This is a genomic window from Micropruina sp. (assembly GCF_047606665.1).
GTDB lineage: Bacteria > Actinomycetota > Actinomycetes > Propionibacteriales > Propionibacteriaceae > Micropruina.
Genome location: NZ_JASGEF010000071.1, coordinates 1 through 115,343, shown reverse-complemented (window position 1 = coordinate 115,343; position 115,343 = coordinate 1). Strand labels below are relative to the sequence as shown.

97 protein-coding genes, 4 tRNA genes and 1 pseudogene (1 of these 102 running past the window's edge) are annotated in these 115,343 nt (G+C 68.8%); 33 read left to right on the top strand and 69 right to left on the bottom strand.

The window, feature by feature from the left end:
* The 3 genes from QM619_RS17160 to QM619_RS17150 form a co-directional block, all read right to left on the bottom strand.
* Positions 1-451 carry the start of a histidinol-phosphate transaminase gene (locus QM619_RS17160; RefSeq protein WP_415111609.1) on the bottom strand. 644 nt of this gene lie to the left of the window's left edge, so the window shows 451 of its 1,095 coding nt (coding positions 1-451); it begins with the start codon at positions 449-451; its stop codon lies off the left edge, out of view.
* Between the two features lie 81 nt (positions 452-532).
* The gene (hisD, locus tag QM619_RS17155; RefSeq protein ID WP_415111607.1) at positions 533-1,834 is read right to left on the bottom strand and encodes a histidinol dehydrogenase; all 1,302 of its coding nucleotides are present in this window, start codon (positions 1,832-1,834) and stop codon (positions 533-535) included.
* On the bottom strand, positions 1,818-2,321 hold the full coding sequence (locus QM619_RS17150; protein WP_415111605.1) for an alpha/beta fold hydrolase: 504 nt from the start codon (positions 2,319-2,321) through the stop codon (positions 1,818-1,820). The genes hisD and QM619_RS17150 overlap by 17 nt, the downstream gene beginning before the upstream one ends.
* Positions 2,322-2,446: 125 nt before the next feature.
* Here QM619_RS17150 and QM619_RS17145 point away from each other — a divergent pair, with 125 nt between their 5' ends.
* The gene (locus tag QM619_RS17145; RefSeq protein WP_415111603.1) at positions 2,447-2,818 is read left to right on the top strand and encodes an FKBP-type peptidyl-prolyl cis-trans isomerase; all 372 of its coding nucleotides are present in this window, start codon (positions 2,447-2,449) and stop codon (positions 2,816-2,818) included.
* A 125-nt stretch (positions 2,819-2,943) separates the two neighbouring features.
* On the opposite strand, the gene QM619_RS17140 is transcribed toward QM619_RS17145, so the two are convergent.
* Positions 2,944-4,371, bottom strand: coding sequence for a pyridoxal-dependent decarboxylase (locus QM619_RS17140; protein WP_415111601.1), 1,428 nt, complete (start codon positions 4,369-4,371; stop codon positions 2,944-2,946).
* Between the two features lie 68 nt (positions 4,372-4,439).
* On the opposite strand from QM619_RS17140, the gene ybaK reads away from it, so the two are divergent.
* On the top strand, positions 4,440-4,934 hold the full coding sequence (gene ybaK, locus QM619_RS17135) for a Cys-tRNA(Pro) deacylase (RefSeq protein ID WP_415111600.1): 495 nt from the start codon (positions 4,440-4,442) through the stop codon (positions 4,932-4,934).
* 294 nt (positions 4,935-5,228) lie between these two features.
* Here ybaK and QM619_RS17130 read toward each other — a convergent pair whose 3' ends face one another.
* The 14 genes from QM619_RS17130 to thrS all read right to left on the bottom strand — a co-directional run bounded on the left by QM619_RS17130 (position 5,229) and on the right by thrS (position 19,096).
* Entirely contained in the window at positions 5,229-6,386 is a 1,158-nt protein-coding gene (locus QM619_RS17130) for a pyridoxal phosphate-dependent aminotransferase (protein WP_415111598.1), read from the bottom strand.
* Positions 6,383-7,462: a YhjD/YihY/BrkB family envelope integrity protein gene (locus tag QM619_RS17125; protein ID WP_415111596.1), complete on the bottom strand. Its 1,080-nt coding sequence runs from the start codon at positions 7,460-7,462 to the stop codon at positions 6,383-6,385. Before QM619_RS17125 ends, QM619_RS17130 begins: the two co-directional genes overlap by 4 nt.
* A gap of 205 nt (positions 7,463-7,667) precedes the next feature.
* Positions 7,668-10,520: an aminomethyl-transferring glycine dehydrogenase gene (gene gcvP / locus QM619_RS17120; protein ID WP_415111594.1), complete on the bottom strand. Its 2,853-nt coding sequence runs from the start codon at positions 10,518-10,520 to the stop codon at positions 7,668-7,670.
* A 176-nt stretch (positions 10,521-10,696) separates the two neighbouring features.
* A complete protein-coding gene (locus QM619_RS17115; RefSeq protein ID WP_415111592.1) occupies positions 10,697-11,284 on the bottom strand; it encodes a MerR family transcriptional regulator in 588 nt (195 codons plus the stop codon).
* 167 nt (positions 11,285-11,451) lie between these two features.
* Positions 11,452-11,925, bottom strand: a complete 474-nt coding sequence (locus tag QM619_RS17110) for a bifunctional nuclease family protein (RefSeq protein ID WP_415111590.1) — start codon at positions 11,923-11,925, stop codon at positions 11,452-11,454.
* 8 nt (positions 11,926-11,933) lie between these two features.
* Positions 11,934-12,629 carry a MerR family transcriptional regulator gene (locus QM619_RS17105; protein WP_415111588.1) on the bottom strand — a complete coding sequence of 232 codons (696 nt, stop codon included), beginning with the start codon at positions 12,627-12,629 and terminating at the stop codon, positions 11,934-11,936.
* Between the two features lie 5 nt (positions 12,630-12,634).
* Positions 12,635-13,135 (bottom strand): FHA domain-containing protein, encoded by a 501-nt coding sequence (locus QM619_RS17100; RefSeq protein ID WP_415111586.1) that lies wholly within the window; start codon positions 13,133-13,135, stop codon positions 12,635-12,637.
* A gap of 81 nt (positions 13,136-13,216) precedes the next feature.
* On the bottom strand, positions 13,217-13,597 hold the full coding sequence (gene gcvH / locus QM619_RS17095; RefSeq protein ID WP_415111584.1) for a glycine cleavage system protein GcvH: 381 nt from the start codon (positions 13,595-13,597) through the stop codon (positions 13,217-13,219).
* 119 nt (positions 13,598-13,716) lie between these two features.
* Positions 13,717-14,532, bottom strand: a complete 816-nt coding sequence (locus QM619_RS17090) for a DUF881 domain-containing protein (protein ID WP_415111582.1) — start codon at positions 14,530-14,532, stop codon at positions 13,717-13,719.
* The gene (locus QM619_RS17085) at positions 14,525-14,857 is read right to left on the bottom strand and encodes a small basic family protein (protein ID WP_415111580.1); all 333 of its coding nucleotides are present in this window, start codon (positions 14,855-14,857) and stop codon (positions 14,525-14,527) included. Before QM619_RS17085 ends, QM619_RS17090 begins: the two co-directional genes overlap by 8 nt.
* A 12-nt stretch (positions 14,858-14,869) precedes the next feature.
* Entirely contained in the window at positions 14,870-15,682 is an 813-nt protein-coding gene (locus QM619_RS17080; protein ID WP_415111578.1) for a DUF881 domain-containing protein, read from the bottom strand.
* Positions 15,679-16,317, bottom strand: a complete 639-nt coding sequence (locus tag QM619_RS17075; protein WP_415111576.1) for a CDP-alcohol phosphatidyltransferase family protein — start codon at positions 16,315-16,317, stop codon at positions 15,679-15,681. Before QM619_RS17075 ends, QM619_RS17080 begins: the two co-directional genes overlap by 4 nt.
* A gap of 182 nt (positions 16,318-16,499) precedes the next feature.
* Entirely contained in the window at positions 16,500-17,069 is a 570-nt protein-coding gene (locus QM619_RS17070; RefSeq protein WP_415111574.1) for an HIT family protein, read from the bottom strand.
* A 5-nt stretch (positions 17,070-17,074) separates the two neighbouring features.
* Positions 17,075-19,096: a threonine--tRNA ligase gene (gene thrS / locus QM619_RS17065; protein ID WP_415111572.1), complete on the bottom strand. Its 2,022-nt coding sequence runs from the start codon at positions 19,094-19,096 to the stop codon at positions 17,075-17,077.
* A gap of 499 nt (positions 19,097-19,595) precedes the next feature.
* Here thrS and QM619_RS17060 point away from each other — a divergent pair, with 499 nt between their 5' ends.
* The gene (locus tag QM619_RS17060) at positions 19,596-19,799 is read left to right on the top strand and encodes a hypothetical protein (protein WP_415111570.1); all 204 of its coding nucleotides are present in this window, start codon (positions 19,596-19,598) and stop codon (positions 19,797-19,799) included.
* A gap of 101 nt (positions 19,800-19,900) precedes the next feature.
* On the opposite strand, the gene QM619_RS17055 is transcribed toward QM619_RS17060, so the two are convergent.
* The 3 genes from QM619_RS17055 to QM619_RS17045 form a co-directional block, all read right to left on the bottom strand.
* Positions 19,901-19,976, bottom strand: a tRNA-Val gene (locus QM619_RS17055).
* Position 19,977: 1 nt separating this feature from the next.
* Positions 19,978-20,048: transfer RNA gene (locus QM619_RS17050), tRNA-Cys, on the bottom strand.
* 43 nt (positions 20,049-20,091) lie between these two features.
* Positions 20,092-20,164: transfer RNA gene (locus QM619_RS17045), tRNA-Gly, on the bottom strand.
* 143 nt (positions 20,165-20,307) lie between these two features.
* On the opposite strand from QM619_RS17045, the gene QM619_RS17040 reads away from it, so the two are divergent.
* A tRNA-Val gene (locus tag QM619_RS17040) sits at positions 20,308-20,379 on the top strand.
* A 419-nt stretch (positions 20,380-20,798) separates the two neighbouring features.
* On the opposite strand, the gene QM619_RS17035 is transcribed toward QM619_RS17040, so the two are convergent.
* The 5 genes from QM619_RS17035 to QM619_RS17015 all read right to left on the bottom strand — a co-directional run bounded on the left by QM619_RS17035 (position 20,799) and on the right by QM619_RS17015 (position 25,314).
* Positions 20,799-21,191: a Fur family transcriptional regulator gene (locus tag QM619_RS17035; protein WP_415111568.1), complete on the bottom strand. Its 393-nt coding sequence runs from the start codon at positions 21,189-21,191 to the stop codon at positions 20,799-20,801.
* Positions 21,192-21,213: 22 nt separating this feature from the next.
* Positions 21,214-22,107 (bottom strand): metal ABC transporter permease, encoded by an 894-nt coding sequence (locus QM619_RS17030; protein ID WP_415111566.1) that lies wholly within the window; start codon positions 22,105-22,107, stop codon positions 21,214-21,216.
* Positions 22,104-22,919: a metal ABC transporter ATP-binding protein gene (locus QM619_RS17025; protein ID WP_415111564.1), complete on the bottom strand. Its 816-nt coding sequence runs from the start codon at positions 22,917-22,919 to the stop codon at positions 22,104-22,106. Before QM619_RS17025 ends, QM619_RS17030 begins: the two co-directional genes overlap by 4 nt.
* Positions 22,920-22,972: 53 nt before the next feature.
* The gene (locus QM619_RS17020; protein ID WP_415111562.1) at positions 22,973-23,908 is read right to left on the bottom strand and encodes a metal ABC transporter solute-binding protein, Zn/Mn family; all 936 of its coding nucleotides are present in this window, start codon (positions 23,906-23,908) and stop codon (positions 22,973-22,975) included.
* A gap of 1,076 nt (positions 23,909-24,984) precedes the next feature.
* Positions 24,985-25,314: a histone-like nucleoid-structuring protein Lsr2 gene (locus QM619_RS17015; RefSeq protein WP_415111560.1), complete on the bottom strand. Its 330-nt coding sequence runs from the start codon at positions 25,312-25,314 to the stop codon at positions 24,985-24,987.
* Between the two features lie 457 nt (positions 25,315-25,771).
* On the opposite strand from QM619_RS17015, the gene QM619_RS17010 reads away from it, so the two are divergent.
* A complete protein-coding gene (locus QM619_RS17010; protein ID WP_415111558.1) occupies positions 25,772-26,566 on the top strand; it encodes a sirohydrochlorin chelatase in 795 nt (264 codons plus the stop codon).
* Positions 26,567-26,699: 133 nt separating this feature from the next.
* Here QM619_RS17010 and QM619_RS17005 read toward each other — a convergent pair whose 3' ends face one another.
* The 3 genes from QM619_RS17005 to QM619_RS16995 all read right to left on the bottom strand — a co-directional run bounded on the left by QM619_RS17005 (position 26,700) and on the right by QM619_RS16995 (position 29,868).
* The gene (locus tag QM619_RS17005) at positions 26,700-27,599 is read right to left on the bottom strand and encodes a polyphosphate kinase 2 family protein (RefSeq protein WP_415111556.1); all 900 of its coding nucleotides are present in this window, start codon (positions 27,597-27,599) and stop codon (positions 26,700-26,702) included.
* 90 nt (positions 27,600-27,689) lie between these two features.
* Positions 27,690-28,766 carry an ATP-dependent DNA ligase gene (locus tag QM619_RS17000; RefSeq protein ID WP_415111554.1) on the bottom strand — a complete coding sequence of 359 codons (1,077 nt, stop codon included), beginning with the start codon at positions 28,764-28,766 and terminating at the stop codon, positions 27,690-27,692.
* A gap of 19 nt (positions 28,767-28,785) precedes the next feature.
* Positions 28,786-29,868 (bottom strand): DNA polymerase domain-containing protein, encoded by a 1,083-nt coding sequence (locus QM619_RS16995; RefSeq protein WP_415111552.1) that lies wholly within the window; start codon positions 29,866-29,868, stop codon positions 28,786-28,788.
* A 180-nt stretch (positions 29,869-30,048) separates the two neighbouring features.
* On the opposite strand from QM619_RS16995, the gene msrB reads away from it, so the two are divergent.
* The 5 genes from msrB to QM619_RS16970 all read left to right on the top strand — a co-directional run bounded on the left by msrB (position 30,049) and on the right by QM619_RS16970 (position 35,980).
* Positions 30,049-30,462 (top strand): peptide-methionine (R)-S-oxide reductase MsrB, encoded by a 414-nt coding sequence (msrB, locus tag QM619_RS16990; protein WP_415111550.1) that lies wholly within the window; start codon positions 30,049-30,051, stop codon positions 30,460-30,462.
* 84 nt (positions 30,463-30,546) lie between these two features.
* Entirely contained in the window at positions 30,547-31,116 is a 570-nt protein-coding gene (locus tag QM619_RS16985) for a DUF3000 domain-containing protein (protein WP_415111548.1), read from the top strand.
* The gene (locus QM619_RS16980) at positions 31,113-32,375 is read left to right on the top strand and encodes an HRDC domain-containing protein (RefSeq protein ID WP_415111547.1); all 1,263 of its coding nucleotides are present in this window, start codon (positions 31,113-31,115) and stop codon (positions 32,373-32,375) included. Before QM619_RS16985 ends, QM619_RS16980 begins: the two co-directional genes overlap by 4 nt.
* Before the next feature lie 225 nt (positions 32,376-32,600).
* On the top strand, positions 32,601-34,283 hold the full coding sequence (locus QM619_RS16975) for a PQQ-binding-like beta-propeller repeat protein (RefSeq protein ID WP_415111545.1): 1,683 nt from the start codon (positions 32,601-32,603) through the stop codon (positions 34,281-34,283).
* Positions 34,280-35,980 carry a hypothetical protein gene (locus QM619_RS16970; protein WP_415111543.1) on the top strand — a complete coding sequence of 567 codons (1,701 nt, stop codon included), beginning with the start codon at positions 34,280-34,282 and terminating at the stop codon, positions 35,978-35,980. The genes QM619_RS16975 and QM619_RS16970 overlap by 4 nt, the downstream gene beginning before the upstream one ends.
* Positions 35,981-36,077: 97 nt before the next feature.
* Here QM619_RS16970 and dxs read toward each other — a convergent pair.
* The 8 genes and pseudogenes from dxs to QM619_RS16930 form a co-directional block, all read right to left on the bottom strand.
* Positions 36,078-38,017 (bottom strand): annotated as a pseudogene (gene dxs, locus QM619_RS16965) (1-deoxy-D-xylulose-5-phosphate synthase).
* 242 nt (positions 38,018-38,259) lie between these two features.
* On the bottom strand, positions 38,260-40,158 hold the full coding sequence (locus tag QM619_RS16960) for a PQQ-binding-like beta-propeller repeat protein (RefSeq protein WP_415111623.1): 1,899 nt from the start codon (positions 40,156-40,158) through the stop codon (positions 38,260-38,262).
* 476 nt (positions 40,159-40,634) lie between these two features.
* A complete protein-coding gene (locus QM619_RS16955) occupies positions 40,635-40,868 on the bottom strand; it encodes a ribbon-helix-helix domain-containing protein (protein WP_415111542.1) in 234 nt (77 codons plus the stop codon).
* Positions 40,869-41,540: 672 nt separating this feature from the next.
* A complete protein-coding gene (locus QM619_RS16950; RefSeq protein ID WP_415111540.1) occupies positions 41,541-42,872 on the bottom strand; it encodes an MATE family efflux transporter in 1,332 nt (443 codons plus the stop codon).
* Positions 42,873-43,220: 348 nt separating this feature from the next.
* Positions 43,221-43,592, bottom strand: coding sequence for a hypothetical protein (locus QM619_RS16945; protein WP_415111538.1), 372 nt, complete (start codon positions 43,590-43,592; stop codon positions 43,221-43,223).
* A 71-nt stretch (positions 43,593-43,663) separates the two neighbouring features.
* Entirely contained in the window at positions 43,664-43,978 is a 315-nt protein-coding gene (locus tag QM619_RS16940; RefSeq protein WP_415111536.1) for a hypothetical protein, read from the bottom strand.
* A gap of 223 nt (positions 43,979-44,201) precedes the next feature.
* Entirely contained in the window at positions 44,202-44,816 is a 615-nt protein-coding gene (locus QM619_RS16935) for a hypothetical protein (RefSeq protein WP_415111534.1), read from the bottom strand.
* A gap of 1 nt (position 44,817) precedes the next feature.
* The gene (locus tag QM619_RS16930) at positions 44,818-47,607 is read right to left on the bottom strand and encodes an aconitate hydratase (RefSeq protein WP_415111532.1); all 2,790 of its coding nucleotides are present in this window, start codon (positions 47,605-47,607) and stop codon (positions 44,818-44,820) included.
* A gap of 237 nt (positions 47,608-47,844) precedes the next feature.
* Between QM619_RS16930 and QM619_RS16925 the strand changes: the two genes are divergently transcribed.
* A complete protein-coding gene (locus QM619_RS16925) occupies positions 47,845-48,348 on the top strand; it encodes an Rv3235 family protein (protein ID WP_415111530.1) in 504 nt (167 codons plus the stop codon).
* 73 nt (positions 48,349-48,421) lie between these two features.
* Here QM619_RS16925 and QM619_RS16920 read toward each other — a convergent pair whose 3' ends face one another.
* The 3 genes from QM619_RS16920 to QM619_RS16910 form a co-directional block, all read right to left on the bottom strand.
* Entirely contained in the window at positions 48,422-50,941 is a 2,520-nt protein-coding gene (locus QM619_RS16920) for a hypothetical protein (RefSeq protein WP_415111527.1), read from the bottom strand.
* A gap of 122 nt (positions 50,942-51,063) precedes the next feature.
* Complete coding sequence (locus QM619_RS16915; RefSeq protein ID WP_415111524.1) at positions 51,064-52,248, bottom strand: class I SAM-dependent RNA methyltransferase; 1,185 nt, start codon at positions 52,246-52,248, stop codon at positions 51,064-51,066.
* 1 nt (position 52,249) lies between these two features.
* Positions 52,250-54,283, bottom strand: a complete 2,034-nt coding sequence (locus QM619_RS16910) for an APC family permease (RefSeq protein ID WP_415111521.1) — start codon at positions 54,281-54,283, stop codon at positions 52,250-52,252.
* A 127-nt stretch (positions 54,284-54,410) separates the two neighbouring features.
* Between QM619_RS16910 and QM619_RS16905 the strand changes: the two genes are divergently transcribed.
* Positions 54,411-55,058: a potassium channel family protein gene (locus QM619_RS16905; RefSeq protein ID WP_415111621.1), complete on the top strand. Its 648-nt coding sequence runs from the start codon at positions 54,411-54,413 to the stop codon at positions 55,056-55,058.
* Positions 55,059-55,083: 25 nt separating this feature from the next.
* On the top strand, positions 55,084-55,773 hold the full coding sequence (locus QM619_RS16900; protein WP_415111518.1) for a potassium channel family protein: 690 nt from the start codon (positions 55,084-55,086) through the stop codon (positions 55,771-55,773).
* A gap of 111 nt (positions 55,774-55,884) precedes the next feature.
* Here QM619_RS16900 and QM619_RS16895 read toward each other — a convergent pair whose 3' ends face one another.
* The 4 genes from QM619_RS16895 to QM619_RS16880 are packed head-to-tail and all read right to left on the bottom strand — an operon-like array spanning position 55,885 to position 58,029.
* The gene (locus QM619_RS16895; protein ID WP_415111515.1) at positions 55,885-56,244 is read right to left on the bottom strand and encodes an OB-fold nucleic acid binding domain-containing protein; all 360 of its coding nucleotides are present in this window, start codon (positions 56,242-56,244) and stop codon (positions 55,885-55,887) included.
* A gap of 2 nt (positions 56,245-56,246) precedes the next feature.
* Complete coding sequence (locus tag QM619_RS16890) at positions 56,247-57,035, bottom strand: DUF3710 domain-containing protein (protein ID WP_415111512.1); 789 nt, start codon at positions 57,033-57,035, stop codon at positions 56,247-56,249.
* Positions 57,035-57,529: a dUTP diphosphatase gene (gene dut, locus QM619_RS16885; protein ID WP_415111509.1), complete on the bottom strand. Its 495-nt coding sequence runs from the start codon at positions 57,527-57,529 to the stop codon at positions 57,035-57,037. The genes QM619_RS16890 and dut overlap by 1 nt, the downstream gene beginning before the upstream one ends.
* Positions 57,526-58,029: a DUF3093 domain-containing protein gene (locus QM619_RS16880; protein ID WP_415111506.1), complete on the bottom strand. Its 504-nt coding sequence runs from the start codon at positions 58,027-58,029 to the stop codon at positions 57,526-57,528. Before QM619_RS16880 ends, dut begins: the two co-directional genes overlap by 4 nt.
* A 111-nt stretch (positions 58,030-58,140) precedes the next feature.
* Here QM619_RS16880 and QM619_RS16875 point away from each other — a divergent pair, with 111 nt between their 5' ends.
* Positions 58,141-58,434, top strand: coding sequence for a DUF4235 domain-containing protein (locus QM619_RS16875; RefSeq protein WP_415111504.1), 294 nt, complete (start codon positions 58,141-58,143; stop codon positions 58,432-58,434).
* 103 nt (positions 58,435-58,537) lie between these two features.
* On the opposite strand, the gene QM619_RS16870 is transcribed toward QM619_RS16875, so the two are convergent.
* A complete protein-coding gene (locus tag QM619_RS16870) occupies positions 58,538-58,834 on the bottom strand; it encodes a DUF4193 domain-containing protein (RefSeq protein ID WP_105185533.1) in 297 nt (98 codons plus the stop codon).
* 222 nt (positions 58,835-59,056) lie between these two features.
* Between QM619_RS16870 and sepH the strand changes: the two genes are divergently transcribed.
* Complete coding sequence (sepH, locus tag QM619_RS16865; protein WP_415111501.1) at positions 59,057-60,556, top strand: septation protein SepH; 1,500 nt, start codon at positions 59,057-59,059, stop codon at positions 60,554-60,556.
* 62 nt (positions 60,557-60,618) lie between these two features.
* On the opposite strand, the gene QM619_RS16860 is transcribed toward sepH, so the two are convergent.
* The 4 genes from QM619_RS16860 to QM619_RS16845 all read right to left on the bottom strand — a co-directional run bounded on the left by QM619_RS16860 (position 60,619) and on the right by QM619_RS16845 (position 65,044).
* On the bottom strand, positions 60,619-62,517 hold the full coding sequence (locus QM619_RS16860; protein WP_415111498.1) for an ABC transporter ATP-binding protein: 1,899 nt from the start codon (positions 62,515-62,517) through the stop codon (positions 60,619-60,621).
* 185 nt (positions 62,518-62,702) lie between these two features.
* The gene (locus tag QM619_RS16855) at positions 62,703-63,347 is read right to left on the bottom strand and encodes a thymidine kinase (protein ID WP_415111495.1); all 645 of its coding nucleotides are present in this window, start codon (positions 63,345-63,347) and stop codon (positions 62,703-62,705) included.
* A 3-nt stretch (positions 63,348-63,350) separates the two neighbouring features.
* On the bottom strand, positions 63,351-64,469 hold the full coding sequence (locus QM619_RS16850) for an alkaline phosphatase family protein (protein WP_415111492.1): 1,119 nt from the start codon (positions 64,467-64,469) through the stop codon (positions 63,351-63,353).
* The gene (locus tag QM619_RS16845) at positions 64,466-65,044 is read right to left on the bottom strand and encodes a DUF5998 family protein (RefSeq protein WP_415111489.1); all 579 of its coding nucleotides are present in this window, start codon (positions 65,042-65,044) and stop codon (positions 64,466-64,468) included. The genes QM619_RS16850 and QM619_RS16845 overlap by 4 nt, the downstream gene beginning before the upstream one ends.
* A 131-nt stretch (positions 65,045-65,175) precedes the next feature.
* Here QM619_RS16845 and QM619_RS16840 point away from each other — a divergent pair, with 131 nt between their 5' ends.
* From QM619_RS16840 to QM619_RS16820, 5 genes are all read left to right on the top strand, one after another.
* Positions 65,176-66,219 (top strand): App1 family protein, encoded by a 1,044-nt coding sequence (locus tag QM619_RS16840; protein ID WP_415111486.1) that lies wholly within the window; start codon positions 65,176-65,178, stop codon positions 66,217-66,219.
* A gap of 92 nt (positions 66,220-66,311) precedes the next feature.
* Positions 66,312-68,756, top strand: a complete 2,445-nt coding sequence (locus QM619_RS16835; RefSeq protein WP_415111483.1) for a DNA gyrase/topoisomerase IV subunit A — start codon at positions 66,312-66,314, stop codon at positions 68,754-68,756.
* Between the two features lie 111 nt (positions 68,757-68,867).
* A complete protein-coding gene (locus QM619_RS16830) occupies positions 68,868-70,418 on the top strand; it encodes an LCP family protein (protein WP_415111480.1) in 1,551 nt (516 codons plus the stop codon).
* 54 nt (positions 70,419-70,472) lie between these two features.
* Complete coding sequence (locus tag QM619_RS16825) at positions 70,473-70,967, top strand: beta-class carbonic anhydrase (protein ID WP_415111477.1); 495 nt, start codon at positions 70,473-70,475, stop codon at positions 70,965-70,967.
* A 73-nt stretch (positions 70,968-71,040) separates the two neighbouring features.
* Positions 71,041-73,206: a RecQ family ATP-dependent DNA helicase gene (locus QM619_RS16820; RefSeq protein ID WP_415111473.1), complete on the top strand. Its 2,166-nt coding sequence runs from the start codon at positions 71,041-71,043 to the stop codon at positions 73,204-73,206.
* A gap of 30 nt (positions 73,207-73,236) precedes the next feature.
* Here the strand turns inward: QM619_RS16820 and QM619_RS16815 are convergent, their stop codons facing one another.
* Complete coding sequence (locus tag QM619_RS16815; RefSeq protein WP_415111470.1) at positions 73,237-74,292, bottom strand: hypothetical protein; 1,056 nt, start codon at positions 74,290-74,292, stop codon at positions 73,237-73,239.
* 193 nt (positions 74,293-74,485) lie between these two features.
* Here QM619_RS16815 and QM619_RS16810 point away from each other — a divergent pair, with 193 nt between their 5' ends.
* Entirely contained in the window at positions 74,486-76,003 is a 1,518-nt protein-coding gene (locus tag QM619_RS16810; RefSeq protein ID WP_415111467.1) for a xylulokinase, read from the top strand.
* Between the two features lie 51 nt (positions 76,004-76,054).
* Here the strand turns inward: QM619_RS16810 and QM619_RS16805 are convergent, their stop codons facing one another.
* Positions 76,055-78,142, bottom strand: coding sequence for a DNA gyrase/topoisomerase IV subunit B (locus QM619_RS16805; RefSeq protein ID WP_415111464.1), 2,088 nt, complete (start codon positions 78,140-78,142; stop codon positions 76,055-76,057).
* A gap of 209 nt (positions 78,143-78,351) precedes the next feature.
* Between QM619_RS16805 and QM619_RS16800 the strand changes: the two genes are divergently transcribed.
* Entirely contained in the window at positions 78,352-78,540 is a 189-nt protein-coding gene (locus tag QM619_RS16800) for a hypothetical protein (RefSeq protein ID WP_415111461.1), read from the top strand.
* Positions 78,541-78,617: 77 nt separating this feature from the next.
* Here QM619_RS16800 and QM619_RS16795 read toward each other — a convergent pair whose 3' ends face one another.
* Positions 78,618-79,349 (bottom strand): DUF6882 domain-containing protein, encoded by a 732-nt coding sequence (locus QM619_RS16795; protein WP_415111460.1) that lies wholly within the window; start codon positions 79,347-79,349, stop codon positions 78,618-78,620.
* 107 nt (positions 79,350-79,456) lie between these two features.
* On the opposite strand from QM619_RS16795, the gene QM619_RS16790 reads away from it, so the two are divergent.
* Entirely contained in the window at positions 79,457-79,981 is a 525-nt protein-coding gene (locus QM619_RS16790; protein WP_415111457.1) for an O-acetyl-ADP-ribose deacetylase, read from the top strand.
* A 12-nt stretch (positions 79,982-79,993) separates the two neighbouring features.
* Positions 79,994-80,617, top strand: coding sequence for a TetR/AcrR family transcriptional regulator (locus QM619_RS16785; RefSeq protein WP_415111619.1), 624 nt, complete (start codon positions 79,994-79,996; stop codon positions 80,615-80,617).
* A gap of 88 nt (positions 80,618-80,705) precedes the next feature.
* Here the strand turns inward: QM619_RS16785 and QM619_RS16780 are convergent, their stop codons facing one another.
* On the bottom strand, positions 80,706-82,034 hold the full coding sequence (locus tag QM619_RS16780; RefSeq protein ID WP_415111455.1) for an RNA polymerase sigma factor: 1,329 nt from the start codon (positions 82,032-82,034) through the stop codon (positions 80,706-80,708).
* Positions 82,035-82,173: 139 nt separating this feature from the next.
* Between QM619_RS16780 and QM619_RS16775 the strand changes: the two genes are divergently transcribed.
* Together QM619_RS16775 and QM619_RS16770 are read left to right on the top strand one after the other, a co-directional pair.
* On the top strand, positions 82,174-84,294 hold the full coding sequence (locus QM619_RS16775) for a S9 family peptidase (RefSeq protein WP_415111452.1): 2,121 nt from the start codon (positions 82,174-82,176) through the stop codon (positions 84,292-84,294).
* A gap of 171 nt (positions 84,295-84,465) precedes the next feature.
* Positions 84,466-85,413, top strand: coding sequence for an RNA polymerase sigma factor RpoD/SigA (locus QM619_RS16770; protein WP_415111449.1), 948 nt, complete (start codon positions 84,466-84,468; stop codon positions 85,411-85,413).
* Positions 85,414-85,710: 297 nt separating this feature from the next.
* Here QM619_RS16770 and QM619_RS16765 read toward each other — a convergent pair whose 3' ends face one another.
* The 7 genes from QM619_RS16765 to QM619_RS16735 form a co-directional block, all read right to left on the bottom strand.
* Entirely contained in the window at positions 85,711-86,565 is an 855-nt protein-coding gene (locus QM619_RS16765; RefSeq protein WP_415111446.1) for an acyl-CoA thioesterase, read from the bottom strand.
* A 2-nt stretch (positions 86,566-86,567) separates the two neighbouring features.
* Positions 86,568-87,467: a PAC2 family protein gene (locus tag QM619_RS16760; RefSeq protein WP_415111443.1), complete on the bottom strand. Its 900-nt coding sequence runs from the start codon at positions 87,465-87,467 to the stop codon at positions 86,568-86,570.
* Positions 87,468-87,613: 146 nt separating this feature from the next.
* A complete protein-coding gene (hrpA, locus tag QM619_RS16755) occupies positions 87,614-91,555 on the bottom strand; it encodes an ATP-dependent RNA helicase HrpA (RefSeq protein ID WP_415111440.1) in 3,942 nt (1,313 codons plus the stop codon).
* Positions 91,556-91,565: 10 nt separating this feature from the next.
* Positions 91,566-92,435 (bottom strand): universal stress protein, encoded by an 870-nt coding sequence (locus QM619_RS16750; protein ID WP_415111437.1) that lies wholly within the window; start codon positions 92,433-92,435, stop codon positions 91,566-91,568.
* A gap of 10 nt (positions 92,436-92,445) precedes the next feature.
* A complete protein-coding gene (locus tag QM619_RS16745) occupies positions 92,446-92,838 on the bottom strand; it encodes a pyridoxamine 5'-phosphate oxidase family protein (protein ID WP_415111434.1) in 393 nt (130 codons plus the stop codon).
* A gap of 879 nt (positions 92,839-93,717) precedes the next feature.
* Positions 93,718-94,656 (bottom strand): T3SS (YopN, CesT) and YbjN peptide-binding chaperone 1, encoded by a 939-nt coding sequence (locus QM619_RS16740; protein WP_415111431.1) that lies wholly within the window; start codon positions 94,654-94,656, stop codon positions 93,718-93,720.
* A 111-nt stretch (positions 94,657-94,767) separates the two neighbouring features.
* Positions 94,768-95,700 carry an AEC family transporter gene (locus tag QM619_RS16735; protein ID WP_415111429.1) on the bottom strand — a complete coding sequence of 311 codons (933 nt, stop codon included), beginning with the start codon at positions 95,698-95,700 and terminating at the stop codon, positions 94,768-94,770.
* 184 nt (positions 95,701-95,884) lie between these two features.
* Between QM619_RS16735 and QM619_RS16730 the strand changes: the two genes are divergently transcribed.
* The 5 genes from QM619_RS16730 (at position 95,885) to QM619_RS16710 (ending at position 102,180) form a co-directional block, all read left to right on the top strand.
* Positions 95,885-97,150: an acyltransferase family protein gene (locus QM619_RS16730; protein ID WP_415111426.1), complete on the top strand. Its 1,266-nt coding sequence runs from the start codon at positions 95,885-95,887 to the stop codon at positions 97,148-97,150.
* 149 nt (positions 97,151-97,299) lie between these two features.
* Positions 97,300-97,800, top strand: coding sequence for a DedA family protein (locus QM619_RS16725; RefSeq protein ID WP_415111423.1), 501 nt, complete (start codon positions 97,300-97,302; stop codon positions 97,798-97,800).
* A 161-nt stretch (positions 97,801-97,961) separates the two neighbouring features.
* Complete coding sequence (locus QM619_RS16720; protein ID WP_415111420.1) at positions 97,962-98,537, top strand: PadR family transcriptional regulator; 576 nt, start codon at positions 97,962-97,964, stop codon at positions 98,535-98,537.
* Complete coding sequence (locus QM619_RS16715) at positions 98,534-99,241, top strand: ABC transporter ATP-binding protein (protein WP_415111417.1); 708 nt, start codon at positions 98,534-98,536, stop codon at positions 99,239-99,241. Before QM619_RS16720 ends, QM619_RS16715 begins: the two co-directional genes overlap by 4 nt.
* Positions 99,238-102,180: an FtsX-like permease family protein gene (locus QM619_RS16710; protein ID WP_415111414.1), complete on the top strand. Its 2,943-nt coding sequence runs from the start codon at positions 99,238-99,240 to the stop codon at positions 102,178-102,180. The genes QM619_RS16715 and QM619_RS16710 overlap by 4 nt, the downstream gene beginning before the upstream one ends.
* Here QM619_RS16710 and QM619_RS16705 read toward each other — a convergent pair.
* The 8 genes from QM619_RS16705 to QM619_RS16670 all read right to left on the bottom strand — a co-directional run bounded on the left by QM619_RS16705 (position 102,113) and on the right by QM619_RS16670 (position 111,189).
* Positions 102,113-102,772, bottom strand: coding sequence for a hypothetical protein (locus QM619_RS16705; protein WP_415111411.1), 660 nt, complete (start codon positions 102,770-102,772; stop codon positions 102,113-102,115). The two genes, QM619_RS16710 and QM619_RS16705, sit on opposite strands and share 68 nt — an antisense overlap.
* Complete coding sequence (locus tag QM619_RS16700; protein WP_415111408.1) at positions 102,769-103,131, bottom strand: excisionase family DNA-binding protein; 363 nt, start codon at positions 103,129-103,131, stop codon at positions 102,769-102,771. Before QM619_RS16700 ends, QM619_RS16705 begins: the two co-directional genes overlap by 4 nt.
* Positions 103,132-103,297: 166 nt before the next feature.
* Positions 103,298-103,831, bottom strand: a complete 534-nt coding sequence (locus tag QM619_RS16695) for a cobaltochelatase subunit CobN (RefSeq protein ID WP_415111405.1) — start codon at positions 103,829-103,831, stop codon at positions 103,298-103,300.
* A gap of 448 nt (positions 103,832-104,279) precedes the next feature.
* Positions 104,280-105,626: a formimidoylglutamate deiminase gene (locus QM619_RS16690; RefSeq protein WP_415111402.1), complete on the bottom strand. Its 1,347-nt coding sequence runs from the start codon at positions 105,624-105,626 to the stop codon at positions 104,280-104,282.
* Positions 105,623-106,873, bottom strand: a complete 1,251-nt coding sequence (locus tag QM619_RS16685; protein ID WP_415111399.1) for an allantoate amidohydrolase — start codon at positions 106,871-106,873, stop codon at positions 105,623-105,625. The genes QM619_RS16690 and QM619_RS16685 overlap by 4 nt, the downstream gene beginning before the upstream one ends.
* A 323-nt stretch (positions 106,874-107,196) precedes the next feature.
* Positions 107,197-110,040, bottom strand: coding sequence for a vitamin B12-dependent ribonucleotide reductase (locus QM619_RS16680; RefSeq protein WP_415111396.1), 2,844 nt, complete (start codon positions 110,038-110,040; stop codon positions 107,197-107,199).
* A gap of 49 nt (positions 110,041-110,089) precedes the next feature.
* The gene (gene nrdR, locus QM619_RS16675) at positions 110,090-110,548 is read right to left on the bottom strand and encodes a transcriptional regulator NrdR (protein WP_415111393.1); all 459 of its coding nucleotides are present in this window, start codon (positions 110,546-110,548) and stop codon (positions 110,090-110,092) included.
* Between the two features lie 290 nt (positions 110,549-110,838).
* Positions 110,839-111,189: a hypothetical protein gene (locus QM619_RS16670; protein WP_415111390.1), complete on the bottom strand. Its 351-nt coding sequence runs from the start codon at positions 111,187-111,189 to the stop codon at positions 110,839-110,841.
* Positions 111,190-111,594: 405 nt separating this feature from the next.
* On the opposite strand from QM619_RS16670, the gene lexA reads away from it, so the two are divergent.
* Both lexA and map read left to right on the top strand, forming a co-directional pair.
* Complete coding sequence (gene lexA, locus QM619_RS16665) at positions 111,595-112,317, top strand: transcriptional repressor LexA (protein WP_415111617.1); 723 nt, start codon at positions 111,595-111,597, stop codon at positions 112,315-112,317.
* A gap of 90 nt (positions 112,318-112,407) precedes the next feature.
* Positions 112,408-113,190 carry a type I methionyl aminopeptidase gene (gene map / locus QM619_RS16660; RefSeq protein WP_415111387.1) on the top strand — a complete coding sequence of 261 codons (783 nt, stop codon included), beginning with the start codon at positions 112,408-112,410 and terminating at the stop codon, positions 113,188-113,190.
* Here map and QM619_RS16655 read toward each other — a convergent pair.
* A complete protein-coding gene (locus tag QM619_RS16655; protein WP_415111384.1) occupies positions 113,159-115,192 on the bottom strand; it encodes an ATP-dependent DNA helicase in 2,034 nt (677 codons plus the stop codon). The two genes, map and QM619_RS16655, sit on opposite strands and share 32 nt — an antisense overlap.
* Positions 115,193-115,343 lie beyond the last annotated feature (151 nt).

Sequence of the window (115,343 nt, the reverse complement as noted above, 5' to 3'; positions counted from 1 at the left end):
GCACCAGTTCGGCGTCCAGGGTGTAGTCCTCGTAGCGCGGCACCGTGACATAGCGGGTATGGGTGTTGCGGGCATACTCGGGGTACATCGAGTAGGTCGGCGTGAAGCTGAGCACCGTGCGTCCGGGACCGCCGAAGGCACCCAGCACGTGGGTCATCACCTCGTTGGAGCCGTTCGCGGCCCAGATGTTCTCGGTGGTCAGCCCGTGTCCCAGGTACGCCGCCAATGCGGTGCGCAACCCGGTGGCCTCACGGTCCGGGTAGCGGTTCATTCCGGTGGCTCCGGCGGTGATCGCGGCGGCCATGTCGGCGGCGATCTCGGCGCTGGGCGGGAACGGGTTCTCGTTGACGTTGAGGCACACCGGCACGTCCAACTGGGGCGCGCCGTAGGGCTCTTCGCCGACCAGTTCGGGACGCAGCGGCAGGTCGGCCAGCGTCGGATTGGGTTTCATCGATCCGCCTTCTCTGTGGTGAATCTGCTTGTCATCGGAATATTGAGGGTTGGAGCATGGTCTGTGTCCAGGTGGTCATCGTCACTGCGCCGGACGGCGAACGGTGACCGCGGCGCCGTGGGCCGGTAGGTTCTCGGCGGCGGCGAAGGTCTCCACCACGCTCGCCAACGCGAGCAGCGCTTCCCGCGAGTAGTCAATGACGTGCACGTGCTTGAGGAAGCTGTTCACGTTCAGACCGGACGAGTGGCAGGCGCAGCCGGCGGTAGGCAGCACATGGGTGCTGCCGGCGCTGTAGTCGCCGAGCGAGACCGGCGACCACGGCCCGACGAAGATCGCCCCGGCGTTGCGGACGCGTCCGGCGATCGTCCGGGCGTCCCGAGTATGGATCTCGAGGTGCTCTGCACCATAGGCGTTGACCACCTCCAGTCCCTGTTCGATGTCGTCGACCAACACGATCGCCGACTGTTGCCCGGCGAGCGCGGTGCGGATCCGATCGCTGTGCCGGGTCGCGGCAACCTGGGGCTCGAGTTCGGCGCGGACGGCGTCCGCCAGTCCGACGGAACCTGTGACCAGCACGGCTCCGGCCAGCGGGTCGTGCTCGGCCTGCGAGATCAGGTCGGCGGCCACGAACCGCGCGTCGGCGCTGTCGTCGGCCAGGATCGCGATCTCGGTCGGGCCGGCCTCGGAGTCGATGCCGACCTTGCCGCGCAGCAGCCGCTTGGCGGCCACCACGTAGATGTTGCCCGGACCGGTGACCAGCTGGACCGGTTCGCACAGCCCGGCGACCCCGTGGGCGAACATGGCGATCGCCTGCGCGCCGCCGACTGCGTACACCTCGTCCACGCCGAGCAGCGCGCATACCGCCAGGATCGTCGGGTGCGGCAGGCCGCCGAAGTCGGCCTGCGGCGGGGACGCCACCGCGATCGACAGCACCCCGGCCACCTGAGCGGGCACCACGTTCATCAGCACCGAAGACGCCAGCGGCGCCAGCCCGCCCGGCACATACAGACCGACCCGGTCGACCGGGACGGCACGGGACTCGACCACCGCACCCGGGGCCGGTTCGGCGCGCAAGGTGGCGGCGCGGGCTTCGACCTCGGCGACGGTGCGCCGGCGCCGGATCGACTCGGTCAGGGCTTTGCGCAGTTCGGGGGTCAGCCCGGCCTCGGCGTCCGCGATGGCCTTGGCAGGCACCCGCAGGTCGGCCGGCTCGCAGCCGTCGAAGCGAGTGGAGAACTCGCGTAGGGCGTCCGCTCCCCGTTGCGCCACCGCGTCGCAGATCGGCCGCACCACCTCGACCGCATGCTCGACGTCCATCGGAGCCCGAGGAACGACGGTGCGGTAGTCGACAGCCTGCCCACGCAGGTCAAGGGTGCGGATCACTCCACGATTCTAAGGCTGATGGCCCGGCTGCTCCCGCGGTGTGCGGCGTCCGGACGCCTCGTGAGATTACGTCCGATCTTGGGCACGGCCACGCGTAACGAGCCGGAACGCCCTTCAACTCGGACGTAATCTCACGAGCCACCACCGTTGGTCGAGCCGCCGATACCGTCAGGGCGTCCGCGGCGAACTCGCCGACGATCGCGCGAACTGTTGCGGATGGGTGACGTTCCAGGTGTGCCCGGCGTCCGGCACGATTCCGTAGCCGGGAGCCGCGGACGCCCTGCGCCAGCTGGCACGCGGCCGGCAGGTTCGCGCGGTCCCGCGACCCGCACAGCACCACGGTCGGGAGGGCGATCTCACCGAGCCGGCCGCGGACGTCGGTGCCCGCCGCGGCCGACAGCAGCCGCAGCAGGGTCGCCTTGTCGATGCCGTCACCAGCGACCAGACGCCCGTGCAGTGCTCTCGGCACGGCGCTCTGCACCGCCATCAGCACCGGGCTCGACGGACCTGTCCTGCCGAGACGATCAGCGAGCGGAGCCGTCCGGGGAAGTCGAGGGCGCATTGGACAGCAGCCGCCGCTGCCCGGCGAGTCAGCTGTGCGAGGGTGGTGGCATGACTTATGAGAAGCCCGAAGTCGACTTCCCCGGGGACGCCCCCGACGACCTGACCATCACCGACATCACCGTCGGCGACGGTCCCGAGGCCACCGCCGGCAACACCGTGGTGGTGCATTACGTCGGGGTCGCCCACTCCAGCGGCGAGGAGTTCGACGCGTCCTACAACCGCCGCGAGCCGCTCAGCTTCCGGCTCGGCGTCGGCCAGGTCATCGCAGGCTGGGACCGCGGCGTCCAGGGCATGAAGGTCGGCGGACGCCGTCAGCTGGTGATCCCGCCGCACCTCGGCTACGGGAGCCGTGGCGCCGCCGGCGTCATCGCCCCGGGCGAGACCCTGATCTTCGTGGTGGACCTGCTCGCCGTCCGCTGAACCAACGGGGACGGTTCTCGCTTCGAACCATCGGGGACGGTTCTCGCTGGTCGAGTTTCGCTCATCGGGGACGGTTCTCGGTGGTCGAAAATCAACCGACGAGAACCGTCCCCGACAATCGAATTTCAACCGTCGAGAACCGTCCCCGGTCGGTTGGCGAGCTCCTGGAGCAGCCGCCAGCCGGCCAGCACGTCGTCCCGGGTGGTGTTCCTGGAACCGATCGAGAACCGCAGTGCGACCCGGTCACCGAGCACGGTGCGGGTGAACATCGCGGTGCCGGAGGCATTGGCCCGCTCGATCAGGTCGGTGGTGGCCTGGTCACCGGCCCGCAGCGCCAGGCAGAGCAGGTTGAGCGGGTGCGGGGCGAGGATCACGAACCGGTCGTCGGCGGCCACCCGATCGGCCAGTTCGGACGTCCAGGCGAGCTGGTCGCGGATCATCTGTTGCACCGGGGCGACGCCCTCGAGGCGCAGCGTGAACCAGAGCTTGAGCGCCCGGAACCGGCGTCCCAGCGGCACCTGCCAGTCGCGGTAGTCGATCACCGCGCCGGTCTCGGCGGCCGCCGTCCGCAGATATTCCGGCAAGATGCTCAGCGCACCCAGCAGGCTGGCCCGGTCGGCGGTGTAGAAGAGATTGCAGTCGAAGGTGACGCCCATCCACTTATGCGGATTGGTGCCGTAACTGTCGGCCAATTCGAGCCCGTCGTTCAGCCATCGCAGCTCCGGGCAGAGGGTGGCGATACCGGCCATCGCGGCGTCCACGTGCAGCCACAATCCCCCGCGCCGGGCGATCTCGCCGACGGCACGCATCGGGTCGATCGCCAGCGAGTTCGTCGTGCCGATCGTGGCACAGACCCAGAACGGCACCAGCCCGGCGGCCCGGTCGGCGGTGATCGCCTCGGCCAGGGCGTCCGGACGCATCGCGAAGTTCTCGTCGTGCGCCACCACGCGCAGGTGGTCGGTGCCGATCCCGGCGATTCGCAGCCCCTTCTCGATCGACGAATGCGCTTGTGAGGTGGCATAGGCGACCAGCTTGGTGGTGTCGGAGTCGGTATTCACCGCGCCCTTGGTGGCCCGGTACCTAGCCGCCACGACCGAGGTCAGCGTGGCCTCGCTGGCCGAGCCCTGGATGACGCCGCCACCGTGGGCGCTGGTGCTGCGGAAGGCGTCCGGGAGCCCGAGCAGGTCGACCATCCAGTCCATCATCCGGGTCTCGACCTCGGTGACCGCCGGACTGCTGGCCCAACTCATCCCCTGCACCCCCAACCCCGCAGAGACCAGTTCGGCCAGGATCGCCGGGTAGCCGGTGTTGGCCGGGAACCAGGCGAAGAAACCGGGATGCTGCCAGTTGGTCAAACCCGGCACGACCACGCGATCGAGATCGGCGAGCAGGGCATCGAAACCGTCCGGGTCGCCGGGATGCTCGGGCAGTTTCGCCGCGACCTCGCCGGGGGCGACCTGCGCCTGAACCGGCAGCGTGCCGACGCTGGCGTGATAGTCGATGATCCAGTCGATCAAGCGGTGGCCGTGGGCCCGGAACTCCTCTGCATCCACGGCTCCAACCTATCGGCGCCCTACGGCACGACAAGGCGCAATGTCCGGATCAGCACTACGGTAGCCCCGTGGCCGGGAAGAACGTGGGCGGGACGCCCGCTACCGACGCGCTTTCCGCGGCGGGCATCGCCTTCACTCTGCATGCTTACACCCACCACGAGGACAGCCGGGATTTCGGCGCCGAGGCGGCACGCGAGCTGGGCGTCGACGAGTTGCGGATCTTCAAGACGCTGGTCGTCGACGTCGGCATCGGACGCCCGCCGCTGGCGGTCGGCATCGTCCCGGTCGCCGGGCAGCTCGACCTGAAAGCCTTCGCGGCGGCGGTCGGCGCCAAGAAGGCAACGATGGCGAAGCCGGCCGAGGCGTCCCGGAGCTCGGGATATGTGGTCGGCGGCATCTCGCCGATCGCTCAGAAGACCCCGCTGCCCACCGTCGTGGACGAGACCGCTCAGCTGTTCGACACCATCTTCCTGTCGGCCGGCAAGCGCGGCCTGCAGGTCGAGTTGGCACCTGAGGATCTGCTCGCCATCACCGGCGCCACCTGGGGCGACATCGCCCGCTGAGCGGCACCAACGGACGACTCGCCTCGTACGGCAGCATCGACATCGCGCCGGCACGGCCACCCATCATGCCGACGAACGTGCACTCGTCCTGGCGAACGCGCACGACCGTCCCCCGCTGACGTGCACGATCGTCCGCGAACATGCACGTCATCCCATGTGTACGTACGTCATCCCGGCGAACGCCGGGATCTCATCCAGAATCGAGCGTCATTCGCCGAGATCCGGAGCAAGTCCGGAATGACGGACACCCGGGATGACGAGGTCTCGGGCAGGCTCGACCCAGGAACGCCGCCGTCACCGCCGCAGGTAGCGGACCAGCCGGTCGATTCCTTCGGTGAGTTCCTCGGACATGCCGCAGAACGACAGCCGCATGAAGCGGTGTCCGTCGACCGGGTCGAAGTCGATGCCAGGCGCCAGCGCCACACCGGTGGCGGCCAGGACGTCCGCACACCAGGTCTGCGAATCGTCGGTGAGGTGCCCGATATCGCACCAGGCGTAGAAGGCGCCATCGGGCGGCGCGAAGGCGGTGATACCCAGCTCGGGCAGCCGCTCCAGCAGGATGTCCCGGTTGGCGGCATAGCGGCGGACGTGGGCGCCCAGTTCGGCGCGGGCGTCCGGACCGAACGCGGCGAGGCCGGCGGCCTGGGAGATGGCCGGGGCGCAGATGGCGAGGTTGCCCTGGAGCAATTCGACCGGACGCCGCAGCGCCTCGGGCAGCAACAGCCAGCCGATCCGCCAGCCCGTCATCGACTGGTACTTGCTCAGCGAGCCGACCACGACGGCGTCGCGGCTGTACTCCCAGGCCGAGTGCGTCGGGCGTCCGAAGCTGATCCCATGATAGATCTCGTCGCTGATCAGCAGGACGTCGTTGGCAGCGCACCACCGGCTGAGCGCCGCCAGTTCGTCCGCATCGATGATGGTGCCGGTGGGGTTGGCGGGGCTGGCCAGCACCAGGCCGACCGGCTTCTCCGGCAGCCCCGCCAGCAGCTCAGCAGTCGGCTGATAGCGGGTTTGGGGGCCGCAAGAAAGCTCCAGCAGCCGGCATCCGGCGGCCAGCACGTCATTGCGATACGCCGGATAGCCCGGACGGGTGACCGCCACCAGATCGCCCGGATCGAAAGCCGCGAGCAGGGTCAGCAGGAAGCCGGCGGACGACCCGGTGGTGACGACGACGGCGTCCAGATCGATGTCGGTGCCGTACTGCGCGCGGTAGTGGGCGGCGATTGCTCGCCGGAAGCCGAGGGTACCGACCGCCTCGGTGTAGCCCAGGGTGTCGGCCCGCAACGCTCGCTCGGCGGCCGCCAGCACCGGCGCGGGTGCCGAAGTCGCCGGCTGTCCGACGCACAGCAGCACCACATCGTCATGGCTCAGCCGCCTGGCCGCGACAGCCTTCAGCACCTCCATCACATGGAAGGGCTCGATCCCTCCCCGCACCGACGCCCGCGGACTCATGGCCGATGCAGAACGCGACGGAACCAGGCGATCGTGGCCGCGATGATCGCCCCCAGTCCGACTCCGGTGGCGGCGCCCATCACCCAGCCGGTGCCCATCCCGACCCGAATCGCCCGCTCGGCGACCGACCGCGGCACACTCGGCAGCGGATCCACCAGCTCGGCCGGCGGATCGGCCACATCGTGGGCCAGCGGAGAGCGGTAGACCGGCGACGGATCGTAGGAGGCCATCCACGCCGCGATCAGCAGAATCAGGGTGGCGAACAGGTTGAGGAACAGCATCGCGATGATGATCGGGCCGAAGACATTGGCGGCGGCATTGCCCGAGAACAGGCCAGAGACCGTGGTGGCGGTGACCTGCAGGACAGCCAGACCGAGCGACCCGATCAGGGCCCCGGTCAGCCAGATCTTTCGCGGGATCGGCTGCTGGTAGGACACCCAGTAGAGGAACGCGAAGAGCGCGGTGCCGACCGCGATGTTGACCAGGATCGGCACCAGGCGCAACAGCAGGGTGGTCACGATGCTGGCCGGCAGATGCAGCCATTCGATGATGCTGCCGGTGAGGACGGTGGCAACCGTGGACAGCGCGAACATGGCCAGGATCGTCACCAGCAACGTCAGCAGGATGGCGATGTTCTTCAGCGTCTCGACGACGATGTTCGCCTTCTGCTCGGCGACGTCCAGGGTCGGACGCAGCTGGGCCCGGATGGCGCTCTTCAGGTTCGCCACCCAGTTCGCCCCCGACCAGGCGAACACCGCGACGGCGACGATGGTCAGGGTCGCCCAGTTGCGCAGCGCGTTCTCCATGATGGAGATCACCTGCTCGCCCAGCGGAGCGTTCTTGAACTCCTGTTTGACCAGGTCGCGGACTGCATCCAGCAGGTCGGGACGCAGCACGGTCAGCACCATGCCGAGCACAGAGAATCCGAACATCAGCACCGGCACGATCGACAAGACGGAGAAGTAGGTGATCGCACCCGCGAACTGGTTCCCCAGCCGTGCGGTGAACCGTTCCTGCGTTCGCCACAGATGGGCGATCGCGGGCTTCTCCTTCAGCTTCTCGAGCCACTCCGGCATGGGCCGTCCTCTCGTCGAGCGGATGCGTTCAGCCTAGCCGCGGGCCAACCGGAGAGCCCACACCGTTATGGGCGGGTCCTCCCGCGAATCGAGCCACGTCATCCCGGCGAATTGGGCCCACGTCATCCCGGCGCACGCCGGGATGACGTGATCAAGTCCGGGACGACTGACCCGAGCGCCGACCTGTGCCGTGGTCGGGGCCCGGCTACTCGCCGTAGCTGCTGACCGGCGGGCAGGAGCAGACCAGGTTGCGGTCGCCGAAGACGCCGTCGATCCGGGCGCTGGCCGGCCAGTACTTGTCGGTCGCCCCCGTACCGATGCTGCCCAGCCGCAGCCCGCCCGGGTAGGCGGCCAGGGTGCGCGAGTACGGATGCGTCCACTCGTCGGCGATCACCCTTGCTTGGGTGTGCGGCGCGTTGTGCAGCGGGTTGTCGTCGGCTGGCCACTCCCCCGCCGCCACGGCGTCCGCCTCGGCCTGGATCGCGATCATCGCGTCACAGAACCGGTCCAGTTCGGCCTTCGACTCGGACTCGGTCGGTTCGATCATCAGCGTGCCGGCCACCGGGAAACTCATCGTCGGTGCGTGGAACCCGTAGTCGATCAGCCGCTTGGCGACGTCGTCCACGGTCACCCCGGTGGCCTTGGTGAGCGGACGCAGGTCGACGATGCACTCGTGCGCGACCAGGCCGTCCGTTCCGGTGTAGAGGATCGGGTAATGCCCGCCGATCCGCTTCGCGATGTAGTTGGCGGCCAGCACCGCCGACTGCCCCGACTCGCGCAGGCCGTCCGCGCCGAGCATCGCGATGAACGCGTAGCTGATCGGCAGGACGCCGGCCGAGCCGAACGGCGCCGCACTGACCGGGCCGTAGGACGTGGCCGGGCCGGCCTCCTCCAGCAGCGGATGGGACGGCAGATAGGGGGCCAGATGTGCCCGGACGGCGACCGGTCCGACGCCGGGACCACCGCCGCCGTGCGGGATGGCGAAGGTCTTGTGCAGGTTGAGGTGGCTGACGTCGGAGCCGAATTTCCCCGGCCGGGCCAGTCCGAGCAGAGCGTTCAGGTTGGCGCCGTCCACGTAGACCTGGCCGCCGGCGTCGTGCACCAGCGCGCACAGTTCGCCGATGGTGTCCTCGTAGACGCCGTGGGTGGAAGGGTAGGTGACCATGATCGCCGCCAGCGTGTCGGCGTTGGCCGCCACCTTGGCGCGCAGGTCGGCCAGGTCGACCGAGCCGTCGCCCGCGGTCTTCACCACCACCACCTTCATCCCCGCCATCACCGCGGACGCCGCATTGGTGCCGTGCGCGGACGCCGGAATCAGACACACGGTGCGCTGCTCGTCACCGTTGGCCAGATGGTAGGAGCGGATCGCCATCAGTCCGGCGAACTCGCCCTGACTACCGGCGTTGGGCTGCACCGAGACCCGGTCGTAGCCGGTGATCTCGGCCAGCGCATCGCACAGCGTGTCGATCATGGCCAGATAGCCCTGGGCATCGGACGCCGGCGCGAACGGGTGCAGGTTCGCGAACCCGGGCAGGCCGATCGCCTCCATCGACGTGGTCGGGTTCAGCTTCATGGTGCAGGAACCGAGCGGGATCATGCCCCGGTCGAGGGCGAAGTCGCGGTCGGCCAGGGTGCGCAGGTAGCGCAGCATCTCGGTCTCGCTGTGCCGGCTGTTGAACACCGGATGGCTCAGGTAGTCGACGGCGCGGTGATGGCCGGCCAGGTCGCCGAGCCGGCTCTCCCCTGGCCCGGCTGCACCGAATGCGTCGGCGACCGCGGCGAGATCGGACTCGGTGGCGTCCTCGCCGATGCTGATGCCCACCCGGTCGGCATCGACCAAGCGCAGGTGCACGCCGCCGTCCGCGGCTGCGGCGACGACCTGCTCGGCCCGGCCCGGCACCCGCACGGTGATCGTCTCGAAGAACGACGTGGCGCTCAGCTCGCCGACCTCCGACAGCGCGGCGGCCAGGCGTCGCGCCTTGTCATGGATGCCTTCGGCGATCGCCCGCAGGCCGTGCGGGCCGTGGTACACCGCGTACATGGACGCCGCGACGGCCAGCAGCACCTGCGCGGTGCAGATGTTGGACGTGGCTCGGTCGCGCCGAATGTGCTGCTCGCGGGTCTGCAGCGCGAGCCGCAACGCTGGGGTGCCGTCGGCATCCCTGGACAGGCCCACCAAGCGTCCGGGCAGTTGCCGCTCCAGGCCCTCCCGGACAGCCATGTAGGCCGCGTGCGGCCCGCCGTAGAACAACGGGACGCCGAACCGCTGGGTGCTGCCGACGGCGATGTCGGCACCCCATTCGGCGGGAGAGGTGACCAGGGTGAGCGCCAGCAGATCGGCAGCGGCGATCACCGAGGCGTTGTTGTCGTGCGCGGAGGCCGCGATCGCCCGCAGCTCGTCGGCGCTGCGCAGTCCGCCGTCCGCACCGGGCACCTGGACGACGATCGCGAACGCCTCGTGGGTCTGCAGCGCCTCGACCAGATCGCCGTCGACGACCACCACGTCGACGCCGGTGGCCAGGGCACGGGTCCGGACGACGGCGAGCGTCTGCGGCAGCACCTGGGCATCCACCAGGAACACCGAGCCCTTGCGGGTCACCCGCCGGGCCAGCGCCATCGCCTCGGCGAGGGCGGTGCCCTCGTCCAGCAGGCTGGCGCCGGCGGTGGGCAGCCCGGTCAGGTCGGTGATCATGGTCTGGAAGTTGAGCAGCGCCTCGAGGCGCCCCTGGCTGATCTCAGGCTGGTACGGCGTGTACGCGGTGTACCAGGCGGGGTTCTCGAGCACGTTGCGGCGGATCACCGGCGGCGTGATGGTGCCGTGGTAGCCGAGCCCGATCATCGCTCGGCGCGGACGGTTGGCGGCGGCGAACCCGGCCAGTTCGGTGGCCGCAGCCGCCTCGTCCAGGGCTGCCGGGAGGTTCAGCGGGCCGTGCAGCGCGATCCCAGACGGCACGGCCGCCGCGGTCAACTCGTCCAGCGACCGATAGCCGACGACCTCCAGCAGTTTCGCCCGATCCTCCCCGACAGCCCCGATGTGACGAGTGGTGAAGGCAACCATCCACGCTCTCCTGTTGTCCGCTCCGACGTCCGACGCCGCCAGGGATCCAAACTATCCCAAGCCGTCATCGCGCCGCCCACCGACATCCGCCCGTCCCCACTGTCATCAGGCGCGATCGCGAATCGTAACGAAGGGGGGCGGCGGAGGGGTCAGGGAGTGCGGAGGGTTGGGAAGGGTCAGCCGGCGACGCGGGCGCGGCGACGGCGGGACAGCTCATCGGTGGGAGCCGCAGCCGCCTCCTCGTCCTGGGCGCGTTCGCTGGGCAGCGTCGACAGACTGCCTTCGATGTCGCGCCAGACGCCTCCCAAAGCGATGCCGAACATGCCCTGGCCACCACGCAACAGGTCGATCACCTCGTCGTCGGAGGTGCATTCGTAAACCGAGACGCCGTCGCTCATCAGGGTCACCTCGGTGAGGTCCTGGACGCCGCGGGCGCGCAGATGGTCGATCGCGGTGCGGATCTGCTGTAGCGAGATGCCGGCATCGATCAGCCGCTTGATCACCTTGAGCAACAGGATGTCGCGGAAGCCGTACAGCCGCTGGGTGCCCGATCCGCTGGCGTCGCGGACCTGCGGCACCACCAGCCCGGTGCGGGCCCAGTAGTCGAGCTGGCGGTAGGTGATCTCAGCCGCCCGGCAGGCCACCGGCCCACGGAAGCCAACGTCCTCGGGAAGCGGCGCGAAGTCACCGTCGAAGAGCAGATCCTGCGCATCCACGGGATGCTCCGCCGCCTCGTCCAGACCGTTCACTTCATCCGCCTTCACTGCTTGTCGGTGCCCTCCCTGGTTCCCGGTCGGGCTGTCGTCCGCTACGACGCTAAATCCGCATCGGCTGGACGGTCAACGACACGCCGCCAATCACCGGTCCCTGCTGCCAACCCTCCACCTAAACCTCAGGGTTGTGAATGGCTCCCCCGCCTGCCGCCGGGCGCCTACTCGAAATCGTCGGGATTGACCGAGTCGAGGAACTGCCGAAACTGTTCCACCTGGTCTTCACTTGGGGGTTCGTCCTCGGTGGGCTCGGGGACGACGCCGACGGCGTCCAGCACCCCCTCGGCGATCTTGATCGGCACCCCGGCCCGCAACGCGACCGCGATCGCGTCGGAGGGCCGAGCATTGACCGGACGCCCGTCGACGATCAGCTCGGCATAGAACACGCCCTCCTGATGCCCGACGATGTGCGCCACCGACACCTCGCCGCCGAAGCTCTCGATCAGCGCCAGGATCAGTTCGTGGCTGGACGGATGATCGGGGTCGGGCTCCTGCAGCGCCCCCAGAATTCCGGACGCCGCGGCGGCCGTCATCCAGATCGCCACCTGTCGCTTCCCATCCACCTCTTTCAGGATCAGCATCGGCGACGCAGCCTCGGCGTCGAGCCGGACCTCCACGACACTCAATTCGCGCATCGCTTCACCTACTGGGGCATCGTCGATCGCATGATCGCCGCGTGGGCATGCATCACCAACTGCATGACCTCCTTGGACAACTGCTGAGAAGTCTGGCTACGGCGCAGATGCGGCGTGATGGCCTGTTCGATCAGGCCGACTTCGCGTTCGGCCGCCTGCTTGACCACCCGCAGGTGGCGGGCGTCCATTCCGTACGCAGCCAGTTTCCGCGCAGCCACGGCGATGGTCAGGGCGTCCCGGCCGTAGTAGACCGTGCCGCGCCGCGGGTTCACCAGCGCGTGCCGCTCCAACTCGGCCAGGTTCGCCTCGGACAATCCGCTCAGTTCGAGCAGTTCGCGCCGGGTGATCCGGATTGGACGCTTGGTGTTGCGCTGCTGCCCGTTGCCGGCCAGTTGCGCAGCCGGCACCGTGGCCGCGGCACCGCCGGTGAGCGGCTCGAGCCGAGGCGGATCTTCGCCTCGGTCGATCGCCTCCAGGTGCTCACGGATCACCTTCAGCGGCAGATAGTGCGACTTCTGCACGGTGAGGATGTACCGCAACCGGGCGATGTCGGATTCGGCGTAGCGCCGGTAGCCGGACGGAGCCCGTTCGGGTGCGATCAGGCCCTCGCTCTCCAGGAAACGGATCTTGGAGATGGAGATGTCCGGGAAGTCCTCTTTGAGTACCGCGAGAACCTGACCGATGCTGCGTAGTCCGTAAGCCATACGGGTCAGCCGGGGTGGGTGAAGAAGAGCATCCGGAATTTGCCGATCTGGACCTCGTCGCCGCGCCGCAGCGCCGTCGGCGCGTCGATCAACGCCTTGTTCACATAGGTGCCGTTGAGGCTGTTCTCGTCCTCGACCCAGACGTGGCCGTCGCGGCGGACCAGCCGGGCATGGTTGCGGGACACCGTGATGTCGTCGAGGAAGATGTCGCAGCGCGGATGGCGTCCGGCCGTCGTGACGTCGGAGTTGATAAGGAACCGGGCACCGGCGGCAGGACCTTGACGGACGATCAGCAGCGCCGAGTCGGCCGGCAGCATCGAGATCGCGCGGAGGTCGTCCGGGCTGAGGTCCTCGCCGATCGGTTCGTCGGGGACGGCGGCGTCGATCACCGGGCCGACCCGCGTGGTGTCACCGCTGCCGACGCCATGCGCCAGCGAGGCCCCGCAATTGGCGCAGAAATTGCTGGTGTCCGGGTTGTCGTGTCCACAAGCGGGGCACTTGATCATCGTCCAGACCTTTCTGCGCGAACGCGGGGTGGCTAGGTAAAAGGAGTGCAACCTCAGGCTAAACCAGAGGTTGACGGTTCGCTACTCTTCCGTCAAGTCGGCGTAGGCGTCCGAGTCGAGGGCGTCGTCCAACTCGGACGGGTCGCTCACCTCGATCTCGAACATCCAACCGTCGCCGTACGGGTCGGAGTTGATCACCTCTGGGGTGGTGTTCAGGAGTTCGTTGACCGAGGTGATGACACCCGAGGCCGGGGAGAACACGTCCGAGACGCTCTTGGTGGATTCCACCTCGACACAGGCGTCGTCCTTGGCGACCTCTTCGCCGACCTGCGGCAGAGACACGTACACCACGTCCCCCAGCGCGTCGGCGGCGAAGGAGGTGATGCCGACCCGAACGGTGGAGCCGTTGCCGGTCCGCACCCATTCGTGCTTATCGGTGTACTTCAGATCCTCGGGATACACAGCGGACTCCTTGGCCGGGGCGGACGGGGCGGATGCGAGGCATCCTGCGCACACACTACCCAGTTCCCGGCATCGTGTGCCGGGTGCCGACAGGAAGCGAACGCAGTCGGCGAACCTGCTCAGGCAGGCTTCGCGAACCGGTTGGCCGGCGGTGTCACCACGGCGGTGATGGTCAGCACATTCTCGGTGGAGATGTCGACCGTGCCGCCGATCCGGGAGCCCTCGACCTCGCTGACCACGCCGCCGCTGAACTGGGCGGCCTCGGTGAGCGCGTGCGGGTCGCCGATCACCTCCATGGTGATCGGCCGGGTGATCGGTTCGCCGTTCACCTGCAGCGAACCGTCGGCGCCGGACCCGAACCAGGTGGACGCCACCACCCGGATCGTGCCGTTGATCGCGATCACCTCGGCGCCGGCGTCCCGCATCTCTTCGACGGTGTTCAGCAGCAGTTCGGCGGTGACCTTCTGCTGCGGGTCGGCGATGGTGATCCGGACGCCGGGGCCCTCGGCGGGCGCGGTGCCGCCCAGAATGGCGAGGACGTCGAGCCTGCGCTGGGCCTCTTCGCGGGCGACCTGTTCGGAGTCGACGCCGCTCTGCAGCTGACGTTGGGTGGCCTCCAGGTTGGCGATCTCTGCCTCAAGACGCCGGCTCTGCGCGGTCAGGTCGTCCAGGAGTTGGACGAGGTCCGCCCGGCGCAGCGTCGAATAGTCGGTCTCCGAGTTCTGGCTGCGCACCTGCATGGCCACGGCCAGCCCGCAGATCAGCAGGATCGCGGCGAAGATCACCTGCGCCCGGCCCGGCTTGAGGAAATCCCCCAGCAGTTCACGCCAGCCGACCGGATCTTGCGCGACCCGGCGCGCGACTCCGGCCGCAGACCGGGCAGGCACAGGCCCGGCGGCCCGCAGCGCCGGCGAGTCGGCGTCCGGCTCAGGCATGGAACAGGGCCCTTCTGATCGCCGCGGCGTTGGTGAAGATGCGGATGCCGAGCACCACCACCACCGCGGTGGACAGCTGCGCACCCACGCCGATCTGGTCTCCCACCCAGACGATGAGCGCCGCGATCAGCACATTCGAGGTGAACGAGACGACGAACACCTTGTCGTCGAAGATGCGTTCCAGGTAGGCGCGGAACCCGCCGAACAGGGCGTCCAACGCGGCCACGATCGCGATCGGCAAATAGGGCTGCAGGCCGGCCGGCAGGGTCGGCTCCAAGAGGATGCCCAAGGCGATCCCGAGGATCAGGCCGACGATCGCGAACATGGCGTCACCCCCTCACGGCATCCGTTCGGCACTGCGGACTCCCAGACCGGGGTCGGCGTTGAGCCGCAGACTACCCGCCGAGATCAGGTCGTACCGAATGCCGAAGTTCTGTTTCAGGTAGGCCCACCAGGCGCCGCCCTGTGTGCTCGGGAAGGCACGCAGCAGGGCCCCCGGATCGCCGATCGCCTCGATGCGGTATGGCCTGGCGAGCGACCGGTAGTCGACGGTGATGGCGTCCCCGGCACCCCGGATGGCGGTCCGCGCCGACAGCCGGTGACCATTGACCGCGATCGCCTCGGCACCGGATCGCCACAGCCCGTTGACCGCCTGCCGAATGTCGACGTCCACCACTTTGCTGCCCCGGCTGCCCGAATCGTCAGCGTCGTCGGCAGTCAGCACGACCCCCGGTCCGGTCACCGCCTGCATGCCGGTGGTCGGCGCCAACAGATCGAGCTGCCGCTGCACCTCCGCCGCGGCCGGGTCTTTGGCCAGCGCATCCTTGGACAGCGCCTGATTCTGCCGCTGGAGCTCAGCGACCTTGGCGCGCTGGGCGTCGTTTGCCGCGGCGGCGTCCATCACCCGCTGCACCAGCTGGTCGCGTTCGGTCTGTTCGGCCGGTGCGGCACGCAGCCCGTCGGCGATCGACGTCCCGATCATCAGCCCGATCACGGCGGCCACCAGACCCATCAGCCACCAGCGCCGCCGACGGGGAGACGCGGCGCGGTAGCCAGGGTCCAGCGCATCGCGGTAGAGATCGGTGAGCAGGTCCATACTGGCGTCCACTCGCCGCGGACGCCGCACGCTGCCTTCGACGGGACGGTTCATCCTGCGCCGGTCACTGCGGCCGTCGTCGAGGGCCGGTCACCCTTGCCGACCGGCGGGAACCGGCGCAGCACATCCAGGGTCTGGCCCAGGTACATCAACCCGGCGCACCAGTAGAGCGCGGCGCCCCACAGGGCGAACGCCCACCCGATCACCCGGAACGCCATCGCCCACGGTTCGACGCCGGCACCCAGCAACACCATCGGGAAGGCGTACAGCAGCGAGAAGGTGGCCGTCTTGCCCAGGAAATGCACGGGCAGGCTGATGAAACCGCGGCGGCGCAGCAACGGCAACACCACGGCGGCCATCACCGCGTCACGGGCAAGCAGCACGGCGACCATCCACCACGGGATGATCTCGCGAATGGCCAGACCGATCAGCGTCGCCAGAATGTAGAGCCGGTCGGCCAGCGGATCGAGCACCTGGCCGAGCTTCGACCGCTGGTTCCACTTGCGGGCGATGTAGCCGTCGACCCAATCGGTGGCACCCAGGAAGGCCAGCGCGGCCACGGCCAGCAGATCGTATTCGCGCACCAGCAGCAGCCACAGGAAGAAGGGCACGCCGAGCAGCCGGACGAAGCTCAGCACGTTGGGCAGGGTGAGGATTCGTTCGGTGTCGTAGGGCTCGCCGGATGACACGTCCCCAGACTAGTGGGGTCGCCGACACTCCTTCGCGCCCATCGTCGGGACGGTTCTCTTGGTCACCGGGGACGGTTCCTTCGGTCAGCGGGGACGGTTCTTTCGTGCCACCGCTGGGGACGGTTCCTTTTCGGACCACCGCCGATTGAGCTTGTCGAGATCCGGTAGAGCGTTTTCGACGTTCAGCCGGCGGTGGTCGTCCAGGCGTCCGCCAACAGCGAGCGGGTATCCGCGAGCAACTGGGGGACTGCCTTGGTTTGCGCGACGATCGGCAGGAAGTTGGCGTCGCCGAGCCAGCGTGGCACGACGTGCTGATGCAGGTGGGCGGCGATGCCGGCACCGGCTACTTGGCCTTGGTTGATGCCGATGTTGAATCCGGCCGGACGGCTGACCTCGCGGATCACGGTCATCGCCCGCCGGGTCAGCGCGGCGATCTCGGCGACCTCCTCAGGGGTTGCGTCGGTGTAGTCGGAGACATGCCGGTAGGGGCAGATCAGCAGGTGGCCGGGCGAGTACGGGTACAGGTTCAGCACCACATAGGCGACGGCACCGCGGTGCACGATCAGGCCGTCGTCGTCACCGCGTCCGGGCGCCCGGCAGAACGGGCACTGCTTCTCGGTGCTGTCCGTCGGCTTGTTCTCGCCACCGATGTAGACCATCCGGTGCGGCGTCCAGAGCCGCTGGAAGGCGTCCGGCGCCCCAGGACGCTCATCGGGAGATTCCACGACGAGCTCCTCCGGGCCGGACGCCATGACGCTCAGCCTTCGGCGGTCGGGTCGGCGTTGGCGCGGCCGGCGACGTAGTCGACGACGGTCTGCACCGCCTCGTCGATCGGGACGCCGTTGCGCTGCGAGCCGTCCCGGAAGCGGAACGACACCGCACCGGCGTCGCGGTCGGCCTCACCGGCGATCAGCACGAACGGCGCCTTCGACTTGGACGCGTTGCGGATCTTCTTGCCGAACCGGTCGTCGGAGGCGTCCAGCTCGACCCTGATGCCACGGGCGGCCAGCTGGTCGAGGACGCCGGACAGATACCCGTTGAACTCCTCGGCGACCGGCAGGCCGATCACCTGGACGGGTGCCAGCCAGGCCGGGAACGCACCGGCGTAGTGCTCCAGCAGCACGCCGAAGAACCGCTCGATCGAGCCGAACAGAGCACGGTGGATCATCACCGGACGCTGCCGGCTGCCGTCGGAGGCGGTGTACTCCAACTCGAACAACTCGGGCTCGAAGAAGTCCAGCTGAATCGTGGACAGCTGCCAGGTCCGGCCGATGGCGTCCTTGGCCTGCACCGAGATCTTCGGGCCGTAGAACGCCGCGCCGCCCGGATCGGGCACCAGGTCCAGACCGGACGCCTCAGCCACCTCGGCCAGCACCCGTGTGGCGTCCTCCCAGGTCTGCTCGTCGCCGACCGACTTCTCCGGATTCCGCGTGGACAGCTCCAGGTAGAAGTCATCCAACCCGTAGTCACGCAGCAGGTCGAGGACGAAGGTCAGCAGCCGGGCCAGTTCGTCCTTCATCTGGTCGCGGGTGCAGTAGATGTGCGCGTCGTCCTGGGTGAAGCCGCGGGCCCTGGTCAGGCCGTGCACCACGCCGGACTTCTCGTAGCGGTACACGTGCCCGAACTCGAACAGCCGCAACGGCAGCTCCCGGTACGACCGGCCCCGGCTGGCGAAGACCAGGTTGTGCATCGGGCAGTTCATCGGCTTCAGGTAGTAGTCGGCGCCCTGCCGGGTGACGTGGCCGTGCTCGTCGCGCTCTTCGTCGACCCGCATCGGGGGGTACATGCCGTCGGCGTACCACTCCAGGTGCTTGGAGGTCTCGAACAGGTGCCCCTTGGTGATGTGCGGGGTGTTCACGAACGAGTAGCCGGCCTCGACGTGCCGGCGCCGGGAGTAGTCCTCCATCTCCATCCGGATCATCGCGCCCTTGGGGTGGAACACCGGCAGGCCCGAACCGATCTCGTCGGGGAAGCTGAACAGGTCGAGTTCGGCGCCCAGCTTGCGGTGGTCGCGCTTGGCCGCCTCCTCGAGCCGGAATTTGTACGCCTTCAGGTCGTCGCGGGTCGGCCACGAGGTGCCGTAGACCCGCTGCAGCTGGGCGTTGCGCTGATCGCCGCGCCAGTAGGCGGCGGACGTCCGCATCAGCGCGTAGGCGTTCAGGTAACCGGTGTGCGGGACGTGCGGACCACGGCAGAGGTCCTTCCAGGCCACCGATCCGTCGCGCCGGACGTTGTCGTAGATGGTCAGCTCGCCGCCGCCCACCTCGACCGAAGCGCCCTCGGTCTCGCTGGCGTTGCCCTTGATGCCGATCAGCTCCAGCTTGTACGGCTCGGACGCCAGTTCGGCGCGCGCCTCGTCCTCGCTGACCACGCGGCGGACGAACTTCTGCCGCTCACGGACGATCTGGCTCATCTGCTTCTCGATGGCAGCCACGTCCTCGGGCGTGAACGGACGCTCGGTGTCGAAGTCGTAGTAGTAGCCGTCAGCGATGAACGGCCCGATGCCCAGCTTGGTCGCCGGGTAGAGCGCCTGGACGGCCTGCGCGGTGACGTGACCGGTGGAGTGCCGCAGGATGTTGAGGCCGTCCGGGGAGTCGATGGCGACACCCTCGACCTCGTCGCCGTCGGCCAACCCACGAGCGAGGTCACGCAGTTCGCCGTTGACTCGCATGGCGACGATGGTTCGGTCGGTGCCGAACAGGTCCAGTCCGGTAGTCGTGGTCTCCACCGTCCGCACCTCGCGAGAGTCGTTGCGGATCACGGAAACGGAGGCAGACACGGTGGTTGGTCCTTTCGGGATGAGTGCCGCGGAGACGTCCGCAGCGCTGACCCATTCTGCCGTATTCCGGCCGCCGCCCCCGCCTGCGAACCCGGACATCGTCGTCCGCCCGGCTCAGAGCCGGTTCGCGGCGGAGGTCGGCGCCACGGCTGGCATCGCGCTCGCCCCCCATGGCAACGCGACACCTCGTACAAAGCGACACCTGTACAACTGGTGCCGGGTTCCGCTCCCCCGTCCGGAACCCGGCACCAGCCACAGTCAGGAAGGCGATGGCTCCGTGCGGAGCGCCCTTCTCCCGTCGCTGCACCACGTGCACCCGATCGCTGCCCCCCGACGCGTCAGGCTCCTGTGGTATCCCCCAAAGTTGACTCTAGGAATCCCACTGGTTGTCAGCCAGCCGAAAATGTCCCCCCTGCGGGTGACTTTGCGGCCGTCCAGCGCTGGTGCTGCCTCCCCGTGCCGTGAATCGCTACTGGCCCGTTCCCCCGTCCTGGAACTGGTGGACCTCGACGCGCTCGCTCGTGCGATCGGGGCTGCCTTCGTCGGCCTGGATCTGTATGGGGGCGTGGATCCGGCCGGCGCGGAGAAGGCGTTGGACAGCATGGCCGCACTCGGCGTCCTGATTGATGTGCTCGACGGTCTCAGCGCTGTCGAGCGGACGCTGCTGCGGAAGCGGATCAGGGGCCTGCAGGCCGGCGCCTGAGCTGCTCGGGCACGACCGTCGCGGCCCCACGCTTGGCCCTATGAACACACGAGAGCCCGGCGTCCCTTTGCGGGAGACCGGGCTCTGGCTAGGTATTTCGATGGTGGGCGGTACCAGACTTGAACTGATGACCTCTTCCGTGTCAGGGAAGCGCGCTACCAACTGCGCCAACCGCCCGAGGTGGAGACGGGATTTGAACCCGTGTACACGGATTTGCAGTCCGTTGCCTCGCCTCTCGGCCACTCCACCGGTGAGAACCGGTCTCGCCGTGGCAGGTACGAGACCAACTCCGAGCGGACGACGGGATTCGAACCCGCGACCCTCACCTTGGCAAGGTGATGCTCTACCAACTGAGCCACGTCCGCGCGCCTCCGGACCTCGTGGGCTCCCCGGTGCGGATGCAACCTTAACAACCTTGACTCAGAGTCAGCAAACCGAGTCCACCGTTGGACGCCAGGACGCCTCGATGTGCGAACCATGGCCAGGATCGGGTATCGTTGCCAGCCGCGGGCGATTGGCGCAGTGGTAGCGCGCTTCGTTCACACCGAAGAGGTCACTGGTTCGAACCCAGTATCGCCCACCGCGAGCAAACCCGGTCTGACTAGGTGCAACACCGAAGTCGGAGCGGGTTTTTTCGTCTGCGCACAACATGCGTGCAGCATGTCGACACCCTGCCCCGCGCTAGCCGCTGGCAGCGACGTTGCGAAGCGACAGCTCGCGGCCATCCCCCACGTCCACAACACCTCACGTCGCCGCGGCGCGGGCCGTCCGCCATTGGAGCTCACCCCCGGACCGGGAGAGATTGGAGACTCAGGCCGGCAGCGCCAGGATGGCTGTAGTAGTTATCGTTCTCAGTAAGCCCGATTTGTACGGAACCATAACGACAACCTGCGGGAAGTTTCGGAAGGCCCAATATCGCTCCGACGCGGGTGTTGAGGCTCAACCAACGATGGAGGCGTTGGCTGTCAGCGCTTCCGTACGAGCAGAAGAGGCCACCGCTCAGGCCGAGCAGTCCGGGCACATCGCGGTGACGTCGACGGTGATCGTCACGTCGGTGAAACCATGCGCGGTCGCTGCTGCCGCGACCCGCGACTGGGCGGGATCCGTGCTGATCGGGACGGCGACCCCGCACGAGCGGCACACCAGGTAGCTGTCGTGGACGCGATCGCGCAGGTGGTACAACGTCTCGCCGGTGGAACTGTGAATGCGATCGACCGTTCCGGCTTCGGTCAGTTCGCGCAGCGTCCGATACACGGTGGCCAGGCTCACCGGCCGTGACGAGCCGGCCAGCTCGTCCCGGATCGTCCGTGCGGACAGAAAGTGATCCGCGGCGGCAAGCAGCGCGATCACGGTGTCGTGCTGGGGTGTCCGCCTGCCCGCCGAGATGACCATCTGCCGAACCACCGACCGGGTGCTAACGCGTCGTCGCGAGCAGCTGGCGCGCGGCGCGGGCGTCCCGTCGCGAGCTCCGGCGGCGAACGGCCCGGATCAGCTGGCAGACCAGATAGATGGTGAACGAGATCGTCGTCACATAGGGGCTGATCGGGATCGAACCACCCAAGGCCAGCAGGATGCCGCCGACGGTCGAGGTGACGGCGAAGCAGACGCTGAGCAGCGGTACCAGCAAGGGTGAGGACGAGACCCGGAGCGCCGCGGCAGCCGGCGTCACCAGCAGCGACAAAACCAGCAGCGCACCGACGATCTGCACCGACACAGCCACCGCGAGGCCCAGCAGCAGCATGAACACGATCGACAGCAGCCGGGTCGGAACACCGCGGGCCGCGGCCACGTCGGCGTCCACGCTCGCGAACAGCAGCGGTCGCCAGATCACCAGCAGGCCGACCACCACGATCGCCGAGATGGCGATCAGCGCCCCGATCTGCGGGTCGTCGACGGCCACGATCTGCCCGGTGAGCAGCCCGAATTTGTTCGCCGAACGTCCCGGATAGAGCACCAGGCAGAGAATCCCCAGGCCGAGCCCGAAAGGCATCAGCACGGCGGTGATCGAGTTCCGGTCCCGCGCCCGGGAACCGAGGATGCCGATCAGCAGCGCGGCCAGCACCGAGCCGGCCAGCGCGCCGGCGACCACCCCGATGCCGAGCAGCAGCCCGGCGGACGCCCCGGCGAAGGACAGTTCGCTGATCCCGTGGACGGCGAACGGCATGTCGCGGGCGACGACGAAAACCCCGATCAGGCCGCCGACGACACCGAGGACGGCACCGGCGATGATCGAGTTGTGCAGCAGCGCGACCAGGTCCCCGTAGTTGTCGAAGACGAACAGCTGCGACCACCAGTTCTGTCCGGTCACGAGGCCACCCCCGTCCCGGCGGACACGGCGCCACCGGTGTCGTGATGCGGCGGGTTGCTGTCCGGAGCGCCGACCACGACCACCCGGCCGTGGGTGCGGATCACGTCCACCGGCGAGCCGTACAGCTCGCTGAGCACCTCGGTGCGCAGGACTTGGTCCGGCGTCCCCACCCGCAACTGCCCACCGGCCAGGTAGAGCACCCGGTCGACCATGCCCAGCACCGGATTGATGTCGTGGGTGACGAACAGCACCCCGAGCGGACGGGCTCGACGGGCGGCGTCCACCAGTTCGCTGACCATCAGCTGGTGGGCGAGATCGAGCGACAGCAGGGGCTCGTCGCACAACAGCAGCCGGGGGTCGCCGGCGAGGGCCTGACCCACTCGCAGCCGCTGCTGCTCACCGCCGGAGAGCTGGGCCAGCGGCGCACGCCGGTACCGCTCAGCGTTCACGTCGCCGATCAGGGCATCCACCTGCTCACCACGAGACCGGCTGGGCAGTGGAATGCCCCAGCGGTGGCCGTCCAGACCGAGACCGACGAGGTCCTGGGCGCGCAGCGGGACGCCATCGTCGGCGAGTTTCTGCTGCGGCACGTAACCGATCCGGCGATTGCCCCGCCTGATCGGCTGCCCCAGGAACTCGGCGGTTCCGGCGGACAGCCGCGCCTGGCCCAGGATGGCCTTCAGCAGGCTGGACTTGCCGGAGCCGTTCGCCCCCAGGACGGCGATGAACTCGCCGACATGCACGTCCAGGTCCAGGCCGCTCCACAACACCCGCTCACCGAAGCTCAGGCCGGCACCGCGCAGGCGGAGCACCGCCTCGTCGCCAGAAGCTGACGACGAGGCGGCCTTTGTTGCGCCGTCCGCTGTCACTTCGCGAGAGCGGCACCGATGGCGTCGAGGTTCTTCGTCATCCACGAGACGTAGTCCTCGCCGCTGGGCAGGGTCTCGGTGACGCCGACGACCGGGACGTTGTTGTCCTTGGCGGCTTTGAGCACCGCTTCGGTCTGAGCACCGGTGGTCTGCTCGTTGTAGGCCAGCAACTTCACCGCATGATCGCTGTACAGCTTGAGCGTCGCCCGCAGCACGGCCGGCGCGACGTCGGTGTCCTCCTCGATCGCCTCGGAGAAGGCGTCCGGCGTCTTGTTCTCCAGGCCGATCGCCTCGAGCAGGTACAGCGGCACGGGCTCGGTGATCGAAACGGGCTGCCCGTTGTAGGTCGCCTTCAGGTCGCCTTCCTTCTTCACCAGGGCGTCGATCGAGCCCTTCAGTTGGGTGGCGTTGTTGGCGAAGGTGTCGGCGCTGGCCGGATCGATGGTCGCGTACGAGGACTGGATCTGGTCGATCACTTTCTCGACGGTCGGGAAGTCGTACCAGACGTGCTCGTTCAACTCCTCACCCGCCGCAGCCTTCTTGCCGGAGATGGTGACGGCGTTGAGCACCGTGGCCGAGGTGTTCTTGGCGGAGGCGAGCATGGTGTCGACGAAGTCGTCGTAGCCGCCGCCGTTCTCGATCACGACCTTCGCCTTGGACAGCGCCAGCTGGTTCTGGGCGCTCGCCTCGTACTCGTGCGGGTCCTTGTCGGGGTCGTCGATGATCGAGGTGACGTTCACCTTGTCACCGCCGACCTTCGCGGCGATATCGCCCCACACATTGGTGGACGCGACCACATCGATCGGTGCGGTGCTCGCGCTCGGACTGCCGGAGGAACTGGGCGACGTCGTCGCCGTGGGCGACGAGCAGCTGGCGAGGGCGAGCCCCGCCACCGCCGCCGCGAGCGGAAGTGCGAATCGGGTGAGCTTCATGGTTGTCCAATCTGATCGGGCCGGCGGTCACCACCTGGGGACGGCACAGCTACTGCTCATGTGCTCCGGTAATGATAACTACTCTCATCACATCGGTAGGCGGTGGCCATCTGGAGACCCATCGAGCCTCGGGTCGGGCTTGAGACCCCTTCGGAAAGATCTCGACAAGCTCGATCAACGGAGGCTTGCGGGCGGGGACGGCGTCCGGAGACACATCACCCGGTCCTTCCGCAGGTTGCTGGAGGCGACACTGCCGTCGTCCTGCCGAGCAGGTAGCCGTGGACCGAGCCCGTGACGGCGCTTTGGAATAGGTGAAGCCGCGGCCGCAGGGGGCCACCGTCACCGGATAGCGGCGTGGTCATCGAACAGTCCGCGGAATGACTACCATTGGCGAGACCGCCCGAGACAGCGACGGACCAGCTGGGCATCACATGAAGTGCCGGACGGAAGCAAATCCGCAGTTGCCCCGCCAGACAGGCCGGCGGCTCATCGAGGTCTTGCCACACCGCGGGATGGCGGTTTCGACGAGCCGACCGACTGTGCGATGCGTGTTATAGCGAACGGGGGACCCGCGGCTGATCGCCACTGAAGCGCGCGTCGCACGGCGATCTATGTCCGTGCATTTTGTGAGCGGTCATGACCAGAGTGGCTGAATCTTCTTGCAGTGAGTGGAGAGCTATTACGGTGCCCGGAGAACGGTCGGCCGATAGCTCCGTCGTGGTTGCTGGCAGCACCAGAGCGCCGGGCACGACCCACGGCGGTATGAGAAGTGCAGGAGTACCGACGCCGCTCCGGTCGCGTTTTGCCACCTGTCTGCCCATGCCCTGCCTCACGAATAGCTGGATTCCATGATGACGGAGGCCGGATCGACTGGGGATTCCCTGCCCATAGGCCTCTGACTAGGCCAAACACAGGTCACACAGGGCCGGGGCCGACGTCTGCGCTTCGTCCGGCGAGCCCTCTATAGCAACGGGACCCATCTCCAGACAAGGCGAGTGCACCGACATCCCTATACACACAGAACTGCTGGGGAGCCTGGCCGAAGCCCAACTCCCCAGCAGTTCGATGCTCTGCGACTACCGCGCGGCGTTGTAGGCGTCGCGGACGACCTTGCTGACCCGACCGCGGTCGGAGACCTCAAAGCCGTTCTCGCGAGCCCACCGGCGCATTGCGGCGAGTTGCTCGGGATCGGTCCGCGCCGGACGCGTGCCGCGCCCACGAGCCGCCTGCCCACCAAGACGGCGGGCCGCGCCCACATAAGCGCTGAGAGCCTCACGAAGCGCCGCTGCGTTGGCCGAGCTGAGATCGATCTCGTAGTCGACTTTGTCTAGCGAGAACGTGACTGTCTCGTCGGCAGTCGTACCGTCGATGTCGTCAATATGGGTTACCACCGTCTTACGCGCCATGCGTCAAGCTCCTGTCCCTGGTTTGCTGGCTTTAGCGTAACTGCTTAGTAGAGCCTAACAGGTTAAGTGCGGTCTCCGTGGCTTCAAACCGCTCTGAGATATAGGAACACAGCAACTCCACAGGGAGCATACCTCGGCGACCCCTGTTCGGACATCCCACCCCACGAGAACCCCACGAGCCGCCCGCGACTCGATGCCGCCAGTGGACGCGTTCCGGCGACAGATCGCCGACCGCCACACCGGGCACCCAGGCGTCCACCCAGTGAGATTTCGCCCCTACTACGGGGCGGGCAACCAACCGAGCAGCCCACCCAAGCCTCAATTTCCCGAATATTGGGACCTTCGTCTCACATATCGGTCATCGGATTTGCATCTGGTACAAGCGGCGAGAGAGGTTGGTAGCACGAAAACGCCGGCAATGGAGCCGCAGGTACATGTGACGCAAGAGAGGCACATCATGACCGCTCCAGCCTTGGTGATGGTGGGAATGGGCAGCACCGACGCCCGAGTCGCCCAAGTCGCGCACTCCTTGAGGCAAGGCCTTCAGGGCATGCGTCCCGGCTTGTCCGTGCACTGTTCCTTCCTCGACCACTGCTCCCCCTCGACCACGCAGGTGGTGTCCCAGCTGATCAAGCAGGGCATCACCGAGATCGTGCTGGTTCCGCTGCAGCTGACCCATGCCATCGACGCGGATGAACGGGTGATCGGCCAGGCGGCCAAGCTGCGCAGCCTGCATTCGGAACTGCGGGTGAGCGTGTCGCGTCCAATCGGCCCCGAGGTCAGCCTGCTCACCGTCCTCGACCAACGGCTGCGCGCCTCACTGGCCGGACAGCGCGTCCTCGAACTGGACGGTCTGGTGCTGTCGTCGGCCCGCAGCGGCGACGTCCGCGGCAACGCGCTGCTGGCTCGCCGAGCCCGGCAGTGGTCCACCCACCACCGGCTGCCCTGCCTGACCGCGGTCGCGGACGGCTCGGGTCCGTCGGTGTCGCAGGCCATTCAAGGTTTGCGCGCGCAGGGTCGCCGGCACATCGCCGTGGGGTCGTTCTTCCTGACCGCCACCGAACTGTTCCATACCCAGGCCGACCTGGCCGAACGGTGCGGCGCGGTCTCGGTGAGCGAACCGCTCGGCTCGGCGCACGAGGTGATGGATCTGATCCTGGCCCGCTACGCGTTCGCCGCGATGGACCTGCTCGACTTCGGCTTCGAAGAGTTGGACGACGAGGTGCCGGCCCGGCATCTCACCATTGCCTGACCATCCGCGCTGATTCGCTGGTCGAGTTCGCGCTGATTCGTTGGTCGAGCTTGTCGAGACCCGGCCATGGCCACGAGAGGTTTCGACAAGCTCAACCAGCGGTGTGGTTACGACAAGCTCGACCGGTAGTGGGTCATGACTTCGCCACGCGGGTCTTCTCGGCGGCGACGTCGAAGGTGGCGTCCGGCCACGACAGGTTGAGCCCGATCAGGTGTTCGCGCACCAGCTGTGCGACCGCCCAGTTGCGGTACCACTTGCGATCGGCCGGAATCACGAACCAGGGCGCATGGTCGGTATTGCAGCGCTCCAGCGCGTCGGTGTAGGCCTCTTGATAGGCGGGCCACTTGGCGCGAGCGTCGACGTCCTTGGGGTTGTACTTCCAATATTTCGCCGGGCTGGCCAGGCGGTCGGCCAACCGCTGCTTCTGCTCGGCGAACGACACGTGCAGGAAGCACTTGATGATCGTGGTGCCGCTGTCGGCCACTTCGCGCTCGAAGGCGTTGATCTCGTCGTAGCGTCGGTTCCATTCGCTGACCGGGACGAGCTGCTCGACCCTGACGACCAGGACGTCCTCATACTGTGAGCGGTCGAAGATGCCAATCATGCCCGGGTTGGGCAGCGCCTTCCGGATCCGCCACAGATAGTGATGCTTGCGCTCTTCCTCGGTGGGCACCTTGAACGAGGTCAGCTGAATGCCCTGCGGGTCGACCAGGCCCATCGCGTGCCGGATCACACCGCCTTTGCCGGAGGTGTCCATACCCTGCAGCACGACGAGCAATCGCGGCGCCCGCTCCGGCTCGGAGCGTCCGTTGGCGTAGAGCCGTTCCTGCAGATCGGAGAGTTCCGGCGCCAAAGCCTGGGTGAGCGCGGGAGCGTCCGCCTTTCCCACACCGGGATAGCCGGGGGTCGCGGCAGTGTCGAGTTTGGCCAGATTGACCGGACCCTTCGGCAGCCGGAGCAGCCTGCTGATCGGCTTCGTCGGCCGGGTGGGGTGGGACTCCCTGGTCTTCTTCGACTTCTTCTTGCCTGCCATCCTCGTAGTCTGGCGCAGCATTGGCGCTCGCACTAGGAGTCTTAGGAAACCCTGACGATTCCCGCGCGATCAGGACGCCGACTCGCCGGGTCAGCCGGAGTCCGGACGGATCGCCAGAATGTCGGCCAGGTCGTACCTGACCGGCTCTTCCAGCTGGGCGTAGGTGCACGAGCGAGGGTCGCGGTCCGGACGCCAGCGGTTGAACTGGGCGGTGTGTCGGAACCGGACGCCCTCCATGTGCTCGTAACGCACCTCGACCACCAGTTCTGGATGCAGCGGCACGAAGGAGAGGTCCTTGCCGTTGTTCCAGCGGCTGTATTCGGAGTTGCGCGGCGTGCGGGCGCCCTCTTCTTGGCGGGCCCACGCCCACGGATGGTTGTCGAAGGTGGTCACCAGCGGCTGCAGTTCGTGGAACAGCTCCTTGCGCCGGGCCAGCGGGAATGCGCCGATCACTCCGACGGACGCCAACTCGCCGGCCTCGTTGTACAGGCCGAGCAGCAGCGAGCCGATCACGTCGTCCCCGCTCTTGTGCAGCCGGTAGCCAGCCACCACGCAATCCGCGGTGCGCTGGTGCTTGATCTTGAACATGGTGCGCTTGTCCGGCTGGTAGCTGCCGTCCAGCGGTTTGGCGACCACGCCGTCCAGACCGGCCCCCTCGAACTGGGCGAACCACTTCTCGGCGAGTTCAGGGTCGCGGGTGATCGGGGTGAGGTGGATCGGCGCATCGGCATGAGCCAAGGCCTGTTCGAGCGCGGCGCGACGCTCCTCGAAGGGACGCTCGGTGTAGTCGACGTCGTCCAGGGCGAGCAGATCGAAGGCAACGAAACTGGCCGGAGTCTGCTCGGAGAGCAGCTTCACCCGGCTGGCCGCCGGATGGATGCGTTGCTGCAGCACCTCGAACTCCAGTCGGTCGCCGATCACCACGACGAGTTCGCCGTCCACCACGCAGCGCTCCGGCAGGTTCGCTTTCACCGCCTCGACGATCTCGGGAAAGTATCGGGTCATCGGACGCTCATTGCGCGACCCGATCTCGACCTCGTCGCCGTCCCGGAAGACGATCGAGCGGAAACCGTCCCACTTCGGCTCGTACGACAATGCGCCGGTCGGAATCTGGGGCACCGCCCTGGCGAGCATCGGCTTCACCGGAGGCATCACGGGCAGTTGCATGGGAGCCATTGTGTCGCCGCTACTTCTCGATCCGATTGCCTTGGTCGTCCCAGTGCGCCGCGACCTTCTTGGACGGCTGCACCCGCGGCGGTTCCCCGGGCATCTTCGGGTAGTCCGGCGGCCAGTTCAGCTCGCCTCCGGGCAACGTCTCCCACAGGGTGAGCAGCGGTTCGAGCGGGAACGCCTCGGCGTCCATATCGGCCCACGGATCGCCATGGGACAGATAGTCGGGCACGGTCGTCAGATTGAACTCGCGAGGGTCTTTCACCTCGGCCAGCTGTGCCCAGGTCATCGGGGTGCTGACCGGCGCGCCGGGACGGGCGCGCAGGCTCCACGCGCCGGCGATGGTCCGGTCGCGGTTGTTTTGGTTGAAGTCGATGAAGATCCGCTCACCGCGCTCTTCCTTCCACCACGCGGTGGTCACACCGCCGTCGCGACGTTCGAGTTCGCGTCCGAAACCGATCGCGGCATGCCGGACCTCCTCGAAGCTGTAATCGGGACGGATCCGAACATAGATATGGATGCCGCGATTCCCGGACGTCTTGGGGTAGCCGCGCAGCCCCAGTTCTTCCAATAGTTCGCGGGCGACATCGGCCACCCGCTGGGCGTCCGCGAAGCCGGTGCCTGACTGCGGGTCGAGGTCGAGCCGCAGCTCATCGGGATGGTCGACGTCCGGACGCCGCACTGGCCACGGATGAAAGGTGAGCGTTCCCATCTGCGCCGCCCAGACGAATGCCGCCGGCTCGGACGGGCACAGCTCATCGGCGGGGCGTCCGCTGGGAAAGGTGATCCGGACCGACTCGACGTAATCGGGCGCGCCCCTGGGCAGCCGCTTCTGATAGAAGCCGTCGGCCTCCCGGTCCTGCGTGCTGGTGGCCAGCCGCATTCCTTCGCGCCAGCCATCTGGCCAGCGCTCCATCGCCGTCGGACGCTCCCCCATCGCCCGCATCAGCGCGTCGCCGAGGTTCGCGTAGTACGCGCAGACGTCCAGTTTGGTGATCGCCGGCGTCCGTTCGGTCGGCTCGTAGACGATTCGGTCTGGGCTGGTGACGCGCAGCTTGCGGTCACCAACGGTCAGCATCGTCGCTGCGCTCTTGGCCATGGGCCCACGCTAGTGGACCACCAACCCCGCGGCCCCGTAGACCCCTCCCTAACTACTCCAAGCCTGCCGTCGACGGGAGGCCTGAAGTAGTTAGGGAGGGCGTTGGGGGGCTAGGCGGCGGCCCTTGCGGGCGGACTAACCTGGAGCGGCCACCAGCGATACCAAGGAGATTCAGATCCCATGGAACTCGATCCGAAGCAGTTCCGGACGCCGGAACAGTGGCGTGCCATGCTGTCCCCCGCCGAGTATCACGTGTTGCGCGAGGCCGGCACCGAGCGTCCGTTCACCGGCCAATACACCGACACCACCACGCCCGGCACCTATCGCTGCCGGGCTTGCGGTGCGAAGCTGTTCACCAGCGACACCAAATTCGAATCGCATTGCGGGTGGCCGTCGTTCTTCGCCCCGGAACTCGACAGCGTCCGCTACATCCAGGACCGTTCGCTGTGGCAGGTTCGCACCGAAGTGCGGTGCGCCACCTGCGATTCGCACTTAGGGCATGTGTTCACCGGAGAGGGCTACGACACGCCGACCGACAAGCGGTACTGCATCAACTCCATCTGCCTGGTGCTGGAACCTGAACAACCTGCGTGATCGTTGACGGCGCTCCCGGCGAGTCCCCCGAGCGGGGGACGCAGACGCGGCTAGATTCACCCCGTGGGAGGAGCGCGAAACAGCATGGCGGGCAGTCCCGGGCTATTCGATGACGCGGTGGCTGCCCTGCAGGCCATGCACTGGCGCCCGGAATTGGTGATCGAGGAAATCCCGGCACCCCAGCGGATCGCCCCGCACGCGGTCGCGGTCGCGGCCGAGGTGGTGGCCGGCGGCGACGACCTCGGCAACGGACGCCTGGTGCTGTTGCACGACCCGGACGGCAATCCGTCCTGGGACGGCGATTTCCGCTGCGTCACCTATGCCCGCGCCGAGGTGGACGCCGAAATGGTGGTCGACCCGCTGCTCACCGAGGTGGGCTGGTCGTGGCTGACCGACGCGCTGGCCCGCTACGGCGCCGACTACACCGCGCCCAGCGGCACCGTCACCGCGGTCTCGTCGCGAGCCTTCGGCGCCATGTCGGCCGATCCGCCGCGCGCCGAGATCGAGATCCGGGCGTCCTGGACGCCGCTGGTCAGCTCCGCCGACGACGTCACCCGGCACCTGATGAGCTGGTCCGAATTGTTGTGCACCACCGCCGGGCTGCCGCCTCTGCCCGAAGGCGTGGTGGTGATGGCGGCACGGCGACGCCGGTGACCGAGCAGTCCGACGCCCCGCTGGTCGTCCTGGAGGCACCCGCCGACGGCGTCCCGCAGGTCGTGCACACTCCGGACGGCCTGGCCACTGCGACTGCGGCGCTGACCGCCGGCACCGGACCGATCGGCATCGACACCGAACGCGCCCAAGGCTTCCGCTATTCGGCCCGTGCCTACCTGATCCAGTTGCGCCGCGAGGGTGCCGGCACGATTCTGCTCGACCCGATTCCGTTCATGGCCGGCGACGAACCGGCCGACTTCTCCGACCTGGCCGCGGCACTGGCGGACGCCGAGTGGGTGCTGCACGCCGCTAGCCAGGACCTGCCCTGCCTAGCCGAGGTCCAACTGCTTCCGCGGCGACTGTACGACACCGAACTGGCCGCCCGGCTGCTGGGCATGCCGCGGGTCGCCTTGGGCACCCTGCTGGAGGAGGCGTTCGGGCTCACCCTGCGCAAGGAGCATTCGGCCGCAGACTGGTCACGGCGTCCGTTGCCCGACGAATGGCTGAACTACGCAGCCCTCGACGTCGAACTGCTGGCCGAACTGCGCGACTGGCTGGACACTCGGTTGCAGGCCGCTGGCAAGGCGGAATGGGCCGCGCAAGAGTTTGCCTACCTGGTCGAACGGGCAGGCGCCGCGATGCCTCCCCGGGTCGACCCGTGGCGCCGGACGTCCGGGCTGCACGCCGTCCGGACGCCGCGGGCGCTCGCCGTGGTCCGCGAGCTGTGGCAGACCCGCGACCAGTTGGCGTCCTCGATGGACCGGGCGCCCGGCAAGGTGCTGCCCGATCGGGCGATCACCGCGCTGGCCGCCCGCGCCAACCCGTCCGAGGTGAAGCGTCTCGGCCCGGCCGATCTGGCGGCGGTGCCGGAGTTCTCCTGGCGTTCCCCGGCCCGCTACCGGGCTCGTTGGCTGGCGGCGCTCGACCGGGTCGCGGCACTGCCCCGCGATCAGTTGCCGGTCCGGCAGCTGCCCGCCGAAGGTCCGCCGCCGCCGCGCACCTGGGAGCTGCGCAATCCCGAGGCGGCCGCCCGCTGGGACGCCGTCCGGCCCGCGGTCGTGGAACGGGCCGGACAGCTGGAGCTTCCGGTGGAGAACCTGATCAGCCCGGACGCCCTGCGTCGGCTGCTCTGGGAGCCGCCGGCCGAACTGACCGCCGAGGCCGTGGACGCCGCCCTCGCTGCCGAGTCGGTCCGCCCGTGGCAGCGCGAACTGCTGGTGCCGCTGATCGTGGAACGGCTGACTGCGGACCCTTCATAGCTGGTTATCTCGGACGTTTATAGTGGTCGAATGTCAGATCCGGGCCACCTGCCGAGCGGCACTTTCGGCAACCGGCCAGCTGACCCGCCCACTCCTCCGGCATCTCGGCTAGGCGCCCCTTTCCCTCCGCCGCAGGGTCCGCCCCTGCTCCCGCAACCCCCGCCACCCCAGTCCGGAACCCCCGCCCAACCGAGGCGTCCGCGTCCACGGCTCGCCGCATTTCTGGTGATCGCCGTGGTGGTCAGCGTGGTGATCGCGGCGGCGACGTCCGGGCGTCCGGTGTCGGCGATGGACGCGTCCACCGCGATGCGCTATCTGCCCACAGACGGCCGGGTACTGCTGGAGAACTCCGACGGCACCGACACCGTGACCGAGTACTACAGCACGTACGGCATGCCGATCTGGCAGAGCGGGCCCGCTGCAATGGCCGTCGGTGGGACCCTCGACGAGCTTCGCAGCAACACCTGGGTGCGCATCTCCGAACTCACCGCGGACGCCCGCGGCCGGGTCGAGCTTCGCCATACCCAGTTGCTGGCAGCTCGGCCGAGCGGTCTGGAGCTGCGGACCATCATGACTGACGCCGGCTTCATGAGCTTCGCCCCCGAGATTCCGATGCTGCCGGCCGGCGTCCATGACGGCCAGCAGTGGAGCGCCGCGGGCACCGTGATGGTCGGCAGCGGCTATACCCCCAAGGCAGAGCAGCCCTATTCGGCCACCTTGCGCGCCGCCACCGTCCGCGACGGCGGATGCGTCGCGATCAGCAGCGAACTGACTCTCGGATCGGTCGACACCCCGATCCGCGACGTCTCCACCTGGTGTCCGGGACGGGGCATCGTCGCCACCCGGTCGGACGACCGCAGCGGCATGGCGGTGACCCGTCCGCCACGCTGGCAGTCGCTCAGCCGGGTGAGCGCCGACGCGAAAGCGGCGCTGAACAGGACGTGGAACTTCACCCGGCGCGATATGAACATTCCGCCGCTCGCCCTGTATGCGGACGTCCGCCCGGTGGTGCTGCCCGGACCGGTCATCGTCTACGTCAATACGCCCGGCGGCGACCTGGTCGCTCGCGGCTGGTCGGACACCGGCACCGACCCGCGTTGGCACGCCCGCCCTGGTGGCGAGGTCACCTCCACCCTCGCGATCGGGAAGATCGTGATCGCCGCCACCACCGAACGCACCGTGGTCGGTTACGGCGATCAGGGCGAATTCCTCTGGCAGGCCCCGCTGCCGGACGTGAGCGCCGTGCCGATCCAGCGGTTCGGGGACCTGGCCGTCGTCGCCACCCTGGACGGCACCATCACCGCTTTCGAGGCCGAGACCGGACGGACCGCGTGGACCGGGCAAACCCCGACCGAGATTCGCCAGCCCATGGTGGTCGACCGCGACCGCGACACGCTGACCGTGCTGGATCAGGCCGGCACCCTGGTCGCGTTCGCCCCGGACGGCGCAGTGCGGCACGAGCTCGCGATCGTGGCACCGGAGGCGTTCACGATCGCCGGCGACGTCGCCGTGGTGACGACCAGCACAGACAGCTACGTCCGCGGCTATCGGCTGGCGGACGGCGAGCAACTGTGGCGAACGCATATGATTCGGTCGCGCCACCTCAGCGCCATCGGCGACACGGCCCTGGTTGGGACGGCGGACGAATTGACGGCACTGCGGGCGTCCGACGGCGTCCAGGTGTGGGCGAAGCCGATCGACCCGGTCCGAGTCGGCGTCGAGGGCGACCGGCTGCTGGTCGCCGACCGGACCACGCTGCGGCTGCTGGACGCCGCGGGCACCGAACTCGGCGCGTACGCGACGCCGGAGAAGGACATGTCCACCGGTGCCGGCCCGCTGCTGAGCGTCGAGGCCGGGGAGTTGTTCTGGTTCTTCGGCTCGGCCGCCTACCGCTGGGAGGCCCGGTGAGGACGCTCGCCGCGGCCGGCCGCGTCGTCCGGGACATCGTCTGGTTGACGGTGATCCAGCCGGTCCGCGACGGCCACCCGCGGAGCGCCGGATGGCCGGTCGGGCTGCGTCCGATCGTGGCAAGCCTGCTCGCCCTCTACGGATTGTTGGCGCTGGCGGTGGTCTTCGCGGGCGCCTTGCGTCGCGTCGACGTCCTGGTGGTGACACTCACCGGGCTCACCATTCCCGATGTCGGCACCTGGCTGTGCCTCGCCGGGCTGGTGTTGTCGATCGCCGTGCTGCAGACGGCGGCACTGCACCTGCCCTGGTGGGTGAAGCTGCTCTCGTTGCCGACGACAGCCGGTGCCCTGGCCTTCTTCGCGACCGCAGCAGCCATCGATCCGATGCTGCTGGTGAGCGGCCTGGTGAGCCTGTCGATCCTGGTGGTGCTCACCGTGGTGCGGTGGCGCAGCGAGTTCGCCTGGTGGGAGTTCGTCGTGGTGACGCTGGCGGTCGCGGCCGCCGTGTTCATTCCACTGGTCGGCACGGACCTGAGCCGCGGGCTGAACCGGGATTGGCGTGGCTCCGCGGTCGAGGGCGGCCTGATCAGCCTGGAAAGCCTAGCCCTGCCCGCCCTGCTGGTCGCCGGAGCAGCGCTGGCGCAGATCTCGGTGACCGCTTCGTTCGCCGCCGTGGCGGCCGCCGTCCGCGAACTGCCGCGGGGCTGGCTGACGGTGGCCGGTCTCCTGATGCTCGGCTGGGCCGCCGTCGCACTGGCCGATCTGCCGCGCGACCCGGACAACGCCGGCACGGGCTGGGTCGCGTCGGCTCTGGCGCTGCTCCTCGCCGCCGCCATGATGTTCGCCGTGCTTGCCGCGACCGGACGGCCGCCGGCCTGGTCCGACCTGGACGAAGACCCGACGCCACTGAATTACCTTGTCGCGATAGGTTCGTCGGCAGCCGTCATGCTCATTCTGGTGCCGACCGCGGTGCGAGAGCACAGTCGGCGCACCGGCCCCCAGTGGCTGTTCGACGGCCTCGTCGCATACACGGCGGCAGCCACGTCCAATCTCACCCAGACGCTCTGCCTGCTGGCGACCGGGGTGGTCGGGTTGGCGGTCACGCTGCCGACGGCCCGCCGTGGGCGGCCCTCGGCGGCGATGTTCCTGGGGTGCGTGGCGGCGCTGGCGGTGTTCCGGTTGCTTCGCAGCTTCGGCTACACGGTGTGGGCCGACAATACGGTGCCGCAGATGTCGGGCCTGCTGCTGGTCGCGCTGCTGGTGACTGCGGCCGTATTGGCGATCAGACGCCGGCTGAGCCCGACCCGTGTCACGGCGCTGGCGTCCGGCATCCTGTTGTGTCTGGTGTATCCGCATCGGGCAATCCTCGACGATCCGATCAGCGCGCTGCTGGGATTCAGCGGCATCGGCGCCGTGCTGTTCGGGCTGATCTGGCGAGTGCTGACCGAGGGCGACTTGTCCCGCGACGGGACGCCGCGCTGGCCGGTCCCGTCCCGCGTGCTGCTGTATTGCGGCAGCGCCCTGCTCGGCGTCACCACGGCGGCCTTTGTCTCCCTCACCCGCAGCAGCGGCAGCTCCCTCGACGTCGCGATCTACGCCGTGGGCGGGGACTTCCTGCTGGGCACCCCGCTCTTCCTCACCGCCGGGCTCGGCTGCCTGGCGATCGCCGTGGCGCCGGCCCGGCGTCCGGCCCGATGACGAGATCGGTGACGGATGGCCGGATGCGTGACGGCTTTCGGGTTATAACCCGAAAGTGGTCACCGATCGTGAAAGTGGGCACCGATGGCGAGATCGGTCAGACCGACCGGTTCGACGCCCGCCGCCCGACGATCTCGCGCTCGCCGGCGAGCACCGCCTCGGTGGCGAACCGGGCGATCTGCTGAGCGGTCAGGCCCAGGTCGGCGAAGATGCCGGGCCGGGTGCCCTGGTCGATGAACCGCTGTGGAACTCCGAACTCGCGGATGGTGGCCGGCACCCCGGCGAGCCGGCATTCCTGGGCCAGCCGCGAGCCGAGCCCACCGGCCAGTCCGCCGTCCTCGACGGTGACCACCAGTTCGTGCGCGCCGGCCAGCCGGATCAGGTCCGTCGAGACCGGCAGCGCCCAGACCGGATCGACCACCCGGACGCCGATGCCCTGCTGCGCCAGCCGCCGTCCGACCTCGACGGCGACGCCGGCGAACTGCCCCCAGCCGACGACCAGGACGCGCGGGTCGCCGTCCTCGACCAGCACGTCGACCTCGCCGTCGGTTCGGAGCGCGGGCAGCGGCGCCGGCAGCGGATCCTTGGAGAACCGCAGCACGGTCGGGCCGTCATCGATGGTGACCGCGAGCTCCAACGCCTCCTGCAGCCGCTGCTCGTCACGGGGCGCGGCGAGCCTCAGCCCCGGCACCAGGCCCAGCAACGACAGGTCCCACATGCCGTGATGGCTGGGCCCGTCGGCGCCGGTGATGCCGGCCCGGTCGAGGACGAAGGTGACGCCCTCGCCATGCAGGGCGACGTCCATCAGCACCTGGTCGAAGGCCCGGTTGAGGAACGTCGAGTACAAGGCGACCACCGGGTGCAGCCCGGCCCGTGCCAGGCCGGCGGCGGACGCCACCGCATGCTGCTCGGCGATGCCGACGTCGAAGGCGCGGTGCGGGAAATGCCTGGCGAACCTGGTCAGTCCGGTGGGGTGCAGCATGGCGGCCGTGATGGCCACCACCGAATCGTCGGTGGCACCGATCCGGGCCAGATGTTCGCCGAAGGCGTCCGTCCAGGTGCGGGCGGGTGCGCTGCCGAGCGGGGCACCGGTCACCTGGTCTATCGGTCCGACGGCGTGGAACCGGTCCTCTTCGTTGGCCTCGGCGGCGGCAAAACCGCGGCCCTTCTCGGTGAGGCAGTGCACGATCACCGGACCTTCGGTGAAACGGCGGGCCTGTTCCAGCGTCCGTTCCAGCGCGGCCAGGTCGTGGCCGTCGATCGGGCCCAGGTACTTGATGCCCAGATCGGCGTACATGCCCTGCGGAGCCAGTACGTCCTTCACGCCGGCCTTCACACCGTGCATCAGGTCGTAGGTGGGCTCACCGACGACCGGCGTCCGGCTCACCCAGCGCTTGATCGTGGCAAGGGTGCGTTCGTAGCGCCGGTCGGTGCGGATCGCGGAAAGCTGCTGCCCCAGGCCGCGCAGCCGGGACGCCAGGCCACCGATCGTCGGCGTGTAGGAGCGGCCGTTGTCGTTGACCACGATCACCAGCCGCAGCTCGGGCTGGACGGCGATGTTGTTGAGCGCCTCCCAGGTCATGCGCCGGTGAGGGAGCCGTCCCCGACCACGGCGACGACGGTGCGGTCGTCCACTCCGCGCAACGCGAAACCCTTGGCGAGGCCCTCCGCCCAGGACAGCGAGGACGAGGCGTGCGAACTTTCCACCCAGTCGTGCTCGGATTCCGCGCGGCTCGGGTAGCCGGAGAGGCCTCCCGGCTGCCGCAGCGTGTCGAAGCGGTCCTGGCGTCCGGTCAGGATCTTGTGCACGTAGCTCTGGTGACCGGTGTCGAAGATGATCGGGTCGCGCGGCGAGTCGAACACCCGGTGGATGGCCATGGTCAACTCGACCGCACCCAGGTTGGGCCCCAGATGACCACCGGTGCGCGACACGTGCTCGATCAGGAACGCTCGGATCTCACCGGCCAACTGCTCCAACTCCTCGGGTCGGAGGTCGCGCAGGTCGGCGGGCTGGGTGATCCGATCGAGCAGCGGCATGGCGAGCAGTCTACGTCCGGAGCCTGGGACGGGCTGTCACGACCACTCCGACTCCACTGAGGGTAGCAGGAACGCCGCCTGAACCCGTCGGCGCCAGCCGCCCACAAGCCACAGGCCGACGACAGCTATGCCTCCCTACAATCCGTCGCCAATGGTACCATTATGCAAGAAATCTGTTTACCAAGCCCTTCCAATCCAAAGCCAAGAAAGCAGCTGTCAATAGAAGTTTTCAATCTAATTCCTTAGGGAATCTCTAGCCGCATGATCATAGAATCAGGAGTAACGGCCAGCCACAGTGCAGTGTCCGTTGCTAAAAGGGTTTGGCTTTCCGCCGGCACGGTCACAACATCAACCACCTCACCCGTCTTAGGATCGAGCTTATTTACCGTTCTCGACGACCCCGAAGTGACCCATAGCCAATCCTTCCACCTCTTGACATCAAGCAACTCTCCCCCAATTGGTCTCGCAACCACCACATTGCGAGTTCCAGTGTCGATGCCAACCAGAACTCCCTTGTCGTAAAGCGTTACCCAGAGACGATCTGCGGCGATAAGCATCCCCGTGCCTGGCTGCCCGTCTAGGGCCAGCCTAAAGGAGGTGGAATTCGCATCGTTCCCAACGAACGCTACGGAATTGTTTCCAGCCTCCGCAACCCAGACGCCTTCCGGAGAGGCGGCAAGGCGGAGGGGACGATCTTTTAGTGCAATCTCCGAAACCACCCGCATCGCTTCAGGATCTATCCGCTGCAACTTTCCAGTGTTGAATGCAGTAGCATACAAGGACCCGGCATGGAAGATCAAGCCAGAAGGTCCATTTTCCACAGGTACCGAGTCGACTATTTTATTCGTCGCCGGGTCTATACGAACGACACGATCTGGCTCTACAGAGCCCACCCAAATAGAGCCAGCACCAGACGTAATAGACATAATCTGCCCAGAGACCCTGATGCTCGCCTCTTGCCTGAGAGTCACGGGATTTAGTCGCGTCACTCGGTTACCATCTCCATGAGTGATCCACACGCTCCCGAACGCATTCTCAAGGCCAACCGTCGACTCCGTAAAGTACGTGCTGGTCAAAACCGGCTGCACACCCGCCTCATCTGGACCCACGACGGACGCCTTATCAGTGATCGAGATCATGCCAGTTGCTTGCTCGGCAACGACCACATAGTCAGCACTGGCACCAACGCCGTAGGGCTGCCCAGAGACTTTGAATTGTCCCGTAACGGAGCGGCGACCCACGTCAATACGCGTTACGAGCCCAGCATTCATTCCCGCAACCCAGAGCTCACCATCAAACAAGGACATTCCTACCGGCAACTCGGGCAGATCGATTCTGTCCGTCTTCTCTAGCGTTTCCTCGTCTAGGCGAAGGACTTGGTCTTCCTCAGGAAGAGTGAGCCATAAGCCCCCTTCAGAAGCAACGAGGGTTAGCAAGCTCGATCCGACATCCTTACGGAGAACCTCCCGTAGAGTTCGGAGACCAAGTTCAACAATCTCGTGCGAATCTACCAAGGTCGCCCACAAAGACTGGCCATTCGACGTCAAGAACATCGGCGATCCCGCAACTTGCGCACGAGACCGGATAGACCCATCTTCCGCGTCAACCCGGATAATCGAATTTCCAACCGAGTCAGCGACATAAATCTCACCGTCGACAAGCACCAGGTCCGCAAGGGAAATGCCTAGCCTCTTGGTCCAAACAATCCTACCTGACGATGAATCAATCTTAGTTAAAGAGCCATCCTGATTCGAAGTCACCCATACAGCGCCTTGCTCCGCTATGACAGCGACCGGACGAGGAGGCACTCGAATCGTTCGAACCTTCTTTCCACCAGCTAGCGAGATCTGCTCAAGTGAATCCGATAGGCGACTAGTGACCCACGCATATCGATCATCTACAGCGACAGCGAAAGGCTCCTTTCCTCCAGCCAGCCGAGTTGTCCTCAATGATTTTGATAGGGGTAGAGGCCGCGAAGATTGGTAGACTCCGCTCGGACTGCTGGACGGAGGCAAGTCGTCAGGGGTCTCCAGGGGAGACGCTGGGCCGAAGTTGATCACAACACCATATACACCTAGAGATAGCCCTATCACACCTACGATGGCATTGACCAATGGTTTCCGCAGACGCACATACAACATCCACCACCACTCGATCAATGACCATATCCCGAAGATCAGAAGGAGCAGTCTTGCAATCGACTCCCGCGAATTCAAGACCCAGACGATTGCAACTACGAGCCCGACTGTTGACGTAATCAGTCGACCATAGTTCCGGAGCCGACAAATTATAGCAGGGAGAGTCCGAGTAGAGCGCATTCCATCCTCTCTCCGCTTGGAGCCCATAGCCACTCCGCCCCCTCCAATTTTATCAACATGCATGACACTACCCTGCGGCCCACCGAGAGTCGCAGCGGTCGAGGCGGCAGATCAACCGGATCGATACGGACGAGTCGGTCTCTCCATGGAGCATTGGGTCAACAGACGCGCGACAAATGTACCGGTTCCTCCAGCCTTTGGTCCATGGCCACCGGTGGCCGAACGGCGCCCTCCGACGTTATGCGTGGCCGGCCCCCGCCGTCCCCACGCCTCCCGGAGCGCCGATTGGTGGACCCGAATCAGACGGCGTGCGACCAGGCTTTGACCGCTGCGCGGATCGCCTCCGAGCGGGTCAGACCGTCTCGCTCAGCGCGCGCCATGAGCTCCTCGAGCATCGCCTTGTCCATCCTGACCGGAATCACCGCACTCGGCCCATCGGCACCGAGACGGGGCCGCCCGCGGCCGCGCAGACCCTCCACGTCGAATCCCTCACGGGCGGCCGACTGCCACTCAGCGATCTGCTCCTCCGTCACAGGCAGGCCGTCGATCGTCTCTCACTCATGCCGATTATTGTAATACATGTCTCGTGAGTGCGCAGCGACCAACTCTTACAATCTCGGAACGAAGCGTCCCCCCACACTGCTTCTTCCACCATATCCACCTCGCGGCGCAACCGAGCCAGGGCAGCCTGCTGACTGGACCACACGTCGACAGCGCCGGCGACCACGTCGGGCTCCACTCGCTCGGCCAGGCTGACCCGCACACCGGCGAGACCCTCTCGGCATGCTCGCTCCTGCGCCTCAACGAAGACCGCCGCGAACCGCGCCAGCACCACCGGATGTCGGCGCAGCAATCGGTATCGTCGCCGGGCAGCAATCGAGCAGGAACGCGGCGGAGGTCAGCCCCAGGCGGGCGCTCCCGGCGAGCGGACTCGATCGGGCCAGGCGGGCGCTCCCGGCGAGCGGACTCGATCGGGCCAGCCGGGCGTAGCCGATCGCGTCCGGACGCTCAACCCTGGGGTCACGGATGCTCCGCGAGTGCAACCATCACGCCTCCTTGATATCGAATCGTTGTTCGATTCTAGAAGTTTGGCGGCTTCTCGTCCAGAGTCCGTGCGTCGGTCCACTCGACCATGCAGCCTTGCAGAGATCCCGGCGTCCGCCGGGATGACGAAGACAAGGTGGAACGGCGGCCACCGCCCGGACTCACTCGCCGGTGACGAGCCAGGCGTCCCCGCGTTCACGCACGCGCAGCATCACCGAACGAATCAGCATGAACGCCGTGAACCCGAGCCAGAGCGCGACGGTTGCCGCCACCGGCCCCTGCGCGGCCAGGGCGTCCGCGTTCAGCCTCAGCAGGCCGACCACCGGGAGGTAGCCGAGCAACACCACCGCCATGCCGCCGGCCAGCCAGCGGGCGTCCCCGGCCCCGATCAGGACGCCGTCGAGGACGAACGCGTAGCCGGCCAACGGCTGTCCGATGCCGACCACGATCAGTGCGGCGATCACCGCGGACCGCACCAGCGGATCGGCGCTGAACAGCGGAGCGATGAACGGTCCGGATACTGCCACCAGCAGTCCGATCACGGCGCCGCCGACGATCCCCCAGCGCACCATGGTCGCGGTCGCCGCCCGGACGCCGGCGACGTCCGCAGCCCCCAACCCCTTGCCGGTGAGGGCCTGTCCGGCGATGGCCAGCGCGTCGAGGGCGAAGGCGAGCAGGCTCCACACGGTGAACGCGACCTGATGAGCGGCCAGCGGCACGTTGCCGAGCGACGCCGCGACCCAGGTGGTCAGCAGCAGCACGGCGCGCAGCGACAGCGTCCGGACGATCAGCGGGACGCCGTTGACGGCGGCGGCGAGCACGCCCGCCGGATGCAGCCGCGGCCGGACGTCAGACGCACGCTGCCGAACGAACCAGACTGTGACAAGGGCGGACGCCATCGCATACTGAGCGATCATGGTCCCCCACGCGGATCCGGCGATGCCCCAGCCCAGCCCGTAGACCAGGCCGACGTTGAGCAACGCGTTGAGGGTGAAGCCGGCGACCGAAACGATCAGCGGGGTGCGGGTGTCCTGGACGCCGCGCAGCGCGCCGGTGATCGCCATCATGACCAGCATGGCCGGAAGCCCCAGCGCCGAAATCCGCAGATAGATCGTCGCGTGACGCAGCACCTCACCGCCGGCCCCGAGGACCGCGCACAGCGACTCGGCACCGAAGCCGACCCCGACCGCGGTCAGGACGCCGAGAACGCCGGCCAGCACCGTACCGTCCAGTCCCGCGGAGACCACCTTCCCTTCGGCACCCGCTCCGAGCGCCCGCGCGACGGTGGCCGTGGCGCCGTAGGCGAGAAACACGAACACGCCGGCCGCGGTGGCGAGCACCGATCCGGCGACGCCCAGACCCGCGAGTTGCGGCGTCCCCAGGTGCCCGACGATCGCGGAGTCCGCAAGCAGGAACAGCGGCTCCGCCACCAGCGCGAAGAACGCCGGCACCGCCAGGGCGAGGATCTGCCGAGTCAGGGAAGGGCTGCGCACCCGCTCAAGGTAACCCGCTCCCGAGCGAGGGCGTCCCTGTGACCACCGCGGGACTGCTCGTCACTTTCCACCGTGATTCTGCTCTCCACTGAGTGACAGATCCACGGCAGTTGCCCGATGAGTTCTTGTCAGCGCGTCGCCCGGCCCATCCCCAAGCCGGATTCTGGTGGTTATGACGACCGACGCACCGGCAGAGTTGGACTCAAACCACTTTCGTGTGGATACGAGATACCCCCATAGGGTATCCAGACCCACCAGAAAGCGGCTCGACCGTCCACAGGGCACAACTATGGCCGTCATAACCACCGAAAACCGGCAGTAGGCACAGTCGCCAGTACGACCTGACGGTCACGATGACGGGCGCCGTCGATATTCCGCGAGCAGGGCTGCGCCGGTGCCGGCGTCGTCCACGACCACCACCTCGATCGCGCCGGAGCGGCGGGTCACCACGATCGCCTGACCGGACCGGAGCACGAAGCCCTTGGCACCCACCAGCGGGCCGGCGAAGGCGACCCGGTAGCCCCAGCCGCCGAACTCTCGCAGCGCGCGAACCTCGGCGGTGCCCACCGTCGCGATGTCATCGAGAACGATCCGCACCCGCAGCCAGCCGAGCGGGCCGCTGACCCGCAGGCCTGAGGCGTCCACCGCGACGCGAACCCGGAGAATCGCCACCATCCACCAGGAATCCACTGCGGCTACGGCGAACAGCGGGACGAACACTGAACCGATCAGGAACAGAAAGGACTGATGCCGGGATCTCGGCCACCGGGCAGCGGGCGGGCACGTACCCCTCAGGACTGGTCTCCGACGGCCAACTGTCGTCTCAGTTTGGCGGTCAGTCCGGTCACCTTGACCTCCGCTGGTGGACGGACGAAGGTGTCGGGCGTCACCGCGACACGCTGCAGCGACTCCCGCTGCCGAAGCGTGGGATCTCGATCCCACCACGCGAAGACATACGGAGCATCCTCGTCCGCGAACAGCCGTGCCGCAATGAGGTCGGCATAGGCAGGCAGATCTGAGTCGCGCAGCAGCCGCAACGTGAGTCCGTCCGCCGTCACGGTAAGCCCCAGTGGCGGGTACAGCTCAGCCAGCACGTCTCGCTTCATGCGCAGCGATCCTATGGGCACTCCGGCGGAGCGATCCCAAGATCGAGACGGGTCAGTCTCCACGAGTCGCCGCAGCTTTGCGAGTCAGAGATCCCGCGGCAAGCACGGGATGACGGGGGGCGGACGCCGTCCGGGGTGAAGAGGTCTCGACAAGCTCGACCAACAGTTGTTCAGCCTGTCGAAACCAAGACGCACGAGGGTTTCGGCCAGCGAAGGCAGCCTCTCAGTTGGGGGCGAGGACGTACCACCAGGTGACGAAGGCCACCCCGATCGCCGCCAGACCGAGCAGGCCGAAGCGTTGCTGGGTGGGCAGCCGGTCGTGTCCGAGCGGGGCGCTGGCGACGGAGGCTGCCATCGGAAGCAGGACCAGCGCCGTCCACCACCACCAGTCCCCCACCGCGGCGAGCATCAGCATCGGTGAGCATCCGGCGACGTAGGCGACCCAGAACCAGATGCCGAGCCGGCCGATCGCGGACGCCGGAAGCAGGGCCAGCAGGTAGCCGACCATGCCGATCAGCACCATCCAGCCCAGCCCGCAGCTGCCGTCGTCGTCGGGGCACAGCGCCGGCGTCACCGCGCTGCCGATAGCCAAGGCGAGTCCGGCACCTGCCAGCGCGGTGAGTGCGGCCAGCATCGACCACGCGGCCCGCTCGGCCAGTTCGGAACCGACGCCACGGTAGGTGGCGCCGAACCGTCCCTTCGGCTTCGCGGGCTGCGGTTTCGCCGACGTCGGCTTGGGTCGGGCCGTCTTCGGACGCGGCTTTCCGACCGTCGCCGAGCGCGCCGCGATCGCGCGTTCCCGACGGGCGCGCTCGGCCTTGTCGAGCCGTTTGGCCAAGTCAGGCCTTCAGCAGACTGCGCAGCACGTACTGCATGATGCCGCCGTTGCGGTAGTAGTCGGCCTCTCCCGGAGTGTCGATCCGGACGACGGCGTCGAACTCCTTGTCGCCGGCCTGCACGTGCACGGTCTTCGGCGTGGTGCCCTGGTTGAGCTCCTCGACGCCGGTGAAGCTGAACGTCTCTTCGCCGGTGAGTCCCAGCGACTCGGCGTTCTCACCCTCGGGGAACTGCAGCGGCAGCACGCCCATGCCGATCAGGTTCGAACGGTGGATCCGCTCGTAGCTCTCGGCAATGACGACCTTGACGCCGAGCAGCGCGGTGCCCTTCGCAGCCCAGTCGCGGGACGACCCGGAGCCGTACTCCTTGCCCGACAACACCACCAGGGGGACGCCGGCGGCGGCGTAGTTCTGCGCCGCGTCGTAGACGGTGGTCACCGGGGCGTCCGGCTGGGTGAAGTCGCGGGTAAAGCCGCCCTCGGTGCCCGGTGCCAGCTGGTTGCGCAGCCGGATGTTGGCGAAGGTGCCGCGGATCATCACCTCATGGTTGCCGCGCCGCGAGCCGTAGGAGTTGAAGTCCTTGCGCGCCACGCCGTGCTCGGTCAGGTACTTTCCCGCCGGGCTGTCGGCCTTGATCGCGCCGGCCGGCGAGATGTGGTCGGTGGTCACCGAGTCGCCCAGCTTGAGCAGCACCCGCGCGCCCGAGACGTCCGAGACCGGGGACGGCTCGGCCGGCATGTTCTCGAAGTACGGCGGCTTGCGCACGTAGGTGGATTCGGCGTCCCACTCGAAGACCTCACCGGTCGGCGTGGGCAGCGAGCGCCAGGCCTCGTCGCCGGCGAACACGTCGGCGTACCGGCTGGAGAACATGTCGGCCGAGATCGAGCTGTTCACCACCTGCTCCACCTCGGCGGTGGACGGCCAGATGTCGCGCAGATAGACCGGCTGGCCGTCCGAACCCTCGCCCAGCGGTTCGTTGAGCAGGTCGATGTCCATTCGTCCGGCCAGCGCGTAGGCCACCACCAAAGGCGGGCTGGCCAGGTAGTTCATCTTGACGTCCGGGTTGATCCGGCCCTCGAAGTTGCGGTTGCCGGAGAGCACCGAGGTGACCGCGAGATCGTTGTCGTTGACCGCCTGGGACACCTCGGGAATCAGCGGCCCGGAGTTGCCGATGCAGGTGGTGCAGCCATAGCCGACCAGGTCGAAGTCGAGCTTGGCCAGGTACTGGTCGAGCCCCGAACGGGCGTAGTAGTCGGTGACCACCTTCGAGCCGGGCGCCAGGGACGTCTTCACCCACGGCTTGCGGGTGAGGCCCTTCTCGACCGCCTTCTTGGCCAGCAGGCCGGCACCGATCATCACGCTCGGGTTGGACGTGTTGGTGCAGGACGTGATCGCCGCGATGGTGACCGCGCCGTGGTCGATGGAGAAGGTGGTGCCGTCGGCCAGCGTCACCGGCGTGACGTGCGAGGGACGGCTCGGGTGGGCCGAGGCGACCGCGCCGTAGTGGTGCGGCTCGGGCGAGCCGTCGCCGCTGACGTGGCTGGGGGCGTCCGAGGCAGGAAAGGTTTCGGCGACCGCCTCGTCGTAGCCGACCTCGTCGTCGCCGACATAGTCGCGCAGCGCTTCGTTGAAGCCCTCCTTGGCCTCGGCCAGCAGCACCCGGTCCTGCGGACGCTTCGGACCGGCGATGGAGGGGACGATGGTGCCGAGGTCGAGCTCCAGATACTCCGAGTAGCGCGGCTCGTGGTCGGCGTCGTGCCACAGACCCTGCCGCTTGGCGTAGGCCTCGACCAGCGCCAACTGCTCCTCGCTGCGTCCGGTCAGCCGCAGATAGTCGACGGTCAGGTGGTCGATCGGAAAGATCGCGATGGTCGAGCCGTATTCGGGGCTCATATTGCCGATGGTGGCCCGGTTGGCCAGCGGCACCTCGGAGACGCCGGGGCCGTAGAACTCGACGAATTTGCCGACCACCTTGTGCTGACGGAGCATCTCGGTGATGGTCAGCACTAGGTCGGTGGCGGTGGTGCCCTCGGGCAGTCTGCCGGACAGCTTGAAGCCCACCACCCGCGGAATCAGCATCGACACCGGCTGGCCGAGCATGGCGGCCTCGGCCTCGATGCCACCGACACCCCAGCCGACCACGCCCAGGCCGTTGACCATGGTGGTGTGGCTGTCGGTGCCGACGCAGGTGTCGGGGTAGGCCTGCAGAACGCCGTTGACCTCGCGCGGGAAGACGACCCGTGCCAGGTGCTCGATGTTGACCTGGTGGACGATGCCGGTGCCGGGCGGGACGACCACGAAGTCGTCGAACGCGGTCTGGCCCCAGCGCAGGAACTGGTAGCGCTCGCGGTTGCGCTGGTATTCAAGTTCGACGTTGCGGGCGAAGGCGTCCGGGGTGCCGAACAGGTCGGCGACCACGGAATGGTCGATCACCATCTCGGCCGGCGACAGCGGGTTCACCTTGTTGGCGTCACCGCCGAGCTCTGCGATCGCCTCGCGCATAGTGGCCAGGTCGACCACGCAGGGGACGCCGGTGAAGTCCTGCATGATCACCCGCGCCGGGGTGAACTGGATCTCGCGGTTGGGTTCGTCGGACGGCGCCCAGGCGCCCAGCGCCCGGATGTCGTCGGCGGTGATGTTGGCACCGTCCTCGGTGCGCAGCAGGTTCTCCAGCAGCACCTTCAGGCTGAACGGCAGGGTGTCGGAGCCGGGCACCTGCTGCAGGTCGAAGATCTGGTAACTGGTCCCCGCGACTTCCAAGGTGGTCCTGGCGCCGAAACTGTTGATGCTCATGCGTGCCTCCTTGGATCACCGGGCGGTAATATCTCGATGTCGAGATATTACCGCAGCCGCTCGCGTGCGCCAAAGCTTAGTGCTGATCCGCCGATGGGCGACCGTTGCTACGGCAACGAGTTCCGGACGCCGACGCGGCCTCGATCGGGCGTCCGATCACCCCAGTCGGTCGATGAGTTATCCACAATTTGCGGTGCCAGCCCGTTTGCGGGTGCGTTTCGGGGTCAAAGTAGGGCGATGTGTTCCGGGTTGGTCGTCGTGACGCCGGCGCCGGTGGCGTTGCCGCCGGCCGTGCGGGTGATCGAACCGTTCGTGTTCAGCGACAACGCACAGCCTCCGCTGTTGCCATGGCTGGAGCCGGAGCCGCCCGCGGCACCGGCACTGTCCGAGGTTCCGGACGCCCTGCGCCGCCGGGTCGGCGCACTGGCGGCGGCCGTGGCGGAGGTGTTGCGCGGCCGGCGTCCGCTGTTCCACCTCGAGCCACACGTCGGCGCTGAGGCGCTGGAGCTGATCGGGGGCCTGCGCGCCGCCGGTGTTCTGCCGCAACTGCGGCTGGCGTCTCTCCGGGTCACTCAGCCCGCGCCGGCGGCGATCGAGGCGTCCGCTCGGCTCGCTCTCGGCGAGTTCTCGCGGGCGGCCGCTTTGCGGCTCGAACAGGACGCCGGAGACCGCTGGCTGCTGACCGAACTGGAGCTGGCCCTGGACGACGCCACCGTTCTGTGCAGCGGGCGGCCACGGTGATGACCTCGCTGATGGAGCATCGACACCCCTTATCAGAGCAATGTTCGCGGTCTCGACCAGCTCGACCAGCGATTCAGGCGATGCGACTCGGGTGCACCGCCAGCGCGCGTCCGGAACCGACCTCGGCACGCACCTGTGCATCGGTCGTGCCCCCAGCACCCTGCCGTGCGTAGCCGATGCAGTCGATCCGCACCCGGACGGCGCTCAGTCCGCTGAGGTCGAGCGCCGAGGGTTGCGCCAACTGCAGCCGGAACGTGGTCGCCGCGCCGCGTCCCCAGAACGAGAACGGCGGGCCTGGCTCGACCGGCGACGGATTCGCCGGGATCTTCGCGATCAGCGTGCCGGCACCGGCGGAGAACGCGAACAGCTCCGAGCGGGGCAGCAGCACCAGATCGGTCACCCCGTCACCGGCTCGCCGGTTCATGCTCCAGGTGCCCGAGTGAGTGACCCACACGTTGCTGCTCTGCGAGGCGCTCGCCCCGACCAGGTCGAGGGTCATTGCGCTGACCTTCAGCTCGAACATCTTCTCGGGGACGGCGTCCAGACCGATGCCGAACTCGAGCGCTCCGCCGGCGGCGAAGCCGGCCAGGGCGCCCGGCTCGGTGATCGCGACGCTCAACTGCGGATGGATGACGTCGAAGCCGAGCTGCGCGGTGTTCAACTGGGTGAAGATCTGATCCCAGGCGAGCACCTGGATCGCCATGCCGGACAGGCTGGTCAGGCTGGCGGCCGCCCGTTGCGCGGGGCTGAGGCTGCGGTCGGCGTCCGGGTGCAGGTACCCGAAGTCGAACCGCAGGTCGGTGAGCCGGTCGAGCTGGTAGATCTCGCGGGCCCGCTGAGCCAGGAAGACGTCCTCCATCACCATGTCGACCACCTCGCGGGCGGCGCGAATCAGCAAGTCGGTCGCCGCCTTGAGCGCCTCGGCGTCCGCGCTCCAGTTGGCCAGCGTCGCCTGCACCTGGGCGATCTCGCCGTCCAGGTTGGCGACCCGCAGCTGGGTGGCGAGCACGCGTCCGATCGCCTGCCGCTGCCGCAGCTGGCCGACCATCTTCTCTCGTGTCAGCAGGATCTGTTGCTTGACCAGCTTGCCGATGGCGTCCTGGCCGGGCAGCGACATGGCGTCCTCGAGGTCCTTCATCACCTTGCCGAAGCTGATGGCAGATTTCGTGCCCTCGATCAGGTCCTTGAAACCGCCGCCCAGCTCCTTGATCTCCTCGATGTCTTCGGAGCGGGGACTGTTCGGGTCGGGCTTCTCCTTCAGCCACTTCAGCAACTGGACCAGATCGACACCGTCGGCCACCCTCTGCAAGGTGGCCAAGCCACCGGCGACCGAGAAGATCGCGCCCAGCCCGGTCGCCATGCCGGCGATCACCCCGACGATCGAGCCGACGTCGGCGAGGATCCCGGCGATGCTGAACCGCTCCTCGCGGATGGTCTCGATCTGGTCGTCGAGGTCCTTGATCTGCAGGTCGATGTTGGAGATCTCCGCCTCCGCGATCCGGACGTCCTGCTCGGCCAGGGACACGTCGGCCTGGGCCTCGGCCCGGCGATCCTGCAGCTGATTCTCCATCAGCCGCAGGTTGTCGCGGATCGACTCGGCGATCGTCTCCAGGCTGACTACCGAGACGTAGGCCTGGAAGGCGTTCTGCACCACGGCGATCTCGGCGGCGAGGTTGGCCGACAGCGCGCGGAAGTCGGGCGCGATGTCGAGATCGCGGGACAGCCCGGACGGCGTCTGCCGGTTCGCGATCCGTTCCCTGACGGTCAGCGCCGTCGGGTCGGTCGGGTTCAGCGCCAGCGCGGCGGCCGCCTCGCTGAGCGCGAACAGCTGGGACGCCGGGTCGAAGCGGCGGAAGAAGTACTCGGCGATGGAGGCCCGGTAGGCGGCCCATTCGCGCAGCGGCTCGGCCCCGAGCGCCGTCCAGATCTCGTCCTCGGGCACCTCGGCGATGTCGATCACTCCTGGACGTCCGGAGTGTCCGGGTTCGCCCCGCGGACCGCGCCGACCCGGCGGACGTCCCGGTCCGCCCGCTCCGGGTGCGCCGGCCCGTCCGGCCCTGCCGCCGATTGAGGCGCCGGTCGGCGGGTGCTCGGCGTGGTGGTAGCGGACGGTGATGTCGCCGCCATTGCCTCCGTTGTCGCCATCGCCGCCGGGCCCGCCGTCGCCGCCCGGCAGAAGCACCGGACGGCCGCCGCCCATGTGCGGAGGCCGGCCCGGACCTCCGTCGTCGATCCCGTGCTGGGGGTCCTGCGAGCCTTCCCCGGGTCGGACGATGCCGCTCTCGCCGGGTTCGCCGGGGGCACCGTCCGCGCCGTCCGCACCGGTCGAGGTGATCGCCAGCGGCGCCCCGAGGATCTCCCGGGCGAACACCCCGATGGACGGCCCGGTGACCCCGAACACGCTCAGCGCCGCGTCGTCGGCGACGGTCAGCTGATCGGCGGCGATCACGTAGTTGAAGCCGGACACCAGCCCGGTCAGCGTCACCAGCCGGCCGGCCAGGACCAGGGTGTCGCCGCCGGACGCCTGCAGCGCGGCCGGCACGCCGGCGTCGATCGTCAGCACGTCCTGGAAGAAGCGGGTCGTTTTCGACATGTCAGCCTCCCGCTGGTCGAATCGGTTTCGCGCGTCACGGCTCGAGTCTCCGTGTCCCGGCGCGCCAGCAACAGGTGGCGCCGGAGCCGCCCGGTGATACCCGAACCGGTCCCCGGAGGGGATCAGCGGTACAGGATCGCCACCGCCTCCAGGTGGTGGGTCATGCCGAACAGGTCGAAGGCGCGGATCGAGGACGCCCGATAGCCGTGTTCGGCGGCGAAGCCGAGATCGCGGGCCAGGGCGGCAGGGTCGCAAGCGACGTAGGCCACCGCCCGCGGGCGCAGCCGGGCGACCGCCGCCATCACCGCCTTGCCAGCCCCGGTGCGCGGCGGGTCCAGGACGACCAGGTCGGCGCGTCCGGGCAGCCGCGACAGCGTCCGCGCCACGTCGCCGACCTGGAAGCGAGCCTGGGGCACGTTGCGCCGGGCCAACGCGATCGCCGCCTTGTTGCCCTCGACGCCCCAGACCTGGCACCCGGCGTCCGCCAGGGCGCCGGCGAACACGCCGACACCGCAATACAGATCGAAGGCCCGCTCGTCGGGTTCCGGACGCAGGCCGTCCAGCACCGCCGCGGTCAGCACCTCGGGTGCCGCCACGTGGGCCTGCCAGAACCCGTCCGCGGCCACGGTGAAGGTCCGCTCCCCCACCTGCTGGGTGACCAGGGCGTCCGTGCCGGGCCGGAACAGGCGTCCGCCCTCGGCGCTCACCACACCCAGGTACTCCGCCGGCTCGTCGAATGGCGACCGATTCTGCTCGCCTCCCCGCTCGCCAGGCGTGACGTCCGCCGAATCGGTCGCCATTTCACGAACCCGCCGGGGCATTGAAGCGTGGGCGAGGCGGCAACCTTCGGACGGCAGCGGCACCACCTCGTGCGAGCGGTGGGCGCGCAGCCCGAGGCGTCCGTCGGCGTCCGTCACGAACCGCATCCGGTAGCGCGAGCCGAGCAACGGATCGACCGGCTCCACCACGCCGTCCCAGACGATTCCGGCCAGCCGCTGCAACTGCTCGGCCAGCACCCGGCGCTTCAGCTCCAGCTGAAAGGCGGGCGCCACATGCTGGAAATCGCAGCCGCCGCACTCCCCGGCCACCGGGCAGGGCGGCGACACCCGTTCGTCGGCGGGCCGGACGATCTCCACCGCGTCGCCGCGGGCGAACCGGCGAGTGACGTCCCGCACCCGCACCTGGACCAGCTCGCCCGGCAGCGCATGCCGGACGAACACCACCTGCCCGTCCACCCGTGCCACGCAGTGGCCTCCGTGCGCGATCGGTCCGACGTCGACCGGTCCGATCAGTTCGCCTACCTGCACCTCACTCGGCTCTCATGTGCTGACCGGTGCGCACCGCGCCCGTACCCGGACGCCGCCAGGCTGCCGGATTGTCCCGCTTGGCCCGATCGATCGCGAATTTGGACGACGCCAGCAGGTACGGCACCGAGGTGACCATCACCCCGGCCATGAAATTCAGCCGGGCTTTCAGAATCAGCGCGGTCTGATTGTGCAGGACGCGCTCCCACCAATGCCCGACCACGTATTCAGGAATGTACACGCACACCACATCGCGCGGATTGTCCGAACGCACGTCTTTGACGAAGGCCAACACCGGCGAGGTCACCTCACGGTAGGGAGAGTCGATCACCCGCAGCGGCACACCCAGGTCTTCGGCGTGCCACTCGTCGAGCAGGGCCTTGGTCTCTTCGGGATCGACCGACACCGTGACCGCCTCGATCGAACTCGGCCGGGACGCCTTGGCGAAGTTCACCGCCCGGACCGTCGGCTTGTTGATGCCGCTGACCACGATCACCGCCCGCACCCGGCTGGGCAGCAGGTTCACCTCGTCCGGCTCCACCGCGATCTCGGCCTCCACCCGCCGGTAGTGGGTCTTGATCGCGCGCATCAGCACGAACAACGCCGCCATCGCCAGGATTGCGATCCAGGCCCCGAGCAGGAATTTCACCGCCAGCACGATGCACAACACGATGCCGGTGCAGCTCAATCCGATCGCGTTCACGATCCGGGAGCGCTGCATGTGTCGGCGCGCCTGCGGATCGGTCTCGGTCTTGAGGTGCCGCGTCCAGTGCCGCAGCATGCCGGCCTGGCTGACCGTGAACGACACGAACACCCCGACCACGTACAGATTGATCAGCGCCGTCACCGACGCGTTGAAGGCCAGCACTAGGCCGATCGCGGCCGCCGCGAGCAGCAGAATGCCGTTGCTGTAGGCGAGCCGGTCGCCGCGGGTGTAGAGCGCCTTCGGCAGGAAGCCGTCCTTGGCCAGGATCGAACCCAGCACCGGGAAGCCGTTGAATGCGGTATTGGCGGCCAGGAACAAAATCACGAAGGTGGCGATGACCACGAAATAGAGACCGGGCGCGAAATTATCGAAGACGGTCCGGGCCAGCTGCCCCATGGCCGTGCCGACGTCGTGTTCGACAACCTTCCCGTCGGAAAGGAAATGGCTGTGGCCGTCCGGATCGACCAGCTTCAGCCCGGTCAGATTGGCCAGCAGAATGATGCCGCCCAGCATCGACACCGCCACGGACGCCAGCAGCGCCAGCGTGGTGGCCGCGTTGCGGCTCTTCGGCTGCCGGAACGCCGGGACGCCGTTGCTGATCGCCTCAATGCCGGTCAGCGCCGCGCAGCCGGACGAGAAGGCCCGGGCCAGCAGCGCCACCATCGCGAAACCGACGAAGGGGTCGTACGTGGCGGCACCCACCACGTCCAGGTGCGCGGTCGGTGCCTCCAGCTTCTCGCCGTTGGCGAAGATCCGGTACAGGCCCCATCCGGTCATGCCGAGGACCGCGATCATGAAGCCATAGGTGGGAATGGCGAAGACCGTGCCCGATTCGCGGACGCCGCGCAGGTTGATGCTCATCAACAGCACGATCAGGGCGGCCGCCACCAGTCCTTCGTGGCCCTGGATCCAGGGCAGCAGCGCCTTCGCGTTCTGGACGCCGGACGAGGTCGAGACGGCCACCGTCAGCACGTAATCGACCAGCAGCGCGCTGGCCACGGTGAGGCCGGCGTTCGGCCCGAAGTTGACGGTGGCCACCTCGTAGTCGCCGCCGCCGGAGGGGTAGGCGTGGACGTTCTGCCGATACGACAGCACGACGATCAACATGACGAAGGCCACCGCGACCGCGATCGGCCACGAGTAGGCGAAACCGACCATGCCGGCCATCGACAAGGTCAGCAGGATCTCGTCCGGCGCGTAGGCGACCGAGCTCAGCGCGTCCGAGGCGAAGACCGGCAGCGCGATCCGCTTGGGTAGCAGGGTCTCGCCGAGTTGCTTGCTGGCCAGCTTCCGCCCGACCAGCAGCCGTTTGACGGCACCGGTGATGCTCACGTCCGACGACTATATGCCGGGTTGGACGAAACGGTTCGCCCGGCCGTGCTCCCTATACTGAACGGCGGGCAAATCGGTCGTCCACTAGCGGTACTAGGCAGGAGGCGCGGTCGTGCACATCGTGATCATGGGTTGCGGCCGGGTGGGTTCGTCCCTGGCCCGCAGCCTGGAACGACGCGGGCACTCGGTGGCGGTGATCGACGCTTTGCAGGACGCCTTTCGCCGGCTGGGTCCGAATTTCCAGGGCAAGACGGTCAAGGGCATGGGCTTCGACCGGAACGTGCTGATCAAGGCAGGGATCGAACGGGCGGACGGCTTCGCCGCCGTCTCCAGCGGTGACAACTCCAACATTCTGGCGGCCCGTGTGGTGCGCGAGACGTTCGGGGTGCTCAACGTGGTCGCCCGGATCTACGACGAAGGCCGCGCCGAGGTGTACGAGCGACTCGGCATCCCGTCGGTCGCCACGGTGCGCTGGGCGTCCGACCAGGTGCTGCGCCGGCTGCTGCCCGAAGGCGCCGAACCGCAGTGGCGCGACCCATCCGGCAGCGTGCGGCTGTCCGAGATGGACGTGGACCCCGGCTGGGTCGGCACCACGATCGGGGCGATGTCGGCCGCCGCGCACTGCCCGATCCCGTTCCTGATCCGGTTCGGAGTAGGCCAGATACCTTCCGATTCGACGATCTTCCAGGACGGCGACCTGCTGTACGTCGCCGTCCACAAAGACCACGAGGCCGACGTCGAGAAGCTCTTCGGCGCCTCGCCCGCCAAGCACTGACCCCTGAGCACTGAGAGGAACGGACATGCGCGTAGTGATCGCCGGTGCCGGCAATGTCGGCCGTTCCATCGCCCGTGAGTTGATCGGGAACGGCCATCAGGTGCTGCTCATCGACCGGCAGCCCGAGGCGATCAAGACCGCAAGCGTGCCGGACGCCGAATGGCTGCTCGCCGACGCCTGCGAGTTGGCCTCCCTGGAGGAGGCTGAGCTGGAGACCTGCGACGTGGCGATCGCCGCGACCGGCGACGACAAGGCCAATCTGGTGCATTCGCTGCTGGCCAAGACCGAATTCGGGGTGCCGCGGACGGTGGCACGGGTGAACCACCCGAGCAACGAGTGGATGTTCGACGACCTGTGGGGGGTGGACGTCGCGGTGTCCACCCCGCGGCTGATGTGCGCCTTGGTAGAAGAGGCGGTGACGGTCGGCGATCTGGTGCGGCTGTTCAGCTTCCGCGGCGGACAGACCAACCTGGTCGAGATGACCCTGCCCGAGACCAGCCCCCGGGTCGGTGTCCGGGTGGCCGATCTGGATCTGCCCGGGGACGCCGTGCTGGTGGCGATCATCCGGGACGGGGCCGCGCGTGCCCCCGAGCGCGACGGCGCCATCGAGGCGTCCGACGAGTTGATGTTCGTGGTCGATCCCGACTACGAGGCCGATCTGGCGCACTACCTCAGCCCGCGCGGCCGCGCCGCCCTGGTCGGCGTCCACGACTGACCGAATAGGCGACCGACCCACGTCCGGCCCACAAAGCCCTCCCTAACTACTTCTGCCCTGCCGCATGCGGGAGGGCAGAAGTAGTTAGGGAGGGCCTAGTCAGAGAGGGTTTCAGAGCAGTTCGTAGTACGGGTTGTACATCCGGCGCCGGCCGTCCACCCAGGAGACCCGTCCGGTCACTCTGAGTTCGCGTCCGGCGACCACCCCGGGGATCTCCCGGCGTCCCATCCAGATCAGCGTGATGCTGCCCGAACCGTCGTCGAGTTCCGCCTCCAACCAGGGGGTGCCGCTGCGGGGCCGCAAGGTGAGGACGGCGATCCGTCCGCGCAGGGTGGCCTTCTGCCGGTCGACACACTCCGCGATCGTCAGGGCACCGGACGCCTGCGCGGCCCGGACGGCCGCCTCCGAATCGAGTTCCTCGGTCGAACGACCGAACCAGCGCAGTGCGCGTCCGAGCGGATTGCGGGGCACGATCAGCCCTGCGGCACCGTCGGCATCGTCATTCCGATCACCTCGCCGGGCACCATCGGCCCGTTGCCCCGGCGCACCACGACGTTGCGGAAGAACTCGACGAACGGGGCGGACGCGCCCTCGTCGTCCTCGGTCAGGCCGGCCTCGCCGAGCAGGGTGCCACGCAACAGCCAGCGCGGGCCCTCGGCGAACCAGGTCCGGCTGACCTGGAAGAGCTGTTCTCCGGACGGACCCTCGGCCGGCAGCACGCGGCGAAGTTCCGGACCGAACGGACCGATCGCGGTGGTGGCGCTGCCGCCGGCCTGCTGGGCCTCTTCGGTCAGATCCTCCAGGAGCTCATCGGCCAGCCCGCCGTTGGTCGGCGCGGCGAGCAGCGCCAGCTCCAGGCCGGACTGCTCCCAGAAGGCCAGCGCGGCAACGACCTGCTGGGTGGCCTCGTTGACCTGCAGCTGCAGGCCCATGCCCTCCCACGGGGTCAGAATCAGCGCGCCCAGGTCGAGCCGCTCGACCTCGTCGGCGCTCAGATCGACCTCGTCGTGGTCGAACGGGCCGTCCGCACGCCAGTCCACGTCCTCGTCGATCTCGTCGATCTCGTCGAGTTCGTCCTGGTCGGACAGCTCGGCCGGCAGATCGTCGTCCTCGTCGTCGGCGTCGTCCAGATCCGACTCGTCGGCGTCCACGGCGGACTCGTCCAGCTCGGACGCGTCCGGATCGGACTCCCCGTCGGTCGCGTCGATGAGCTCCTCCGCGGGCTCGTCGGTCGGCTCGTCCTTGGCTTTGCGGCGAAACATCACGCCTGCTCCTTCATCGGTTCGGCGGCTGGCAGCCACCCCTTGATTCCACCGGTGGATCCGTGTCCGCCCGTGCCCCGGTCGCTGCCCGGCAGCTCGGCCACCTCGACGAACTCGGCCTGCGCGACCCGCTGCAGCACCAATTGCGCGATCAGGTCGCCGCGTCGCAGCCGGATCTCGGTGCGGACGTCGGTGTTCAGCAGGCAGACCTTGATCTCGCCGCGGTACCCGGCGTCCACCGTTCCCGGAGCGTTCACGATGGTCAGCCCGTGCCGGGCGGCGAGCCCGGAACGCGGATGCACCAGACCCACCCAGCCGACCGGGATCGCGACCGCGAGCCCGGTGCCGACCAGCACCCGTTCACCAGGTGGGATGGTCACGTCGTCGGTGGTGGCCAGGTCGGCACCGGCGTCGCCCGGATGGGCGTAGCACGGTACCGGAACGGAGTCGTCCAGCCGGCGCAACAGCACCTGGACGGTCTCGGGCGGGGTCACCCGCCGGAGTCTAGTCGGGAGCGCTCCGTGGTTTCGGCGACGCCCGAGGGCCGGTTGTCCTCGATCGCGCGCACCAGCGATTCGGAGTCGCGGGTGGACACCAACCAGCACAGATGCGGGTCGGCGTCGTCGGCCACGCCGACCAGCACCAGGCCGGTGACGTACGGCCGCAACGCCAGGAAGGCGTCCTCGCGGGCCAGCACCCGGGCCCGCATCGCACGGTCGGCGACGGTCACCGTGCCGATGTAGGGCCACTCCAGCAGGCTGCGGCCGACCCGGACGCCGTCGGCGTCCACCTCGATGCGCAGCGAACCCCAAGCCAGCAGCGTCCAGGCGATCACCGCGATGGTGCCGATCGTGCTCACCAGCAGGATCAACTCGCCCAGCATGAACGTCACCGCGGTGACGAAGCTGAGGCCGAAGAACAACGCGATCACCCAATAGGCCGCAGGCACGCTCAGCCGCTCGGAGTAGTTAGGCGTCGGACGGCTTCGGCTCACCCACCCAACATAGAGGTTCCGGCGGTGGTCAGGAATCACGCGTCGACGGGTGTGCTCGGCCGGGTTGCGTAGACTCGCCCCGAACCCGGAAGGCCGACGAAGGAACCACCGATGAATATGTCGCAGCGACTGGTCTGGAACATCTACGCCGGTGCCGTAGGCGCGCTCAGCGCCATGGTCATCCAGAAGGCGGTCCGCGGAGCCTGGAAGATGGCGACCGGCAACGAACCCCCCGACCCCAACGACCCCGCCACGCCGCTCAGCGAGGCGCTGATCTGGGCGGTCGCCGGCGGCGTCGGCATCGGGGTGGCACAGCTGCTCACCAACCGGTTCGCCGCCACCCGCTGGGAGAAGGCGATGGGGACGCCAGCGCCCAGCCATTCCCGGGTGAACTTCCACCTCTGACCAGACGGCAAAGCCTCGCCCGGCCCGGCGGCCGGACGAGGCTGAGCCTTCGATCGCGTTCTGTTGACTGATCGCGTTCTGTCGACACCGTTTCGAACGGACGTCAGTCGGCGCAGTCCACGCAGTAGGAGTGGCCGTTGCGGGTCACCGCGATCTGGCTGCGGTGCTTCACCAGGAAGCAGGAGTAGCAGGTGAACTCGTCGGCCTGCCGTGGCAGCACCCGGACGGTGAGCTCCTCGTGGGAGAGGTCGGCGCCCGGCAGCTCGAAGGATTCCGCAGCCTCGACCTCGTCCTCGTCGACCTTGCCGGAGTTCTTGTCGTTCCGGCGAGTCTTGAGTTCCTCGATGCTGTCTTCGCTCTCCTCGTCGGTCTTGCGGGGAGCGTCGTAGTCGGTTGCCATTGTGTGTCGTAACTCCATCCCGAGCGCCAGCTGTCGAGCAGCGGCACTCAGCGGTAGCGCTGGGTCTAGGTATCGCAGGCATACATATCACACGGGGCCAAACATTGCCGATCCCCCGGCCCCAATCTCAGCCGAGGGGATCCGCGCCGAATCGGCGGAGGGCGCCCTACGGCGTCCGACCCGGTAGGTTACGCACTACGAACACAGGAGAGCGATCGAGCAATGCGCACCGCCCACCCCCTCGGGTTGAGCCCGGACGGGAGCACCCTGATCGTCGTCCTCGACGACGGCGAGGAAATCGGGATTCCCGCTGACCAACGGCTGAAGGCAGCGCTGCGCAACGACCGACCCCGCATCGGACAACTGGAGATCGACATGGAAAGTGCACTGCGGCCGCGCGACATCCAGGCCCGGATCAGGGCCGGGGAGTCGCTGGAGGCGGTTGCGCAGGCCGCCGGCGTCCCGATCGCGAGAATCGAACCGTTCGCCGCCCCGGTGATCGCCGAACGTGAGCACATCGCCGGCCTGGCACAGACGAACCCGGTGCGGCGCGCCGGCGATGCCGTCGCCCACCGCAGCCTGCGCAACGTGATCACCGACCGGCTGCTCTCCCGCGGCATCGATCCCGACAGCGTCGACTGGGACGCCTGGCGCACCGAGGATCGGCGCTGGACGGTGCGGCTGTCGTATCAGTCCGGCGCGGCGCAACATCGGGCCGACTTTACCTATGACCAGACCGGCCGGTTCTCCACCGCCGCCAACGACGAGGCCCGCTGGCTGACCGGCGAGCACTCCGATTCGCACGGTCCGCAGCCCGGCCGTCGGCGCCGTTCCGACCATCCGGACGCCGGGTCTGCCCCGAGCCACAACGACGAGCTCGCGATCGTCCGGGCCATCCAGCCCCAGTTCGAGGTCAGCCCGGACCTCGAACCCGACGACCTGGATGAGTCGGACGACGATCGGGCGCCGGAGGACGACGGCTCCTCCGACAGCGAGGACGCATTCGCCGAGGGCGATCTCGCCGAAGTGGACGGCGTCTACGACATCGTGCCGGGCGACCGATCGAGCATGGACGTGCTGTACGACATGCTCTCCAGCTTCGACGAGGACTCGGTGCAGATCTACGCCGGGCTGGTGCGTCCGCGTCCCGAAGAGTCGGCAGCACCGGTGCTGGACGAGGGTCCGACCGACGCCGAACCCACCGAACCGGTCGCGGACGCCGACCTCAGCGGCGAGAACGCGGTGGCGGTGGAGTCCGATGAGGAGATTGACGATCTCGAGGCCGAGGTGGCGTCGAGCGAGCCCGCACCGACAGCGCTGGCGAACGCGGCGTCCGACGACGACGTGGTGGTCGCCGAGCCAAATCAGACGGACGAAAGTCTGGACGCCGCGGCCGAACTGGCCGCCGACGAACCGGACGCTGTCCCGGAACCGATCGCGGACACCGAACCCATCGAGACAGACTCCGGCGGCGGCGCCGAGCCCGACGTGGAGGCCGCCACAGTGGAGGCGTCCGAACCCCCCGCGTCCGAAGTGGCGGAACCGACGAAGCCGGCACCGAAGCCACGCTCCGGACGGGCGAAGACAGCACCCGCCGAACCGGAGCAGCCGAGCCTGGTCGACGACGCCGGCAACGAGCCGTCCCGTCCGGTCCGGCGCAAGCGCGCCAGCGTCCCGAGTTGGGACGAGATCATGTTCGGCGCACCCAAGCCACGGGCCTGACCGAGCGGCCCCGTGCGTCCGCCCAAATGGCCGTAGCCACCGTACTCAACACGCGGCCAGACTCAGCTCACCGCACGCTGATCCAAGTGCCGGACGTCGGTGCCCTGTTCAGCGAACTGCGTCCGGTACAGGTCGGCGTAGACACCGCCTCGTGCCAGCAGTTCGAGGTGGGTGCCCTGTTCGACCACCCGGCCGCCGTCGACCACCAGGATGGCGTCGGCACCGCGGACGGTGGAGAGCCGGTGGGCGATCACGATCGACGTCCGGTCTTTCAGCGCGGCGTCCAGGGCGTGCTGGACGGCGGCCTCGCTCTCGCTGTCGAGATGGGCGGTGGCTTCGTCCAGCACCACTAATCCGGGGCCTTTGAGCAGCAACCGAGCGATCGCGAACCGCTGCTTCTCGCCCCCGGACAGCCGGTGCCCGCGGTCGCCGACCACGGTGTCCAGGCCCTCCGGCAGCGACTCCACCAGTCGCCACACCTGGGCGGCTCGCAGCGCCACCTCCAATTCGGCGTCCGTGGCGCCCGGTTTGGCGTAGAGCAGGTTGGACCGGATCGTCTCGTGGAACAGATGCGCATCCTGAGTGACCACACCGACCCGGTCGTGCAGGGAGGCCAGGGTCGCGTCCCGCAGATCGACGCCGTTGACCCGGACGGTTCCGCTGCTCGGGTCGTACAGCCGGGCCACCAGCGAGGTGATCGTGGTCTTGCCGGCGCCGCTAGGACCGACCAGGGCCAGCATCGAACCGGGCTCGACGGTGAACGAGATGTCGTGTAGCACGTCCCCGCTGCCCCGTCGATCACCGCTGGCCGCACCTTCCAACGAGGCAAGCGAGATCTCGTCGGCCGATGGGTACCGGAAGCTGACCTGGTCGACCTCGACCCGCACCGGCGCGTCCGGCAGTGCGACGGCGTCCGGGCGTTCATCGACCAGCGGCTTGAGGTCGAGCACCTCGAAGACCCGCTCGAAGGAGACCAGCGCGGTCATCACATCGACCCGGACGTTGGACAGTGCAGTCAGCGGGGCGTAGAGCCGGGCCAGCAGCGCGGCCAGGGCGAGCAGCGTGCCGACGGTGAGCGTGCCGTTGACGGCCATCACGCCCCCGACCCCGTAGACCATCGCGGTCGCCAGGGACGCCACCAGCGCGAGCGCGACGAAGAACACCGACCGGTTCACCGCGAGTTTGATGCCGACGTCGCGCACCCCGGACGCGTGCTCCGCGTAATCGCGGTCTTCCCGCTGCGGGTCGCCGAACAGCTTCACCAGCAGGGCCCCCGCCACGTTGAACCGTTCGCTCATCTGGGCGCCCATGTCGGCGTTGAGCGCCATCTGCCGACGGGTGAGGCCGGCCAACCGGCGTCCGATGATTCGGGCCGGGACCAGGAACAGCGGCACCAGCAGGAAGGCCCCGATGGTCAGCTGCCAAGACAGCGACGCCATCGCGACCACGATCACCACCAGGCTGATCGCGTTGCCGACCAGGTTCTGCAGAACGGACGTGAACGCCTGCTGGGCGCCGATCACGTCGCTGTTCAGCCGGGTCACCAGGGCACCGGTCTGGGCGCGGGTGAAGAACGCGATGGGCTGGCGCAGCACGTGGCTGAACACCTGGGTGCGCAGGTCGAAGATCAGCCCCTCCCCGATCCGCGCCGAATACCAGCGCTCCACCAGAGTCAGCCCGGCGTCCGCCATCGCCAACAACGCGACCAGAACGGCCAGCTGCGTCACCAGTGCGGCATTGCCGGGAATCACCCCGTCATCGACCAGCCGTTGCAGGATCAGCGGCGACGCGACCACCAGCAGCGAATCGAGGACGGTGAGCCCGAGGAAGACGGCGATCATCCTCCGGTACGTGGACGCGTACGTCAGCACCCGACGCCGGGTTCCGGGCGCCAACCGGTGGTCGCGCACCGAGGCGTCACGGGTCAGGGAGTTCATCACCTGCCATCCATTGAGGCTCACGGTGCCACTCAACCACGTGGCACTGACAGAGATTCCCGTCACCATCGATCGAGCTTGTCGAGATCCCTCGGACCGCCGTCCCGTCATCCCGTGATTGACCCTGTTTGACACGGGATCTCAATCCGAACCGAGATCCCGGCGTTCGCCGGGATGACGAGGGTGGGTGTGACGAGTGCGTGCCGCCGCTAACCGAGCGGCAGCGGCTCGGGATTCAAGGTCACCGCGGCGACCGCGGAGGTCATCCGGCGCCGATGATGCCGGCGGCACAAGACTTCGTAGGCGACCACGTGGTCGTCGGACGGCACCACGTCGCCCACCATCACCTGCTCGCCGTCGGTGACCATCACCCCGTCCACGGTGCGGGCGTTGTGGGTGGCCGGCTCACCGCACCAGCAGCGGGGACGCACCTGCAGCAGCTCCATCCGGTCGCAGAGTTCGACCAGTCGGCGGGTGCCCGGGAACAGCTCGGTGCGAAGGTCGGTGAGGATCGCGAAGCAGTAGACGTCCAGCTGCAGTTCATCGACGGCGCGGGCCAGCTGGTCGATGTGCTCGGGGGTGTAGAAGTGGGCCTCGTCGCAGACCAGGTAGTCGACGCGACGACCCTGGGTCAGCTCGCCGATCACGTACCGCCAGAAGTCGAAGTCGTCGGTGACTTCGATGGCGGGCTGCTCCAGCCCGATCCGGGACGAGATGGTCGCCGCGCCGGCCCGGTCGTTGCGGCCGAACACGCGCCCGGCCCGGCCGGCCTGGGTCTCGGTGAAGTCGGTCTGCAGGGCCAGGGTCGATTTGCCGCTGTTCATCGGCCCGGTGAAGAAGACCAGCTGCGCCATGACTCAGCCGATCAGCAGCGGAACGGTGAGTTCGGCGGGGGTCAGCGAGCCGTGCATGCCGATCAAGTTGAACTCGTTCGGCTGGGTGCGGGTCATCAAGGCCCGATCGGTCGCCATCGCCACCAGGACGTCGCCGAACCGGTCCGCGAGCCTGGGCTGCAGCGGTCCGAACCAGCCCGCCTCGGACGCCTCGTCGCGGGTCAGCACCCAGGCGTCCGGCCCCAGCCAGTCGGCCCAGCGCGCGGCGACCGGCGCGGCGTCCGCCGACACGTAGAGCTGCCGGAAGCGTCCCTCGCCGCCGATCAGCTGCACCTCGGCGAGCAGGTCGGGATGGTCCTCGATGGTGATCCGGCGGTCCACCGCGATGTCGAGCATGCCGTGGTCGCCGGTGATCAGCAGCCGGACGTCGTCGGGCAGCGCGGCCCGCAACGCGGCCGCCAGGGCGTCGATCCGGACGAGTTCGGCGGCCCAGGCGTCCGAGGCGGTGCCGTGCTTGTGACCGGCATGATCGAGATCGCGGTCGTACAGATAGACCAGGCTGCGCGGCCCGGACAGCGCGGCCTGCACGGTCAGCTCGACCCGGCGAGCACTGGACGCCTCCTCGGGGTAGCCGAGGAAGTCGGCCCCCCGCAGCGCGCAGGTGGTCAGCCCGGTGCCGCGAAACCGGGACGGCGTCACCGTCGTGCAGCGGACCCCGGCCTTGGCGAGCCGTTCGAAGGCGGTCAGCTGCGGCTGCACGTCCAGGCCGTCCAAGCCGTCCTGCCAGAGCAGCGCATTGAGCATCCGCCCGCCGAACCGAAAGGTGTAGCCGACCAGGCCGTGCTGGCCGGGCGCCAACCCGGTGCCCAGGCTGGTGATCGAGGTGACGGTGGTGCTCGGCGCGCCCGAGGTGATGGTGCTGGACGCCGGGGCGTCCAGCAGCCCGGTCAGGAAAGGCGCCAGGTCGTCGCGGCCCTGCAACAGGTCGCGGCCGAGGCCGTCGGCCAGCAGCACCACGAAGCGTTCCGCCGCGGGCAGGCCCAGCACGTTGTCGCGTCCGGGGAGGCCGAGCACCGCCCCGATGCTGGGCAGCAGCTCGGACAGCGTCGAACTGCCGTAGGCCGGTGGCGTCGGACGGCTCACCGGCCACCGCCGCTGGCCACCTGCAGGGCGGTCGCGAACGACATCAGGCGGGCCACGTTGTCGGTGCCGTCAGCGGCAGCGCTCATCCGGACGGTCAGGTCGTCGGCGGCCAGGGTGCCGGTGTAGCCGTGGTCGGCGTCGCAATCCGGGTCGCCGCAGTGCGCCGGCTCCAGATCGACCCGGCGGGCCGTCCCCCAGCCGACGCTGAGCCAGGTCTCGACGGTCGCCGACCGGTTGCTGCCATGCCGCTCGGGGTGCGCGACGACCCTGGTCAGGGCCACCGAGGTGATCTTGTCCAATGCCACCGATTCGGTGGTCGACAGCGCTTGGCCGGCCTCGCCGGGGGCGTCCGATTCGTCGGTGTGGCCGACGATCAGCCGAGTCGGGGTGAGCACCAGCACCGACATGTGCCGCTGGATCTCATCGCGGGCGAAGGTCGCCTCGTGATGGACGACGTGATGCCGGACCGGCTCGCCGGCGATGGCCATCGCCACCGTTTCGGCGATCAGGTCCGGAAAATACCCGCAGGCGTCGATGTCCCGGCGCAACGGGGCGGGGAGGGCGGGTGAAGTCACCGCCTCATCTTCGCATCGGACGCGCCATGCGCCCAAGTCCGCGGCACCTTCCCGACGCCTGGGGGCGACCCTCCCGATACCTAGGGTGCGACAGTTCGCCCCGCGGCGCGCCCGCCGTCTACGGTGGCCGGGTGAGCACCAAGCCGTTCATCGCCGCGCGGGTCGAAGAATTCGTCGACCGGCGGCTGGAGGCGTTCTTCCGGGCGCTCGGCTGGCGCGAACAGGTGATCGCCTACACCGGCTACGGTTCGGGCGATTTCCTCCGAGTGATGGCGCGGGTGAAGCTGGTTCCGCAGTGGTCGCGCAGCCAACTCGGCCACGCCACCAAAGAGTTCGTCCGGCGTCGCGGCTGGCGGAATTTCATCACCGCGCCCTGCGTCCGGGCGCGCGTCACCATCGAGGTCGGCGATCGGACCGTATCGGCCACCACCGATCGGGGCGGCTACCTCGACCACCGGATCGTCGACCACGGCCTGGCGCCCGGCTGGCAGCAGGTCACCGTCTGCGGCACCGGCTCCGGCCCGGTCACCTGCGACGTCCTGGTGGTCGGCGCGGACGTCCGCTTCGGTCTGCTCTCCGACATCGATGACACCGTGCTCACCACCTGGCTGCCGCGTCCGATGATCGCCGCCTGGAACAGCTTCGTCCGGGACGAGTCGAACCGGCAGTCGATCCCCGGCATGGCGCGCTTCTATCACCGCTACCTGGACGCCCATCCCGGCGCCCCGATGTTCTACCTGTCGACCGGCGCCTGGAACACCTACGACTTCCTGGAGCGCTTCCTGCAGCGGCACAACTATCCGAAGGGTCCGCTGCTGCTCACCGACTGGGGGCCGACCAACACCGGGTGGTTCCGCTCCGGCATGGAGCACAAGCGGACCAGCCTGCTGCGACTCGCCGCCGAGTTCCCGCAGATCGCCTGGCTCCTGGTCGGCGACGACGGCCAACACGACCCGGAGATCTACGCCGAGTTCGCCAACTCGCATCCCACCCATGTCGCTGCGGTCGCGATTCGGCAGCTCTCCCCCACCGAGCAGGTGCTGGCTCACGGCACCAACATGCCGCTGGAAGAGACCGACGAGCTCTCCGGCACCCATTCGTCCTGGGTCGAGGCCCCGGACGGTCGCGGCCTGGTCGCCCGGCTCCGGACGGCGTTGGGCACGTCCACCACGTAGCTGTCGGCGTCCGGCCGCGTGTCAGGCGGACGCCTGGCCTGCCCGAGGGTCCAGAATCGGGCTGAACATCGGCAACCGAAAGCGAGGCAGCGGTGGCGCGTCCCCCGGCCGACGACGACCTGGTCGAACGGATCGTCGACATCGACATCTCCGACGAGATGGAGACTAGCTACCTCGAATACGCCTATTCGGTCATCTACAGCCGCGCTCTGCCCGATGCTCGCGACGGCCTCAAACCCGTCCAGCGCCGCATTCTCTACACGATGGACGACATGGGCATCCGCCCGGACCGTCCGCACGTGAAGTCGGCGCGGGTGGTCGGCCAGGTGATGGGCCTGCTGCACCCGCACGGCGACGCCGCGATCTACGACGCGCTGGTCCGGCTGGCCCAGCCCTGGGCGCAACGGCTGCCGGTGGTGGACGGCCATGGCAACTTCGGCTCGCTGGACGCCGGTCCGGCCGCGATGCGTTACACCGAATGCCGGATGGCGACCGCGGCGACTGCGATGACCGCGGGGCTGGCCGAGGACACCGTCGACTTCAAACCCAATTACGACGGCAAGGAGACCGAGCCGGTCGTCCTGCCGGCCGCCTTCCCGAACCTGCTGGTGAACGGCACCACCGGCATCGCGGTCGGCATGGCCACCAACATTCCGCCGCACAACCTGATCGAGTGCGTGCAGGCCTTGAAGCATCTGATCGCGTATCCGGACGCCGACACCGACGACCTGATGCGCTATGTCCCCGGTCCCGATCTGCCCACCGGCGGCAAGATCGTCGGCCTGGACGGGGTGAAGGACGCCTATCTGACCGGACGCGGCAGCTTCCGGATCCGAGCCACCTCCCGGATCGAACAGGTGCATCCGCGCCGCAAGGGCATCGTGGTCACCGAACTGCCGTACATGGTGGGGCCCGAGCGGGTGATCGAGCAGATCAAGACCGCGGTGCAGGCGAAGAAGCTGACCGGCATCGCCGACGTCAAGGACCTCACCGACCTGGCGAACGGCACCCGGCTGGTGATCGAGATCAAGAACGGCTTCAACCCCGAGGCGGTGCTGGAGCAGCTGTACCGGCAGACCCGGCTGGAGGACTCGTTCGGGATCAACGCGGTCGCCCTGGTGGAGGGCCAGCCGCGCACCCTCGGGCTGCGCGAGATGCTCACCGTCTACCTCGACCATCGCCTTGAGGTCACCCTGCGCCGGACCCGATTCCGGCTGGGCAAGGCCGCCGACCGGCTGCATCTGGTCGAGGGTCTGCTGATCGCGATCCTCGACATCGACGACGTGATCGCCATCGTCCGCGGCAGCGACGACGCGGGTGTCGCGAAGGCCAAGCTGATCGAGGCGTTCGACCTGACCGACGTGCAGGCCACCTACATCCTCGACATGCAGCTGCGCCGGCTGACCAAATTCTCCCGGATCGAGCTGGAATCCGAGCGGGACGAACTGCGGCAGCGGATCGCCGAATTGCGGGCGATCATCGACGACCCGGTGTTGTTGCGGAAGCTGGTCTCCGACGAACTGGACGAGGTGGCCCGCACCCATGGGACGCCGCGGCGCACCGTGCTGCTGGCCTCCGGCGGGGGCTCGGTGGCCCCCGCGAAGGCCCAGGCCACCCCGTTGGAGATCACGGACGACCCGTGCCGGGTGCTGCTGTCGTCGGCCGGGCTGCTGGCTCGCACCGACAACGCCGAACCGTTGGCGGACGCCGGCGGTCGGGCCGCCCACGATGTGATCGTGAGCGTCTGCGCCTCCACCGCGCGCGGCGAGTTCGGGTTGATCACCAGCCTGGGCCGGGTGATCCGCGGCCAGACCATCGACCTGCCGTCGGTGCCGGCCACCGCGCAGGCGCCCAATCTGCAGGGCGGCTCCCCGGCGTCCGAACTGTTCGCGCTGGGACCGGACGAGCGGGTGCTGGCCGTCACCGGCCTCGGCCCGGACGTCTTCGGCTGGGCGCTGGGCACCGAACGCGGCGTGGTGAAACGCGTCAACCCGGACATCCTCGGCAAGGACTCCTGGGAGATCATCCGGCTGGACGACGGCGACCGGGTGATCGGCGCGGTCGAGTTGGGCGACGACTCCGGCGAGCTGGTCTTCGTCGCCTCGGACGCCCAGCTGCTGCACTTCCCGGTGGCCGGGGTGCGCCCGCAGGGTCGTTCCGGCGGCGGCATGGCCGGGATCAAGCTGGCGGCCGGCGCCCGGGTGGTGTTCTTCGGGGTCACCCCGGCGTCCGACGCCGTGGTGGTCTCGGTGGCCGGCTCGTCGACGGCACTGCCCGGAACGGACGCCGGCAGCGTCAAGGTGACCCCGTTCGAGGAGTATCCCGGCAAGGGCCGCGGCACCGGCGGCGTCCGCTGTCAACGGTTCCTTCGGGGCGAGGACGTGCTGCAGCTGGCCTGGGTGGGTCCCGCCCCCGCGGTGGCGGCGGCGTCCAGCGGTGCCCCGGTCGACCTCCCCGCGATCGACCCTCGCCGGGACGGCTCCGGCACCCCGGCCGGCCAGCCGATCGCCGCGATCTCCACCCGCACCCACCGCTGACTCGCGGCCGCGACCCCTCGTGCAAGGAAAAGGTTCGGTTTTGCCTCGTCGGTAGTATCCCGTGCGATGAAGTAAGAGGTTCCGCCAAGCCGATCAGGAACATTGTCGATGATGCATACCAGCCCGAACGAAGCCGAACCGTCGTCGGGTGGCCTTCGCGCAACCGAGGCTCGCGGGTTCGGGTCCGCCTCACTCTGGACGGTCGTCGGCACGGTCATCCCCGGCGTGGGCCTGTTGCGGGCCGGACGACGGTTGGCCGGCGGGATCGTTCTCGGCATCGTCGCGGTCGGTGTGATCGGCCTCGGCATCTTCGGTCTGATCAACCGGGATCGGGTTGCCCAATACGCCCTGGATCCGGGCGTGCTGCGGGGTCTGGCGGCTGCTCTGGTGGCGATCGCGGTGCTCTGGGTAGTCGTCATCGCCACCACCCATCTCGCGCTCCGCTCGTCCCCCGCCTCGCCCGCCCAGCGGCTCATGGGCGCGGCCCTGGTCGGCGTTCTTTCGTTCGCCGTGTCGGCCCCGCTGGCCCTGCTCGCGAATTACGCGTACACCACCGGGACCGCCATCAGCACGATCTTCGACGGCAATGACGGCGACACCTCCACACCGGCACCCGCCGACACCGATCCCTGGGCCACCACCGATCGACTCAACATTCTGATTCTCGGCGGTGACTCCGGGGTGAAGTCGAACCGCTCCAAGGCGGTGGGCGCCCGCACCGACACCATCATCGTCGCCTCGATCGATACCCACACCGGCGCCACTACGCTCATCACCGTTCCGCGGAACGCCGAGAAGATGCCCTTCCCACCAGGCTCGCCGCTGCTCGATTACTATCCGAACGGCTTCAGCGCTCCCGCCGGTGCCGACCTCTACACCCGCTCGCAATACCTGGCGAACGCCATGTACCGCGATATCCCCGCACAGGTTCCGAACAACATCCTGGGCAAGACGAAGGATTTCGGCGCGTCGGTGCTGATGCAGTCCGTCGGATACGCCGTCGGCCTGGACATCGACTATTACGTCCTCGTCAACATGGACGGTTTCAAGGCCTTCATCAACGCCATCGGCGGCATCACGGTCAACGTGAACTATGCGGTTCCGATCGGTGGCCACAACGCCAGCCCGCCCGAGCCGGAGGAGAAGCCGGCGGGGTGGATCGAGCCGGGCCCGAATCAGCACCTCACCGGCAGTCGCGCGCTGTGGTATGCCCGCGGCCGGTACCATCTCGACGACTACAGCCGGATGGAACGTCAGCGCTGCCTGGTCTATGCCGTCGCCCAGCAGACCACGCCGACCGCGGTGCTGACCAACTACGAGAGCATCCTGAAGACCGGCGAGAACAACATCAGCACCAATATTCCGCGGACCATGCTGCCGGCTCTCGCACAGCTGGGGATGACCGTCAAGAATGCGAAGATCCGCAGCCTCGTCCTCGACCCGAGCACCGGCTTCCTGTCCTACAAACCCGATTGGAACTGGGTCAGGTCCAAGGTGCGCAAGGCACTCAACGAGACCAAGGCCGCCGTCAACTCCCCGTCGCCGTCGGCCACGGCGTCCGGGTCGGCGTCCCCGTCGCCGAACACCAAGCCGGCCAAGAGCGACGAGCTCGCCGCCGCCTGCTCCTACCATCCCGACGACTACACCCCGACCAAGCGATAGCGGACGCCGGGCGGTGGTCTCCGCCGCCATCGTGGGGCGGTTAGGGTGAGTGCCGTGACCGACGAGTTCGACGATCTGCTGGCGGCCAACCGGCGCTACGCCACCTCCGCTCCCCGCAACTTCGACGGCTACGCCCATGCCGGCGTGGCCGTCGTCACCTGCATGGATTCTCGGCTGCAGCCGCTGGAGATGCTCGGGTTGTTCCTGGGCGAGGCGAAGATTCTGCGCACCCCCGGTGGGCACGTCACCCCGGAGGCCCTCAACGGCTGCATTCTGGGCGTCCATCTGCTGCGGGTCGACCGCATCCTGGTGATCGCCCACACCCGGTGCGCGATGGCTGCCTGCGACGACGATGAGATCCGGCGCCGGGTCGCCGAGGCCAGTGGGCGGGACGCATCCGGCCTCACGGTCGGTGCGTCGCCCGACCAGGAGAGCAAGGTGCGGGCCGATGTCGCGCTGCTGAACGAACACCCGCTGATCGAGGGCAAGGCGCAGATCGGCGGCTTCCTCTACGACGTCGACACCGGTCTGCTCAGCCGGATCTGCTGAGCGGATCGCTGCAGAGCCTCCACCGGCATGCTGCATTCAAGAACTGTCAGTGGGCCGTGAGACGGTGATCCGCATGACCCTCTCCGCGACCGACGGCACCACGCGGGACGACCTCCGCACACAGGCGACAGCGATCCTGGCCGACCTCACCGGACGTCCAGACGCCGTCTTCCACCCCGGCCAGTACGAGGCCATCGAAGCCCTGGTCGCTGAGCGCCGGCGGGCACTGGTGGTGCAGCGCACCGGCTGGGGGAAGTCGGCGGTGTACTTCATCTCGGCGCTGCTGCGTCGCCGGGCCCGTGCCGGTCCGGCCCTGATCGTCTCTCCCCTGCTCGCCCTGATGCGCGATCAGGTGAGCGCCACCGAGCGCGCCGGCGTCCGGGCCGCGGCGATCAACTCCGCGAACGTGACCGAATGGCGCGAGGTCGATGGCCTGCTCGACGCCGACGCCGTCGATGTGCTCTTCGTCTCACCGGAACGCCTGGTCAACCCGCGATTCCGGGTCGAGCAGCTGCCTCGCCTGGTCGCCTCGCTCGGTCTGCTGGTAATCGACGAGGCGCACTGCATCAGCGACTGGGGGCACGACTTCCGGCCCGACTATCGGCGGATCCGCGACCTGATCGGCGAGCTCGGCGACGACGTCCCGGTGCTGGCCACCACCGCCACCGCGAACCAGCGGGTGGTCGACGATGTCGCCGAACAGCTCGGCACCGGCGGTCGCGAGGTGTTCACGTTGCGCGGGGCGCTGGCCCGCGATTCGCTGCGGCTGGGCGTGCTCGAACTGGGCACGGCGCAGCGCCGGCTGGCCTGGCTGGCGGAACACCTGGAGACCCTGCCGGGCAGCGGCATCGTCTACTGCCTGACGGTGTCGGCCGCCGAGGACGCGGCAGCCTTCCTGGGCAAGGCCGGACACACCGTGCTGCCCTACACCGGCCGCACGGACGCCGCGGAGCGGCTGGCCGCCGAAGAGGCTTTGAAGGCCAATAGGGTGAAGGCGCTGGTGGCCACCTCGGCGCTCGGCATGGGTTTCGACAAGCCCGATCTGGGTTTCGTGGTGCACATCGGCGCGCCCAGTTCGCCGGTGGCCTATTACCAGCAGGTCGGACGCGCCGGCCGAGCCACCGAGCGGGCCGACGTCCTGCTGCTGCCGGGCATCGAAGACCGCGACATCTGGCACTGGTTCGCCACCAATGCGATGCCGACCCAGGCCCGTGCCGATGCCGTGCTGGGCGCGCTCGCCGACGCCGACCGGCCGCTGTCGGTGCCGGCGCTCGAAGCCCGTGTCGACGTGCGCCGGGGTCCGCTGGAGCTGCTGTTGAAGGTGCTGGCGGTGGACGGTGCGGTCGAGTACGTCGCCGGCGGCTGGGTGGGCACCGGGCGTCCGTGGCAGTACGACGCCGAGCGGTACGAACGGATCGCCGCCGCCCGCGTCGCCGAGCAGGACGCCATGCTGGCCTACCAGGCTCTCGACGACTGCCGGATGGCTTTCCTCACCCGGCAACTGGACGATCCGCACGCCGCACCCTGCGGTCGCTGCGACGTCTGCGCCGGCCCCTGGTACCCGACCGACGTCACCGTTTCGAGCGCACGGACGGCGTCCGAGGTCTTGGACCGGGTCGGCGTCCCGCTGGGCCCGCGCGCGCTGTGGCCGACCGGGCTCGACCGGTTGGGCGTCCGCTCCGACGGCGCGCCTGTGACCGGACGGATTCCGGCCGCCGAGCAGGCTGCCGAGGGCCGGGTGGTGGCCCGGCTCACCGATCTCGGTTGGGGCGGGCCGTTGCGCGAGCTGTTCGCCACAGACGCCGACGGACGCCCGGTCGATGCCGAGGTTCCGGCCGAGTTGGGCCGAGCCGTCCTGCGGGCGTTGAAGGCCTGGGACTGGGCGGAGCGACCGGTCGCGGTGACCTGGGTGCCGAGCGTGGGCCGTCCGCGATTGGTGGAGTCGCTGGCGACCGGCATCGCCTCCGCCGGACGGTTGCGGCTACTCGGCCCGCTGGCCTTGAATCCGGACGCCGCGGCCGGCCGCGGGGCGAGCAACAGCGCCTATCGGGTCCGCGACCTGTGGCAGCGGTTCGCGGTCCCCGCCGAGTTGGCCGAGGAACTGCGCCGGCTAACCGGCCCGGTGATGTTGGTGGACGACCTGGCCGACTCGCGCTGGACGATCACGGTGGCGGCCCGGCTGCTGCGCCGGGCCGGTGCGGACACCGTCGTGCCCTTCGCGCTGGCTCTCGCCGGCTGACCAGAGGCCGCCGATGGTCAAGCAGCGAGGTCAGACCAGCAGCCGGACGGCCTCGTCGAAGGTCGCCGCGGCCCGGGTCCAGACCGGGTCGCCGGCGAACAGTCCGGGCAGGTGCGGCACCAGGCCCTTGGAGAAGTCCGTGCTGGCCTGTTCGGGCAGCAGCGACGGCAGGTTGTCGATGACGATCGCGTCCAGCGGCATCGGGTCGTCCCAGATTCGCCGGACCGGCTCTGCCCAGCTGGTCAGCCGGCCGCTGACCGGCAGCAGGTTGAGGTCGGACGGGACGTCCGCGGTCACATCGGCCAGCACCCGCAGCCGGCGTCCGGGCCGTGCCCGGTCGGCCTCGCTGAGGAAGGGCGCCTGCGGCGTGGTGGCCAGCACGCAGTGCACCAGCAGGTCGTGCGCCACAAGGGCGTCGCCGTCGACCGGCGAAGTATGTTCCCGATCCCAGCGCGAGACCTCCATGCCGGCGAGCCGCAGCGCGTCGGTGGCGCCGCGCCCGGCGCGTCCGTACGCGCCGGTGACGACCGCCGTCGCACCGCCCACCTGGTTCCCGACCTCGTCGAGACGTCCGGCGAGCTGGTCGAGGGTCATCGGCTCCAGCGGCGCGGTCAGGGCACCGCCCAGGTGCAGCGCGCCGAGCGCGGCACCGACGAAACCGGCCCAGTAGCCGAACGCGACCACCCGGCGTCCGGCGTCGTCGACCAGGTATTCCAGGTCGAGCAGCTGTCCGCCGCCGGCGACGAAGCGTCCGAGCAGTTCGGGCGCGCCCTGCTGGCCCTTGTAGGCATGGCCGAAATAGACGTGCCGGTGCCGCAGCGCCGCAGGCTCGTCCGGTAGTTCCTTGACGCCCACCACGACCACGTCAGGATCGGCGTCCAGCCAGGTGCCGGGCGGCACGATCTCCAGACCCGCGGCACGGTACTGGTCGTCGCCGAACACCCGTGCCTGCGACGACTCCACCAACACCCGGATTCCGGCGGCCCGCAGTTCGGCCGCGCCCGCGGGCGTGATCGGGGTGCGCCGCTCGCCGAGCCGGGCCTCGGCGCGCAGCAGGATCGTCGGTGTGGTTTCGCTGGTTGTCACCACGGCAGGCTATCGCCCCTCATCCGGGACGTTTCGCGCCGCTCCCCCACTGTGGACAACGCCCGCGCACCGCGAGCCGAGGCGGCCACAGTTGTCGTCTCATCCCGCCCATGAGCCAGGTCACAGCCCGGCGGTCCGCCGTTAGCATCGGTCGATCGGGTCACCGGAGATCCGTTCGCACAGGGAGGTGCACATGTCCCCACTCGTCATCGGCATCGACAGTTCCACGACCAGCACGAAGGCACTCGTGGTGGACGCCACCGGCGCCGTCCTCGCCCAGGGCAAGGCCGAGTTCGGCATGCAGACGCCGCGGGTCGACTTCTACGAGCAAGATCCTCGGGACTGGTGGCGCAGCACCCGCGATGCCGTCGCCCAGGCGATCGCCGCGCTGTCGAGCGCCGATCGGGCCCGGATCACCCATCTGTGCGCCACCATCCAGCGCCAGACGTTCACTCTGGTGGACGCCGATGGCGAGCCGCTGCGTCCCGGCATCCTCTGGCTGGACGGCCGCGCCCCCGCGCAGGTGCGCCGGTTCGGCACCGAACACATCCATCAACTGACCGGTTTCCAGCCCGACGTCACCCCGTCGGTGTACAAGATCGCCTGGCTCAACGACAACGAGCCCGAGGTGCTGCGCAGCGCCCACAAGCTGGTCGGCGTGCACGCCTATCTGGTGCACGCGATGACCGGACGCTGGGTCGACTCGGCGGCGACCGCGGACAGCCTGGGCCTGTTCGACATGGCCCGGCTGGACTGGTCGGACGAGATGCTGACCCATGCTGGGCTGCGTCCCGATCAGCTGTGCGACCTGGTGCCGGCGGCCAGCGTGATCGGCCCGATCGACCCGGCGATCACGCAGGAATGGGGGCTCGACCAGGAGGTGCAGGTGGTCGCTTCCTGCGGCGACGGCCAGGCCGCAGCCCTGGGAGTCGGCGCCATCGGCCTGGACGAGGCCTACCTGAACATGGGCACCGCGCTGGTCGCCGGCGTCCATTCGCCGCGCTACGAGCATGCGGACGTCTTCCGCACCGACGCCGCCGGAATCCCGGGCCAGTACGTGCTGGAGATCGTGCAGAACTCGGGCGCCTACCTGGCCGGCTGGTTCCGCGACAAGCTCGGCGATCCGGCCCTCGGCGGACGCCCCGACCCGGCGCTGGAGGAGCAGGCGGCGGCCGTCCCGCCCGGCTGCGGCGGTCTGGTCACGCTGCCCTACTGGAACGCGGTGCAGAGCCCGTTCTGGAACCCGGTGGCGCATGGCGCGATCGTCGGTCTGGCCGGCGCCTATGGACGCGGCGAGCTGTACCGCTCCACCCTGGAGGGGATCAGCATCGAGATGGCGCGCAACCTGGCCGGGCTCGCCGACACCACCGGCGTCCCGCTGCGCACCGTGACCGCGGTCGGCGGCGGCCAGCGTTCCCCGTTGTGGCGCCAGATCATGACCGACGCGATCGGACTGCCGCTCACCGAAAGCCCCACCGAAGAGGTGTCGGCGATGGGGGCCGCAGTGATGGCGATGGCGGCCACCGGCGAGCACGCCTCGCTGCAGGACGCCGCCAAGGCAATGTCTCGGCACGGCAGCACGACCGAGCCGGACGCCGCGAACCACGAGGTCTATCGCGAGTTGGGCGAGATCCAGGCAGCCACTTACCACGGCCTGAAGGACGTCTTCGACCGGCAGTACGCCTTCGCCCAGCGCCACCCGATGCACTGACCGGTCGAGCTTGTCGAGACCGGTTTCGACAGGCTCTACCGGCGGTGCTACTCAGGCGTCGATGCGTTCGGCGTCCAAGGCGTAGGCGCCGGCGATGATGAACTCCTTCCGGGGTGCGACCTCGTTGCCCATCAGCTTCTCGAAGGTCGCCATCGCCTGCTCCAGCGACTCGCCTTCTTCCACGGTGATCCGGCGCAGCGTCCGGTGCCGCGGATCCATGGTGGTCTCCTTGAGCTGGTCGGCGTCCATCTCGCCCAGGCCCTTGTAGCGCTGCGGCTCCTTGAAGTTCACCCCGCGCTTGGTCAGCTCGGCGAGCTTCCGCTGGTACTCGGCCTCGTTGTAGGTGTAGATGTAGCGGTCCTGGCCGCGGCGCGGATTGCTCAGCTCGAACCGGTGCAGCGGCGGCACCGCCGTGTACACCCGTCCGGCCTCGATCATCGGCCGCATGTATTTGAAGAACAGCGTGGTCAGCAGGGTGCGAATGTGGGCGCCGTCAGAGTCGGCGTCCGCCATGAAGATCACCTTGCCGTAGCGGGCTTGTTCGAGTTCGAAGGTGCGCCCCGAACCGGCGCCGACGACTTGGATGATCGAGGCACATTCGGCGTTCTTCAGCATGTCGCCGACGCTGGCCCGCTGCACGTTGAGGATCTTCCCGCGGATCGGCAGCAGCGCCTGGAACTCCGAGTTCCGGGCCAGCTTCGCGGTGCCCATCGCCGAGTCGCCCTCCACGATGAACAGCTCGGTGCGGTCGCCGTCGGTGCTCCGACAGTCGGCCAGTTTGGACGGCAGCGTGCTCGACTCCAGTGCGTTCTTGCGCCGCTGGTTCTCCTTGTGGGCGCGTGCCGCAACCCGTGTTCGGGACGCCGAGACCACCTTCTCCATCACTGCCCGGGCTTGCGGACGCTGTGCCGCCCGGCTCGAGGTGAGGAATTCGGTCAGTTCGGACTCGACGATCCGGGCCGCCAACCGGGTCACCGGCGGCGTGCCCAGCACCTCTTTGGTCTGGCCCTCGAATTGCGGCTCGGCCAACCGGACGGTGACCACCGCGGTCAGTCCTTCGAGAATGTCGTCCTTGACCACCTCTTCGCCCGACTTCAGCAGCCGGGTCCCCTCCAGCGCCTTGGCGAAGGCACGCACCAGGCCGCGTTCGAAACCGCTCACATGGGTGCCGCCCTTGGGGGTGGCGATGATGTTCACGAACGACTGGACGTGGCTGTCGTAGCCAGCTCCCCAGCGCAGCGCGATGTCGACCTCGAGCGTCCGGTCGACGTCGGTCGGCGTCATCGCGCCGTCCTCGTCGAGCATCGGCACCGTCTCGGTGAACGAGTCCGTGCCCTGCAGCCGCAGCACCTCGGTGACCGGGGCGTCCGTGGCCAGGAAGTCGCAGAACTCCGAGATGCCGCCGTCGTGCTTGAACACCTCGGTGGTCGGCTCGTCGCCCCGCGCGTCGGTCACCACCAGTTCCAGCCCCGGCACCAGGAAGCTGGTCTGCCGGGCGCGCGCCAGCAGATGGGTCAGCGAGAGCTGCGCGTCGGGCAGGAAGATCTGCCGGTCGGGCCAGTACCGCACCCGTGTTCCGGTGCGTCCGCGCGGGGCGCGACGCACCTTGGCCAGCTGCGCGCCGGGCGTGAACGGAGCGTCCGGTCCGGCCCCGTCGAACGTGCCCGGCACCCCGCGCCGGAACGACATCGCCCAGGTGGCGCCGTTGCGGTCGACCTCGACGTCGAGCCGGGACGCCAGCGCGTTCACCACCGACGCACCTACGCCGTGCAGGCCGCCGGTCGCGTTGTACGAGCCGGCACCGAATTTGCCGCCGGCATGCAGCTTGGTGAACACCACCTCGACCCCGGACAGCCCCGTCCGCGGCTCGATGTCGACCGGAATGCCGCGGGCCACATCGGTCACCGCGATGCTGCCGTCGGCCGCCAGTTCGACCTGGATCGTGTCGCCGAACCCGGCCAGCGCCTCGTCGACCGCGTTGTCGATGATCTCCCACAGGCAGTGCATCAGGCCCCGTGTATCGGTCGAGCCGATGTACATCGCGGGTCGTTTGCGCACCGCCTCGAGACCTTCGAGGACGAGCAGGTGGCGGGCCTCGTAGTCGCGGCCCTCGGCCGCCGGTTTGCCTTTGATCGTCACACCTGGAGGCTAGTGGACCGTCGCCGTGGAACACGGGAGCCACCTCCGCCACTGCCCTGATTTGGACGTCCACGACCGCCGAAACTCGCCAGCGGCGCGGCCGTCCTAGCCTGGGTTGACTTCCGGGGGTAGTCTCGCGCCACGGAACAAACCGGCCGGCCCAAGAGTTGATATTGATAGACTCAATCCGGCGACAGAAGGGAACGCGGATGAGCACGACAGCGGTTGAAGAGCTGACCGCAGCGGATCGCTGCGATCGTTGCGGAGCGCAGGCCTATTTGAGGGTGACCCTGCACGCCGGCGAACTGCTCTTCTGTGCCCACCATGGCAAGGCTCACGCCGACCGGCTGGAGCAGGTGGCACTGACCATTCAGGACGAGACGAACAAACTGAGCTGAACAGATCCCACGAACGCCCCGGACGGCTGTCCGGGGCGTTCGTCGTTGTGGAGTCGCCGATCGTGGCCGGCAAAAGGTCACAGCGGGCGGCCGAACCCGCCGGAGGATTGGCCCGATCCGGAACTCAGCGTTCCACTGATGGTCGCGATTCCCCCGAGCTCGTCGAACAGGACGCTGAGCACGTCGGGCCCGATGTGCACCTTCAGCTGGCGATCGTCGCCGGTGACCCGCAGATCGTGGACGGCGGCGTAGGTGAGCACCTGAGCGCGCGGATTGCCCGGCTGCAGGTCGACCGCGGCCATGATCCGGCGCGCGAATGTCACCCCCTGCGCGGGCGGACGCGGCACCGCCGGATCGACCACGCCGAAATACGCGATTCCGGCGCCGTAGTCGGCGGAGTAGAACGCGGTGGCGCCCACCACCGGCGCGGCGACGAACGCCACGCTCGCGCCCGCACCCAGACCGGTGTCGAGGACGCCCGCCAGGCCGAACTGCGAGTCGCCGAACTCCCACAACCCCCACGGCCCCGCCAGCTCGGCGACCCGGCGCACCGGGGCGATGGCGGGCAGGGTCGGCGCGAAGCCCGGATTGGCCCACGACCACAGCCAGGTGCTGGTCGCCTTCGACACCGTCCCCAGCAGGACGACGCGCAGCGGGCGTCCGGCGATGGTCACCACCCCCTGCTCGATGTCGGCCTGATAGGCGCCGTTCAGGTCGACGACCTGGGCGAGCGCCTCTTGTGCTTCGATGGCGATCGGTACATGCGCCACGACGGCCTCGTTGAAGCGCTCATGGGTGAGATCGGGCATGGCGGCCACCCTACTGCCCCGCCATGTGCGGATCCGATGAGGCCCCCGCGGCTCCTGGAACGCGCTCGTCTCTGGGCAAACCGGGTCGGCGGTGCCAAGGTGGGGCGATGACCAGCATCGAGGCCGTCCAGGGCGACATCACCACCGAACGCGTCGACGCCATCGTCAACGCGGCGAACTCGACGCTGCTCGGTGGCGGGGGTGTCGACGGCGCGATCCACGCCGCGGCCGGCCCTCGTCTGCTCGAGGCCTGTCGTCGGCTGCGCCGCACAGACTGGCCGGACGGACTGCCGGTGGGTGAGGCGGCCGCGACGGACGCCTTCGACCTGCCCTGCCGCTGGGTGATCCACACCGTCGGACCGAACGCCCACCGGGGCCAGACCGCGCCCGCCCTGCTGACGTCCTGTTTCACCCGGAGCCTGGACGTCGCGTCCGGACTCGGTGCCGCCAGCATCGCCTTCCCGGCGATCAGTGCCGGCGCCTATGGCTGGGACGCCGCCGACGTGGCCCGGATCGCGATCGAGGCGGTGCGCAGCCACCTCGCGCCCGGCGTCGACCTGGTCCGCTTCGTGCTGTTCGGCAGCCGGCTGCTGGACGCCTTCGACCACGCCCTGAGCCGACCCGCTGACTAGAATGCGTTGGTGATGACGAACCCGGGCAGGTACGCCAAGGGCATTGCCAAGCGCGATGAGATCCTTACCCGTGCCGTGGAGGTGGTCGGACGGGCCGGGCCGCGGACCGCCTACCTCACCGATATCGCCGACGCGGTCGGGCTCACCCCCGCCGGCCTGTTGCACTATTTCGACAGCAAGGAAGAGCTGTTCACCGAGGTGCTGCGCAAGCGCGATCAGGTGGACGTGGCGCAGCACTGGCCGAAGGCGTCCGAGGTCGAAGACCTGGCGCATCTGCGCCGCGGCTATGTGGACATCATCAGGCACAACGCCGAGGTGCCCGGCCTGGTCCAGCTGTTCACCCGGATGTGCGCCGACGCCCCCGACCCCTCCCACCCGGCACACCGGCTGTTCCTGGAACGCGGCCGGAAACTGCGGGCCTACTTCGCGACCGGCATCGCCGCCCTGCAGGCCCGCGGCGAACTGGACGCCAGCATCGACCCGGAGATGATGGCGCGCATCCTCCAGGCCGTCTCCGACGGCCTGCAACTGCAGTGGATGATCGAGCCGGACGTCGACATGGCCGCCGGCGTGGATGCCCTGTTCGCGCTGCTCACCCCGCGTCCGGACGCGACCGACGAGTCGGCGAAGCCCTGATCCATCGCCGGTCGAGCTGGTCGAGACGCGGACGACTAAAGCGCCCGGCACCCCGTCGATCGGGATGCCGGGCACTTCGGCGTGTGGCTCAGTCCAGGTAGTCGCGCAGCACCTGGGAGCGCGACGGGTGGCGCAGCTTGCTCATCGTCTTGGACTCGATCTGGCGGATCCGCTCGCGGGTGACGCCGTAGACCTTGCCGATCTCGTCCAGGGTCTTGGGCTGGCCGTCGGTGAGTCCGAAGCGCATCGAGACCACCCCGGCCTCGCGCTCGGACAAGGTGTCGAGCACGTCGTGCAACTGCTCCTGCAGCAGGGTGAAGTTGACCGCCTCGGCCGGGACGACCGCCTCGGAGTCTTCGATCAGGTCGCCGAACTCCGAATCGCCGTCTTCGCCCAGCGGGGTGTGCAACGAGATCGGCTCGCGGCCGTACTTCTGCACCTCGACGACCTTCTCGGGGGTCATGTCGAGTTCCTTGGCCAGCTCTTCCGGGGTGGGTTCTCGGCCCAGATCTTGCAGCATCTGGCGCTGGACGCGAGCGAGCTTGTTGATCACCTCGACCATGTGCACCGGGATGCGGATGGTGCGGGCCTGGTCGGCCATGGCGCGGGTGATCGCCTGCTTGATCCACCAGGTGGCGTAGGTGGAGAACTTGTAGCCCTTGGTGTAGTCGAACTTCTCCACCGCGCGGATCAGGCCCAGGTTGCCCTCCTGGATCAGGTCGAGGAAGAGCATGCCGCGTCCGGTGTAGCGCTTGGCCAGCGAGACCACCAGCCGCAGGTTCGCCTCCAGCAGGTGGTTCTTGGCGCGCCGGCCGTCGGCCGAGATCCACTCATAGTCGTCCACGTCGGCCGGCGGAATCGACCGCCCGCTGGTCAGCGACTCTTCGGCGAACAGGCCGGCTTCGATCCGCTTGGCCAGGGTGACTTCCTGCTCGGCGTTCAGCAGGGCGACCTTGCCGATCTGCTTGAGGTAGTCCTTGACCGGGTCAGCGGTGGCGCCGGCGACCAGCACCTGCTGCTCGGGCTCGTCGGCGTCGTCGGCGTCGGAGACGATGAAGCCCTCGTCCTCGGTGAGCTCCTTCTCGACGACGGCCTCTTTGGCCTCCTCGAAAGACGAGTCGTCGACGTCGTCGAGAGAGCGACGCTTGCCGCCCACGGTGAGCACCACGTCGTCCCCCTCGCGGGCGAATTTCACGTCGACGGCCTCGGGCGTGGCGAGCACGTCTTGAACGGTGGGGCCACCCTGTTCAGCGGCCTCAACGGCGGCGTCGGCGGCGTCGACCGGGGCCGCGACGACCTTCGGCTTGCGGGCGCGGGCGGACGTCGTTGTAGTGCTCGGGGCCCGTCGTCGGCGAGGAGCCGCCGCCTCGACTGGTACGTTTTCGGACCTGACTGCGGCAGTGGAGCGTGGTGACACAAGTAGCCTCTCGGATTCTTGGTTTTGGGCGCACAACAACCGGGGGTTGTCAATGGCCAGCGCCTGAGCCATTCTGACACGCCGGCCGGAACATTCCAAACCCGGACTAGGGTCGTCGCCTCCGACTAGGGTGGACGCCATGTCGCAGCCGCCGCGCCCGCCGGCGCGCCCCGTCGTCCGTAGCCATCACGGTGATGATTTCGTCGACGACTTCGCCTGGATGAGCGATAAGCACTCCCCCGAGTTCCTCGACCATCTGGCCGCCGAGAACGCCTACACGGCCGGGCGGACGGCGCACCTGGACGCCCTGCGCAAGGAACTGTACTCAGACATCCTCGCCCGCACCCGGCAGACCGACCTCACCGTCCCCGACTTCGTCCGGCACAGCGACGGCTCCACCTGGTGGTACTACAGCCGTTCGGTGGAGGGCCTGGACTACTCGGTCCACTGCCGACTGGCCGGCGACGATCCGGACCGGATTCCCGACGTCACCGAGGCGCCCACCGACGAACAGGTGGTGCTCGACGAGAACGAGCTGGCCGAGGGCCAGAGCTACTTCGCCCTCGGCATGTGCGACGTGTCCCCGGACGGCACCCGGCTGGCCTGGAGCGAGGACCTGTCCGGCGACGAGCGCTACCGGCTGCGGGTGATCGACCTGGCCACCCGTACCGACCTGCCGGCGCCGGATGTCGCGGTGGCCGGGGGCGGCTGCTGGTGCGGTGACGACCGGCTGGTCTATCTGACCATGGACAACGCCTGGCGTCCCGACCGGGTCTGGCTGCACACCCTGGGCACGGACGACCCCGACGTCCTGCTGCGGCACGAGCCGGACGAGCGGTTCTGGCTGGGCGTGGACGAATCTCGTGACCGCACCCGTGTGGTGCTGGCCGCCGAGAGCAAGCAGTCCGGCGAGTACCGGTTGCTGGACGCCGCCGATCCGGCGTCCGGGGCTCGACTGGTGACGCCGCGCCGCGAGGGCCTGGAGTACAGCGTCGAGGTGGGCACCGACGCCCTCTACGTCGTCCACAACCTGGACGCCCCCGAATTCCAGCTGTCCAGCGCGCCGTTCACGGCGTCCGGCATCGACGACTGGCGCACCGTGGTGCCGCAACGTCCGGGCGTCCGGGTGCTGGGGGTGCACGCCTATGCCGACTATCTGGTGCTCAGCTCGCGGCGCGACGGGCTGCCGTTGATCGAGGTGCTCACCCGCACCGCCGACGGCGGCTGGGGCGATCCGACGCCGCTCACCTTCGACGAGCCGTTGTACAGCGCCGGCGCGTATTCGGCCGACGACCCGGCCACCGACCGGATCCGGCTGATGCACGAGTCGCTGGTCAGCCCGCGCCGGCTGGACGAGTACCGGCTGGACACCGGCGCGCGCCGCACCCTGAAGCAGACCGAGGTGCTCGACCACCCGACCCGTGGCCGCTACGACCCGACCGCCTACGTGCAGCGCCGGGAGTGGGCGACCGCGCCGGACGGCACCCGGATTCCGCTGTCGATCGTGCATCGCGCGGACATCGTCCCGGACGGCACCGCGCCCGCGCTGCTGTACGGCTACGGCGCCTATGAGCATGCGCTCACTCCCTGGTTCTCGATCCCCCGGCTCAGCCTGCTGGACCGCGGCTTCGTCTGGGCGATCGCCCACGTCCGCGGCGGCGGCGAACTGGGTCGCGGCTGGTACGAACAGGGCCGGCTACTGGCCAAGCCGAACACCTTCTCCGACTTCGTCGCCTGTGCCCGGCACCTGGCCGCGACCGGGTGGACCAGCCCGGACGCCCTGGTCGCCCAGGGCGGCTCCGCCGGCGGCCTGACCATGGGTGCGGCCGTCAACCTGGCCCCGGACGCCTTCCGCGCGGTGCACGCCGACGTCCCGTTCGTCGACGCGCTGACCACCATCCTCAACCCGGAACTCCCGCTGACCGTGACAGAGTGGGAGGAATGGGGCGACCCGTTGCACGATCCCGAGGTGTATCGCTGCATGAAGGGCTACACGCCCTACGAGAACGTCCGGCCGGTGCGATACCCGTCCGTGCTCGCCACCACCAGCCTCAACGACACCCGTGTCGAGGTCACCGAACCGGCCAAGTGGGTGGCGCAGCTGCGCCGCACCGTGATCGCGGACGAGACGCGTCCGATCCTGCTGCGCACCGAACTGGTGGCCGGTCACGGCGGCGTGTCGGGCCGCTACCAGGCCTGGCGCGACCTGGCCTTCGAGCTGGCCTGGATCATCGATCAGGTGCAGCCGCAGCCGCGCTGACGTCCACCGCCCGCAGACACCGGCGGCAGGCCAGCATCCGCGGTCCGCGTCCGGGTACGACTGTGGTCTTTGTTTGTCCACCCACGCCGTACTCAGGGTTCATTCGGGGCTGTCGAACGAAACATCCGCGGCCCGGCTGCGTTGTACTGATGACGGAGCGAAAGGACACACATGATCTCGACTGCGCACCGCATCCGGAGCACCGACGGTATCGATGGCAAGGATGCCGTTGGCCTCTACCTGGACGGAATCGCCAAGACTGCCCTGCTCACCGCCGAAGAGGAAGTCATCCTCGCCAAGCGGATCGAGGCCGGGTTGTTCGCGAGGGCGCTGCTGAACGGAACCGTGGAGGCTGAGGCGATCAAGCCGCACGGCGCCACCACCGACGAACTCGAACAGATCGCCGCCGAGGGTGACGCCGCACTGCAGCGCTTCATCACCGCAAACCTGCGGCTGGTGGTCTCGGTCGCCCGCAAGTACGGACGCGCACAGATGCCGCTGCTCGACCTGGTGCAAGAAGGCAACACCGGCCTGATCCGCGCCGTCGAGAAGTTCGACTACAGCAAGGGCTTCAAGTTCTCCACCTACGCGACCTGGTGGGTCCGCCAGTCCATCTCCCGCGGCATCGCCCAACAGGGCCGCATCGTCCGGCTGCCGGTGCATGTCGCCGAACAGGTGAACCAGGTGTCCGCCGTCCGCCGCACGCTGGAGCGCCGCTTCGGCCGCGAGCCAGAACTGGTGGAGATCGCCGATGAGCTCGGGCTCACCGAAGAGCAGGTGATCGACCTGCTGCGGCTGGCTCGTGACCACGTCAGCCTGGACGCCCCGGTCGAAGAGGACGGCGACACCGCACTCGGCGATCTGCTGGCTCGTGAGATGTCCCCCGGTCCGGACGAGATGGTGCTGGACGCCGAAGACCGTGCCCGCCTCGACGGCATGCTGTCCTCCCTCGATGAGCGCTCCGCCGATGTCGTCCGGCGTCGCTACGGCCTGGTCGACGGACGCCAGGCGAAGCTCGCCGACATCGCCGCCGTCTGGGGCATCACCGCCGAGCGCGTCCGCCAGATCGAGCGGCACGCCATCGCCAAGCTACGCAGCGCGCACGACCTGGCTGCCTGAACCCCTCGAAACGGAAGCGGTCCGCCCTATCCCCCCAGGGCGGACCGCTTCCTTTGTGTTCGTAGTCACTTCATGACATTTCCCCGCGTGCTCGGCGACTCCGCAACACGCCCAGGAAATCCGACGGCTGGTCGCCGAAGCAGGTGGGAAGAACCTGCGGGTGTTCGGCTCGGTCGCCACCGGTCGGGACCGTGAGGGTTCCGAGTTCGGCGACCGCGTCCTTGCGGAGTCGGTCGATCTATCAACTGAACCAATACGGCTCAGCCAAGGCGAGGACGCGCCGCACCGCGAAACGCGTCAGGCGTCCAGGAGGCGGATCAAGCCTTGTTGCGCGCAGGACGCCGCGAGGGTGCCGTCGTGGGCGAAGAGGCGTCCTTGGGAGAAGCCCAGACCACCGGACGCCGAGGGCGACACCTGGTCGTACAGCAGCCATTCGTCGGCGCGGACCGGACGGTGGAACCACATCGCGTGATCGATCGACGCGGCCTGCATGCGTGGCGACAGGAACTCCACCGGGTGGGCCAGCACGCTCACCGACAGCAGCGAGATGTCGGAGAGGTAGGCCAGCACCATCTGGTGCACCCGCGGGTCGTCCGGCAACCGTGACTCGGCCCTGATCCACAGCTGCAGTTCGGCGGGCCCCGATTCGCGTCCGAGGTTCGGCTCGGTCGCGTAGCGGGCCTCCAGCGCTCCCCACTCGGCCGCCCAGACCACGGCCGTCCTGGCCGACCGCTCCCCCAGCACCTCGGCGGCGGGACGGCAGGCGTCCGGCGACGCGACATCGGACGGAAGCGGGTCGGCGTGGTCCAGGCCGTCCTCGTGGACGTGGAACGAGCACACCATGGAGAAGATCGGACGCCCGTCCTGCCGTCCCACCACCCTGCGCTGGGCGAACGTCCGGCCGTCCCGTGTCGATTCGACGACGTACAGGATGGGGCTGGCCGGCGAACCGGGCCGCAGGAAGTAGGCGTTCAGCGAGTGCGCGATCCGCTCCTGCGAAACGGTGCGGTAGGCGGCGGCGAGGGCCTGGGCGAGCACCTGACCGCCGAACGAGCGTTGCAGCACGGTCTCCGGCTGTGGGCCGCGGAACAGATCGGCGTCGATCTGTTCCAACTCGAACAGGCCGAGCAGTTCGGCGGTGGTGCGGGGCACCCTCAGCCCTGTCCGTTGGCCGAGTCGTCCTGCTCGGCCAGGAACTGCTCGACGGCGGCACCGATCTCGTCCGCGGTCGGCACCGACGCCCGTCCGGACTCCGACAGCTGGTCGTACTGCTCTTCGAGGGCGGCCAGCACGGCGGGAAACTCGGCGTCTTCTTGCACCTCGGCGGCGATCGTCGCCAGCTGCTGCTCGGCTTCGGTGTCCAGTTCCGCGACCGGAATGTGCAGACCGGTGGCGTCGTTCATTCGGCGAAGCACCGCGGCGGTCGCCTGCGGGAAGGTGGACTGGGCCAGGTAGTGCGGCACGTGCGCGACGAAACCAAGGCCGGTCAGTCCGACCTGGCCGGCCCGGAACTCCAGCGCCGCAGAGAAGCTGCCCGGAATCTGAATCCGGTCGATCCACAACGGGTTGCCGGTGGCCAGCTTCGGATCGGTGGAATGCGAGGTGACCAGCGTCGGCCGGGTATGCGGCACCGCCATCGGCACGCCGCTGGCGGTCAGTAGCATGGCCGAATCGAGCCGTTCGGCGATGCCCAGGACGGCCTGCATCATCCGACGCCATTGGCTGTCGGGTTCCGGCCCGGCGAGCAGCAGGAACGGGGTGCCGGCGGCGTCGGTGACCTTGTGGAGCAGCAGCGAGAAATCGTTCATCGACACCCAGCTGTTGGTGTCGAAGACCATCTGCGGACGCCGGCTGCGATAGTCGTGCAGCTGGTCGTGATCGAACTCGGCCAGCACCTCGTGGGTGCAGGTCTGCAGGATGTGAGTGGCGAGATTCCGGTTGACCGCGGCCGCGTCCACATAGCCCTCGAACAGGTGGATCAGCACCGGACGGACACCGTCCAGGCTCGACCAGACCTCGGGGTCGAATGTGTACAGCAACCGGGGATCGATCACGCGTGCCACCCTAGCGCGGACCACCCGAACCGCCGAGTGACTACGCCGACGGCGTACGGACGCAGGCATGCCGCGTCACATCACGCCATCCCGCGCGCCACGTCATCCCGGCGGACACCGGGATCTCGCCCAGCACGCACCGTCACTCACCGAGATCCCGGAGCAAGTCCGGGATGACGGGATCCGGATGACGTGGGGGCGACCACCGCCGCCATCGCCGTCCGGACGCGCTTGGCGGAGACCGGCGCGGCCGTCCCGAGGGTCTGCGCGAACAGGCTGACCCGGAGTTCTTCGAGCAGCCAGCCCACCTCGGCGACGCCGGTGGGCAGCGGGCCGGCCGGATAGCGGGCGCAGAGCGCGGCGTATTCGTCCTCGAGCTGTTCGATCACCTCGGCGCCGGCCCGGTCGCGTCCCGGATTGGTGCGAGCCGCGGTGAGCCGGAGCTCGACCGCATGCAGGTAGCGCGGCAGCCGCGACCAGTGCGGCTCCGGCGTGCCGGCGATGAAGCCTGGGTAGATCAGTCCGGCAAGCTGCTCGGTGACGTCGGCGCGCACCGGTGCCGGCGCGGACGGCAGCGCCAGCTGGATCCGCTGGTAGCGCTGCAGGATCTCGCCGGTGACGGTGACGACGGCCAGCATCCGATCTGCGGCACCGGTGCGGACCCGGTCGCGCAAGGCCGCGAAGGCGTCCGGGTCGCGAACCAGCCACGGGTCCCCGCACGGCGGGTTCGACGATCGCGCCCGGCTGGAGGTCCCGATCAGGGCCCCGACGGCGGCCAGCCGGGCGTCGGCGAGCAGCACCGGCACGGTGGGATACGGCGAGGCGGCCAGGGCGAATTTGACCGGGTTGCTGAGCCGGGCGAGCACCCAATTGGTCGGGTCGGGGCTGGTCAGCGCCACCAGCCGGCGCAGCCCGCGCAGCTGGGAGCGGACCGCCTCGTCCAGGGTCGCGAAGACCGTCACGCCGACCGTGTCACCGCGGTCAGACAAGGCCGGATAGCCGACCACCGCACCGTCGACCCGCTCGGCGACGCGACCGAACGCCCAGTCTCGAGCACCGCCGTGGGTGTGTTCGGCGGCGCCCGCGTTCAGTTCGGCCCGCACCTGGGCGCCGAGCTGTTCGGCGAGCGCGGACAGGTCCTTGCCGGTGGCCACCTCGTCGCCGTCGCGGGTCACCACGAACCGGACCCGGAGATGGTCAGGGACGGCGTCCAGCCGCCAGGCGTCATCGGGCACCTGGATGCCAGTGAGCATCCGCACCGCGCGTCCCAGTCCGGTCGGCAGCGGCTCCCCCGGCACCGGGTTGTCGGCCAGCCAGGCCAGCGCCCGCCTCGCCGTGTCGGGTGCGGGCGCCAGCCGGGCTCGCCATTGCTTGGGCAGGGCCCGGATCAGTTCGGTGCCCAACTCCTGCCGCAGGCCCGGAATCTGCCAGCCGAAGTCGTCCGCCGAGACCTGGTTCAGCTGGGCCAGTTCGATGCCGACGCTGACCCCGTCGTGGCCGGAGCCGGGATCGAAGACGTAGCTGACCGGCAGATCGAGCCCGCCGGTGCTCCAGTGGTCGGGGAACTGCTCGGCGTCCACCCGCTGGTCGGTGAGCAGGTCCTCGGGCGCCAGGTCGAGCAGGTGCTCGTCGCGGCGCCGGGCGTCGCGCCACCAGCGGTCGAAGTGGGCCACCGACACCACGTCGGCGGGGACGCGGGCGTCGTAGAAGGCGAACAGAGTGGCGTCGTCGGCCAGCAGATCGAGCCGGCGGGTCCGCTCGGCGAGCTGTTCGGCGTCCGCTCGTGCGGCCTCGTTGCGGGCCCAGAAGTGGTGCCGGGTGTGCCACTGGCCCTCGACCAGCGCGGACTGGATGAACAGCCGGCGGGACTCCTCGGGGTCGATCCGGCCGTACGACACGGTGCGTCCGGCGACGATCGGGACGCCGAGCAGCGTCACCCGTTCGGTGGCGACCACCTGCCCGGAGCGGGCCGACCAGCGCGGCTCGGAATAGCTGCGGCTGAGCAGATGGCTGCCGACCTCCTCGACCCAGGTCTCCTCGATCGGGGCCACCGTGCGCGCCCACAGCCGGGTGGTCTCGACCAGTTCGACGGCCATCACCAGCGGCGGGTTGACCCGGGCCGCCGCCGAACCCGGACTGATCGCGAACCGGCTGCCCCGCGCGCCCAGGTATTCGCGCGGACCCCGCCGCCGCTTGTCAGCGGGCCGCTTCTGCCCCGGTGTGGGCGCGGACCGCTCGTCCAGCAACCCGACGTGCGAGAGCAGTCCGGACAGAACGGCGACATGCACCCGGTCGATGCCGGCCGGCTCGGCGTTGCGCGACATGCCCAGGTCGCGGCAGACCGTCTTCAGCTGCTCGTTGAGGTCCTCCCACTCACGGACCCGGAGGAAATTCAGGAACTCCTCCCGGCACATCCGCCGGAAAGCGTTGCCTGAACGCTCCCGGCGGGCCGTCCGGAGGTAGCGCCACAGCCGCAGCAGGGCGGCGATGTCGGACGGGTCGCGCGGCGCTTCCTTGCCATCGGAGGGGGTCTCGCTGAAGAAGCGGCGATGCAGCTGATCAGCCTGTTCCTGCTTGTCGGCGGGCCGTTCTCGGACGTCGGGCACGGTCAGGCCGGCGACCACCGCCTGGGCTTCGCGCAAACAGCCCTGGCGTTCGGCCTCGACCAGCATCCGGCCCAGCCGCGGGTCGACCGGCAGCCGGGCCAGCTGGTGCCCGATCGGGGTGAGTCGGACCTGACCGCCGCGTCCACGCTGCGGACGCCGCCTCCCGCTGGTCGAGCTTGTCGAGACGCCGCCCGACGAGATCCCGGCTTTCGCCGGGATGACGGACCTGGGAGCCTGCTCGGGCTCGATCGCGCCCAACTCGGTGAGCAGCCGCAGGCCGTCGCTGATCTGCGCTTTGTCCGGCGGTTCGACGAACGGGAAGCGGGCGATGTCGCCGAGCCGGGCCCGCGCCATCTGCAGGATCACCGAGGCCAGGTTGGTGCGCAGGATCTCCGGCTCGGTGAACTCCGGACGAGCGGCGAAGTCCTCCTCGTCGTAGAGCCTGATGCAGACGCCGGGAGCGACCCGGCCGCAGCGTCCGGCGCGTTGGTTGGCGGACGCCTGCGAGATCGGCTCGATCGGCAGCCGCTGCACCTTGGTGCGGGCCGACCAGCGGGAGATGCGGGCGAAACCCGGATCGATCACCGAGCGGATGCCGGGCACGGTCAGCGAGGTCTCGGCGACATTGGTGGCCAGCACCACCCGCATCGTGGTGTGCCGGGCGAACACCCGGTGCTGTTCGTGTGCGGACAGCCGGGCGAACAGCGGCAGGATCTCCACCTCGCGGCGGGTGAGTTGCGACCAGTCCAGGCCAGCGATGGCGTCCGCGGCGTCCCGGATCTCACGCTCACCGGAGCAGAACACCAGGATGTCGCCGTCCGGGCCGTCCAGCATCAACTCGGTGACGGCGTCGCAGATGCCGTCGATGAGATCGCGGTCGGTGCCGGACTCGATCACCGGACGCCAGCGCACCTCGACCGGGTAGGTGCGGCCGGAGACCTCGATGATCGGGGCGTCGCCGAAGTGTTCGCTGAACCGGGCGGTGTCGATGGTGGCGGAGGTGACGATCACCTTCAGGTCCGGGCGCCGCGGCAGCAGCTGTTTCAGGTAGCCGAGCAGGAAGTCGACGTTCAGGCTGCGTTCGTGTGCCTCGTCGATGATCAGGGTGTCGTAGCGGCGCAGGTCGCGATCGTGGCCGATCTCGGCGAGCAGGATGCCGTCGGTCATCACCTTGATCTGGGTCTGCCGGCTGGTCTTGGCGGTGAACCGGACCTGGTAGCCGACCACCTGGCCCAGCGGCGTCCCGATCTCTTCGGCAATCCGTTCGGCCAGGCTGCGGGCGGCGATCCGGCGCGGCTGGGTGTGACCGACGCGTTGGCGTCCGGCGGCCAGGCAGAGCTTCGGCAACTGGGTGGTCTTGCCCGAACCGGTCTCGCCGGCCACGATCACCACCTGATTGTCGCGGATGGCGGCGACGATGTCGTCGGCCCAGGCAGCGATCGGCAGCGCGGCGTCGACCGCCAGCTTCAACTCCCCGGACACGGCCGCCGAGCTACTTGACCAAGATCAGGGGGCAGCCGGCGTGGGTCATCAGTCCGCGGGCCACGCTGCCGACCGAGTAGGTCGGGAAGCGCACATCGGCCTCGATCACCAGCACCGAGACGGTTTCGCTGAAGGTCGACAGCTCGTCGACCGGCGAGCCGTAGCGGACCTCGGTGGTGATCTCTGGGGCGTCGGGGTGGCGGGCGGCCACCTCGGCCACCTGAGCGGCCTGGTGTGTCTCGGTCTGCTCGATCGCGGCGTCGGCCTGATCTTGGCTGACGCTCAGCCAGAAGATCCGGCTCTGCGGCGCCTTGCAGACGCTGATCACCTTGATCGGCCGGCCGGCGAAGAGCGGATTGCTCAACGCCCACTCCAGCGCCAGCGAGCCGGGACCGTCCGCTTCGAGCGCGACCCCGATCGGGCCGTCATCCAGGGTCGGAATGTCGGCCACCACGACCAGCGGGCAGCGCACAGCGCCGGCCAGGCCCACCGACGTCGATCCGGAGAAGGACAGGGTCCGGCTTGTGTGCGCGCGGCGTCCGACCACCACCATCGAACAGTTCTGGCTCAGCTGGGCCAACACACCGACCGGGGTGCCGATCGCCACCTTGATCCGGATCCGCTTCTTCGCCACGCCCAGCGAGTTGGCCGTGGCGGCCGCCTCGGCGAGCAGCTTGCGTGCCGTCGCCTGCACCGAACTGGCATCGAACACCACGCCCCACGGACTGCTCACCACGGCATCGTCGGCGACGTACACCAGCTGCAGCATCGTCTTGGTGGCTGCGGCCACCCGCGCGGCGTACTCCAACGCCCGAACGGCGTCGTCGGATGCGTCATAGCCGACCAGAATGGGCGGCGGACCGTCGTAGGGCTTCGGCATCGAACGTCTCTCAGATCGCGGCGATCGAACGACCTGCGTAATGGTGAGGGGAAATGCCGACGATGATCGGACGATCCCCCGGTGGCCAGGGGAACGGCATGTTCTCCGGAAGGGAGGCCACCGGCGCCCCGGACGTGCCGTGCACCAGCACGCTCCACCCGGTCGATGTCTCCGGGTCGAGGTCGTCCACCTGGAAAGACACCTCGACCGGCTCAAGCAGCTGGGCCAGCGGCGAGCGGGCCGCGGTGCGGAAGACGATCAGGTCATCGGCCAAGCCGTAGCTGACCGGCAAGATCTGCAGGCCGGAAGCGGAATTCCAGCCGACGCGGCCGAAGGCGCGGGTGGCCAGTAGCAACCGGCATTCCGCCGCGTCCAGTGAGGTCAGGTGCCCGTACTGCGCCATAGCGACGACACTACTGGTTTCCGAGCCCAGTCCCCAGTCTCCGGTCCGCAGTTCCCAGCCTCCGGTCCCGCACCCTGGGCAGATTGCTCGAGTGGCGGACGACAAGCCTCCGCGCCCAGCCCCAGCAGTGCGGAGCGAAACCTCGCCGAGCGAGGACTGGCCACCCGACCGCACCATCGCCCCAGGCGGGCAACCTCTCTCAACCACCCACACCGAGGAATCAGCCGTTACACCACACCCAGGGACCTGACCCTGACCGGCATCCTCAACGCCGACCGGCGGGTCAATCGAACCAGGCAGAATGCGCATCCCCCGGTTCGAGGGGTTCAGTGGCGTCCGGGCTCGTCAAACAGCGACCGATTCGGGACGTCATCGAGGCGAGTGAGGCGAAGCGGTTCCCGAATCGGTCGCTGATCCACGGCCTGTCGGTCAGGCCGGAGGGTCCCGCTCCATCGGACGAAGGGGCGACTCTCGGCTTGCGATTCCGGCTGTGCGCGACAGAGGACACGGTGCAGATCTGGGCGCCTGTGTGAGCGGGAACCGCTGATCGGACAGGGGTGCTCCGGCGGCCGTTACGGGGTCGATGACAAGGTGGGAGTTCGGGCACCGAACTCGGTGCCCGAACTCCCACTATCTTTGAAGGCCTCCAGGCCCGACCGGAGCACGGCAGGCGTCCGAGCCGCCACTGAGGTACGGCGCGGCTCAGCGGGTCCCGCATCCCGACCGGCTGCGCTCCCCTCGGCCCTGCCGGGCCGGGCGCGGAAACCCCGCTCACTGCCGAACCCGATCTCCACGACAGGCCCTAACACCGAACGACCGCTTTGCGGCCGTCGAATCCCGCTCAACGACCAGGTGAGATCGACCGCGTCGGGATGAGCATCACGCGTCGGAAGAGAAGGTTGTGCGGCCGTGCAGCTTGTCGGCCAGAGGTTCGTCGATCTCGTCGGAGACCAGCGACACCATCCGCAGCGCCTGGTGCAGGTGGGCCGGGACGAACGGCTGAGCGAAGATCGACAGCGAGACGAACACCCGGTCCTTGATCAGCATGAACCGGACGAACCGGGCCTCGGTGTTCAGGTCGCTGAGCACCTCCATGGCCCGGCTCCGCCCCTCGACGTCGTGCACGATCGCGGAGAAGACCAGCACCTCCTGGGCGTCCCTGGTGGCGCGCACGAAGACCATCGTCGAACCGACCCGCACCGCGAAGTCGCCGTCGGTGTCCTGCAGCGGGGAATGGCCGAGCAGGTCGGTCAACTCGGCCTCGATAAGTCGGTCGAGGTCGGCCTTGCCGGCGACCAGCCGGGCAGTCACATCGTCGGCGTCGTAGCTGGTGGTGGGGGCTTCGCGGACACCCGGCGGGGTGAGGATCTCAGCCAGCTGATCGGGCGCCAAGAAGGCCGGATGCGGCACCCGGTACACCTCACGCAACACCTCGACCGCCGCCAGGGCAAGGTCGGCGGCGTGCTCCTGGCTGCCGGTGCGCCAGAAGTTCTCGGTCGGATGCCCTTCGTCGACGTTCGGCGGCTGCCAGCCCAGTTCCTCGATGGCGGTCAGTTGATCGGGCAGCAGCTGGAACTCCTCGCTCAGCGCGGCGTTCCCGGCCGCCTCGACGACCATGTTGTCGCCGCCGTCGCAGTGGAACACGACGAACGGCGCGGTGCCGTCCTGCTCGGTGGCCAGCGAACCGATCCGCAACGAGGCGCCGGCGTCCATGTGCGAGATCACGTCGCCGAGGCGTCCGGCGAACTCCGACCAGGCCTGGTCGGTGCTGCGTTCCAGATCGAAGCTGTACACCTCGCTGGCATTGTTGTCGTCCACGAGCCCAACCTAGTACCCCGGCCCGCACGCGCGCTCCAGGAGCCGCTCGCCCAACTGTTTTGCGCTCGCCGAGTTCGGCGAGCGCGAAATAGTTGGGCGAGCGGTCAGGGTTCAGCCGCCGAGCAGGGTCGCCGCCAGGGTGATGGTGGGTATCGACAACATGGTGGAGACGAAGATCGAGTCGCGAGCCAGCAACTCCCCCACCTCGTAGCGGGACGCGATCACGTAGATGTTCTGCGCCGTCGGCAGGCCGGCGATCACCGTGACGGCCAGCAGCTCCGGCTCGCTCAGCCCGAACGCGACGCCCAGCGACCAGGCCAGCAGCGGATGGGCCACGACCTTCGCCAACTGGATCAGCGCCACCTCGCGCAGGTGCGGGCCGCGTCCGGGCAGCGGATCCAGCCGCAGCGAGACACCGAAGGCAAGCAGCATCGCCGGCACTGCGATGCGTCCGACCATCTCGATCGGCGCCATCAGCAGATCGGGGACGGCGAGACCGGACAGGTTGGCCGCGACGGCCAGCAGCACCGCCACCGTGATCGGGTTACGGAACGGCAGGGTCAGGTAGCTGTGCCAGGCCAGCAGCTCGCCGGCGCGCCGGGCCGCCCGGGTGTCGAGCAGCGCCAGCGCGGTCGGCTGCATCACCCCGATCTGGACCAGCATGATCGGCGCCATCCAGGTCATGTCGCCCATGATCGCGGCGGCGATCGGCAGGCCGAGGTTGCCGGCGTTGGTGTAGCAGGCGCACAGCGTGCCGATCACCGTCCGAGCATTGGCCGGACCGCTGAGCAGGCGAGCGACGGCCAGGTAGCCGGCGCCGGTGATCCCGATCGCCAGCACCGACACCATCAGGGTCCGGGAGAACAGGTGGGCCAGATCGGCCCGCGCCACCAGCGAGAACAGCAGGGCGGGTGAGGCGACCAGGAAGGCGAGCCGGCTGAGCAGCGCCCGCTGCAGATCGCCGAGCACTTTGACGTGGGCGAGCAGCACGCCGGCGATCACGATCACGCCGATGGTGAAGAACCCGGAGAGCGCACCCTGCACTGGATTGACCCTAGTCCCGCGGCCACACCCGGTTCGCGCTCGTCCGAGGAACCGCTGATCAGTGCACCGGCCGCCGGCTGAGCCGTGGCGAAGCCTGTTGCCGGAAGGGCTGGACAAGCCCGACGAGAATCAGCGCTCGCCTAACGAGCGCGAGGAGGGGAGCGAGCGCGTAGCATGGCCGCCGATGACCCCGCGCAATCACCTGATCGACCTGGCCAGGGCCCTGTCCGTGGTGGTCGTGGTGACGTTCCACTGCCTGCTTTACCAGATCGTGGTGACCGACGGCGCACCCCAGGTGGTGCCCTGGGCTCCGCAACCGCACGGCGCGTGGTGGACGGCCAGTTGGTTCGTGATGATCATCCCGCTGTTCTTCATCGCCGGCGGGTTCGCCCACGCCCTGGTGATCGACCGGATGCGGGCTCAAGGTCGCAGCTACCCCCACTATCTGGCGTCGCGGGCCGTCCGGCTGGTCGGGCCGCTGCTGCTCTTCGTCGGCTTCGCCACCGTGCTGAGCACCGCCGGCGCCTGGCTGTATTCGGCGCCGGTCAGTGTGGCGTTGAGCGTGCAGTTCGCGCAGTTGCTCTGGTTCGTGGCGATCTATCTGGTGATCGTCGGCATCGCCCCGTGGATGATCACCCTGCACGATCGCTGGGGCGTGTGGCCGATGCTCGCGCTGACCCTGCTGGCCGGTGCGGTGGACGCCTGGTCGTTCACCGCCGGACGCCCCGGCCTGCGGTACCTGAACCTGCTGACGGTCTGGCCGCTGTGCCATCAGCTGGGCATCGCCTACTACCGCGGCTGGTTCCGGCGGGGTCCGGTCTGGGTGCCGGTAACCGTGGCGGTCGCCGCGGCCGGGCTGATCCCGGTGCTGGTGTTCGGGCTGGGCTACCCGGCGTCCGCGATCGGACTGGGCGACATACCGGTCGCCAACGTGCTGCCGCCGACGGTTGCGATGATCGTGCTGGGCTGCGGCCAGGTCGCCGTGCTGGGCCTGCTGGAGCGGGCCGGGGTGGTCCGGTGTCTTCCTGCCGGCGTCCAGCGTGGGCTGGGTGTCGCCAACGCGCTGGCGGTGACCACCTATCTGTGGCACATCCCCTGCATCGTGATCGCGGCCGGGGCGCTGTTCGGCGTCAGCCGGCTGCTGCCGGGAGCGACCGGCGTGCTGCTGTCGCAGCCGGTGGTGGCGTTGGTCACCTGGCTGGTGATCGGGGCGGTGATCCCGCTGATCGGACGCGCCGAGTACGCCCTGATCCCACGGCTGGACGGCGATCCGGGCCGGGCCGCGGTCGGCGCCCACCTGTTGCTGACTGCCGGCACCGCCCTGGTCTGGCTGCATGGCACGGTGTTGCATCCCGACCGCCCCTGGTCGGCGGTCGGGCTGGCGCTGCTGGGTGCCGGAATGATCTGGCTCACCCGTGCGGCCCGGACGACCGCCGCACCCGCACGCTGACCGGTGTCACCCTGGCGCCCCCGGGCGGGCCTGGGTCTCGGCAAGCTCGACCGACGGTGATCACCCAGGTGCTGTCCGGCAGAGGTCGTCCTGGAGGGCGTCCGGCGGACGCCACTAGACTGATCGGCCCGGCGAGGGAAGGCGATGTGGTGGATCCGACCCAGTGGGACGCACCCTTCCCGTTGATCGTGGCCACCCTGTTCTGCATCGTGCTGACCCGGTCGAACGCGACCTATTGGGCCGGACGGCTGGTGGCCCGCGGTGCGCACCGCACCCGCGCCGCCCGCTGGATGGACTCGTCCGGCTACCGGAAAGCGGTGGATCGGTTGAACCGCTGGGGTGCCCCGGCGGTCAGCCTGTCCTTCCTCACCGTCGGCGTGCAGACCCTGATCAACCTGGCCGCGGGAGCCGCCCGGATGCCGCTGACCCGCTACATTCCGGCGACCGTGGTCGGCTCGATCGCCTGGGCGTTCCTCTACGGCACGGTCGGCTTCGTCGGCTGGGAGGCGCTCGTGCTGCTCTGGGAACACTCCCCCGTCGCCGCGGTCGCCGCCGGCCTGGCCGCCGTGGCCGGGCTGGTCTGGTTCATCGTCCGGCAGCTGCGCCGCAGTCAGCTGGTCGACGATCTCGAGACCGGCACCGACGACTGACCGACACCGAATCGCGCTGGGTGAGCTTGTCGAACCTTCGCGGGGTCTCGACGAGCCCGACCGACGACCTGCGCCACGCCGGACGTGGTTGCGCAGACCCGCGAACATACTCGGTATATAGTCTTGGACGAGGACATATACCGAGTATACAGGAGGCGTCGATGTCCGTTCGCTGGGGAATGCTGGCGTTGCTGGCCGAAGGCCCGCGCTACGGAGCCGAACTGAAGGCGGGGTTCGAACAGCGCACCGGCGGCACCTGGCCGGTGAACGTCGGGCAGGTGTACACCACCTTGGACCGGCTGGAACGCGACGGCCTGGTCGCCGCCGAGACCCCGGACGCCGAGGGCCGGATCCGCTACTCCCTCACCCCGCCCGGCCATGACGCCGTCGCGCAGTGGTGGCGCACCCCGGTCGACCGGCAGGCCACGCCCCGCGACGAGCTGGTGATCAAGCTGGCGATCGCGATCACCTCACCCGCGGTGGAGTCGGCGGCGGTCGCTCAGGCGCAGCGCTCGGCCACCATGCACCGGTTGCAGCAGCTGACCCGGTTGAAGCAGTCGATCGATCCGGCCGCCGACCTGGCCTGGCTGATGGTCATCGAGCACCAGTTGTTCGCCGCCGAGGCCGAGATCCGTTGGCTCGACCAGGTAGAGGCCAGCGTCGCCCGATTCGGCACCACCACGCCCACCACCCCGGTGGACGCCACCCAGGACGAGACCGTCGAGGCCCGGCGATGAACACGCCCGCCCTGCGGCTCACCGACATCGTCCGCACCCACGGCAGCGGCGAGACCCTGGTGCACGCCCTGCGCGGCGTGTCGATGGAGGTGTGGCCCGGCGAACTGGTCGCGGTGATGGGGCCGTCCGGAAGCGGCAAATCGACCCTGCTGAACCTGGCCGGGGCACTGGACCAGCCGACCAGCGGCCAGGTCACCATCGACGGCGTCGCCCTGAGCGGGCTGAAACCCGACCAGCTGGCGCAGCTGCGACGCCGCCGGGTCGGGGTGGTCTTCCAGAGCTACAACCTGATCCCCGCCCTCACCGCCGCCGAGAACATCGCGCTGCCCCTCGAACTGGACGGCCAACCGGCGCTCGCGGCCCGGCAGGATGCCCGCGCCGTCCTCAAAGACCTCGGCCTGGGCGGGCTGGCCGACCGGTTTCCCGACCAGCTCTCCGGCGGGCAGCAGCAACGGGTGGCGATCGCCCGCGCGCTGGTCGGCGAGCGTCGGCTGGTGCTCGCCGACGAGCCGACCGGCGCGCTCGACTCGGTGACCGGCGAAGAGGTGCTGGCGGTGCTGCGGGCCCGTTGCGACGGCGGTGCGGCCGGGCTGCTGGTCACCCACGAACCGCGGCATGCCGCCTGGGCCGACCGGGTGGTCTACCTGCGCGACGGCGTCGTGGTGGACGGCACCGCGGTCCGCGCCGAGCGGGTGCCGGCGTGAGCACCGCCGTGGCGGCCCGGACGGCGTCCGACGTCCCGTTCGGCCCGGCCCAGCCCCGAGCCCGCTCCTGGTGGACCGGATGGCGGCTGGCGCTGCGGATGGCGCGCCGCGACGTCCGGCGCGATCGGGGGCGGAGCTGGTTCGTCTGGCTGATGATCGCCGTCCCGGTGGCGATCCTGGCCGCCACGCAGGTGCTGGTCGCCTCGTTCGACCTGTCGCCGATCGAGCGGGCCAGGCTGGCAACCGGCGGGAATCAGGCCGTCATCGACTGGTGGGGGCATCCGTTCGAGCCCTCCCTGAACAGCTACGGAAGCGTGGTTCCCGAGGACGAACCTGCATCATCCGAGGCACCGGCGCTGCCCGGATGGGGGACGTCGCTGGCCTCCCGCGAGGCCGCCGTCGCGCGATTCCTCGACCGGCCGGTCAGCGCGATCACCTGGAGCAGCCCCACCTTCGGCGTCGCCGAAGTCGGGCTGATCATGGTGGGCGCCGATCCGCGCAGTCCGGCGATGGCCGACGTGATCCGGCTGACCGAAGGACGGCTGCCGGCCTCGCCCAGCGAGGTCCTGGTCACCGCCCGCGGCGTCCGGTCCGGCCTGCCGACCAGCGGGGACGTCCGGCTCACCCTCGGCGACACCGCGGCCGGCTACACGGTGGTCGGACGCGCCGACCTGCAGTTGCTCGGCAGCTACGACCTGCTCGGCTACCCGCAGCAGGTGAGCGAGGAACTGGGGTTCCTGGTGCCCGGCGATCAGCCCGTGACCTGGGAGGACGCGACCCGGCTGGCCGGCCACGGCTTCACGACCACCAGTGTGCAGATCGTCGCGCGCCCACCGCGGGCGCTGCCGCGGTCAGGGCTCGGTTTCGGAATCGGGGACGTCGCCCTGGTCGTCGGCCTGGTGGAGGTCGCGCTGCTGGTCGGACCGGCGTTCGCGATCGGCGCCGCACGTCAGCGACGCAGTCTGGCCCTGGCCGCCCTCAACGGCGCCGATCCGCGGCAGCTGCGCCGGGTCGCGCTCGGGCAGGCCCTGCTGCTCGGTTCGACGGCGACGCTCACCGGCACCCTGGTCGGCACTGCCGCGGGCGTCGCGCTGTGGCCGGCGATGGCGTCCGACTCGACCGAGACCCATGGCCCGCTGGAAGTGCCGATCGTGCCTCTGGTGCTGCTGCTGGCCCTGGGTGTGCTGACCGCGCTCGGCTCGGCGCTGGTGACCGCTCGCGGCCTGGCCCGGCTGGCGCTGGTCTCGGCGCTGAGCGGCACCACCCGTTCGGCTCCGCCCGGACGCGGCGCGCCGATCGCCGGCGTCCTGCTGCTCGTCGCCGGGGTGGCCGCGACCTGGTGGTCGATCACGCTGCCCCGTGACGGGAACTCGATGATTGGCTGGGTCGCTCTGGGCGGCGGGCTGGCCGCCCTGGCCGGCCTCCTGTTCAGTACGCCGGCGCTGCTGCGGATCCTGGCTCGGCTGGGTGCCGGCGCCCCGGTCGCACTGCGGATGGCGCTGCGCGACCTGGCCCGGCACCGTGGCCGGGCGACCGCGATCGTCGCGTCGGTGGCCGGCGGCGTGCTGATCCTCACCGCCGTGTGGACGGCGATGGGCAGCACCGACGCCGACCGGACCCGGCGTTACATCCCGGCCACCCGCGCCGGCCAGGCCGTCATCACGGGAGTGGAGAGCGAGTCGGGCCTGGCCGGCGTCGCGGCCACCGTCCGCTCCGTCGACCCTCGGCTGCGCACCACGCCGGTGGCGGGCGCCTCCGTGCCCAAGCCCGGTGGCGATGAGGGGACGCTCGACATCGCAGGGTTGCGGAAGGGTTGCACGGCCGCCGACCTGTTCGACGAGCAGGGTCGGGAGACGCCGCGCTGCCGCTCGGTGCTCGGATACTCCGACTCCGGCATCCTGGTCGGCGCCACCGCCGATCTGGTGCGCCTGTTCGGGTTGGACTCCGCGCAGGCCGACGCGCTGGCACACGGCAGGCTGCTGGTGAACACCGATCCGGTGCCGGGATTCGAAGGCACCTCGGTGAACGAGTTGGACCGGGGACGGCTGCACGTCGCCTATGTCGACTACATGGAGAGGGCGAAATCGCGGACCGAGTGGCTCCCGGCCGTGGCGATCAGCACCGACGTGATCGGCCGCGGGGCGCCGCCGGCCCGCTACTCGGTGCTGGCCAGCACCTCCACCGCCGCCGCCCTCGGCTGGTCGGTGGAGTACTGGCGACTGCTGGTGGACGATCCGGACGGCCCGATCACCCCCGCGACCGAGTCGGCGCTGCGCGAGGCGCTGGCCGCTCCGGGCATCCACGTCCAGGTCGAGCACGGCTTCGTGCCGGAGCCGCAGCCGGTGCTGTGGCTGATCGCCGGCACCCTGGCCCTGCTGGCGGTGATCGGCGCGGCCATGTCGACCATCCTGGCCGCGACCGACCTGCGCCCGTTCCTGGCCACCTTCACCGCGGTCGGTGCGCCTCCGACGCTGACCCGCCGGCTGGCGATGGCGCAGGCCGCGGTGCTGGGGCTGCTGGCGTCCGGGCTCGGATCGTTGCTCGGCATGGCCCTGGGAGCGCCGCTGGCGGTGATCTCCACCACCTCGGACGGCGCGGAACCGGTCGTGGCGCTGCCCTGGCTGGCCGCCGGACTGTTCGCGATCGGCGTCCCGTTGGTCGCCGGAGTGGTCGCGACCCTATCAAGAACTGAACGCCTCCCCCGACACGATCAGCGCAACCATCTCCACGACTCTCCACCGAGCCGTGACAATACTCAGACAAGCCGCCGATACAGGCCCCGATCCACTTGCATGGGCCCCATATGCACACTTCAGCTGGGGAATGCAGGCATGAACCGGCGCCTCTACCTTTCGGAGTACTCCAGTGCTGCTACACGAGGTCTGCGCAGCCGGCGCACAGACCGTCAGGAAGATCCGCCTCGTCCAGTTGCCGGATAGTGCACCGTACGCAGGTCAGACCTCGGTACAGCACGGCAGGCTCGCGATGGCCCGTCTCCTGCGGTTCGACGTTGAACAGATTCCGGTGACGCCGGAACAGCCGCGGATGCTGCCTGGCGATTGCCGCGTGAAGCTCGGCCGGAGTACGTGACGGGCGACGCATCCCGCTCACCATGACCTCCAGCGCACGGCGATACACGTCCTCGCCGACACGTTCAGCCAGGAACAGATCGGGATTGACCGCACTGACACCAGCTGTGCGCAAGTCGTCGGCGGCGAAGTCATCGACATCCTCAGTCACCAGAAACACCGCCCCTGCCGCCTCAGCATCGGCGAGGATCTGCTGGTCGCCTACCGGCGTGTCGGCGAATCGCTCGGGTGCCCGGCCGGGCCTGCTCAGCCGGATGCCAACCGTTGCCCGAAGATCGGCCACGGAGAGTTGGTGTGCGGACAGGTGTCGGTCCGCCTCAGCCTCAGCCGTGGCACTCCACACCGCGGTGTAGCCGCTGACCGAACAACGCAGGATCAGCGTTCGGGTGACGGGCTTGGCCAAGACGTTCGCATCCAGGAAGACGGCCAGCGGTTCATTCACTGGTCACCGAACAGCTCCGTCTCGACGTCCGGCCCAGACACGCGAGCGAGCGTGTCGAGCACACTGTCGCGGAACCGCTGGAACTCCGAGTACGGAATGCGGTGCCGGTTGCCGACTTTCACGGCCCGGATCTCTCCGGCAAGAACCTTGCGGACGATGGTCGATCGATGCATGTTCAGACGTCGCCCCACCTGCTCAGGGGTGAGCATCCGCTCCTGTGCGGACACGGTCACCGTCTGCCCCGACGCGGCGGCCTCCCTCACCTGATCGACCAGCAACTGCGCCCACGCGGGCAGTCCGGCATCGGTCGCGCTGTCGTGGATGTCGTCGGGATCAAAGGTGGCCAGCGGATGGGACATACCCCATCGTAACCCTCCATGCACAGATAAACCATCATCATCTGCGCACTAGGCGAGGAGGGGACGGGCCACTGGCCCACCTAATACTCTCGGCCAGCACTGACCCCGGACATCGATGAGTGTCATGTGGGTACGCTCAGATCGAGTTTGCCTGGTCAGAGGCACGTCAGTGAGCGCCTGCGGCTGTGGCCGGGCTGTAAGGGACGTTGAAGATCGTGACGAAGTCCTCGAGCAGGCCAGGTTCGCCCTCCACGTCCACCGCCCCCTCGGCGACCGCCGTCACCGGGTCCAGAGTGCCGGCCAGCACATCGCGGAATCCCGCCCCGCCGGCGATCACCAAGTCAGCGCCGAGGTGCTCGCCACCGCCGACGCTCACCATTGCGTCGCCGACGATGGCGTGCGCAGCGGCGGCTCCGACCCTGACGGTGAAGGTAAGCCGCCGACCCTCCCGGGCGCGGAAGATGCCGGCAGTCTCATCGGCCAGCGTGCTGGCGCGGATCGCGTCCGGCGAGGTGGAGTCGCCGACGTAGGCCTTCGGGTCGGCACCGGTCAGCACCCACACCGTGGCGACCATACCGCCGCGGTACTGGAAGTGGTCATCGGAGTCGGCGATGTCGCGCTCGGCGCTGTCGGGGTTCTTGCGGTGGATCTGGTCAGTTGCGAAATCGCCTCGACAGACAGGACCGGAAATGGCTTCCATCAAGGCTGCTGGACTCTGGTCACATTGCTGGTGTTCAAGAGCCAGCAGTATGAATTATGCCCAACAACATCGGCTAGTGGGCATGTTCGTTAATTCGTTAGCGGTGGGTGGCGGGGTCTGGCGGGCTCATTGTGGGTCGCTGGTGCCGGGAGGGCGCTGGAACCAGTTTTTGGTGGTTATCCGATCGGTGTCGGCTCGCTATCTCTGCTCGAACCACTTTCTGGTGGGTATGGATAACCCCCGGGGGTATCGGTAGCCACCAGAAACCGGTTCGAGTAGCCAGTGGCGCCGGTAACGGTTGCCATAACCACCAGAAGCCGGTTCCAGCAGTTGATGCCCCGGTCAAGAGCCGCCCGGCAGCCGCTGCACCAACGCCAACGAATATGCGAACGTGCCCACTAGTTGGGCCCAAGAGGCTTGACACACCAATCGACCGAGCCTCTGGCTCTCAGCAGCCCCGCACCGACACCACCTCCGCCAGCAGGGCGCCGACGTTGCCGAGCCGGTGCTGCCGGTCGCGGACTACCGGTTGCCCGTCCACGATCACGTCGGTGACGTCGGACGCGGCCGCGCACATCGCGATCTGGGCGGGGTCGGCGCCGGCCGTCCGGGGGCTGGCCAGGTCGATCGCCACCAGGTCGGTGCGGGCGCCCGGCTCGATCCGTCCGGCATCGTCCCAGCCCAGTGCCCGGTGCCCTGTCTCGGTGGCCACGCCGACCAGCTCGTCGGGGGCGAACGTGCCGCGGCGTCCGGATGCCAGCCGCTGGTGCTGCTCCAGCCGCCGGGCCTCGCCGAGCAGGTCGATCGCGACATGCTGGTCGCTGCCCAGGCAGAGCGGACTGCCGGCGGCCTGCAGCGCCGGGAACGGCCCGATGCCGTCGGCCAGGTCGGCTTCCGTGGTCGGGCAGGCGCAGATCGCGGTGCGGGTGGCGCCCAGCAGCTCGATGTCGGTGTCGGTCAGGTGGATCGCGTGCACGGCCGTGGTGTGCGGGCCCAGGGCACCCGAGCGGGCCAGCAGCTCGGCGGGGGTGCAGCCGTAGTGGGCCCGGGCCGCCTCGTTCTCGGCCGGCTGCTCGGACAGGTGGACGTGCAGCGGCAGACCGTGGTCGCTGGCGGCGGACGCCACCAGTGGTAGCTGGTCGGCGGGCACGCCCCGCACCGAATGGATGGCGGCGCCCAGCCGGGCGTGGCCTGGCAACGGGGTCGCCCCGGTGACGGTGAGTCGTTCGATCCGGGTACGCCAGCCGGACGCGTCCCTGTCGCCGAAGCGGCGCTGCGGACCCTCCAACGGGGAATGGCCGGCATCGTCCAGGCCGCCGGCAAGATAGCAGGTGTCCAGCAGGGTGATCCGGATGCCCGCAGCGGCGGCGGCGTCGACCAGCGCCAGCCCCATCGCGTTCGGCTCGTCGTAGGGCTCGCCGCCGGGCGCGTGGTGCAGGTAGTGGAACTCCCCCACGCAGCTGATTCCGGCGGCGGCCATCTCGGTGTAGACGGCGGTGGCGAGCTGCCGGTAACTGTCTGGATCGAGGCGGGCGGCAAGGGCATACATCCGTTCCCGCCAGGTCCAGAAGGTGCCGCCGTCGCCGTGGGTACGGCCCCGCAGCCCCCGGTGGAAGGCGTGCGAATGGGCGTTGGCCAGACCGGGCAGCACGATCCCTCGCAACGTCTCGGCGCCGGCGGGCGGCCTCCGGACGCCGCTGGTCACCGTGGCGATCCGGCCGTCGGCGTCCTCGACCACGACGCCGTCGGCGACCCCGGCGGGCAACCAGGCGTGCTCCAGCCAGTAGCTGCTCACGCGTCCTCCTCGGCCAGTGCTTCGACCACCCGGACCAGGGCGTCCACGCCGGCGTGGCAGTCGTCGGTCTCGGCGTGTTCCTCGGGTGAGTGCGAGATGCCGGTGGGGTTGCGGACGAACAGCATTCCGGTCGGGACGCCGGCGCTGGCCAGGATGCCGGCGTCGTGCCCGGCACCGGTGGCGAGCACCGGCGCGCCGCCCAGCAGCGCCGAAAGGCGTCCCACCAGCGGGGCGTCGAAGTCGGTGGCGTCCGTCCAGGACTCTTCGATGGCGGCCTGTCCGACCGTGCTGGCCAGGTGGCTGACGGCGTTCCGGACGGCGTGCGCGTCGGCGCCGCGGGCGTCCAGCCAGGTCTGCACCAGGGACGGGATGGCGTTGACCCCGTTGGGCAGCACCCGCAGCTTGCCGACGGTGGCGACGCAGCCGAAGCGCTGCGCGGCGGCCCGTGCCTGCTGGATCACCGCGGCGGCGGCCAGCATCGGATCGTCGCGATCCTCCAGCTTGGTGGTGCCGGCGTGGTCGGCGCGGCCGGCGAGGTCGAACCGCCAACGGCCGTGCGGCCAGATCGAAGAGCCGACCGCGACCGGACCCTGGGCGGGATGACCGGGATCGCCCAGCGCCCGGCCCTGTTCGACGTGCAGTTCGATGAAGGTGCCGACCCGGCGCAAGGTCTCGTCGTCGCGGCCCACCGCGGACGGGTCGTGCCCGGCGGCCCGCATCGCCTCGGCCATCGTCGTGCCGTCGGCGTCGGTGAGAGCCAGGCCGCGTTCGGACGTCATCGCCCCGGTCAGCAGCCGGGATCCGGCGCAGGCCACCCCGAACCGGGCCCCCTCCTCGTCACCGAAACAGGCGATGCCCAACGGCCGGCCGAGCGCGAAGCCGGCGGCGTCCAGGTGATCGAGGGCAGCGAAGGCCGACACCACCCCCAGCGGCCCATCGAAGGCGCCGCCATCGGGGACCGAGTCGAGGTGCGAGCCGAGCACCAGTCCGGGAGCGCCCGCCGCCGCGGCGGCGTCCGGGTCACCGCGCCAAGCCCATAGATTGCCCACCCGGTCGGTGACCACGTCGAGGCCCCGGCGGGACGCCTCGCCGACGAACCACTCCCGCAGGGTGGCGTCCTGGCTCGTCCAGGCGAACCGGCGGTAACCGCCGGTGCCGGGATGGCGTCCGACCGGCGCCAGTTCGGCCCACATCCGGTCGAACGATTCGTGTCCCGGCTGAGCGACCGGGCGGGATCCATTCGGCACGGCAGTCACGGCTCCTCACAACGAGATGAAACGTCCATCCCATGCCACACTGCCGAGAAGGAACTCGCGAGACCGCTCTGCCCCACGTCTGAAATCCGAGACGCCGCGAGCCGTCGTTGGTTGAGGAAGCGCTGAACTTTCGCTGGTCGAGCTTGTCGAGACCGCTCTTGCAACAGGGTTTCGACAAGCTCAACCAGCGAGAGGCCGCACTGATCAAACGTCGAAACACTCTTGCAGCGACGATGCTCGGGTCTCGACAAGCTCGACCAACGGGAAGTCAGCGCATGGGGCGAGGGAACTCGTCCCCCGCCCCATGCCCAACCTCAGCTGCAGCCGCTGGTGCTGCCGCAGCCTTCGCAGATGTAGCAGCTGCCGCTGCGGCGCATCTTGGTGCCGCAGGTGAAGCACAGCGGTGCATCGATCGCCATGCCGGAGATCTTCTCCAGCACCTCGGCGGTCGAATGCGGTCGCATCTCCAGCAGAGCGGGCTGGTTCGGTCCCTCCTCGTGGACCTTCACGTCGTCGCCGGCGTCATTCTTCAGCGCCTCGGATTCGATCAGGTTGGCCTCGTCCTCTTCGGAGAGGTACGAGCCTGTCTCCACGTACCGGGCCCGCTCGGCCGAGGTGTAAATGCCCAGTTCGGCCCGCTCGTCGAAGGACAGGTAGTCCAGCGCCAGCCGGCGGAAGATGTAGTCGATGATCGACTGCGCCATCCGGATGTCGGCGTCGTCGGTCATGCCGGCCGGCTCGAACTTCATGTTGGTGAACTTCTGCACGTAGCTCTCCAGCGGCACGCCGTACTGCAGCGCGATCGAGATCGCGATCGAGAAGGCGTCCATCACCCCGGCCAGGGTGGACCCCTGCTTGCCGAGCTTGAGGAAGACCTCACCGAGCCGTCCGTCGTCGTAGGCGCCGGCGGTCAGGTAGCCCTCGGCACCGCCGACCGAGAAGGACGTCGTCCGGCTGGCCCGCGACTTCGGCAGCCGCTGCCGGCGCGGCCGGTACTCGACGCGCACCTCGGGCTTCGGCGCCGCCTCGACGGCGGCCGGCTCTTCCTTCTTCTTCGCGTCGGACAGCGGCTGGCCGACCTTGCAGTTGTCGCGGTACACCGCGAGCGCCTTCAGGCCGAGCTTCCAGCCCTGCAGGTAGACCTCGGCGATCTCTTCGACGGTGGCCGATTCGGGCAGGTTGACCGTCTTGGAGATGGCGCCGGACAGGAACGGCTGGGTGGCCGCCATCATCCGGACGTGACCCATCGGCTTGATCGCTCGCTCGCCCATCGCGGTGTCAAAGACCTCGTAGTGCTCGGTCTTCAGACCCGGCGCGTTCACCACGTGACCGTGCTCGGCGATGTACTCGACGATCGCCTCCACGGTCTCTTCGGTGTAGCCGAGACCGTGCAGGGCCCGCGGAATGGTCTGGTTCACGATCTGCATCGACCCGCCGCCGACCAGCTTCTTGAACTTGACCAGCGAGAAGTCGGGCTCGATGCCGGTGGTGTCGCAGTCCATCATGAAGCCGATAGTGCCGGTCGGCGCCAGCACCGACGCCTGCGCGTTGCGGAAGCCGTTAGCCACGCCCAGCGTCACCACCTTCGCCCACTCCTCGGTGGCCAGATCGTGCACCGTCGAATCGAGTTCGCTGACGCCAAGTACCTCGTCATTGGCGGCCTGATGCTTGCGCATCACCTTCTGGTGCGCAGTCGCGTTACGGGCGTACCCGGCGTACGGACCCACGATGGCGGCCAGCTCTGCCGAGCGCCGGTAGCTGGTCGCGGTCATCAGCGAGGTGATGGACGCCGCCAGCGCCCGGCCGCCGTCGGAGTCGTAGCCCCGTCCCACCGCCATCAGCAGCGCGCCCAGGTTGGCGTAGCCGATGCCCAGCTGCCGGTAGTCGCGAGTGGTCTCGCCGATCGCCTCGGTCGGGAAGTCGGCGAAGCAGATCGAGATGTCCATCGCGGTGATCACCAGCTCGACCGCCTTGACGAAGGTGGCCGCGTCGAAGGTGTCGTCGGTGCGCAGGAACTTCAGCAGGTTGAGGCTGGCCAGGTTGCAGGAGCTGTTGTCGAGGCTCATGTACTCCGAGCACGGGTTGGACGCGGTGATCCGGCCGGTCTCGGGGTTGGTGTGCCAGGCGTTGATGGTGTCGTCGTACTGGATGCCCGGGTCGGCGCACTCCCAGGCCGCCTTGGCCATCTTCGCGAACAGCTCGCGGGCGTCGACCGTCTCGATCACCTCGCCGGTCATCCGGGCCCGCAGGCCGAACCGGGCACCGTCCTCGACGGCACGCATGAACTCGTCGCTGACCCGGACGGAGTTGTTGGCGTTCTGGTACTGGACGCTGACGATGTCGCGGCCACCCAGGTCCATGTCGAAGCCGGCGTCGCGCAGGGCGCGGATCTTGTCCTCTTCGCGCGCCTTGGTCTCGATGAACTCCTCGATGTCGGGGTGATCGACGTCGAGCACCACCATCTTGGCGGCCCGCCGGGTGGCGCCGCCGGACTTGATGGTGCCTGCCGAGGCGTCCGCGCCGCGCATGAAGCTGACCGGGCCGGAGGCGGTGCCGCCCGAGGACAGCAGCTCCTTGCTGGACCGGATCCGGGACAGATTGAGGCCGGCACCCGAGCCGCCCTTGAAGATGAAGCCCTCCTCCTTGTACCAGTTCAGGATCGAGTCCATCGAGTCGTCGACGCTGAGGATGAAGCAGGCGCTGACCTGCTGCGGCGCCGCGGTACCCACGTTGAACCAGACCGGCGAGTTGAAGCTGAAGTACTGGTGCAGCAGCATCCAGGTCAGCTCGTGCTCGAAGATCTCGGCGTCGTCGGCGGTCGCGAAGTAGCCGTTGTCTTCGCCGGCCCGGCGGTAGGTGGTGACCACCCGGTCGATCAGCTGCCGCAGGCTGCTCTCGCGTGCCGACGTGTTCAACGCGCCGCGAAAGTACTTGGTGGTGACGATGGTGGACGCGTTGACGCTCCAGAAATCGGGAAATTCCGCGCCGCGCTGTTCGAACACGGTCGCGCCGGTCTTCCAGTTGGTCTGGACGACATCGCGCAACTCCCAGGTCACCTGGTCGTAGGGGTGCACGCCCTCGGTGGTGAACACCCGCTCGATGGTGAGCCCCGGACGCTTGGCGGATCGGCGGCCGTCGGCACGGGCAGTCTCGGTCATGAGTCTGACTTTCTCTCGGGTGACGCTGGTACTTCTCTGGGACGGCTGGTCATCGGGGGGCGGTCAGCTGGCCGCGCAGGTTCTCGATCTCGGCCTCGAAATCGTCGACCGAGTTGTAGTGCTTGTACACCGACGCGAAGCGCAGGTAGGCGACGGCGTCGAGGGTGCGCAACGGCCCGAGGATCGCCAGGCCGACGTCGTCGGCGGGGATCTCCGCCTGACCGGACGCCCGCAACGCCTCTTCGACCTGCTGACCCAGCCGGGCCAGGTCAGCCTCGGAGACCGGACGGCCCTTGCATGCCTTGCGGACCCCGGTCACCACCTTCTCGCGCGAGAACGGCTCGACGACTCCAGAACGCTTCACCACCACGAGCTGCATCTGCTCGAGCGTGGTGAACCTTCGCTCACAGGACGGGCACTGACGGCGGCGACGGATCGCGGCACCGTCTTCGGCCACTCGCGAGTCGAGAACGCGTGAATCGGTGTGTCGGCAGTACGGGCAGTACACGGCTGTCGACCCCCTTCGTCGTCGGCGGTGAATGCTCGGGCCCTGAGCGTTGTAGGTGCGGCGCGGCTGTGGAGCGCTGTGTGTACCGGCTGTGGAGGAGCCTGTGGATAGAACCACAATCTGTGGATGAACCACAGCCCTGTAACTACTACATATAGACGATATGTCGCCGAACGACACCACGCAACAACGATCCGGCGTGTCGCCACCACATCGACGACACACCATCAGCACTGCCAGCAACCCCAGCATCGCAACCGCTCAAACCGACGCCTCAGCGGCGCCGCAACTCAGCCGACCTGCATCACGGCGGCCGCAACGGGTGGCACCACCGGCTCGTTCGAGACCGCAAGGAAGCCCGCGACCAGGGTCAACACCCCGGCCGCGACCGCGCCGAGGAACACCGTCATCACCACGGCCAGGCCGCGCCGGGTGAGCTGCAGCCCCTGCCCCACCGCGACCGCGACCGGCGCGGGCTGCTGCGCCCGCACCGCCGGCGCCACGGCCACCGTTGGCCGGCCGCCCGGCGTTGCGGGATGGTTCGGACGCGCGATCGGCCCGCGTGCCTGCGGGACGTGCCGCCAGCGCGGCCGGGCGGCCGCTGGAGCGATCGTCATCTCCTCAACCAGCACCAGACTCATCTCGCACTCCCTTCCTCGAACATACGTTCGATGGTCATTGTTGCCCGCGACCGATCGGGATGCAACCCCTATTCGTACGTTTGTTCCCGACCGATCGAATCGATGACACGAGTCAACACGTCGCCACTGACAGTTTCGGACGGCGCCCGTCGTCGCGGGCACGGCCTGCCGACGCCGTTCCGAACAGACCCCTTGACCATGCCGGGCGCACGGCGTCCCAACTCGGGAACGATCTCGCGACACGCTCGAACAAACGTATGAATCGAAGGATTGGTGGCCTAGTCTGTGGCCATGGCAGGCAGGAACCCGTTCGACAAGACCCCGCGGCGCGGCCGCCCACCCAAGCAACCGCCGAAGATGGGCGTGGGCCGCCCGAGCAACGCCGAGGTCGCCCAGCAGCTCGAGATGGCCAAGATCGCCCAGCTTCCCGACGGTCCGGCCGACACCGAGGGCCTGACGCCCCGGCAGCGCCGCATTCTGGAGTTGATCCATCTGGCGGTGAGCACCCGCGGCTACCCCCCGACGATCCGCGAGATCGGCGAGGCGGCCGGTCTGGCCTCGCCGTCCAGCGTCTCTCATCAGCTGCGCGCGCTGGAGGCGAAGGGCTACCTGCGGCGCGACCCGCATCGACCTCGGGCGATGGAGGTGCGGCTCCCCGAGTCGCTGTCCAAAGCCACCGATCCTGTGGCCGACGGCGAGCCGGAGACCGGGCACGACCTGGTCGACATCACCGGCGTCGGCGATGCGATTCCGGAGGCGGTGAACGTGCCAGTCGTCGGCCGGATTGCCGCCGGTGGCCCGATCCTGGCCGAAGAGCGGGTCGAGGACGTCTTCCCGCTGCCCAAGCAGCTGGTCGGCGAGGGCACCCTGTTCCTGCTGGAGGTCAGGGGCGATTCGATGATCGAGGCCGCCATCTGCGACGGCGACTTCGTGGTCGTCCGCCAGCAGCCGACGGCCAACAACGGCGATATCGTGGCGGCTCTGCTCGAAGACGAGGCGACCGTCAAGACGTTCAAGCGCACCGACGGGCAGGTCTGGCTGTTGCCGCACAACCCGGCCTACGCGCCGATCGACGGCAATCAGGCGTCGATCCTGGGCAAGGTCGTGGCAGTGTTGCGCCGGGTGTGAGCGTCGGCCAGTCGCGGCCTGGAGTTCCGCTTAGGCTGGCGTTCCTGCAGTGATGCGCCCCGCCGCACCACCAGAAGGAGAAGGCCCCGCGTGATCGAGATTCTGAGCCCCAGCCGGTTGTCGCAAGCCCGCGCGACCGGTGCGGTCGTAGCTGACATTCTGCACACGATGAAGCGCCGCAGCATGGTGGGCACGAACCTGCTGGACATCGATCAGTGGACCAAGAGCATGATTCTCGAGGCCGGCGCCCAGTCCTGTTACGTCGACTATGCGCCGTCGTTCGGACGCGGGCCGTTCGGCCACTACATCTGCACGGCGGTCAACGACGCGGTGCTGCACGGGCTTCCGCACGACTATGCCCTTGCCGACGGCGACCTGCTGACCCTCGATCTGGCCGTGCTCAAGGACGGGGTGGCAGCAGACGCCGCAATCAGCTTCGTCGTGGGCAATGCGCAGCCACCGGAGAGCGTGGCCCTGATCGCCACCACCGAGCGCGCCCTGCAAGCCGCCATCGCGACCGCCGGTCCGGGAGTGCGGATCGGCGACATCTCCCATGCCATCGGCACGGTGTTGACCGAGGCCGGCTACTCGGTCAACACCGAGTTCGGGGGCCACGGCATCGGCTCGTCGATGCATCAGGATCCGCACGTCCCCAATCAGGGACGTCCCGGTCGCGGCTACCGGCTGCGTCCGGGGATGCTGCTGGCCCTGGAGCCCTGGGTGATGGCCGACACGGCCCGGCTGGTCACCGACGCCGACGGTTGGACGCTGCGCAGCGCCACCGGATGCCGGACGGCGCACAGCGAACACACCATCGCCGTCACATCCAGCGGGGTCGAGATCATGACCCTGCCGACAGCGACACGGGAATAGTCAGCAGCCGCAGTCGGCGCAATGCACCGATGGCCGTCTCCCGGTCGGTGGTCAGCCAGAAGTCGGGCATGGACGCGCGCAGGTAGCTGCCGTAGCGGGCGGTGATCAGCCGGGGGTCGAGCACCGCGACCACGCCGCGGTCGGTGAGACGGCGGATCAGGCGTCCGGAACCCTGGGCGAGCAGCAGCGCCGCATGAGTGGCGGCGACCGCCATGAAGCCGTTCCCGCCGCGTTCCGCGACAGCCCGCTGACGGGCCTGCATCAGCGGGTCGTCCGGGCGCGGGAACGGGATCTTGTCGATGATCACCAGTTCGCAGGTGTCGCCGGGGACGTCCACGCCCTGCCACAGCGACAGCGTGCCGAACAGGCTGGCCTCCGGAGTGGCGACGAACCGGCGGGTCAGTTCGCCCAGCTGGGCGTCGCCCTGGCAGAGGATCTCGGCGTCCGGCAACTCCTTGCGGCAGTACACCGCGGCCACCTCGGCGGCCCGCTGGGAGGCGAACAGCCCGAGGGTGCGTCCGCCGGCCGCCCAGAGCAGCTCGGCCACCTCGGCCAGGATCGCCGGCGCGATGCCGTCGCGGCTGGGTGGCGGCAGCGATTTGGCTACGTAGAGGATGCCCTGGCGCCGGTAGTCGAAGGGTGAGCCGACGTCCAGTCCCCGCCACCGGGGCCGCTCCGGTTCGCCGTCGCCTTCTTTGCGGCTGTAGGGCTCAGTCAGCCCCAGCGATGAGGCGACCGCGTCGAAGTTGCCGCCGATCGACAGGGTCGCCGAGGTGAGCGCCGCCGGACGCTTGGCGAAGATGCCTTCGCGCATCAGTCCGGCCACCGACAGCGGGGCCTGGTTCACCTGGCGTCCGAACCGCTCCCGCTCGGACACCCAGACCACGTCGTGCGGCGCCAGCGCGGCGAGCTGATCGGCGATTTCGAACACCTCTGCGGCCGCCGCAGCGGCCTGCTTGCGTTCGTTGTCGGAGTCGTCGCCGCCACCCATCGCCGAGACCACCCGGCGGGCGACGTCGCGGACCAGCCGCAGCGTGTTGGCCAGCGGTCTGTCGGCGTCCTCGATGCGGGCCAGGGGAGCGTCATCGAGAGCGGCCCGGAGCGCCTCGCCGGCGTCCAGGAACTCCACCGCGAGGTCGTCGTCCAGCCAGACCAGGCAGCGGCGTCCGACCCGTTCGATCAGCTGCGGGCTGAGCTCGTGGGACGCCGCACTGGTGACCCGGCTGACCAGCTCGTGGGCCTCGTCGACGATCACCGCGTCATGCTCGGGCAGGGCAGTGCCACCGTGCATCGCATCGATCGCCAGCAGCGCGTGGTTGGTGACCACCAGCTGGGAGGAGCGGGCCTGGTCGCGGGAACGCTCCACGAAGCACTGCGAACCGTAGGGACAGCGTTGCGCACCTAGGCATTCGCGGACCGGGATCGACACCTGCGCCCAGGCCTGGGCGGTGTGCGTCGGGGCGTCATCGCGGTCGGCGGCACCCTTGGCCTCGGCCTCGGTCTCGACCCATTCGCGCAGCGCGACCACCTCGGCACCCACCTTGGAGTTCGCGTCGGTGGCGACCGCGGTCAGCGCCTCGGCCAGTTCGCTCCCACCCAGCAGGCTCTCCTGTTCGGAGCCGAGGGTGTCCCGCACCCGGTACAGGCAGGCGTAGTTGGTGCGTCCCTTGAGCACGGCATGGCTGACCCGTTTGCCGGTGACCCGCTGGCAGGCGTCCAGGGCGGCCGGAATGTCCTTGCGCGCCAGCTGGGCTTGCAACGCAAGCGTCGCCGTGGCGATCACGATGCGCTCGCTGGGCGAGCGCACCAGATGTGCCAGCGCGGGTGCCAGGTAGCCCAGCGACTTGCCGGTGCCGGTGCCAGCCTGGACCAGCAGGTGCTCTCCCCCGGCCAAGGTCTCGGCGACCGCGGCCGCCATCTCGTGCTGGCCCGGACGCTGGGCGCCGGCGATGCCCTCGACCGCCGCACCGAGGATGGCTTCGGTCAGGTCGGCGTCAGGCATTGGATCAACCTACCGTCTGCCACCGACATTTAGATTGAGTGTGTGCCCCGCGGGTGGGCCGAGGCCACCGACTGGAACGCCTGGCGATTCCTGAAGAGTGAGCGGCTGTCCGCGGGGCCGGCCCGAGGTTCGGCCGGTGTCTCTGTTCGGG

Bases quoted from the DNA above. Each gene is read 5' to 3' on its own strand.
- QM619_RS17150 (WP_415111605.1), bottom strand. From the start codon at position 2,321: ATGGCGGTGCAGAGCGCCGTGCCGAGAGCACTGCACGGGCGTCTGGTC.
- QM619_RS17145 (WP_415111603.1), top strand. From the start codon at position 2,447: ATGACTTATGAGAAGCCCGAAGTCGACTTCCCCGGGGACGCCCCCGAC.
- QM619_RS17130 (WP_415111598.1), bottom strand. From the start codon at position 6,386: ATGAGTCCGCGGGCGTCGGTGCGGGGAGGGATCGAGCCCTTCCATGTG.
- QM619_RS17125 (WP_415111596.1), bottom strand. From the start codon at position 7,462: ATGCCGGAGTGGCTCGAGAAGCTGAAGGAGAAGCCCGCGATCGCCCAT.
- gcvP (WP_415111594.1), bottom strand. From the start codon at position 10,520: ATGGTTGCCTTCACCACTCGTCACATCGGGGCTGTCGGGGAGGATCGG.
- QM619_RS17110 (WP_415111590.1), bottom strand. From the start codon at position 11,925: ATGCGCGAATTGAGTGTCGTGGAGGTCCGGCTCGACGCCGAGGCTGCG.
- QM619_RS17105 (WP_415111588.1), bottom strand. From the start codon at position 12,629: ATGGCTTACGGACTACGCAGCATCGGTCAGGTTCTCGCGGTACTCAAA.
- QM619_RS17100 (WP_415111586.1), bottom strand. From the start codon at position 13,135: ATGATCAAGTGCCCCGCTTGTGGACACGACAACCCGGACACCAGCAAT.
- QM619_RS17090 (WP_415111582.1), bottom strand. From the start codon at position 14,532: ATGCCTGAGCCGGACGCCGACTCGCCGGCGCTGCGGGCCGCCGGGCCT.
- QM619_RS17085 (WP_415111580.1), bottom strand. From the start codon at position 14,857: ATGTTCGCGATCGTCGGCCTGATCCTCGGGATCGCCTTGGGCATCCTC.
- QM619_RS17080 (WP_415111578.1), bottom strand. From the start codon at position 15,682: ATGAACCGTCCCGTCGAAGGCAGCGTGCGGCGTCCGCGGCGAGTGGAC.
- QM619_RS17070 (WP_415111574.1), bottom strand. From the start codon at position 17,069: ATGGCGTCCGGCCCGGAGGAGCTCGTCGTGGAATCTCCCGATGAGCGT.
- QM619_RS17035 (WP_415111568.1), bottom strand. From the start codon at position 21,191: ATGGTCATCTCGGCGGGCAGGCGGACACCCCAGCACGACACCGTGATC.
- QM619_RS17020 (WP_415111562.1), bottom strand. From the start codon at position 23,908: ATGAAGCTCACCCGATTCGCACTTCCGCTCGCGGCGGCGGTGGCGGGG.
- QM619_RS17015 (WP_415111560.1), bottom strand. From the start codon at position 25,314: ATGGCGCGTAAGACGGTGGTAACCCATATTGACGACATCGACGGTACG.
- QM619_RS17010 (WP_415111558.1), top strand. From the start codon at position 25,772: ATGACCGCTCCAGCCTTGGTGATGGTGGGAATGGGCAGCACCGACGCC.
- QM619_RS17005 (WP_415111556.1), bottom strand. From the start codon at position 27,599: ATGGCAGGCAAGAAGAAGTCGAAGAAGACCAGGGAGTCCCACCCCACC.
- QM619_RS17000 (WP_415111554.1), bottom strand. From the start codon at position 28,766: ATGCAACTGCCCGTGATGCCTCCGGTGAAGCCGATGCTCGCCAGGGCG.
- QM619_RS16995 (WP_415111552.1), bottom strand. From the start codon at position 29,868: ATGGCCAAGAGCGCAGCGACGATGCTGACCGTTGGTGACCGCAAGCTG.
- msrB (WP_415111550.1), top strand. From the start codon at position 30,049: ATGGAACTCGATCCGAAGCAGTTCCGGACGCCGGAACAGTGGCGTGCC.
- QM619_RS16985 (WP_415111548.1), top strand. From the start codon at position 30,547: ATGGCGGGCAGTCCCGGGCTATTCGATGACGCGGTGGCTGCCCTGCAG.
- QM619_RS16960 (WP_415111623.1), bottom strand. From the start codon at position 40,158: ATGTTGTATGTGCGTCTGCGGAAACCATTGGTCAATGCCATCGTAGGT.
- QM619_RS16940 (WP_415111536.1), bottom strand. From the start codon at position 43,978: ATGAAGCGAGACGTGCTGGCTGAGCTGTACCCGCCACTGGGGCTTACC.
- QM619_RS16930 (WP_415111532.1), bottom strand. From the start codon at position 47,607: ATGAGCATCAACAGTTTCGGCGCCAGGACCACCTTGGAAGTCGCGGGG.
- QM619_RS16925 (WP_415111530.1), top strand. From the start codon at position 47,845: ATGTGTTCCGGGTTGGTCGTCGTGACGCCGGCGCCGGTGGCGTTGCCG.
- QM619_RS16920 (WP_415111527.1), bottom strand. From the start codon at position 50,941: ATGTCGAAAACGACCCGCTTCTTCCAGGACGTGCTGACGATCGACGCC.
- QM619_RS16905 (WP_415111621.1), top strand. From the start codon at position 54,411: ATGGGTTGCGGCCGGGTGGGTTCGTCCCTGGCCCGCAGCCTGGAACGA.
- QM619_RS16900 (WP_415111518.1), top strand. From the start codon at position 55,084: ATGCGCGTAGTGATCGCCGGTGCCGGCAATGTCGGCCGTTCCATCGCC.
- QM619_RS16890 (WP_415111512.1), bottom strand. From the start codon at position 57,035: ATGTTTCGCCGCAAAGCCAAGGACGAGCCGACCGACGAGCCCGCGGAG.
- QM619_RS16875 (WP_415111504.1), top strand. From the start codon at position 58,141: ATGAATATGTCGCAGCGACTGGTCTGGAACATCTACGCCGGTGCCGTA.
- QM619_RS16870 (WP_105185533.1), bottom strand. From the start codon at position 58,834: ATGGCAACCGACTACGACGCTCCCCGCAAGACCGACGAGGAGAGCGAA.
- sepH (WP_415111501.1), top strand. From the start codon at position 59,057: ATGCGCACCGCCCACCCCCTCGGGTTGAGCCCGGACGGGAGCACCCTG.
- QM619_RS16855 (WP_415111495.1), bottom strand. From the start codon at position 63,347: ATGGCGCAGCTGGTCTTCTTCACCGGGCCGATGAACAGCGGCAAATCG.
- QM619_RS16830 (WP_415111480.1), top strand. From the start codon at position 68,868: ATGCATACCAGCCCGAACGAAGCCGAACCGTCGTCGGGTGGCCTTCGC.
- QM619_RS16820 (WP_415111473.1), top strand. From the start codon at position 71,041: ATGACCCTCTCCGCGACCGACGGCACCACGCGGGACGACCTCCGCACA.
- QM619_RS16810 (WP_415111467.1), top strand. From the start codon at position 74,486: ATGTCCCCACTCGTCATCGGCATCGACAGTTCCACGACCAGCACGAAG.
- QM619_RS16800 (WP_415111461.1), top strand. From the start codon at position 78,352: ATGAGCACGACAGCGGTTGAAGAGCTGACCGCAGCGGATCGCTGCGAT.
- QM619_RS16795 (WP_415111460.1), bottom strand. From the start codon at position 79,349: ATGCCCGATCTCACCCATGAGCGCTTCAACGAGGCCGTCGTGGCGCAT.
- QM619_RS16790 (WP_415111457.1), top strand. From the start codon at position 79,457: ATGACCAGCATCGAGGCCGTCCAGGGCGACATCACCACCGAACGCGTC.
- QM619_RS16785 (WP_415111619.1), top strand. From the start codon at position 79,994: ATGACGAACCCGGGCAGGTACGCCAAGGGCATTGCCAAGCGCGATGAG.
- QM619_RS16775 (WP_415111452.1), top strand. From the start codon at position 82,174: ATGTCGCAGCCGCCGCGCCCGCCGGCGCGCCCCGTCGTCCGTAGCCAT.
- QM619_RS16770 (WP_415111449.1), top strand. From the start codon at position 84,466: ATGATCTCGACTGCGCACCGCATCCGGAGCACCGACGGTATCGATGGC.
- QM619_RS16750 (WP_415111437.1), bottom strand. From the start codon at position 92,435: ATGCCGAAGCCCTACGACGGTCCGCCGCCCATTCTGGTCGGCTATGAC.
- QM619_RS16745 (WP_415111434.1), bottom strand. From the start codon at position 92,838: ATGGCGCAGTACGGGCACCTGACCTCACTGGACGCGGCGGAATGCCGG.
- QM619_RS16730 (WP_415111426.1), top strand. From the start codon at position 95,885: ATGACCCCGCGCAATCACCTGATCGACCTGGCCAGGGCCCTGTCCGTG.
- QM619_RS16720 (WP_415111420.1), top strand. From the start codon at position 97,962: ATGTCCGTTCGCTGGGGAATGCTGGCGTTGCTGGCCGAAGGCCCGCGC.
- QM619_RS16715 (WP_415111417.1), top strand. From the start codon at position 98,534: ATGAACACGCCCGCCCTGCGGCTCACCGACATCGTCCGCACCCACGGC.
- QM619_RS16700 (WP_415111408.1), bottom strand. From the start codon at position 103,131: ATGTCCCATCCGCTGGCCACCTTTGATCCCGACGACATCCACGACAGC.
- QM619_RS16695 (WP_415111405.1), bottom strand. From the start codon at position 103,831: ATGGAAGCCATTTCCGGTCCTGTCTGTCGAGGCGATTTCGCAACTGAC.
- QM619_RS16680 (WP_415111396.1), bottom strand. From the start codon at position 110,040: ATGACCGAGACTGCCCGTGCCGACGGCCGCCGATCCGCCAAGCGTCCG.
- QM619_RS16670 (WP_415111390.1), bottom strand. From the start codon at position 111,189: ATGAGTCTGGTGCTGGTTGAGGAGATGACGATCGCTCCAGCGGCCGCC.
- lexA (WP_415111617.1), top strand. From the start codon at position 111,595: ATGGCCAAGATCGCCCAGCTTCCCGACGGTCCGGCCGACACCGAGGGC.
- QM619_RS16655 (WP_415111384.1), bottom strand. From the start codon at position 115,192: ATGCCTGACGCCGACCTGACCGAAGCCATCCTCGGTGCGGCGGTCGAG.